At 64.9% G+C, this 114915-nt stretch carries 99 protein-coding genes, 1 tRNA gene, 1 other RNA gene and 2 pseudogenes (2 of these 103 running past the window's edge); 26 read left to right on the top strand and 77 right to left on the bottom strand.

Annotated elements, in window-relative coordinates:
* Positions 1-534, bottom strand: the 5' portion of a protein-coding gene (locus tag AC3FNH_RS02895) for a methyl-accepting chemotaxis protein (protein WP_488719016.1). 1032 nt of this gene lie to the left of the window's left edge; only the first 534 of its 1566 coding nucleotides appear in the window; it begins with the start codon at positions 532-534; its stop codon lies off the left edge, out of view.
* 205 nt (positions 535-739) lie between these two features.
* On the opposite strand from AC3FNH_RS02895, the pseudogene AC3FNH_RS02900 reads away from it, so the two are divergent.
* Positions 740-850 (top strand): annotated as a pseudogene (locus AC3FNH_RS02900) (sterol desaturase family protein); the annotation flags it as partial.
* A 92-nt stretch (positions 851-942) separates the two neighbouring features.
* Here the strand turns inward: AC3FNH_RS02900 and typA are convergent.
* A complete protein-coding gene (gene typA / locus AC3FNH_RS02905) occupies positions 943-2763 on the bottom strand; it encodes a translational GTPase TypA (protein ID WP_276100162.1) in 1821 nt (606 codons plus the stop codon).
* A gap of 190 nt (positions 2764-2953) precedes the next feature.
* Here typA and AC3FNH_RS02910 point away from each other — a divergent pair, with 190 nt between their 5' ends.
* The 4 genes from AC3FNH_RS02910 to AC3FNH_RS02925 all read left to right on the top strand — a co-directional run bounded on the left by AC3FNH_RS02910 (position 2954) and on the right by AC3FNH_RS02925 (position 8006).
* Positions 2954-3430 (top strand): MarR family winged helix-turn-helix transcriptional regulator, encoded by a 477-nt coding sequence (locus AC3FNH_RS02910; protein WP_488719087.1) that lies wholly within the window; start codon positions 2954-2956, stop codon positions 3428-3430.
* Positions 3431-3521: 91 nt separating this feature from the next.
* Positions 3522-5069, top strand: coding sequence for an efflux transporter outer membrane subunit (locus AC3FNH_RS02915; protein WP_488719017.1), 1548 nt, complete (start codon positions 3522-3524; stop codon positions 5067-5069).
* A 43-nt stretch (positions 5070-5112) separates the two neighbouring features.
* Positions 5113-6402, top strand: coding sequence for an EmrA/EmrK family multidrug efflux transporter periplasmic adaptor subunit (locus AC3FNH_RS02920; protein ID WP_488719018.1), 1290 nt, complete (start codon positions 5113-5115; stop codon positions 6400-6402).
* Positions 6403-6404: 2 nt separating this feature from the next.
* Positions 6405-8006, top strand: coding sequence for a DHA2 family efflux MFS transporter permease subunit (locus AC3FNH_RS02925; RefSeq protein WP_488719019.1), 1602 nt, complete (start codon positions 6405-6407; stop codon positions 8004-8006).
* A gap of 125 nt (positions 8007-8131) precedes the next feature.
* Here AC3FNH_RS02925 and AC3FNH_RS02930 read toward each other — a convergent pair whose 3' ends face one another.
* Positions 8132-8326 (bottom strand): DUF3606 domain-containing protein, encoded by a 195-nt coding sequence (locus tag AC3FNH_RS02930; protein WP_276100158.1) that lies wholly within the window; start codon positions 8324-8326, stop codon positions 8132-8134.
* 173 nt (positions 8327-8499) lie between these two features.
* Here AC3FNH_RS02930 and AC3FNH_RS02935 point away from each other — a divergent pair, with 173 nt between their 5' ends.
* Genes AC3FNH_RS02935 through AC3FNH_RS02950 form a run of 4 tightly spaced genes read left to right on the top strand, consistent with a single transcriptional unit; the run spans position 8500 to position 11238 of the window.
* Complete coding sequence (locus AC3FNH_RS02935; protein ID WP_488719020.1) at positions 8500-9288, top strand: IclR family transcriptional regulator; 789 nt, start codon at positions 8500-8502, stop codon at positions 9286-9288.
* 18 nt (positions 9289-9306) lie between these two features.
* A complete protein-coding gene (gene pepE / locus AC3FNH_RS02940; protein WP_488719021.1) occupies positions 9307-10008 on the top strand; it encodes a dipeptidase PepE in 702 nt (233 codons plus the stop codon).
* Positions 10009-10034: 26 nt separating this feature from the next.
* Positions 10035-10958 carry a DUF1177 domain-containing protein gene (locus AC3FNH_RS02945; protein ID WP_488719022.1) on the top strand — a complete coding sequence of 308 codons (924 nt, stop codon included), beginning with the start codon at positions 10035-10037 and terminating at the stop codon, positions 10956-10958.
* Entirely contained in the window at positions 10915-11238 is a 324-nt protein-coding gene (locus AC3FNH_RS02950; protein ID WP_488719023.1) for a hypothetical protein, read from the top strand. The genes AC3FNH_RS02945 and AC3FNH_RS02950 overlap by 44 nt, the downstream gene beginning before the upstream one ends.
* Positions 11239-11254: 16 nt before the next feature.
* Here the strand turns inward: AC3FNH_RS02950 and truB are convergent, their stop codons facing one another.
* The 8 genes from truB to AC3FNH_RS02990 all read right to left on the bottom strand — a co-directional run bounded on the left by truB (position 11255) and on the right by AC3FNH_RS02990 (position 21910).
* Positions 11255-12202, bottom strand: coding sequence for a tRNA pseudouridine(55) synthase TruB (gene truB / locus AC3FNH_RS02955; RefSeq protein WP_488719024.1), 948 nt, complete (start codon positions 12200-12202; stop codon positions 11255-11257).
* Positions 12203-12269: 67 nt separating this feature from the next.
* Complete coding sequence (gene rbfA / locus AC3FNH_RS02960; RefSeq protein ID WP_488719025.1) at positions 12270-12638, bottom strand: 30S ribosome-binding factor RbfA; 369 nt, start codon at positions 12636-12638, stop codon at positions 12270-12272.
* Between the two features lie 59 nt (positions 12639-12697).
* A complete protein-coding gene (infB, locus tag AC3FNH_RS02965) occupies positions 12698-15583 on the bottom strand; it encodes a translation initiation factor IF-2 (protein WP_488719026.1) in 2886 nt (961 codons plus the stop codon).
* Positions 15584-15673: 90 nt separating this feature from the next.
* Positions 15674-17149: a transcription termination factor NusA gene (gene nusA, locus AC3FNH_RS02970; protein WP_488719027.1), complete on the bottom strand. Its 1476-nt coding sequence runs from the start codon at positions 17147-17149 to the stop codon at positions 15674-15676.
* Positions 17146-17634, bottom strand: a complete 489-nt coding sequence (gene rimP / locus AC3FNH_RS02975) for a ribosome maturation factor RimP (RefSeq protein WP_276100148.1) — start codon at positions 17632-17634, stop codon at positions 17146-17148. Before rimP ends, nusA begins: the two co-directional genes overlap by 4 nt.
* Positions 17635-17916: 282 nt before the next feature.
* On the bottom strand, positions 17917-19725 hold the full coding sequence (gene rluB / locus AC3FNH_RS02980) for a 23S rRNA pseudouridine(2605) synthase RluB (protein WP_488719028.1): 1809 nt from the start codon (positions 19723-19725) through the stop codon (positions 17917-17919).
* 5 nt (positions 19726-19730) lie between these two features.
* On the bottom strand, positions 19731-20606 hold the full coding sequence (gene scpB / locus AC3FNH_RS02985) for an SMC-Scp complex subunit ScpB (protein WP_488719088.1): 876 nt from the start codon (positions 20604-20606) through the stop codon (positions 19731-19733).
* A 548-nt stretch (positions 20607-21154) separates the two neighbouring features.
* Entirely contained in the window at positions 21155-21910 is a 756-nt protein-coding gene (locus AC3FNH_RS02990; protein WP_276100146.1) for a sulfite exporter TauE/SafE family protein, read from the bottom strand.
* A gap of 79 nt (positions 21911-21989) precedes the next feature.
* Between AC3FNH_RS02990 and fnr the strand changes: the two genes are divergently transcribed.
* Positions 21990-22715 carry a fumarate/nitrate reduction transcriptional regulator Fnr gene (fnr, locus tag AC3FNH_RS02995; RefSeq protein WP_276100145.1) on the top strand — a complete coding sequence of 242 codons (726 nt, stop codon included), beginning with the start codon at positions 21990-21992 and terminating at the stop codon, positions 22713-22715.
* Positions 22716-22763: 48 nt separating this feature from the next.
* Here the strand turns inward: fnr and AC3FNH_RS03000 are convergent, their stop codons facing one another.
* The 18 genes from AC3FNH_RS03000 to ugpB form a co-directional block, all read right to left on the bottom strand.
* Positions 22764-23009, bottom strand: a complete 246-nt coding sequence (locus AC3FNH_RS03000; protein ID WP_276100144.1) for a hypothetical protein — start codon at positions 23007-23009, stop codon at positions 22764-22766.
* On the bottom strand, positions 23006-23221 hold the full coding sequence (locus tag AC3FNH_RS03005) for a FixH family protein (RefSeq protein ID WP_276100143.1): 216 nt from the start codon (positions 23219-23221) through the stop codon (positions 23006-23008). Before AC3FNH_RS03005 ends, AC3FNH_RS03000 begins: the two co-directional genes overlap by 4 nt.
* 84 nt (positions 23222-23305) lie before the next feature.
* Positions 23306-24778: a cytochrome c oxidase accessory protein CcoG gene (ccoG, locus tag AC3FNH_RS03010; RefSeq protein ID WP_488719029.1), complete on the bottom strand. Its 1473-nt coding sequence runs from the start codon at positions 24776-24778 to the stop codon at positions 23306-23308.
* Between the two features lie 49 nt (positions 24779-24827).
* A complete protein-coding gene (ccoP, locus tag AC3FNH_RS03015) occupies positions 24828-25742 on the bottom strand; it encodes a cytochrome-c oxidase, cbb3-type subunit III (protein WP_276100141.1) in 915 nt (304 codons plus the stop codon).
* Between the two features lie 2 nt (positions 25743-25744).
* Positions 25745-25909: a cbb3-type cytochrome oxidase subunit 3 gene (locus tag AC3FNH_RS03020; protein WP_211945182.1), complete on the bottom strand. Its 165-nt coding sequence runs from the start codon at positions 25907-25909 to the stop codon at positions 25745-25747.
* Positions 25910-25912: 3 nt separating this feature from the next.
* Positions 25913-26575 carry a cytochrome-c oxidase, cbb3-type subunit II gene (gene ccoO / locus AC3FNH_RS03025; RefSeq protein ID WP_276100140.1) on the bottom strand — a complete coding sequence of 221 codons (663 nt, stop codon included), beginning with the start codon at positions 26573-26575 and terminating at the stop codon, positions 25913-25915.
* An 18-nt stretch (positions 26576-26593) separates the two neighbouring features.
* Entirely contained in the window at positions 26594-28042 is a 1449-nt protein-coding gene (gene ccoN / locus AC3FNH_RS03030) for a cytochrome-c oxidase, cbb3-type subunit I (RefSeq protein WP_276100139.1), read from the bottom strand.
* A gap of 138 nt (positions 28043-28180) precedes the next feature.
* A complete protein-coding gene (gene ccoS, locus AC3FNH_RS03035; protein ID WP_011298204.1) occupies positions 28181-28327 on the bottom strand; it encodes a cbb3-type cytochrome oxidase assembly protein CcoS in 147 nt (48 codons plus the stop codon).
* 2 nt (positions 28328-28329) lie between these two features.
* Positions 28330-30894 (bottom strand): heavy metal translocating P-type ATPase, encoded by a 2565-nt coding sequence (locus AC3FNH_RS03040; protein WP_488719030.1) that lies wholly within the window; start codon positions 30892-30894, stop codon positions 28330-28332.
* A gap of 104 nt (positions 30895-30998) precedes the next feature.
* Complete coding sequence (gene zapE, locus AC3FNH_RS03045; RefSeq protein WP_488719031.1) at positions 30999-32096, bottom strand: cell division protein ZapE; 1098 nt, start codon at positions 32094-32096, stop codon at positions 30999-31001.
* A gap of 150 nt (positions 32097-32246) precedes the next feature.
* Entirely contained in the window at positions 32247-33671 is a 1425-nt protein-coding gene (gene lpdA / locus AC3FNH_RS03050; protein WP_276100136.1) for a dihydrolipoyl dehydrogenase, read from the bottom strand.
* 98 nt (positions 33672-33769) lie between these two features.
* Positions 33770-35023 (bottom strand): 2-oxoglutarate dehydrogenase complex dihydrolipoyllysine-residue succinyltransferase, encoded by a 1254-nt coding sequence (odhB, locus tag AC3FNH_RS03055; protein WP_488719032.1) that lies wholly within the window; start codon positions 35021-35023, stop codon positions 33770-33772.
* A gap of 87 nt (positions 35024-35110) precedes the next feature.
* On the bottom strand, positions 35111-37963 hold the full coding sequence (locus tag AC3FNH_RS03060) for a 2-oxoglutarate dehydrogenase E1 component (RefSeq protein ID WP_276100134.1): 2853 nt from the start codon (positions 37961-37963) through the stop codon (positions 35111-35113).
* 310 nt (positions 37964-38273) lie between these two features.
* Positions 38274-39050 carry a glycerophosphodiester phosphodiesterase gene (gene ugpQ, locus AC3FNH_RS03065; RefSeq protein WP_488719033.1) on the bottom strand — a complete coding sequence of 259 codons (777 nt, stop codon included), beginning with the start codon at positions 39048-39050 and terminating at the stop codon, positions 38274-38276.
* 2 nt (positions 39051-39052) lie between these two features.
* Positions 39053-40150 (bottom strand): sn-glycerol-3-phosphate import ATP-binding protein UgpC, encoded by a 1098-nt coding sequence (locus tag AC3FNH_RS03070; protein WP_488719034.1) that lies wholly within the window; start codon positions 40148-40150, stop codon positions 39053-39055.
* A 41-nt stretch (positions 40151-40191) separates the two neighbouring features.
* Positions 40192-41040 carry a sn-glycerol-3-phosphate ABC transporter permease UgpE gene (ugpE, locus tag AC3FNH_RS03075; protein ID WP_276100131.1) on the bottom strand — a complete coding sequence of 283 codons (849 nt, stop codon included), beginning with the start codon at positions 41038-41040 and terminating at the stop codon, positions 40192-40194.
* Positions 41041-41056: 16 nt separating this feature from the next.
* The gene (ugpA, locus tag AC3FNH_RS03080; protein ID WP_488719035.1) at positions 41057-41938 is read right to left on the bottom strand and encodes a sn-glycerol-3-phosphate ABC transporter permease UgpA; all 882 of its coding nucleotides are present in this window, start codon (positions 41936-41938) and stop codon (positions 41057-41059) included.
* A gap of 116 nt (positions 41939-42054) precedes the next feature.
* Positions 42055-43371: a sn-glycerol-3-phosphate ABC transporter substrate-binding protein UgpB gene (ugpB, locus tag AC3FNH_RS03085; protein ID WP_488719036.1), complete on the bottom strand. Its 1317-nt coding sequence runs from the start codon at positions 43369-43371 to the stop codon at positions 42055-42057.
* A gap of 187 nt (positions 43372-43558) precedes the next feature.
* Between ugpB and AC3FNH_RS03090 the strand changes: the two genes are divergently transcribed.
* Positions 43559-44356: an HAD-IIB family hydrolase gene (locus AC3FNH_RS03090; RefSeq protein WP_488719037.1), complete on the top strand. Its 798-nt coding sequence runs from the start codon at positions 43559-43561 to the stop codon at positions 44354-44356.
* A gap of 52 nt (positions 44357-44408) precedes the next feature.
* Here the strand turns inward: AC3FNH_RS03090 and ntrC are convergent, their stop codons facing one another.
* The 4 genes from ntrC to AC3FNH_RS03110 all read right to left on the bottom strand — a co-directional run bounded on the left by ntrC (position 44409) and on the right by AC3FNH_RS03110 (position 49359).
* Positions 44409-45959 carry a nitrogen regulation protein NR(I) gene (gene ntrC, locus AC3FNH_RS03095; RefSeq protein ID WP_276100127.1) on the bottom strand — a complete coding sequence of 517 codons (1551 nt, stop codon included), beginning with the start codon at positions 45957-45959 and terminating at the stop codon, positions 44409-44411.
* Positions 45960-46051: 92 nt separating this feature from the next.
* Positions 46052-47233: a nitrogen regulation protein NR(II) gene (gene glnL, locus AC3FNH_RS03100; protein WP_488719038.1), complete on the bottom strand. Its 1182-nt coding sequence runs from the start codon at positions 47231-47233 to the stop codon at positions 46052-46054.
* A gap of 4 nt (positions 47234-47237) precedes the next feature.
* On the bottom strand, positions 47238-47810 hold the full coding sequence (locus tag AC3FNH_RS03105) for a DUF4124 domain-containing protein (protein ID WP_488719039.1): 573 nt from the start codon (positions 47808-47810) through the stop codon (positions 47238-47240).
* A gap of 133 nt (positions 47811-47943) precedes the next feature.
* Complete coding sequence (locus AC3FNH_RS03110; protein ID WP_276100125.1) at positions 47944-49359, bottom strand: 3-hydroxylaminophenol mutase; 1416 nt, start codon at positions 49357-49359, stop codon at positions 47944-47946.
* Positions 49360-49845: 486 nt separating this feature from the next.
* Between AC3FNH_RS03110 and AC3FNH_RS03115 the strand changes: the two genes are divergently transcribed.
* Positions 49846-50310, top strand: coding sequence for a rhodanese-like domain-containing protein (locus AC3FNH_RS03115; RefSeq protein WP_488719040.1), 465 nt, complete (start codon positions 49846-49848; stop codon positions 50308-50310).
* A gap of 159 nt (positions 50311-50469) precedes the next feature.
* Here AC3FNH_RS03115 and AC3FNH_RS03120 read toward each other — a convergent pair whose 3' ends face one another.
* The 6 genes from AC3FNH_RS03120 to hrpA form a co-directional block, all read right to left on the bottom strand.
* Positions 50470-51291 carry a competence/damage-inducible protein A gene (locus AC3FNH_RS03120; protein WP_488719041.1) on the bottom strand — a complete coding sequence of 274 codons (822 nt, stop codon included), beginning with the start codon at positions 51289-51291 and terminating at the stop codon, positions 50470-50472.
* 12 nt (positions 51292-51303) lie between these two features.
* On the bottom strand, positions 51304-52185 hold the full coding sequence (locus AC3FNH_RS03125) for an EI24 domain-containing protein (RefSeq protein WP_488719042.1): 882 nt from the start codon (positions 52183-52185) through the stop codon (positions 51304-51306).
* A 91-nt stretch (positions 52186-52276) separates the two neighbouring features.
* On the bottom strand, positions 52277-53251 hold the full coding sequence (locus AC3FNH_RS03130; protein ID WP_276100121.1) for a sterol desaturase family protein: 975 nt from the start codon (positions 53249-53251) through the stop codon (positions 52277-52279).
* Positions 53251-54090, bottom strand: a complete 840-nt coding sequence (locus AC3FNH_RS03135) for a polysaccharide deacetylase family protein (RefSeq protein ID WP_488719043.1) — start codon at positions 54088-54090, stop codon at positions 53251-53253. The genes AC3FNH_RS03130 and AC3FNH_RS03135 overlap by 1 nt, the downstream gene beginning before the upstream one ends.
* Before the next feature lie 29 nt (positions 54091-54119).
* Complete coding sequence (locus AC3FNH_RS03140; protein WP_276100119.1) at positions 54120-55076, bottom strand: YVTN family beta-propeller repeat protein; 957 nt, start codon at positions 55074-55076, stop codon at positions 54120-54122.
* Between the two features lie 181 nt (positions 55077-55257).
* The gene (hrpA, locus tag AC3FNH_RS03145; RefSeq protein WP_488719044.1) at positions 55258-59220 is read right to left on the bottom strand and encodes an ATP-dependent RNA helicase HrpA; all 3963 of its coding nucleotides are present in this window, start codon (positions 59218-59220) and stop codon (positions 55258-55260) included.
* Between the two features lie 23 nt (positions 59221-59243).
* Here hrpA and argA point away from each other — a divergent pair, with 23 nt between their 5' ends.
* Together argA and AC3FNH_RS03155 are read left to right on the top strand one after the other, a co-directional pair.
* A complete protein-coding gene (gene argA / locus AC3FNH_RS03150; RefSeq protein ID WP_276100117.1) occupies positions 59244-60677 on the top strand; it encodes an amino-acid N-acetyltransferase in 1434 nt (477 codons plus the stop codon).
* A gap of 159 nt (positions 60678-60836) precedes the next feature.
* Complete coding sequence (locus AC3FNH_RS03155) at positions 60837-61109, top strand: oxidative damage protection protein (protein WP_276100116.1); 273 nt, start codon at positions 60837-60839, stop codon at positions 61107-61109.
* A 172-nt stretch (positions 61110-61281) separates the two neighbouring features.
* Here AC3FNH_RS03155 and rpiA read toward each other — a convergent pair whose 3' ends face one another.
* On the bottom strand, positions 61282-61968 hold the full coding sequence (gene rpiA / locus AC3FNH_RS03160; RefSeq protein WP_276100115.1) for a ribose-5-phosphate isomerase RpiA: 687 nt from the start codon (positions 61966-61968) through the stop codon (positions 61282-61284).
* Positions 61969-62126: 158 nt separating this feature from the next.
* Between rpiA and tal the strand changes: the two genes are divergently transcribed.
* The gene (gene tal / locus AC3FNH_RS03165; protein ID WP_488719045.1) at positions 62127-63083 is read left to right on the top strand and encodes a transaldolase; all 957 of its coding nucleotides are present in this window, start codon (positions 62127-62129) and stop codon (positions 63081-63083) included.
* A 10-nt stretch (positions 63084-63093) separates the two neighbouring features.
* Here tal and AC3FNH_RS03170 read toward each other — a convergent pair whose 3' ends face one another.
* Positions 63094-63876 carry an SIR2 family NAD-dependent protein deacylase gene (locus tag AC3FNH_RS03170; RefSeq protein WP_488719046.1) on the bottom strand — a complete coding sequence of 261 codons (783 nt, stop codon included), beginning with the start codon at positions 63874-63876 and terminating at the stop codon, positions 63094-63096.
* 279 nt (positions 63877-64155) lie between these two features.
* Here AC3FNH_RS03170 and AC3FNH_RS03175 point away from each other — a divergent pair.
* Positions 64156-64305, top strand: a pseudogene (locus AC3FNH_RS03175) (nitric oxide dioxygenase); the annotation flags it as partial.
* Positions 64306-64382: 77 nt separating this feature from the next.
* Here the strand turns inward: AC3FNH_RS03175 and rlmB are convergent.
* Positions 64383-65123, bottom strand: a complete 741-nt coding sequence (gene rlmB, locus AC3FNH_RS03180) for a 23S rRNA (guanosine(2251)-2'-O)-methyltransferase RlmB (protein WP_276100112.1) — start codon at positions 65121-65123, stop codon at positions 64383-64385.
* A gap of 92 nt (positions 65124-65215) precedes the next feature.
* The gene (gene rnr, locus AC3FNH_RS03185) at positions 65216-67804 is read right to left on the bottom strand and encodes a ribonuclease R (RefSeq protein WP_276100111.1); all 2589 of its coding nucleotides are present in this window, start codon (positions 67802-67804) and stop codon (positions 65216-65218) included.
* 70 nt (positions 67805-67874) lie between these two features.
* Here rnr and AC3FNH_RS03190 point away from each other — a divergent pair.
* The 3 genes from AC3FNH_RS03190 (at position 67875) to AC3FNH_RS03200 (ending at position 69428) form a co-directional block, all read left to right on the top strand.
* Positions 67875-67961, top strand: a tRNA-Leu gene (locus tag AC3FNH_RS03190).
* Between the two features lie 324 nt (positions 67962-68285).
* Complete coding sequence (locus AC3FNH_RS03195; RefSeq protein ID WP_276100110.1) at positions 68286-68720, top strand: Rrf2 family transcriptional regulator; 435 nt, start codon at positions 68286-68288, stop codon at positions 68718-68720.
* 96 nt (positions 68721-68816) lie between these two features.
* Positions 68817-69428 (top strand): NAD(P)-dependent oxidoreductase, encoded by a 612-nt coding sequence (locus AC3FNH_RS03200; protein WP_488719047.1) that lies wholly within the window; start codon positions 68817-68819, stop codon positions 69426-69428.
* Positions 69429-69478: 50 nt separating this feature from the next.
* Here the strand turns inward: AC3FNH_RS03200 and AC3FNH_RS03205 are convergent, their stop codons facing one another.
* From AC3FNH_RS03205 to ndk, 16 genes are all read right to left on the bottom strand, one after another.
* A complete protein-coding gene (locus tag AC3FNH_RS03205) occupies positions 69479-70042 on the bottom strand; it encodes a phosphoribosyltransferase (protein WP_276100108.1) in 564 nt (187 codons plus the stop codon).
* 124 nt (positions 70043-70166) lie between these two features.
* Positions 70167-71507 carry an adenylosuccinate synthase gene (locus tag AC3FNH_RS03210; RefSeq protein ID WP_488719048.1) on the bottom strand — a complete coding sequence of 447 codons (1341 nt, stop codon included), beginning with the start codon at positions 71505-71507 and terminating at the stop codon, positions 70167-70169.
* Positions 71508-71593: 86 nt separating this feature from the next.
* A complete protein-coding gene (locus AC3FNH_RS03215) occupies positions 71594-72745 on the bottom strand; it encodes an ATP phosphoribosyltransferase regulatory subunit (RefSeq protein ID WP_488719049.1) in 1152 nt (383 codons plus the stop codon).
* Positions 72746-72916: 171 nt separating this feature from the next.
* Positions 72917-73828: a protease modulator HflC gene (gene hflC / locus AC3FNH_RS03220; protein ID WP_488719050.1), complete on the bottom strand. Its 912-nt coding sequence runs from the start codon at positions 73826-73828 to the stop codon at positions 72917-72919.
* Between the two features lie 10 nt (positions 73829-73838).
* The gene (hflK, locus tag AC3FNH_RS03225; protein WP_488719051.1) at positions 73839-75218 is read right to left on the bottom strand and encodes an FtsH protease activity modulator HflK; all 1380 of its coding nucleotides are present in this window, start codon (positions 75216-75218) and stop codon (positions 73839-73841) included.
* Positions 75219-75322: 104 nt separating this feature from the next.
* On the bottom strand, positions 75323-76558 hold the full coding sequence (hflX, locus tag AC3FNH_RS03230) for a GTPase HflX (protein WP_488719052.1): 1236 nt from the start codon (positions 76556-76558) through the stop codon (positions 75323-75325).
* Positions 76559-76808: 250 nt separating this feature from the next.
* Positions 76809-77048 (bottom strand): RNA chaperone Hfq, encoded by a 240-nt coding sequence (hfq, locus tag AC3FNH_RS03235; protein WP_061959142.1) that lies wholly within the window; start codon positions 77046-77048, stop codon positions 76809-76811.
* 210 nt (positions 77049-77258) lie between these two features.
* Positions 77259-78602 (bottom strand): ribosome biogenesis GTPase Der, encoded by a 1344-nt coding sequence (der, locus tag AC3FNH_RS03240; RefSeq protein ID WP_276100101.1) that lies wholly within the window; start codon positions 78600-78602, stop codon positions 77259-77261.
* A 224-nt stretch (positions 78603-78826) separates the two neighbouring features.
* Positions 78827-80005: an outer membrane protein assembly factor BamB gene (gene bamB, locus AC3FNH_RS03245; protein WP_488719053.1), complete on the bottom strand. Its 1179-nt coding sequence runs from the start codon at positions 80003-80005 to the stop codon at positions 78827-78829.
* Between the two features lie 58 nt (positions 80006-80063).
* On the bottom strand, positions 80064-80696 hold the full coding sequence (locus AC3FNH_RS03250; protein ID WP_276100100.1) for a tetratricopeptide repeat protein: 633 nt from the start codon (positions 80694-80696) through the stop codon (positions 80064-80066).
* A 102-nt stretch (positions 80697-80798) separates the two neighbouring features.
* Complete coding sequence (gene hisS, locus AC3FNH_RS03255) at positions 80799-82169, bottom strand: histidine--tRNA ligase (RefSeq protein WP_276100099.1); 1371 nt, start codon at positions 82167-82169, stop codon at positions 80799-80801.
* Between the two features lie 40 nt (positions 82170-82209).
* The gene (gene ispG / locus AC3FNH_RS03260) at positions 82210-83502 is read right to left on the bottom strand and encodes a flavodoxin-dependent (E)-4-hydroxy-3-methylbut-2-enyl-diphosphate synthase (RefSeq protein WP_276100098.1); all 1293 of its coding nucleotides are present in this window, start codon (positions 83500-83502) and stop codon (positions 82210-82212) included.
* Positions 83503-83543: 41 nt separating this feature from the next.
* Positions 83544-84551, bottom strand: a complete 1008-nt coding sequence (locus AC3FNH_RS03265; protein ID WP_276100097.1) for a RodZ domain-containing protein — start codon at positions 84549-84551, stop codon at positions 83544-83546.
* Positions 84544-85323 carry a type IV pilus biogenesis/stability protein PilW gene (pilW, locus tag AC3FNH_RS03270; protein ID WP_276100096.1) on the bottom strand — a complete coding sequence of 260 codons (780 nt, stop codon included), beginning with the start codon at positions 85321-85323 and terminating at the stop codon, positions 84544-84546. Before pilW ends, AC3FNH_RS03265 begins: the two co-directional genes overlap by 8 nt.
* On the bottom strand, positions 85320-86474 hold the full coding sequence (gene rlmN / locus AC3FNH_RS03275; RefSeq protein WP_276100095.1) for a dual-specificity RNA methyltransferase RlmN: 1155 nt from the start codon (positions 86472-86474) through the stop codon (positions 85320-85322). Before rlmN ends, pilW begins: the two co-directional genes overlap by 4 nt.
* 53 nt (positions 86475-86527) lie before the next feature.
* Entirely contained in the window at positions 86528-86953 is a 426-nt protein-coding gene (ndk, locus tag AC3FNH_RS03280; protein ID WP_276100094.1) for a nucleoside-diphosphate kinase, read from the bottom strand.
* Positions 86954-87298: 345 nt separating this feature from the next.
* Here ndk and AC3FNH_RS03285 point away from each other — a divergent pair, with 345 nt between their 5' ends.
* The gene (locus tag AC3FNH_RS03285; RefSeq protein ID WP_488719054.1) at positions 87299-88000 is read left to right on the top strand and encodes a Bax inhibitor-1/YccA family protein; all 702 of its coding nucleotides are present in this window, start codon (positions 87299-87301) and stop codon (positions 87998-88000) included.
* An 81-nt stretch (positions 88001-88081) separates the two neighbouring features.
* Here AC3FNH_RS03285 and rlmD read toward each other — a convergent pair whose 3' ends face one another.
* Positions 88082-89386, bottom strand: a complete 1305-nt coding sequence (gene rlmD, locus AC3FNH_RS03290; protein WP_488719055.1) for a 23S rRNA (uracil(1939)-C(5))-methyltransferase RlmD — start codon at positions 89384-89386, stop codon at positions 88082-88084.
* Between the two features lie 227 nt (positions 89387-89613).
* On the opposite strand from rlmD, the gene AC3FNH_RS03295 reads away from it, so the two are divergent.
* On the top strand, positions 89614-90468 hold the full coding sequence (locus AC3FNH_RS03295; RefSeq protein WP_488719056.1) for an endonuclease/exonuclease/phosphatase family protein: 855 nt from the start codon (positions 89614-89616) through the stop codon (positions 90466-90468).
* A 35-nt stretch (positions 90469-90503) separates the two neighbouring features.
* Here the strand turns inward: AC3FNH_RS03295 and AC3FNH_RS03300 are convergent, their stop codons facing one another.
* Genes AC3FNH_RS03300 through surE form a run of 5 tightly spaced genes read right to left on the bottom strand, consistent with a single transcriptional unit; the run spans position 90504 to position 95065 of the window.
* On the bottom strand, positions 90504-91340 hold the full coding sequence (locus AC3FNH_RS03300) for a 3'-5' exonuclease (RefSeq protein WP_276100090.1): 837 nt from the start codon (positions 91338-91340) through the stop codon (positions 90504-90506).
* Positions 91337-92515: an RNA polymerase sigma factor RpoS gene (gene rpoS, locus AC3FNH_RS03305; RefSeq protein WP_488719057.1), complete on the bottom strand. Its 1179-nt coding sequence runs from the start codon at positions 92513-92515 to the stop codon at positions 91337-91339. The genes AC3FNH_RS03300 and rpoS overlap by 4 nt, the downstream gene beginning before the upstream one ends.
* A gap of 6 nt (positions 92516-92521) precedes the next feature.
* Positions 92522-93382: a peptidoglycan DD-metalloendopeptidase family protein gene (locus AC3FNH_RS03310; RefSeq protein ID WP_488719058.1), complete on the bottom strand. Its 861-nt coding sequence runs from the start codon at positions 93380-93382 to the stop codon at positions 92522-92524.
* A gap of 8 nt (positions 93383-93390) precedes the next feature.
* Positions 93391-94284 carry a protein-L-isoaspartate(D-aspartate) O-methyltransferase gene (locus AC3FNH_RS03315; protein ID WP_276100087.1) on the bottom strand — a complete coding sequence of 298 codons (894 nt, stop codon included), beginning with the start codon at positions 94282-94284 and terminating at the stop codon, positions 93391-93393.
* A gap of 28 nt (positions 94285-94312) precedes the next feature.
* Positions 94313-95065, bottom strand: coding sequence for a 5'/3'-nucleotidase SurE (gene surE, locus AC3FNH_RS03320; protein WP_276100086.1), 753 nt, complete (start codon positions 95063-95065; stop codon positions 94313-94315).
* A 208-nt stretch (positions 95066-95273) separates the two neighbouring features.
* On the opposite strand from surE, the gene AC3FNH_RS03325 reads away from it, so the two are divergent.
* The gene (locus tag AC3FNH_RS03325; protein WP_488719059.1) at positions 95274-96248 is read left to right on the top strand and encodes an NADPH:quinone oxidoreductase family protein; all 975 of its coding nucleotides are present in this window, start codon (positions 95274-95276) and stop codon (positions 96246-96248) included.
* 174 nt (positions 96249-96422) lie between these two features.
* Here the strand turns inward: AC3FNH_RS03325 and AC3FNH_RS03330 are convergent, their stop codons facing one another.
* Positions 96423-97481 (bottom strand): porin, encoded by a 1059-nt coding sequence (locus AC3FNH_RS03330; RefSeq protein ID WP_276100084.1) that lies wholly within the window; start codon positions 97479-97481, stop codon positions 96423-96425.
* A 465-nt stretch (positions 97482-97946) separates the two neighbouring features.
* Here AC3FNH_RS03330 and AC3FNH_RS03335 point away from each other — a divergent pair, with 465 nt between their 5' ends.
* Positions 97947-98627, top strand: a complete 681-nt coding sequence (locus AC3FNH_RS03335) for a response regulator (RefSeq protein ID WP_488719060.1) — start codon at positions 97947-97949, stop codon at positions 98625-98627.
* Entirely contained in the window at positions 98624-100042 is a 1419-nt protein-coding gene (locus AC3FNH_RS03340; RefSeq protein WP_488719061.1) for a sensor histidine kinase, read from the top strand. The genes AC3FNH_RS03335 and AC3FNH_RS03340 overlap by 4 nt, the downstream gene beginning before the upstream one ends.
* Before the next feature lie 2 nt (positions 100043-100044).
* Here AC3FNH_RS03340 and AC3FNH_RS03345 read toward each other — a convergent pair whose 3' ends face one another.
* The 11 genes from AC3FNH_RS03345 to AC3FNH_RS03395 all read right to left on the bottom strand — a co-directional run bounded on the left by AC3FNH_RS03345 (position 100045) and on the right by AC3FNH_RS03395 (position 113224).
* Complete coding sequence (locus AC3FNH_RS03345) at positions 100045-100836, bottom strand: ABC transporter permease (RefSeq protein WP_211945123.1); 792 nt, start codon at positions 100834-100836, stop codon at positions 100045-100047.
* Positions 100837-100872: 36 nt separating this feature from the next.
* The gene (locus AC3FNH_RS03350; RefSeq protein ID WP_276100082.1) at positions 100873-101685 is read right to left on the bottom strand and encodes an ABC transporter ATP-binding protein; all 813 of its coding nucleotides are present in this window, start codon (positions 101683-101685) and stop codon (positions 100873-100875) included.
* A 122-nt stretch (positions 101686-101807) separates the two neighbouring features.
* Positions 101808-102851, bottom strand: coding sequence for an ABC transporter substrate-binding protein (locus tag AC3FNH_RS03355; protein WP_276100081.1), 1044 nt, complete (start codon positions 102849-102851; stop codon positions 101808-101810).
* Between the two features lie 168 nt (positions 102852-103019).
* Positions 103020-103991 carry a Bug family tripartite tricarboxylate transporter substrate binding protein gene (locus AC3FNH_RS03360; protein WP_488719089.1) on the bottom strand — a complete coding sequence of 324 codons (972 nt, stop codon included), beginning with the start codon at positions 103989-103991 and terminating at the stop codon, positions 103020-103022.
* 120 nt (positions 103992-104111) lie between these two features.
* Positions 104112-105077: a hydroxymethylglutaryl-CoA lyase gene (locus tag AC3FNH_RS03365; RefSeq protein WP_488719090.1), complete on the bottom strand. Its 966-nt coding sequence runs from the start codon at positions 105075-105077 to the stop codon at positions 104112-104114.
* 11 nt (positions 105078-105088) lie between these two features.
* Positions 105089-106285 carry a CaiB/BaiF CoA transferase family protein gene (locus AC3FNH_RS03370; RefSeq protein ID WP_488719062.1) on the bottom strand — a complete coding sequence of 399 codons (1197 nt, stop codon included), beginning with the start codon at positions 106283-106285 and terminating at the stop codon, positions 105089-105091.
* A 150-nt stretch (positions 106286-106435) separates the two neighbouring features.
* A complete protein-coding gene (locus AC3FNH_RS03375) occupies positions 106436-107341 on the bottom strand; it encodes a LysR family transcriptional regulator (RefSeq protein WP_276100078.1) in 906 nt (301 codons plus the stop codon).
* Positions 107342-107411: 70 nt separating this feature from the next.
* Positions 107412-108026, bottom strand: coding sequence for a recombination mediator RecR (gene recR / locus AC3FNH_RS03380; protein WP_276100077.1), 615 nt, complete (start codon positions 108024-108026; stop codon positions 107412-107414).
* Between the two features lie 61 nt (positions 108027-108087).
* On the bottom strand, positions 108088-108414 hold the full coding sequence (locus AC3FNH_RS03385; protein ID WP_008647477.1) for a YbaB/EbfC family nucleoid-associated protein: 327 nt from the start codon (positions 108412-108414) through the stop codon (positions 108088-108090).
* Between the two features lie 64 nt (positions 108415-108478).
* Positions 108479-110647 carry a DNA polymerase III subunit gamma/tau gene (locus AC3FNH_RS03390; protein ID WP_488719063.1) on the bottom strand — a complete coding sequence of 723 codons (2169 nt, stop codon included), beginning with the start codon at positions 110645-110647 and terminating at the stop codon, positions 108479-108481.
* Positions 110648-110746: 99 nt separating this feature from the next.
* The gene (locus AC3FNH_RS03395) at positions 110747-113224 is read right to left on the bottom strand and encodes an adenosylcobalamin-dependent ribonucleoside-diphosphate reductase (protein WP_488719064.1); all 2478 of its coding nucleotides are present in this window, start codon (positions 113222-113224) and stop codon (positions 110747-110749) included.
* A 132-nt stretch (positions 113225-113356) separates the two neighbouring features.
* Between AC3FNH_RS03395 and ffs the strand changes: the two genes are divergently transcribed.
* Positions 113357-113455: signal recognition particle sRNA small type (gene ffs, locus AC3FNH_RS03400), an RNA gene on the top strand.
* 100 nt (positions 113456-113555) lie between these two features.
* Positions 113556-114915, top strand: partial view of a DUF6538 domain-containing protein gene (locus AC3FNH_RS03405; protein WP_488719065.1) — the 5' portion only. Its footprint extends 131 nt past the window's final position; 1360 of the gene's 1491 nt are visible here — the first part of the coding sequence; it begins with the start codon at positions 113556-113558; its stop codon lies off the right edge, out of view.

The following is a 114915-nucleotide window of genomic DNA, read 5'->3' on the forward strand; positions in this document are numbered from 1 at the left end:
ATAGACCTGACGCGCACTGGCTAACTGCGCACGATTGAGTTCGCCACTGGCAGCGGTAAAGGCAATGTCGAGCTTCGGGATCGTTTCGAGCACCGCCGTCATCATCGCCTCGCGATCGCCCGCGTTCAGTGCCGCGACCATCGGTGCGATGCCCTGCGAAAACAGCGCATCGCGCTTGGCCGACACGTCCTGCGCCAGCATCGCTTCCGCCGGTGCACGCTGCAAAGCCAGGTACGCCTTCCACGCGCTCTGCGAATTCCTGGCAAAGCCCTGTGCGGTCTCGGCGCGCGCTCGCGCATCGGCAGGATCCTTGGCAAGGGTCGCCTGGTCCAGCAGCACACGCACCAGCAGTTGGTTGGAGCGTGCTTCGGCCAGATGCATCGCGGCGGTCAGCTGATGCTCGTAGATCTCGCGCGTGGCGTCATTGCTGCGCGCCATGCCGATCATGCCGACCGCACCGACAATCAGCAGAAGGATATTGGTGACGACAATCAGGAACCACAACCTGGCTCCGATAGTAGTGTTGCGAAACATGGGCTCTCCCGGGGTAAAGGGACGGCCCAGCGGGCCGCCCTGCTGGTCTACGGCGCGGCAACCCGTTCCTTGACCCTCACGCGGCGACACACAGAACTGACTATTTTGTCGTCGTCCGGCAACGTGGTCCCGAGACCTGGAGGAATCCCTCCTGGCAATTTAGCGCGGCCCGTGCACACTGGCCGCATGCACACCGAATCGCTCGCATCAGGCATCGGATACCTTCTTTCTCTGGCTGCTGGTGCGCACCGTGTACACCTGGAGCTACCAGCACGGGCTGCGGGCGGTGCCCGAGACGGCGTGGTCATTCGCACTCTGCTGTTGCTGCAGGACACGCCCGCAACCGATAAAGGCCGACAAAAAAAAAACCGCGCCCCCAAGGCGCGGTTTCTTTGGTACGACAAGCGCTTATGCGCCTTCGCGTGAAGCACGCTTGCGCTCGTGCTCCTTCAGGTGGCGCTTGCGCAGGCGGATGCTCTTGGGCGTGAGTTCGACCAGTTCGTCGTCGGCAATGAATTCCACCGCATACTCGAGCGACATCTGGATCGGCGGCACCAGGCGCACGGCTTCATCGGTACCCGAAGCACGCACGTTGGTCAGCTGCTTGCCCTTGATCGGGTTGACCACCAGGTCGTTGTCGCGGCTGTGGATGCCGATGATCATGCCTTCATACAGCGCATCGCCCGGCTTCACGAACATGCGGCCGCGGTCCTGCAGCTTCCACAGCGCATAAGCCACGGCATCGCCGTCGTCCTGCGAGATCAGCACGCCGTTGTGGCGCTCGCCCAGGCCGCCTTCGCGCACCGGCGCGTAGTCGTCGAAGATATGGCTGATCAGGCCAGTGCCGCGCGTCAGCGTCAGGAACTCGCCCTGGAAGCCGATCAGGCCGCGGGCCGGGATGCGGTACTCGAGGCGGGTACGGCCCTTGCCGTCCGACGCCATGTCGAGCAGCTCACCCTTGCGGCGGCCCAGCTCTTCCATCACGCCGCCCTGGTGGCTGTCTTCGACGTCCACGGTCAGCAGTTCGTACGGCTCGTTCTTGACGCCGTCGATTTCCTTGAACACCACGCGCGGACGCGACACGGCCAGCTCGTAGCCTTCGCGGCGCATGTTTTCCAGCAGGATGGTCAGGTGCAGTTCGCCGCGGCCGGACACTTCGAAGACGGTGTCGTCACCGGTATCGGCCACGCGCAGCGCAACGTTGGACTTCAGCTCGCGGTCCAGGCGCTCGCGCAGCTGGCGGCTGGTCACGAACTTGCCTTCACGGCCGGCCAGCGGCGACGTGTTGACGCAGAAGTTCATGGTCAGCGTCGGCTCGTCGACCTTCAGCATCGGCAGCGCGTCCTGGGCGTCCGGCGCGCACACGGTGCAGCCAATGCCCAGTTCCTCGATACCGTTGATCAGCACGATGTCGCCGGCTTCGGCCTCGGGCACGATCTCGCGCTCCAGGCCCTGGAACTTCAGCACCTGGTTGATGCGGCCCTTGATCGGATTGCCTTCGGGACCGAACTTGACCACGACGTCCTGCAGCGGCTTGGCGCGGCCGCGCGAAATGCGGCCCACGCCGATCTTGCCGACGTAGCTGGAGTAGTCCAGGGAGATGATCTGCAACTGCAGGGGACCGTCGCGATCGTCGTCACGCACCGGCACCTTGTCCAGCACGGTCTCGAACAGCGGCTTCATGTCGCCGTCGCGCACGTCTTCGGTCAGGCCGGCATAGCCATTCAGGCCAGATGCGTAGATGACCGGGAAGTCCAGCTGTTCATCGGTGGCGCCCAGCTTGTCGAACAGGTCGAAGGTCTGGTTGATCACCCAGTCAGGGCGCGCGCCCGGACGGTCGATCTTGTTGATCACCACGATCGGCTTCAGGCCCAGCGCCAGTGCCTTGCGGGTCACGAAGCGGGTCTGCGGCATCGGGCCTTCGACGGCGTCCACCAGCAGCAGCACGCCGTCAACCATCGACAGCACGCGCTCGACTTCGCCACCGAAGTCGGCGTGCCCCGGGGTATCAACGATGTTGATGTGGGTACCGTTGTACTCAACGGCACAGTTCTTCGCGAGAATCGTGATCCCGCGTTCCTTTTCCAGGTCGTTCGAGTCCATCACCCGCTCGGCAACCTGCTGGTTGTCGCGGAAGGTGCCTGCCTGGCGCAGGAGCTGATCGACCAGGGTGGTCTTGCCATGATCAACGTGGGCGATGATGGCGATATTACGGATGGCGCGGGTCATTGCAGCGTCTCGCTGTGCGGAAATCTGAGGTAACCCAAAATTATAGCATGTTGCAACGCGACATGCCTTGCTCCAATCCAGCCCGCACCATGCCTTTATTATTTCCAAAAAGGAAATGACGAATTTCCATCCTTGCCGATAGTTAAACGCACACATATATTTGCCATAGCAAAGATTGCAGAGGCAAATGATGTCACCGGCTCCGTCCACCACTTCTTCCACCGACCTGTTCGACCCCGAGCGATACGTCATGGGCGAGAGCGTGGGCTATCTGATCTCTCGTGCCAAAAACACGCTCGCCCACGGCATCGAGCAGGAAGTGAGCACGCTGGACATCACGCATGCGCAGGCGAGCTGCCTGGTCATGCTTTCCTCCGGGCGTGCCAGCACGGTCACGGACCTGGGCCGCGAACTGAATACCGACATGGGTTCCATCACGCGGCTGCTCAGCCGCATGGAAAAGCGCGGGCTGATCGAGCGCACCCGCCGCGACGATGATCGCCGCGTGCTCGACCTTTCGCTCACGCCAGCAGGCCACGCACTCGCCGCGCAATTGCCCGCCGTTTTCTGCAGGGTCATGGCCAGGCATTTCCGCGGTTTCTCCGCGGAAGAGATCGAAACGCTGCGCGGCATGCTGCGTCGTGTCATCTGCAACAACTCCGGCTAGCGAACCTGCGCGCTTTCCGCCTACACCGCCCGTATCGATCCCGATACCGACCAAGATTTCCAGCACGGCCCCTGTCGCCAGTGCATCAACAATGAACCAAGCGCTCTCAAACCCTTCCTACAGCCCGTCACGCATGCGCGCCCTGGGCCAACGCGCCGGCACACTGGCCTTGACGGTCGTGGCCGCAGCCGTGCTCGCCGGCTGCGCCGCCTTCGGCGACTCGCACAGCACCCAGACCATGACGGAAGCCAGCGCCATGGCCACCGGCCAGACGCTGCCGGCCGAACATGGCCAATGGCCCGGCATGGACTGGATCGACCAGTTCCAGGACCCGCAGCTGCGCGCGCTCGTCGATGAAGCGGTCAAGGACAGCCCGAACCTGCAGGTCGCCTTCGCGCGCGTGGAAGCGTCGCGCGCCATGGCTGACGTGACCCGCAGCGCGCTCTACCCGACTATCGGTTTTGGCGCCGACATCACGCGCGAGATCTTTTCCGAGACCGACCTCTTCGCCGGCACGCCGCTGGCCGGCCGCTGGTGGAACCAGTCGCACCTGCAGGCCAACCTGTCGTATGAATTCGACTTCTGGGGCAAGAACCGCTCGGCGCTCGAAGCCGCCCTGTCCGACGACCGCGCCATTGAGGCCGAAAGCCAGGCCTCGCGACTGATCTTGACCACCTCCGTCGCGCGCGCCTATGCCCGCCTGGCCGCGCTTTACGCGCAGCGGGACGTGGCCGAGCGCGCCATCGCCCAGCGCCAGGACCTGACCACGCTGTCGCAGCAGCGACTGGCCGCCGGCCTCGACACCCAGGTCGAAACCACCCAGGCGCGCGGCACGGTGGCCGCAGCGCGCACCGACCTGCAGCGCATCGACGAAGATATCGCGCTGTCGCGCAACCAGATCGCCGCACTGCTGGGCAAGGGCCCGGACCGCGGCCTGGCGATCCAGAAGCCGGTCCTGCTCGCACATGACACACCCAGGCTGCCCGACGACCTCGCCATCGGCCTGCTCGGCCGCCGCCCTGACCTGGCCGCCGCGCGCTGGCGCGTGGAAGCCAGCAGCAAGGAAATCAAGGTCGCCAAGGCGGAGTTCCTGCCGAATATCACGCTGACCGGCTTTGCCGGCCTGGCCTCGCTCAGGCCGGAAGACCTGTTCATGGGCATCAGCCGCACCATGGGAATCGGCCCGGCGCTGCATCTTCCTATCTTCGAGGGGGGCAAGCTGCGCGCCAATCTGAAGGGCAAGTACGCTCGCTATGACATTGCCGTGGCAAGTTACAACCAGGCCCTGGTCGATGCGCTCAAGGAAACCGCCGACACCATGACGAGCATCCGCAGCGTGGACAACCAGATCAAGACGCAGCGCGAAGCGCTGGACCTGGCTGAACACGCCTACTCGCTCGCCACGATGCGCTACAAGGCCGGCCTCGGCACGCAGCTGACGGTGCTGAACGCCGAGAGCAACGTGCTGCAGCAACGCCGCCTGGCGACCGATCTGCAGGCCCGCCGGCTGGACCTGCAGATGGCGCTGATGAAGGCCCTCGGCGGCGGCTACGAAGAGCCGCAGGAAGGCGGCGCAGGCCACGCCCCCGCCGCGGCAGCAGCGAACCAGACCACCAGCCAGGCCGGCGCGCGCGGCTGATCCGCGCGCCTGTCATTGCAGACCAGATTCAAGAGAGAACAAAATGAGCGACAACCAGCAAGCCGGCACGTCCCACACCCCGGCGGCATCCATCAACAACAATGGCAAGCGCAAGCGCCTGCTGCTTTCGCTGACCGCGGCCATCGTCGTGGCGGGCGTCGGCTATGGCGCTTATTGGGGCCTCTATGCGCGCCACTTCGAGAGCACCGACGACGCCTACGTTGCGGGCAACGTCGTACAAGTGACGCCGCTCGTGGGCGGCACGGTGGTCTCGATCGCCGCGGATGACACACAGCTCGTCACGGCGGGCCAGCCGCTGATCCAGCTTGACCGCGCGGATACGCAGGTGGCGCTCGAACAGGCCGAGGCCCAGCTGGCCCAGGCGGTGCGCGAAGTGCGCACGCTCTACGTCAACAACGGCTCGCTCGCGGCCAATGTGGCGCTGCGCGAGGCCGACGTCGCCAAGGCGCGCGATGACCTGCGCCGCCGCCAGGCCATCGCGGGTTCAGGCGCGGTGTCGAGCGAAGAAATCGCGCACGCCCAGACCGCCCTCCAGGGCGCGCAGTCTGCCCTGCTCGCCGCACGCGAGCAACTCGCGTCGAACAAGGTGCTGACCGACCAGACCACCGTTGATAAGCACCCGAGCGTGCAACGCGCGGCAGCCAACCTGCGATCGGCCTACCTGTCGTTCGCGCGCTCGACCATGCCGGCGCCAGTGACCGGCTACGTGGCCAAGCGTTCGGTGCAGGTCGGCCAGCGCGTGGCCGCCGGTGCGCCGCTGATGGCCGTCGTGCCGCTGGACCAGGTCTGGGTCGACGCCAACTTCAAGGAAGTGCAGATCACGCATATGCGCATCGGCCAGCCGGTCACGCTGGAAGCGGACGTCTATGGTTCGAAGGTCAAGTACACCGGCAAGGTCGAGGGCTTCTCGGCCGGTACCGGTTCCGCGTTCTCGCTGCTGCCGGCGCAGAACGCCACCGGCAACTGGATCAAGGTGGTGCAGCGCCTGCCGGTACGCATCGCGCTCGACCCCCAGCAGCTCAAGGACCACCCGCTGCGCGTCGGCCTGTCGATGAACGTGACGGTCGATGTGCGCAAGGAAGAAGGCGCCGCCATGGTCAGCACCACTGCGGCCAAGCCGATGCAGACCGACGTCTATGACAAGGTCGCGCAGGACGCCGACCAGTTGATCGCGCGCATCATCGCCGTGAACAACGGCGGCCGCGCGGCCCCGGCCGATGCAGTACCGGCCAAGGGCGCACCGGTCATCAATGTTCCAGCCGATGACGCGGCGGCCAGCGCCGCCGTGGCGCGGCCTTCGAACCGCGGCTGACCATGGCGGACGCAATCACCGTGGGTGAACGCGCCGGCGCCGCGCCAAAGCCACCGGCGCGCCCGACGCATCTGCAGCCACTGAGTGGCGGCAAGCTGGTGATCGGGACCATCGCGCTGTCGCTGGCCACGTTCATGAACGTGCTGGACTCGTCGATCGCCAACGTGTCGATTCCAGCCATTTCCGGCGACCTCGGCGTGGCACCGAACCAGGGCACGTGGGTCATCACCTCGTTCGCGGTGGCCAACGCCATTTCGGTACCGCTGACCGGCTGGCTCACCATGCGCTTCGGCGCGGTGCGCCTGTTCATCACGTCGATCCTGCTGTTCGTGCTGTCGTCCTGGCTGTGCGGCGTGGCGCCCAACCTCGAAACGCTGCTGGCTGCGCGTATCCTCCAGGGCGCAGTGGCCGGGCCGATGATTCCGCTGTCGCAGTCCCTGCTGCTGTCGAGCTACCCGCCGCAGAAGAGCACCATGGCGCTGGCGCTGTGGGGCATGACCACGCTGGTGGCGCCCATCATGGGCCCGCTGCTCGGCGGCTGGATCTCGGACAACATGACATGGCCGTGGATCTTCTATATCAACGTGCCGGTAGGCCTGCTCACCGCATACGCCACGTGGACGATCTACAAGGACCGCGAAACCCCGACCAAGGTGTTGCCGATCGACCGCATCGGACTGGCGTTGCTGGTGATCTGGGTGGGCTCGATGCAGCTCATGCTCGACAAGGGCAAGGAGCTCGACTGGTTCCACTCGACCGAGATCGTCGTGCTCACGCTGGTGGCCGTGCTCGGCTTCCTGTTCTTCCTGGTGTGGGAGAGCTACGAGAAGCATCCGATCGTCGATATCACTCTGTTCAAGGGCCGGAACTTCAGCTCCGGCGTGGTAGCGATCTCCGTGGCATACGGACTGTTCTTCGGCAACCTGGTGATCCTGCCGCTGTGGCTGCAGACCATCGTCGGCTACACAGCCACGGATGCCGGCATCGTGATGGCGCCCGTGGGCATCTTCGCGATCCTGCTGTCACCGGTGATCGGGCGGAACCTGCCCAGGATGGATGCCCGCTGGGTCGCCACGGCCGCCTTCGTCACGTTCGGTATCGTGAGCCTGATGCGCTCGGGCTTCACCACGCAGGTCGACACCCGCACGCTGATGATCCCCACGCTGATCCAGGGCGCGGCAATGGCGATGTTCTTCATCCCGCTTACGTCGATCATCCTGTCCGGCCAGCCGCCGGAGAAGATCCCGGCCGCATCGGGCCTGTCGAACTTCGTGCGGATCACGTTTGGTGGTATCGGCGCATCCATCTCCACCACCGTGTGGGAAAACCGCACCGCCCTGCACCACGCCCAACTGGTGGAGAAGATCAGCCCCTACAACCCGGTCTACTCGGACCAGCTCAATCACCTGATGCAGATGGGCATGAGCCAGGCTCAGGCGGTAGGCCTGATGGAACGGAACATCAGCCAGCAGGCGGCGATGCTCGGCGCCAATGACATCTTCTGGATTTCGGGCGTCCTGTTCTTCGTGCTGATCGGCTTTGTGTGGCTCACCCGGCCGGCCCGGGGAGGCGCGGGCGCCGACGCGGCAGCCGGGGCACATTGACGCGAACTGCCGCCAGCGAGCAAACATCCCGCCAGGAAAAAGCCACGCGCCCCGGGTCGATCCGGAGCGCGTGGCTTTTTTCCTTTGGGCCCGACCCATTCCTGGGCCGATCCCCCTCATCGCTATTAGCTTGCCCCCGCCTGCCCGGCCTCGAGCCGGGCCCGTACTGCGGCAATATGCTCGCCCGCCGCATCTACGGCCTCCTCCAGGGCGCTCTCGGTACACCCCAACTCACGGCACCAGTACTGCACCTCGATCGGGTCCATCAGGTTGACTCGGCCCGGATCCAGGGGCCGGAACTGGCTGATCTGCTCGCTCATGCTACCTCCTGTTACCGCTGGCCTTCACACGGCTCTTGCATTGTAGGCGAGGGACGGCCGTCGCCGGCAACTTGTCCGCTTGAATTCGCACGCCAATCGGTCTACCATTTTTCGAACCGTTTTGCGGAACCTTGGTTCCATAAAACGGAACCATCGGAGTCAGGAGTCCCGCGGTGAGCATTCTGGAAGGCGTGGAAAGCGTGCTTGGCATGTTTGGCGAAGGCCGTCACGAAGTCAGCTTCAACGACGTGATGGACGAACTCGGCCTGGCCAAGAGTTCGGCCTCGCGCCTGCTTGCGCAGATGGTCCGCTACCGTTTGCTCGAGCTGCAGCCCGCCACGCGGCGCTATCGACCCGGCGTGCTGCTGATCCGCGCGGCCCAGGCGGCCACGCAGGCGCATCCGTTCGACGAACAGTGCCGCGAGATCCTGGCCGCGCTATCCGACTCCACGGGATTCACGGCCTACCTGTCGATGCTCGACGGCGCGGACACCGTCGTCCTGCAGCGGCTGAACGGGAACAACCCGGTGCAGGTGCTGTCACCGCCCGGCGCGCGCCGCCCGGCTTTCACCACCGCAATGGGCCGCGTGCTGCTGTCCCGGCTGACGGAAGCCGAGTTCCGCATGCGCTATGGCACGGCGGGCGACACCAGCCTGCCGCAGGCGCCTGCCGGTTGCCCCGCCACGATCGCCGAACTGCAGGAGCGGGTGGCGAACGCCCGCCGCGAGCGCAGTGCCGTTGCCATCAACGAAGGCATGCCGGGCATCGGCGCCGTCGCGACCACGCTGGCCGATCCGGCTTCCGGCGATGTGCGCGGCCTGTGCCTGTCTTTCACCGCCATGCAGGTCAGCCAGGCGCAGGCCGCGGCGCTGCGCGACGCGCTCGTGCGCGCGGTCGCGCCGGTCGGGCAGCGCATCGGCGATCCGCTCTGGCAGGCCGCCAGCGACACCATCACGAGATAACCGATTCCGGCGATATTCATGGACCTCCTCCTACTCAGCAATTCCAGCAGCGACGCCGGCTACCTCGCGCACGCGCGCGATGCCATCAGCGAACTGGCGTCGGGCAGCAAGACCGCATGCTTCGTGCCATTCGCCGGCGTGCGCGACTGGGACACTTACGAGACCTTGGTCGCCGACGCCTTGTCGCCGCTGGGCATCGACTCGCGTTCGCTGCATCACGCCGCAGATGCCGACGCGGCACGCCAGGCCATCGACACGGCGCAGCTGATCGTGGTCGGCGGCGGCAATACTTTCCGGCTGCTGCAATGCCTGCGCGAGCGCGGCCTGCTCGCGCCCATCGCGGCAAAGGTCCGTTCAGGCGGCGCACGCTATGTCGGCTGGAGCGCCGGCGCCAACCTTGCCTGCCCCACGATCTGCACGACCAACGACATGCCGATCGCCAACCCCGGCAGCCTCGATGCGCTCGGACTGGTGCCATTCCAGATCAACCCGCACTACTTCAACGTGGTGCTGCCAGGCTTTCGCGGCGAAACGCGCGACCAGCGGCTGGCCGAATTCACCGCGCTGCATCCTGAAGTGCCCGTGCTGGGCCTGCCGGAAGGAAACTGGATTCGTGTGCGCGGCGCGCACATGGATCTGGGCGGACCGCATACATCCCGCTGGTTCCTCGGCACCCGGCTCCAGGACGTGCACCCCGGCCCGTTGTCGCTGCCGCTCTGAAACCCCTCACGGAAACGGAATCCCGAATGTCCATCAAGCAGGTGATTGAATCGATCGAACTGCTGTCGGCAGCCAACATCGACGGCGAGCGCGTGGCCGCGCTGCTGCGTGCGCGCGGCGTCGCCGACGTCACGGTGACACGGGTGGAGGAAAATGGCCTGTACACCGACTTCCTGGCGTGCACCTTGCCAGGTCTCGACCCCAACCTGCCCGCGCTTGGCGTGGTCGGCCGGCTAGGCGGCGTGGGCGCGCGCCCGGCCGTGACCGGACTGGTATCGGATGCCGATGGCGCCATCGTCGCCGTGGCCTGCGCGCTGAAGCTGGCCGACATGGCGGCCGGCGGCGATGTCCTGCCCGGACCGGTGCGCATCCACACCCACATCTGCCCGCATGCGGCCACGCGGCCGCACCAGCCGGTGCCGATGATGAAGTCGCCATTCGCGATGCGCACGATGATGTCGCACGAGGTGCATCCGCAGATGGCGGCGATCCTTTCCGTCGACACCACGCGCGGCAACCGCCTCGTCAACCGGCGTGGTGTTGCGCTGACGCCGGTCGCGAAGCAAGGCTGGCTGCTGCGGCTGCCCGAGCGGATGCTGGACCTGATGAGCTGGGTCAGCGGCGAACTGCCGCTGGTGCTGCCGCTCACCACGCAGGACATCACGCCGTACGAGAACGGCCTGTGGCACGTCAACTCCATCATGCAGCCGGCCGTTGCCACCACCGCGCCGGTGATCGGCCTGGCGCTGACAGCGCAGACTACGGTGCCGGGCTGCGCCACTGGCGTGACCAATGCCTTCGACATCGACGTTGCCACCCGCTTTTGCATCGAAGTGGCCAAGCAGTTTGGCACCGGACAATGCGCCTTCTTCGACGCGGCCGAGTGGGCCGAACTGCAGCGGCGCTATGGCTCGCTGGACCATCTGCAGACCGTGGGGCACGCATCATGAACCCTTCGGCCGCCAGACTGCCGCGCGTGACGATGAAAAGCGTGGCAAAGTGGATGAGGCCCAAGGGATCTTCGGTCCAATGGATCTGCCCAAGCCGATTGTGGCCCGCTATAACCAGGCCCTGGTAAAGGCGCTGGCCAATCCGGAGGTCAGGAAGAAGATGGCCGAGTTCGGTTCGGAGCCTGTCGGCGATTCACCCGAACACCTCTCGAGCTTCCTCGTGCAGGACCGCAAGATGTGGGCCGACGTCATCAAGTCGGCCGGGATCACTCTGGAATAAGGTTGCGGCAAGGCGCTCAGAGGCGCACCAGCCGCTCCGGCCGCAAGGCGCCTTCGCGCATGCGCGCGACACCCAGCAGGCGCGACGGCTCGCCGCCGTAGACGCGGGCCAGCGTGCCCTCCTGCGGCACACTGCCTGCCGGCAGGTCCCGCTGGGCAATGCGCTGGCCTTGGAGAAACCGTGAACTCGCCTCGGCATCAAGCGTGACCGGCGGGCACCGCTGCAGCAGCGCATCCACCGGCGCGAGCATGGCCGGACGCGCCTCGTCCGGCTGGGCATCGATCTGCTCCAGCGTCACGGCCCCCTCCAGCGTCAGGTCTCCGACGGCGATGCGACGCAGACCGGCCAGGTGCGCGCCGCAGCCCAGCGCCTCGCCGATGTCTTCGGCGAGCGTGCGAATGTACGTGCCCTTGCTGCACTTCACGCGCATCGTGAAAGACGGCACCTGCGGCAACGCACAGTCGAGTAAGTCGATCGCATGAATCGTGATGCGCCGGGCCGGGCGCTCCACGGTCTGTCCGGCACGCGCGTATTCGTACAGCGGACGTCCGTCCTTCTTCAGCGCCGAATGCATTGGGGGGATCTGGTCGATCTCGCCAATGAAGCGCGCGATCGCCGCATCGAGCCCGGCACGATCGCAGGCAACCGGCCGCTCCTCCAGCACCTCGCCTTCCGCGTCGCCCGTCGTCGTCTTCTGCCCAAGCCGGACGACCGCCTCATAGGTCTTGTCAGCCTCCAGCAGGTCCTGCGAGAACTTGGTTGCCTCGCCGAAGCAAAGCGGCAGCAGGCCGGTGGCGAGCGGGTCTAGCGTGCCGGTGTGGCCGGCCTTCAGCGCCCGCAGCAGGCGCTTGGCGCGCACCAGGGCATCGTTGGAAGACAGCCCGAGCGGCTTGTCGAGCAGCAGCACGCCGTGCACCTCGCGGCGCGGCAGCCGGGGCGGACGGTGGTTCGCGGAATCGGTCATGGGAACAATGCGGGGCGGCGGGCGTGTTGCCCGCCCCGGCGACTGAGCTTTTCCGGCGCAGCCGGAATCAGTCGTCCTTGGAACGCGTGGCGTTCGCTTCGTTGATCAGCTTGGACATCTCGATCGCATGCTCGACCGATGTGTCGTGATAGAAGCGCAGCGTCGGGACGGTATGGATGTGCAGGCGCTTATACAGCAACGAGTGCAGGTAGCCCGCCTTCTCGTTCAGGATCGCTGCCGCTACAGCGGCATCGGCGCCGAGCACCGTGAAGTGGACCTTGGCATGCGCATAGTCCGGCGTGAGCGTCACGGACTGCAGCGTGATCAGTCCGAGGCGCGGATCGCGCAGCTCGCGCTGGATCATCTCGGCCAGGTCCTTCTGGATCTGGTCGGAGAGGCGCAGGTTACGGGAGGAAATACTGCCTTTCTTGGCCATTCAATACTGTCTTGTCGAGACGACAGCGGCGGGCCGAAGCCCGCCGCCGCTGCGCCGCCTTACAGCGTACGCGCCACCTCGGTGATTTCGTACACTTCGAGCTGGTCGCCTTCCTGAACATCGTTGAAGTTCTTGATCGACAAACCGCACTCGAAGCCTTGCTTGACTTCCTTGACGTCGTCCTTGAAACGCTTGAGCGAGTCGAGTTCGCCGCTGTGGATGACCACGTTGTTGCGCAGCACGCGCACCAGCGAGGTCCGCTTGACCAGACCGTCGGTGACCATACAGCCTGCCACCGCGCCGACCTTCGGCACGCGGAACACCTGGCGCACCTCGACCTGACCGATCGTGGTCTCGCGCTTTTCCGGTGCCAGCATGCCCGACATGGCCGCCTTGATCTCGTCTACCGCATCGTAAATGATGTTGTAGTAACGGATGTCGATGCCATGGTTCTCGGCCAGCTTGCGCGCGCCGGCGTCGGCACGCACGTTGAAGCCGATGATGACAGCCTTCGAAGCGGTCGCCAGGTTGACGTCCGATTCCGAGATGCCACCCACGCCGGCATGCACCATCTGCACGCGCACTTCGTCGGTCGACAGCTTGAGCAGCGACTGCACCAGCGCTTCCTGCGAACCCTGCACGTCGGCCTTCACGATCAACGGCAGCGTCTGGACGTCGCCTTCGCTCATCTGCTCCAGCATCGTTTCCAGCTTGGCCGCCTGCTGCTTGGCCAGCTTCACGTCGCGGAACTTGCCTTGGCGGAACAGCGCGATTTCGCGCGCCTTGCGCTCGTCCGGCAGCACCAGCACTTCTTCACCGGCAGCCGGGACTTCCGACAACCCCTGGATTTCCACCGGGATCGACGGGCCGGCTTCCTTGGTCGGCTTGCCATTCTCGTCCAGCATGGCACGCACGCGGCCATAAGCACTACCGGCCAGCACCACATCGCCACGCTTGAGCGTGCCGCTGCTGACCAGGATCGTCGCGATCGGGCCCTTGCCCTTGTCGAGCTGGGCTTCCACCACCAGACCCTTGGCCGGCGCGTCGATCGGTGCCTTCAGCTCCAGGACTTCGGCCTGCAGCGACACCTGCTCCAGCAGGTCGTCGATGCCAGCACCGGTCTTGGCCGACACCGGCACGAACGGCGAATCACCGCCATACTCTTCCGGCAACACCTGCTCGGCCACCAACTCCTGCTTGACACGGTCGGGATTGGCATCCGGCTTGTCCATCTTGTTGATCGCCACGACGATCGGCACCCCGGCAGCCTTGGCATGCGCGATGGCTTCCTTGGTCTGCGGCATCACGCCGTCGTCGGCCGCGACCACCAGGATCACGATATCGGTGGCCTTGGCACCGCGGGCACGCATGGCTGTGAAGGCCTCGTGACCCGGGGTATCCAGGAACGTAATCACGCCGCGGTCGGTTTCCACATGGTAGGCACCGATGTGCTGCGTAATGCCGCCAGCTTCGCCCGCGGCAACCTTGGTGCGGCGGATGTAGTCCAGCAGCGAGGTCTTGCCGTGGTCGACGTGACCCATGACGGTCACCACCGGAGGACGCGGCAGTTGCTCGGCGTCCGTGTGTTCTTCGCCGTCCACCACCAGCAGCGCTTCCGGATCGTCCAGCTTGGCGGCGAACGCCTTGTGGCCCATTTCTTCCACCACGATCATGGCGGTTTCCTGGTCCAGCACCTGGTTGATCGTCACCATCTGGCCGAGCTTCATCATCTGCTTGATGACCTCGGATGCCTTCACGGCCATCTTGTGGGCGAGATCCGCCACCGAGACGGTTTCCGGCACGTGAACTTCGCGCACCACGGGTTCGGTCGGCGCCTGGAAGTTGCTGCGACCTTCGTCGTCACGCTGATGACGACCACCGCGGCCACGCGGACCACCGCGCCAGCCGCCCACGCCACCCGACGAATCGCCGCGCGTCTTCAGGCCGCCCTTCTTGCCGCGCACGCCTTCGTCCTTCCACCCTGGAGCACCAGGCTTGCCGGTCTTTTTGTCGGCCGTCGTGCTGGGTGCGGCAGTGGTGGCTGGCTTCTTGTCGTCCTTCTTGGCTTCGGCCGTGGCACCTGCCGGCTTGACCGGCTTGTGCAGCGTACCGGTTTGCTCGGCCTTCTTTTCCTCGGCCTTGCGCTCCGACGGCGCCTTGAGCACGCGCGCCGGCGCATTCAGCATCTGCTGGATGGCGCGGGCCTCGGCTTCGGCGGCTTCGCGGCGCTTGCGTGCGGCGTCCTGCTCGGCACGGGCCTTGTCGGCAGCTGCCTTGGCATCGTCGGCAGCCTTTTGCGCTACCGCGCGCTCGCCGGCAACACGTGCCTGCTCGTCCTCGGCCTTCTTGCGCGAAGCCTCTTCAGCGGCCTCGTTCACGGCGCGCGCAGCAGCAGCTTCCTCTTCGGCCTTCTTGGCAAGCAACTCGGCCTGGCGGCGCTGTTCGGCCTCCAGAGCCTCCTGCTTGGCACGGCGCTCGGCTTCTTCGCGCTCGGCGGCCTCGCGGCGCGCCTTCGCTTCGGCTTCCTGGCGTGCCAGCAGTTCGGCCTGCTGGCGTTCTTCTTCCTCACGGCGCGCCTGCTCGGCAGCGTCGACCACCGCGGATTGCGGCTCCGTATCGGCCTGATGGTCGGAAGTCGCTTCGTCGCGCTTGATCAGCACGCGCTTCTTGCGCACCTCGACCTGGACGGTGCGCGTCTTGCCGGTGGAGTCGGCCTGACGGATTTCGGAAGTCTCGCGCTTGGTCAGCGTGATCTTCTTGCGCGCACTGTCATCAGCCTGGCCGTGCGAACGCTTCAGATAATCCAGCAACCTGGTCTTATCCGATTCCGTGACCATATCTTCTGGCGTCGCTTTGCCCACCCCAGCCGCCTGCAATTGTTCCAGCAGGGCAGCTGCGCTGCGACTAAGTTCTGCGGCCAGTTGGGCAACTGTTGTGCTTGCCATTCAAACCCTTTCAATGCTTGGTTTCTACGTCGGGACAAATCGTGTGCGGAAAGCGCGTCCGGGAATGTCATCAAAACCCGGACGTGTCCCTCAGTTGAACCAATGTTCCCGTGCCTTCATGATCAGCGCCTTGGCTTCTTCCTCGCTGACGCCCGTCATCTCGACCAGCTCGTCGACGGCCAGTTCTGCCAGGTCGTCACGCGTATGGATATCGCCTTCGGCCAGTTTGCCGATCAGTTCCGGGTTGAGGCCGTCGAGCGAGCGCAGGTCTTGCGACACCTCTTCCACCTTTTCTTCCCGGGCCAGTTCCATCGTCAGGAGCGCATCACGTGCGCGGTTGCGCAGCTCGTTGACGGTGTCTTCATCAAATGCCTCGATTTCCATCATTTCACTGATGGGCACGTAGGCCACTTCTTCCAGCGTGGAGAATCCCTCGTCGATCAGGATATCCGCCACTTCTTCGTCGACGTCCAGCTTGGCCATGAACAGCTTGCGCACGGCATCGCTTTCCTCGGCTTGCTTCGCCGCCGACTCTTCCTGGGTCATGATGTTGATCTGCCAGCTGGTCAGCTCCGACGCCAGGCGCACATTCTGACCGCTTCGACCGATGGCCACGGCGAGGTTCTCCTCGTCCACGACCACGTCCATGCTGTGCTTTTCCTCGTCCACGACGATCGACTGCACCTGCGCCGGCGCCAGCGCGCCGATCACGAACTGCGCCGGATCTTCCGACCACAGCACGATGTCCACGGCTTCGCCGCCGATCTCGTTGCGAACGGCGGTCACGCGCGTGCCGCGCACGCCCACGCAGGTACCGATCGGGTCGATACGCTTGTCGTGCGCCACCACGGCGATCTTGGCACGCACACCCGGATCGCGGGCTGCGGCCTTGATCTCGAGCAGGCCCTGTTCCATCTCGGGCACTTCGTTCTCGAACAGCTTGATCAGGAACTCGGGCGCGGTGCGCGACAGTTCGATCTGCGGACCACGTGCCGCACGATCCACGTTCAGGATATACGCACGAACACGGTCGCCAGTGCGCAGGTTTTCCTTCGGGATGATCTGGTCGCGCGCCAGCAGGGCTTCTACGCGGCCGGATTCGACGATCAGGCCCTTCTTGTCGGCGCGCTTAACCGTGCCGGTCATGATCTTCTCGCCACGCTCGAGGTAGTCGTTCAGGATCTGCTCGCGCTCGGCATCGCGGATGCGCTGCAGGATCACCTGCTTCGCCGCCTGCGCGCCGATACGGCCGAATTCGACCGACTCGATCTGCTGCTCGACATAGTCGTCCAGCTCGATGTTCGGGTTCTCATCGCGTGCTTCGAACAGCAGGATCTGCTTGTCCGGCTCCTGCAGGCCCTGTTCGTCAGGAACGACAAGCCAGCGGCGGAATGTCTCATGCTCGCCCGATTCGCGATCGATCGCGACACGGATATCCACGTCTTCCTCGAAACGCTTCTTGGTCGCCGAGGCCAGTGCAGCCTCCAGCGCGCCGAATACCACATCCTTGTCGACGTTCTTTTCACGCGCAAGCGCATCGACGAGCAACAGAACTTCGCGGCTCATTGCTTGTTCCCTTTTCTTTGATTTCCTTTGAAGTCGATCACCGGCACCAGGCGCGCCTTGTCGACATCAGATACAGTGAATTCCAGCAGCGCCGGACCGTCCTTGCCCTCGAACTCCAGCCCGACCTTCTCGGCGCCAGCATCGCCAGTCGGCTCGCGCAGAATGCCCGTGAAGTTCTTCTGTCCATTGACGGGCAGGCGCAGCGTCACGCGCGCTTCTGCCCCGGCAAAGCGGACATAGTCAGCCAGTTTCTTCAGCGGCCGGTCCAACCCCGGCGAGGAGACTTCGAGCCGTTCGTAATCAACGTTCTCGACAGTCAACACGTGTGTCAACTGCCGGCTCACCTTCTCGCAATCTTCGATGACGATGCCGGTTTCAGGCTGATCGATATAGACACGCAACAGTCCGGCCGGAGCACGTTCGAGCTCAACCAGCTCATATCCCATGCCGTTAAGGGTGGTTTCGATCAAATCTGCCAGATGCACTGTATTCCCAAGTAATGGCCATCAACACCAGGGCAGGCTGGCTTGCCTGCCCCGCCTGGGACGACATGGGCACAGCAGCCACCTGCCAGTCAGCCTCCGGCGCGTATGCGTCAAACGAGCGAACCAAAAAAAAATGGGCACAATGCCCATCATTCGCCCATCCTCCAGGAGGATGACTTTTTGAATAGACTTGGATTATACGCAGATTATGTCCAAAAGGCAAAAGGGCATGTATCGGCGCGCAATCCAGCCCCGGCAGCCTCTGGCGGCCGGGGATGACTCTTAGCGGTTTCCGCCCCTATTGCCACCGCGGTTGCCACCGCCACCGGTGCCACCGCCCTTGCCGCGCCCCGAGCGATTGCCACCACCGCCGCCCTTGGCCGCCTTTGGCATCACATTGCCATTGACATCGCCGCCCCGGCGCTGCGGCCGGCCTTGGCCGCCCAACCCGGCGCCGCCGCGCCCGGCGCCGGCGCGTCCACCACCCTGCCCGCGCGCGCCACCCAGATTGGCTGCATGCGATGTCAGCACAGTGGGACCATGGCTGATGTAGCCCATCGAAGTCCGCATCGGATCGGGCTGGCCGCGGCCCGCGCCACCCTTGTCGACACGCGGCAGACCGTCCATGCCCGTATGCATCGGCATGCCCGCGATCGCCGCCTCGGTGCGCTGCTTGCGCCCCCCGACCTTTGTCGCGCCCTTGCCACCCTGCTCGCCCTTAGTGGGTAGCTTCAGGCCGATGGCAGTCATCATCGCCTTGACTTCCGTTGCCTCCAGCTCCTGCCAACGGCCGCGCTTCAACCCGCGCGGCAGCAGAAACTGCCCGTAGCGCGTGCGGATCAGGCGCGACACAGTCAGGCCGACCGCCTCGAACATGCGGCGCACCTCGCGGTTACGACCCTCGGTCAGCGCTACGTGATACCACTGGTTGACACCTTCGCCACCGCCATCCGCAATGCGCAGGAAGTTGGCTTCGCCGTCATCGAGTTTGATGCCATGCAGCAGGCGCTGGCGGTCAGCCTCAGCCAGTTCGCCCAGCGTACGCACCGCATACTCGCGCTCCACGCCATAGCGCGGATGCATGAAGCGGTTGGCAATATCCCCCGAAGTCGTAAAAATCAGCAGACCTTCCGTATTGAAATCCAGACGACCCACCGCGACCCATTTGCCGGTCTTCATGCGCGGCAGGCTGTCGAACACGGTCGGACGGCCTTCGGGGTCTGACTGGCTGACGATCTCGCCGGCTGGCTTGTGATACAGCAGCACGCGCGGCGGCTTGGAAGAAACCTTGCGATGGATCAGCTTGCCATTCACACGGACCTGGTCGGCTGGCAGGATCCGCTGGCCGATGTGCGCGGGCAATCCATTGACGGAAACACGCCCCTGCAGGATCAGCTCTTCCATTTCCCGGCGCGAGCCCAGGCCGCCTTCGGCCAGGACCTTGTGCAACTTCGGCGCATCGTCGTCCGCGGACAACTCACGCACCGGCTTTGCCTTGGTGCGCGGGATGACAGTGTCTTCCTGGTCGTACTGGTCCGAGATCACAAACCGGAACAGGTCTTCGCTGGTCGCACTGGTTTTGTCGGCGCCGGCATGTCCCTTCCGTTGAGGCTGGCCGCCCTTGCGCTGGCCATGCTGTCGACCTGCGGACTGGACGTCGCCTTCCGGCACAGCCCTGGCGGTACGCTGCCCCTGCGGCTTGCGCCTGCGGCCCGCCGGCTCCGCCTTCTCGCCGCGATCCGGTCCCGCTTGGCCGCTTTCTCGCTCAGCCGCGCCCTCTGCCTTGACCGGCTTGCGCTTGCCGCGACCGCGCGGGGCGGCACGCCCACCTGGCTCGCCAGCCGCCTTGCTCTCGCCCGCCCCGCCCGGAGCGCCAGACTCGGCACCCTCGGTACGATTGGCGTCTCGATCCTGGCCCGCCTGCCGGCGCGAAGCCACCAGGTTGCGCAAGCCGCGCCTCAGGCCCTTCCTGCGCGGCGCCGTATCGGTGCCTGACCCGGAGTCTGCTGCGCCATCGGCAGCCGGCGTCCCGGTTGCCCGGGTGTCATGTTCAACGGAATCAGACAAAGTATTCACTATCGGATATTGCATATTGTTCAGTTGGGCACGCGCTCGTCGTGCTCGCTCGCGTGCGGCGGCGCAGCGTCGTCGCCGGAAGAATTACCGCCGTCCTGCTTGTCCGGCGCGCTCTCGACATGGAAGCCATTTGCCTCGGTCACGGCCGACGCGAGATCCGCCACTTGCATGGCATCGGCGCAGGCCTGCTCGACAACCCCAGCTTCGTCTGCCGGCTCGTCGCCAGCCACCAAAGCGGATTCAGCTACATCAACGGCTGCGCCGGCCGGCGAAGCCACCTCTGGCTCAGGGAAGGCCTCTTCGTCGCCGGCCGCCGGCCGCGCCGTTGCCATCTCTTCAAAATCAATCGCCTGCTGGTCCAGCAGCGCCGCCTGCGCCTGCGCCTGGGCGTCCTCGAGCGGCGGCAGCTCATCCAGCGTACGCAGCCCAAGGTCATCGAGGAATGCCTTGGTGGTCGCATAGAGCGCTGGCCGGCCTGGCACATCGCGGTGACCGATGACCTCGATCCAGCCGCGGTCTTCCAGCTTCTTGACCACCTCCGTGCTGACCGTCACGCCGCGAATCTCCTCGATGTCGCCGCGCGTCACCGGCTGCCGGTACGCAATGATCGCCAGCGTCTCCATGACCGCTCGGGAATACTTGGGCGGCTTCTCGGGATTAAGGCGATCCAGGTATTCCCGCATCTCCGGTCGGCTCTGGAAACGCCAGCCGCTGGCCAACGCCACCAACTCGACCCCACGCTGGCGCCAGTCCTGGCGCAATTCATCAAGCAGGGCCCGAATCGTGTCAGCGCCGACATCATCGGCAAACAGCCGACGCAGGTCGCTCACGCGCAGGGGCTCCTGCGCACAGATCAGCGCAGTCTCGAGGACGATTTTCGCCTCTTGGGTATTCATGTTGGGTGTGCAGCCTGTCTTTGCACCTGCTCCCGGACGAACCCGGAGCCCTGGACATTGTGGATTCAGCGGTGCGATTGCCACCGCCATCTCGTCGCGCAGCAAACCCGAAAGCTCTTCGCCTCGAGGCCGTGCATCTTCTGTTGCATCGATTTGCCGGGTGTGTTCCGGCAGGAGATTGCCCGGTCACCGGCAAGTACCAGTGCACGAACCTCTTGCACGCGCCCATATGGGCAGACATGGCCTCCGGCTAAAGTCCGCCTCGGCCGCAAGAAAAACGGATATCGGAAGCAAGGCCAGCAATGACTGCACCACGGCCGCAAAGCCAGCCGGACTTTTGAACAGATATTGTGAACCGGATGGACTGCGGAAAGGTTCGGTGCCGAATTGTCGGCGCTTTGCCCGAAACCCTGGGCGCGCCCCCTTTTTGGAAGGGCTGCCGGGCGCCGCTCGGAACCACGCCGCGCGATACCGCAATGGAGATGATTGTATGGCATTCCAGCCCACACCTGCAACCACCGCGCGGCGCCAGAGCGTATGGAGTGGTTTCAGAACACCAGGCAGAACCCATGCTCTGCCAGGGAATGTGGCAACAACACCGCTCGGCCGATTCCCAATGCACCGAATGCCATGACGGCCAAGCCGGCCCCGACCCTTACCCAGCTCCGGCGCGACCAGGCGCGCAAAAGCCCCGAAAAGCTCGACAGCGCCAGCAGATTAGGCAACGTACCGAGGCCAAAGGCGCCCATCACCAGCGCCCCCGAGGGCGCATTTCCGGCCAGCAATGCAAGGGCCAGGGCCCCATAAACCATGCCGCAGGGCACCAAACCCCAAGCCAATCCCATCCCATAGCGGCGTGCCAGGCCGCCCCGCCGAGCCTTGGCTTCCGTCGTCTTTCTGCCCAATCGAGCCATGCCGGCGGCACTGGCGCTAACCGCACGCGCCGCGAGGCGCTCCAGCCACACGATGGTAAAGGCCTCGCCGCGTATCAAGCGCCAGCCAGACAGTAGCAGCAAGGCGCTGCCGACTCCGAACAGCCAGCGCTGAACGGGCAGATAGTCCTGACGCCAGGCCGTCGCCCCCAAGGCGCCCAGCAGCGCACCAAGCAGCATGTAGGTGGAAATACGCCCGACATGCATGACAAGGAGCTCCACGAGCCAGTCCTGTGGGCGCCGCACAACGGCAACGGGTACGCCGGCGGCGCGTTGCTCGACAGCCAGCGCTACGCCACCACACATGGCAGCGCAGTGGAAGCCCCCTAGCAAGGCGAGCATGAAAACACTGAGTAGCACACCAAAAGTCAACTGCAACTCCCTACCGCATCACATCGCGCGTTAAAATGCACGTATTGCGCCCTCGCCGCTCCAATACTGCAGGTTCCAATTGCTAACATCCATCCCCGTCACCGAGATGTCGCCCCGTTGCTCCACTTGCGGCATGGGGCAATTGTGCCTGCCGGTGGGCATGAGCCAGCAGGACCTGCAGAAGATGGACACCCTGGTGCAGGAACGTGTCCGTGTCCACAAGGGCGAAACCCTTTACCGCATGGGCGATCCGCTGACTGCGGTCTATGCCATTCGCTTCGGCACCCTGAAGACGCATGTCACCACGGAAGACGGCCGCTCGCAAATCACCGGTTTCCACTTGCCAGGCGAAGTGGTCGGCCTCGACGGCCTGGGAGAGATGCAGCACGCCTCGGATGCCACCGCGCTCGAAGACACGGAGGTATGCGTCGTTCGCCTGGCCGATCTCCAGTCGCTGTCCATCGACCTGCCATCGTTGCAGCAGCAGTTCCTGCGCCTGATGGGCAAGGAAATCTCGCATGACCAGCTCATGCTCGTCACGCTTGGCTCCATGCGCGCCGAGGAGCGGCTTGCCGCGTTCCTCATCAACCTGTCCGAGCGCTTGTCCGCCCGCGGGTATTCGTCGACCGAGTTCGTCATGCGCATGAGCCGGGAAGAAATCGGCAGCTACCTGGGTCTGAAGCTCGAAACGGTCAGCCGTCTGTTCTCACGATTTGCCGAGGCCGGCTTGATCCAGATCCGTCAACGTCACGTCAAGCTAGTCGACATGGCGGGCATCAAGCAAGTCTACAGCCGCTCCTGCTGAGGCCATCTGACCGCCTCGCGTGGCAAGGCGGTCAATTCCTGCCGCTTCTTACTCCAGCTCGTCCGTTTCGCTGAGCTTTGTCGGCATGGTGTACAGCGTCAGTCCGCTGGACAATGCGCAGAATATCCAGGCCAGCAGGAAACCGATCGTATAGACCGCCTCGCGCGAGGCCTCGATCGGCTGACCGAAGAAATTCAGGTCACCAGGGTCCACCACGGAAAACACAGTTGCCGTGGCAACCCCGGCCATCAGGAACGCCGGCCACAGTACCCACATCAGCCAGCGCAGCCTCATGGCTGCCTCGCTTGCGGTGCCTTGGCACTGCCCGAGGCACCTGCCACCTTCTCGACAACCAGGCCATGCCGGGCCACACCATCGACCACTGGCCGGTCAGGATGAGTGGAAGCCAGCCAGATAGTCACGCCGCAAGCCACCATGGCCAGCAACGGGCCACTCATCAGCAGCCACGGCCACGGCTCTTTCCACCACGGATTGCTTTCTTGCATCGTCTTGCCCCCTTCGTCAACGCCTCATCGAGGCGCTCGCGGTTTGGTACGGCACAGCGCCGACGCGCCGTGCCGCCCTTAGCATCACAAATTGCGTGGCACGATGAAACTGGTAGATTGCCTGATTTGCGCACTACCTTGCCCCGCACCTTCGCTGGTCACTGTCACGCTGATCTTGTGCGTACCTTGCGCGGCATCGTCGATCGGCACGCGAATCCGGATCGGCACCAGCCTGTTCGATGTCGGCGCCAGAGCCTGCGCGTCCGGATCGTACTCGACGGTCATGTTCTTCAGTTCGTCGCTCTCGGCCTTCACGCTGATGCGCATGGGCGCCTCGGTGGTATTGATGAGTTGCAGTCGATAGACGTTTTCGATCCAGCGCCCGTCCACCTCACGCCCAAGCGCCCCGCGGTCGCGGATGATGTCCACTTTCAATGGCGTGCGCAGCGCAAGCGAAGCCACGAAACCTGCAACCATCACCAGCCAGATAATCGAGTAGATGATGGTCCGCGGCCGCACCAGCCGCTTGCGCGCCGCAGCGGCCGACAGCGCCTTGCGCATGGCATTCTCGGACGTATAGCGGATCAGCCCGCGCGGGTAGTCCATCTTGTCCATGACCTGGTTGCATGCATCGATGCAGGCACCGCAACCGATGCACTCGTATTGCAACCCGTCACGGATATCGATGCCGGTCGGGCACACCTGCACGCAGATGCTGCAGTTGACGCAGTCACCTAGCCCGGCCTGGTGATGATCCACCTTGCGCGACCGGCTGCCGCGCGGCTCGCCGCGCCCGACGTCGTAGGTGACCACATAGGTGTCGCGGTCGACCATCACGCTCTGGAACCGCGCATACGGACACATGTACTTGCAGACCTGCTCGCGCATGAAGCCTGCATTCCCCCACGTGGCGAAGGCGTAAAAAAGCATCCAGAACGCCTGCCACGGACCCAGCGAGAAGCTCAGCACCTGGCCGCCAAGCTCACGGATCGGCGCAAAGTAGCCAATGAACGTGAAGCCCGTCCACAGCGCGACCAGTATCCACAGGGAGTGCTTGGTAGCCTTCAGGCGGAACTTGCGCGCGCTCCAGGGATCACCGTCCAGGCGGATCCGCGCGAAGCGGTCGCCTTCGACATGTCGCTCGATCCACATGAATATTTCGGTGTAGACCGTCTGTGGACACGCGTAGCCGCAGAAAAGCCGGCCGGCAATCGCCGTGAACAGGAACAGCGCCAGCGCGGAAATCACCAGCAGGACGGCAAGATAGATGACATCCTGTGGCCAGAGCACCAGTCCGAAGATATAGAACTTGCGCGCGCCAAGGTCGAACAGCACGGCCTGTCTGCCATTCCATTGCAGCCAGGGCGTGCCGTAGTAGATAAGCTGGGTCAGGAGTACCATCCAGACCCGCCAGTTGGAGAACGCGCCCGTCACCGAGCGCGGGTATATCTTGCGTCGAACCTCGTAGAGCGTTTCGTCGGAGGTTTCGACAGGCGACGACGCCGGCCCTTGCGGGCCGGCCGCGCGGGCCAGTGGTTCTGTCCCGGGTGCATTCATGGATGCGCTCCTTCAGCCGCGATCGCGCATCCCGGACCTGAGTCGGTGGTCATTGTCCTGAGCCTCCGGTATTGGAAAGGCCCCAGACGTAGGCCGTCAGCATGCGGATGCGCTCGGGAGTCAGGATCTCCTCGTGCGCCGGCATGCGGTTGTTGTGGCCCTTCAGGATGGCTTCGACAATGCTGCCTTCCGAACTGCCGTACAGCCAAACATTGTCGGACAGGTTCGGCGCGCCGAGTGCCTGGTTGCCCTTGCCGGTTGCGCCATGGCATGCCGCGCACGTGGACTTGAACGTGCTCTCGCCGCGCGATGCACGGATCGGGTCAAACGACAGGCCAGACAACGACCTCACATACTGCGCCACATCCGCTGCAAGCTTGCCATCAACAGTCGAGGCAAACGGCGGCATCACACCATTGCGGCCCTTGGTGATGGTCTGCTGGATCGTCTCGGGTTCTCCGCCATAGAGCCAGTCATGGTCCGTCAGGTTGGGAAAGCCGCGGCTGCCGCGCGCGTCCGAGCCGTGGCATTGCGCGCAGTAGTTCAGGAACAGGCGCTGGCCGATCTCGCGCGCCTGCGGGTCTGCCGCGACCTGTTTGATGTCCATGTTCAGGTACTTGGCGTAGACATCGTGCTGCAGCTTCTCCTGCGCCTGCTGATGCGCGGCCAGTTCCCCTTGCGTGGAGAACTTCAGCACACCGGCATAGGAGCCCAGTCCCGGATAGAGGACCAGGTAGGCCAGGCCAAAGATGCAAGCCAGCAGGAACATCCACATCCACCAGCGTGGCAGCGGATTGTTCAGCTCGCGCAGATCGCCGTCCCAGACATGGCCGGTGTCATCGCTGGGGTTGACAACCTTCGTGACCTTGCGTTGGGAAAAAAGCAGCCACACGCACCAGACGATGCCGACGAGCGCGATGGCGGCGATGTAGTAGCTCCAGAAATCGGAAAAGAAATCGCTCATGACTAGGTATTCCGGCTCGATGTTGTGTGGGTCTCGTCAGGCAGTGCGAACGGCAGCATGGCGGACTCCTGGTTGGCGGCTTGCCGGCCATTCGACCAGGCCCACCAGCAGATGCCCAGGAATACGACCATCGACACGACCGTGGCAAAAGCAGTCAGCATTGCCATGACTTACTCCTTCGCGGGCGCGGCTGCGGCCGCGTCCACACGCACATTGCGACGGTTGGTGCCGAGTCCCTGCAAATAGGCGACCAGCGCATCCTCTTCGCTCTTGTTCTTCAGTTCTTCGGGCGCCTTGGCGATTTCCGCCTCGGTGTACGGCACCCCCAGTCGCACCAGCGCGCGCATGCGGGCCTGGATGTCGTTGGTCGGCAGTTGCGCCTTTTCAAGCCATGGATAGGACGGCATCACCGACTCCGGCACGACATCGCGCGGATTGCGCAGGTGAATGCGTTGCCAGTCATCGGAGTAGCGTCCGCCGACGCGCGCGAGGTCGGGCCCGGTACGCTTGGACCCCCACAGGAACGGATGGTCGTAGACCGACTCGCCCGCCGTAGAGAAATGGCCATAGCGCTCCGTCTCGGCCTGCAGCGTGCGAACCTGCTGCGAATGGCAGCCGACACAGCCTTCACGGATGTAGATATCGCGGCCCATCAGCCGAAGCGGCGAATACGGCGTGATGCCCACATCGGGCTTGGTCGTGGAATGCTGGAAGAACAGCGGCACAATCTGCACGAGGCCGGCAATGCTGACCACCAGGATCGTGCAGATGATCAGCCAGCCGATGTTCTTCTCCAGCGTTTCGTGGGAAAAGAAGCTTTGTTTTTCGGACATCGTTTCTATCCTGATGGATCAGTGGGCAGAGGCAGGAATGCTGGCCGGAATCGGCGCATCCACCGCGCGCTTGCCGATGATGGTTTTCGCGACGTTGTAGGCCATCAGCAGCATGCCGGACAGGAAGCAGATTCCGCCAAGCAGACGGATCAGGTAGAACGGATACTTCGCCTTGACCGCCTCAACGAATGCGTAGGTCAGCGTGCCGTCCGGCTGCGTGGCGCGCCACATCAGGCCTTCCATCACACCGGCGATCCACATCGAGGCGATATAGAGCACCACGCCGATGGTGGCGATCCAGAAGTGCCACTCGATCAGTCGCACGCTGTACATCTGTTTCTCGCCGAACAGGCGCGGAATCAGGTAATAGAGCGAGCCGATGGAAATCATCGCCACCCAGCCCAGCGCGCCCGAGTGCACGTGTCCGATGGTCCAGTCCGTGTAGTGCGAGAGCGCGTTGACGGTCTTGATCGACATCATCGAGCCTTCAAACGTCGCCATGCCGTAGAACGACAGCGCCACGACCAGGAACTTCAGGATTGGATCGGTGCGCAGCTTGTGCCAGGCACCCGACAGCGTCATGATGCCGTTGATCATGCCACCCCAGGACGGCGCCAGCAGGATCAGCGAGAACACCATGCCCAGCGATTGCGCCCAGTCAGGCAGTGCGGTGTACTGCAGGTGGTGCGGGCCGGCCCACATGTAGGTGAAGTTCAGCGCCCAGAAGTGGACGATGGACAGGCGATACGAGTAGATGGGCCGTTCCGCCTGCTTCGGGATGAAGTAGTACATCATGCCCAGGAAGCTGGTGGTCAGGAAGAAGCCGACGGCGTTATGGCCGTACCACCACTGAATCATGGCATCCTGCACGCCAGCGTAGGCGGAATAGGACTTCCACATCGACACCGGCATCTCGATGTTGTTGACGATATGCAGGATGGCGATGGTCAGGATGTACGCGCCGAAGAACCAGTTGGCGACGTAGATATGCCGGGTCTTGCGCTTGACGATGGTGCCGAAGAAGACGATGGCATAGGCCACCCATACGGCGGTGATCAGCAAGTCGATCGGCCATTCCAGTTCGGCGTATTCCTTCGAGCTGGTGATGCCAAGCGGCAGCGTGATGGCAGCCGCGACGATCACCAACTGCCAGCCCCAGAACGTGAAGGCCGCAAGCGGACCGCAGAACAGGCGGGCCTGGCAGGTACGCTGCACCACATAGTACGAGGTCGCAAACAGCGCGCTGCCGCCGAAGGCAAAGATCACCGCATTGGTATGCAGCGGCCGCAGCCGGCCGAATGACAGCCATGGCGTATTGAAGTTGAGATCCGGCCAGATCAGCTGTGCTGCCAGTAGCACACCGACGGCCATGCCGACGATCCCCCAGACTACCGTCATGACAGCGAACTGCCTTACGACGCCGTAATTGAAGGTGTCGACGCGTGAAGACGCGGCTGAGACATCCATTCAGACCCCCACATAAGAAAGATAAACCGATTGACGTTGTGACTGTATGTAACCAGCGCTCTTGCCGCGTTGATCTTTATCAAGTTGCACAGGTGCCCCCTTGAACCTATCTCGGCACGGCAAGTCGGCGGCGCCCTTTCAGGGCTTGTCGTTGTCCAGCAGAATGGCTTCCCCGGGCCTGTCGAGATCGTCGTACTGGCCGGCGTGCAGGGCCCACCAGAGGGCACCGGCGATGACAACGACAAGAACCAGGCTCATGGGCACCAGCAGGTACAGTGTTTCCATTCCTAGACTCCTTTTCTGTCCGCGCGCAGCAGGCGCCAGGCATTGGCCACCACCAGCAGCGACGATACCGACATGCCAATTCCGGCCATCCATGCCGTGACAAAACCCGAGGCCGCCAGCGGGATGGCAAGCACGTTGTAGAAGAAGGCCCAGCCAAGGTTCTGCCGCACCACGCGGCGGGTCTGCCGTGCCAGCTCGATCGCCCGGGCGATTTCGGCCACATTTCCGTGCGTCAGGACGGCGTCAGCCCCTGCCTGCGCGAGCGGCGCGCCACTGCCGATGGCGATGGACACTTGCGCTTGTGCCAGCACGGGCGCGTCGTTAATGCCGTCGCCCACAGCCAGCACCACGGCGCCCTCGCGCTGGAGCCGCGCGACATACTCGCGCTTGCCTTCGGGGGATACCGCGCCGCGGGCGCACTCCATGCCGAAGTGGGAAGCCCACCACTGCACCGTCGCGACGCTGTCGCCGCTGACCAGATGGCAACGCGCGCCATATCGGCGCAGCGCTTCAAGCAGTTGCGGAGTCGATTCTCGTGCCCGGTCGGACAGATCGAACACGGCCAGCATGCCGTCTTCCGCGCCAAGCCATACTTGCGTCGCGCCAGGAATCCGTGCGGCGTCCGCTTCCCGCATCGCCGCCGTGACGTTAGACCTGCCGATCTCAGCCACAAAGGCGGCACGCCCCAGGCGGTAACGCTTGCCGTCAATTTCCGCCTGAACGCCCTGTCCCGGCACATTGGCCACGGCGGCCACGGACAGCAGACCGCCATCGATGCCTGCCTCTGCAGCCGCGCCGACAAAGGCCCGTCCAATCGGATGCTCGCTGTCCGCTTCCAGGGCCGCCGCCAGTGCCAGGCAATAGTCGGCAGGCGCCACCCCGAGCATTTGCTGCCCTGTCAGGACAAAACACCCCTCGGTGAGGGTGCCGGTCTTGTCCAGTACGACATCTGTCACGCGCGCGAGCGTCTCCAACGCGTGCGACCGGGTTAGCAGCAGGCCGCGCCGGGACAACGCCGCGCCAGCCGCTGCCAACGCCGCCGGCGTGGCCAGCGAAAGCGCGCACGGACAGCTGACGACAAGCACCGCGACAGTGACCAGCAAGGCTCGCGAAGGATCGATCCAGAGCGCCCATACGATGCCGGTCAATGCCGCCAGCGCCAGCAGCGTCGCGACGAACCAGCCGGCAACACGATCGGCCAGGGCCGCAAGCCGCGGCTTTTCCGCCAGTGCGCGGTCCAGCACGGCCACGATTTCGGCCAGGCGAGTGCCCGCGCCGACGCGGTCAACCGAGATTTCCAGCGGGCTGGCCGTGTTGTAGCAGCCGGCCAGCGCAGCGTCGCCCACGGTGCGGTGCACGGGCCGGCTCTCGCCGGTCAGCATGGATTCGTCAAGTTCACTGGCACCCGAAACGATGGTGCCATCGGCCGGGATAATCTCGCCTGCCCTGACACGGATACGGTCGCCCTGCCGCAAGCGCGCAACCGGTACGCGCTCCGCGGCCGAGCCGTCCGCGCCAAGCCGCTCACACGTGGCCGGCAACTGTCGCGCCAGCATTTCTGCGCCGCTGCGCGACGCCTGCCGCACACGCAACTCGAGATAGCGGGCTGCCAGCAGGAAGGCGACAAACATCGTCACCGAATCGAAGTAAACCTCCCCCACTCCCCGTACCGTCGCCACCGCACTGGCGGCAAACCCGGCAGCAACACCAAGCGCGACGGGCACATCCATGCCCATGTGCCGCTGGCGCAGGCTACGCCAGGCACCGGAGAAAATTGGCGAAGCGGAATAGAAAACGACTGGCAGCGTCAGCGCCAGGCTGGCCCAGCGCATCAACTGAAGCTGGCCGGGGTCGATGGTGGCCTCATGGGAGTAGATGGGCCATGCGTACATCATCACCTGCATCATGCCGAGCATGGCCACGGCCATGCGCATCAGCAAGCTTCGCCGGGCGCGGCGGTCGGCCTGGTCGCTGCGGGAAACTTCGAATGGCCAGGCTACGTAACCGATATCGGCAAGCGCGGCGAGCAAGCCGGAAACTGCCTGATCCGCCTCGCGCCAGCGCACGACAACGCGGCGTGTCGCCACATTCGCAATCGTGGATTCGACACCGGGCAGGCGTCCCAGATGCTGCTCGATCAGCCACGCACACGCCGCACAGCGGATATTCTCAGGGGCCAGCGTGATCTCGGCGCGACCGCCATCGAGCGGCCGCACGAACTGGCTGCGCAACTCCGGCGTGTCGTAGGCGGCCCATACGGGCTCCGATTCCCGCCTTGCGGCATCGTCGATGGGCCGGGCAAAGCGCGCTTCGTCGCCATAGAGATGGGCAAAGCCGGCGGAGTGCAGCGTGCGTGCCAACGACTGACAACCGCCACAGCAGAACACGCGCCGCTGGCCGTCCAAGTCCTCGGACATTTCCTGGCCTGCAATCACGGGTTGGCCGCAATGGAAACATGCCGGCTGCGCGGCATGCTGCGCCATCACAGGCGCAGAGCGGCTGGCGGGGGCTTGCTGGAATGCGGACGACGGGGCGTCGGCAAGAAGACTGGCGTTCGGGGCGGACATGGAGATCTTTTTTTACCCGTTGGAGGGTATATGCCGATCTCCATATCGGCCTTGATTTAAGTCAAGAGCGGCCGGGCTGGCTGACCAGACCCGGCGCGCAACGCTCAGGTCAGCGAGGTGTCCATGGTCCGGCGCTCGGCTTCCAGATACTCCCGTGACTGCATCTCGATAATGCGCGACACCGTTCGATGGAATTCATTGGCCATCTGGCCCTCGACGTAAAGCTCATCCGCCGGGACTTCGGCCGACATCAGCAGCTTGACCTTGTGGTCGTAGAACACATCGACCAGCCACGTGAAACGACGTGCTTCCGAAGACATCCTCGGCGTCATACGTGGAACATCCGACAAAATCACCGTATGGAACTGGGAGGCCAGCTCCAGGTAGTCATTCTGCGAGCGCGGGCCGCCGCACAGCGTGGCAAAGTCGAACCAGACCACGCCATTGGCCTTGCGCAGCGCGCGCAACTCGCGATGCTCGATATGCAGCAGCGGCGACTCGTCCGCCACGCCAGCGATGGCGGTAAAGGCATCGCGGAGCGCCGAATTCGCCTTGGCATCGAGCGGCGTGTGATAGGCCTCCACCTGTTCCAAAGCGCGCTTGCGATAGTCGATCCCGGCATCGACATTGAGCACGTCGAGCTTCTGCTGGAGCAACGCGATGGCCGGCAGCACACGGTCGCGGTGCAACCCGTCCGGGTAAAGCAGGTCGGGCCGGTAATTGGACGTCATGACGAACTGCACGCCGTTCTCGAACAACTGTTGCAGCAGCCGGTGCAGCATCATCGCATCGGCGACGTCATTGACATGGAATTCATCGAAGCAGATCAGGCGGTAGCGCCTCGCAATCCGCTTGGCCAGTTCGTCCAGCGGGTCGGGCCGGCCGCGCAGCTCTTCCAGTTGGCGATGCACTTCGCGCATGAATTCGTGGAAATGCAGGCGCGTCTTTCGCACCACCGGGACGCAGGTATAGAAGCTGTCCATCAGGAAGGACTTCCCGCGCCCCACCCCGCCCCACATATACACGCCCTTGGGCACTTCCGGGCGCACCAGCAGCTTGCGGATGGCACTGCTGCGGCGGCTCTTGTAGGCCACCCATTCGTCATAGCACTGCTGCAGGCGGGCCACGGCGCGCAGTTGCGCCTCGTCGGAATGGTAGCCGCGTTCCTTCAGTTCCTTTTCGTAGTACTCGCTGACGTTCATGCTGGCTGTTTCGTTCTGGACTGCGCGCGGAAAGTGCGGCCGCACCCTCCTCGGCCATGCCCGGTCGTCTCGATCCGGCATGGTTCGCAAGTGAAAACGGCGCGCCGCTGTTGCGGCGCGCCGGTGCTCAGGCAAATGCGGGCAGTTGCCTTACATATTGAGCTGTCGCTTGTCGACGGCCAGCGCGGCTTCGCGCATGACTTCCGACATCGACGGGTGCGGATGGCAGACGCGGCCGATGTCTTCGCTCGCGGCCTTGAATTCCATCGCCACAACGGCTTCGGCAATCAGGTCCGACGCGTTGGCTGCAACGATGTGCACGCCCAGGATCTCGTCGGTCTTGGCGTCGGCCAGCATCTTGACGAAGCCGTCCGAGTGGCCCATGCCCAGTGCACGGCCGTTGGCAATGAACGGGAACTGGCCCGCCTTGTACTCGCGGCCTTCGGCCTTGAGCTGGGCTTCGGTCTTGCCGACCCATGCGATTTCCGGGAAGGTGTAGATTACCCACGGCACGCAGTTGTAGTCGATGTGCGGCTTCTGGCCGACGATGCGCTCGGCCACGGCCACGCCTTCGTCCTCGGCCTTGTGCGCCAGCATCGGGCCGCGCACCACGTCGCCGATGGCCCACAGCCCCGGCACCTTGGTGGCACAGTGCTCGTCCACTTCGATGAAACCGCGCTGATCGACCGCCAGGCCGACAGCGTCCAGGCCCAGGTTGTCGGTGTTGGGCACGCGGCCGACCGACACGATCAGGCGATCGACTTCCAGCGTCTGCGCGGCGCCATCCTTGTCGGTGTACTTGACGGTGACGCCATTCTTGCCGGTCGTCACTTCGTTCACGTTCACGCCGAGGCTGAACTTCAGGCCCTGCTTGGTCAGTTGCTTCTGGGCTTCCTTGGCCACGCCTTCGTCGGCGGCGCCCAGGAAGGCGGGCAGCGCTTCCAGCACGGTCACGTCCGAACCCAGGCGGCGCCACACCGAACCCAGCTCCAGGCCGATCACGCCGGCGCCGATCACGCCCAGCTTCTTCGGCACTGCGGGGAACTTGAGCGCGCCCTCGTTATCGCTGACCAGGTCGTTGTCGACCTTGATGCCCGGCAGGTGGCGAGCCTTGGAACCGGTGGCGATGATGACCTGCTTGGCAGTCACGACTTCACCGGCGATCTCGACCTGGAAGCCCTCGGCGGTCTTGCCGACGAACTTGCCGTAGCCCTTGAGCAGCGTCACCTTGTTCTTGCGGAACAGGAACTCGATGCCCTTGGTCATCTTGCCGACGATGTCGTCCTTGCGCTTGAGCATCTTGGACACGTCGACCTTGACGTCGCCCACGGTGATGCCGTGGTCGGCCAGGTGATGCTGGGCGTTCTCGAATTCTTCCGAGGAAGCCAGCAGCGCCTTCGAGGGAATGCAACCCACGTTCAGGCAGGTGCCGCCCAGGCGCGGTTCGTTCTTGGGATCGTCGTAGGCGTTGCCTTCGCAGCAGGCCACGTTCAGGCCAAGCTGACCGGCTCGGATCGCGGCGATATAGCCGCCGGGGCCGGCACCGATCACCAGCACGTCGAATTGTTTGCTCATGGAAATTCCTTTGTGGGCGCCACCGGCAGCATGTGCCGTGCGCACCGTCAACACTGGGGAGCGCACCCCGCGCGGCAGGCGCGCGGGGGGACCGTTTCTTACAGGTCCAGCAGCAGGCGCGACGGGTCTTCCAGCGCGTCCTTCATCGCGACCAGGCCCAGCACGGCTTCGCGGCCGTCGATGATGCGGTGGTCGTAGGACATGGCCAGGTAGTTCATCGGGCGGATCACGATCTGGCCGTCTTCCACCACCGGGCGGTCCTTGGTCGCGTGCACGCCCAGGATGGCCGATTGCGGCGGGTTGATGATCGGGGTCGACAGCATCGAGCCGAACACGCCGCCGTTGGAGATCGAGAAGGTACCGCCGGTCAGCTCTTCCAGCGACAGCTTGCCGTCACGTGCCTTGACGCCGAACTCGGCGATCTTCTTCTCGATGTCGGCCAGGCTCATTTGGTCGGCATTGCGCAGGATCGGCACGACCAGGCCACGCGGCGAACCGACGGCGATACCGATGTCGAAGTAGCCGTGGTAGACGATGTCGTTACCGTCGATCGAGGCGTTGATCAGCGGGAACTTCTTCAGCGCATGGACTGCTGCCTTGACGAAGAACGACATGAAGCCCAGCTTCACGCCGTGTTCCTTCTCGAAGCGGTCCTTGTACTTGTTGCGCAGGTCCATCACCGGCTTCATGTTCACTTCATTGAAGGTGGTGAGGATGGCGTTGGTGGCTTGCGACTGCAGCAGGCGCTCGGCGATACGGGCGCGCAGGCGGCTCATCGGCACGCGCTCTTCCGGGCGGTCGCCAAGGGCGGCAAAGTCCACGTTGGCAGCGACTTGCTGCAGGGCCGGCTTGGCAGCGGCAGGAGCCGGAGCAGCCTTGGCGGCGGGAGCCGGGGCAGCCGAGGCGCCGAGCACGTCGCCCTTGGTGATACGGCCATCCTTGCCGGTGCCGGCAACCTGGCCTGCCGACAGGCCGGCTTCAGCCATCAGCTTGGCAGCCGAAGGCATGGCAACGGCGCCGGCGGCAGGAGCAGCGGCCGCGGCGGCAGGTGCCGGGGCAGCAGCGGCCGGTGCCGGTGCGGCGGCTGCGGGGGCAGCGGCGCCAGCGGTGGCTTCGGTATCGATCTTGGCGATGATCTCATCGGCCACGACGGTGTCGCCATCGTTCTTGACGATCTGCGACAGCACGCCGGCGGACGGGGCCGGCACTTCCAGCACGACCTTGTCGGTCTCGATCTCGATCAGGATCTCGTCCTGGGCGACAGCTTCGCCAGGCTTCTTCTTCCAGTTCAGCATGGTCGCTTCGGCGACCGATTCGGACAGTTGCGGAACCTTGACGTCAACAATAGCCATGGTTGTGAATTCCTCGATGTATGCGTTTTGTTCTTCAGGCAGAAAAGAACACGGCGGTCACCTGCGAGCGCCGCCGTGCTGCCACAATTACTTGGTCAGGACAAAGCCCTTGAGCTTGGCGAAAGCTGCGTCCAGCAGCGCCTTCTGTTGCTCGTTGTGCTTTGCGTAGTAGCCCACCGCCGGCGAAGCGGATGCGGGGCGACCGGCATAACCGAGCTTCTGGCCTTCCGTCATGTTTTCCATGATGTAGTGCTGCACGAAGAACCAGGCACCCTGGTTCTGCGGCTCGTCCTGGCACCACACGATTTCGGTGGCGTTCGGGTACTTCTTGAGCTCTGCAGCCACTGCCTTGTGCGGGAACGGATACAGCTGTTCCAGACGGATGATGGCAGCGTCATTCGCCTCACGTTCCTTGCGCGTGTTGACCAGGTCGTAGTAGACCTTGCCCGAGCACATGATCACGCGCTTGACCTTGCTGGCGTTCAGTTCTTCCTGGTCCGCGATCACGGTCTCGAAGTGGCCCTTGGCCAGATCCGACAGCGGCGAGACGGCGTCCTTGTTACGCAGCAGCGACTTCGGCGTCATGATCACCAGCGGCTTGCGGAACAGACGGATCATCTGGCGGCGCAGCAGGTGGAAGATCTGGGCCGGCGTGGTCGGCTGGCAGACCTGCATGTTGTGGTCCGCGCAAAGCTGCAGGAAACGCTCGATACGCGCCGAGCTGTGCTCCGGACCCTGGCCTTCGTAGCCGTGCGGCAGCATCAGGGTCAGACCCGAGGCGCGGCCCCACTTCACTTCACCCGACGAGATGAACTGGTCGATCACCACCTGGGCGCCGTTGACGAAGTCGCCGAACTGGGCTTCCCAGATCACCATCGCGTTCGGCTCGGCGGCCGAGTAGCCATATTCGAAGCCGAGCACGGCTTCTTCCGACAGCACCGAGTCGATCACCGTGAACGGTGCCTGGTTTTCCGACACGTTCTGCAGCGGCACATACGAGCCGGCATCCCAGCGCTCACGGGCCTGGTCATGCAGCACGGCGTGACGATGGGTGAAGGTGCCGCGGCCGGCATCCTGGCCGGTGATACGCACAGGATAGCCCGACGACACCAGCGAAGCGAAGGCCAGGTGCTCACCCATGCCCCAGTCCAGCGGCTGCTCGCCGCGACCCATGTTGGCGCGGTCCTTGACGACCTTCTCCACCAGCGGGTGCAGCTTCAGCGTCTCGGGCGTGGTGGTGATGCGTTCGGCCAGGCGCTTCAGTTCGGTCACCGGCACGGCGGTGTCGGCGGCGTCGGTCCACTTGCGGTTCAGGAACGGCATCCAGTCCACGGCGAACTTGTTCTTGAAGTTCGACAGGACCGGGTCGGCAGTGTGCTTGCCGGCGTCCATCGCGGCCCGGTATTCCTTGACCTTCTCGTCACCGAACTCGGCCGGGACCAGGTTCTGCGCAACCAGCTTGTCGGCGTACAGCTTGCGCGTGCCCGGGTGCTGGCTGATCTTCTTGTACATCAGCGGCTGCGTGACGGCCGGGGTGTCCTGCTCGTTGTGACCCAGCTTGCGGAAGCAGATGATGTCGACCACGACATCCTTGTTGAACTCCATGCGGAAGTCCACGGCCAGCTGCATGGCGTACACCACGGCCTCGGGATCGTCGCCGTTCACGTGCAGCACCGGAGCCTCGATCATCTTGACCACGTCCGTGCAGTACAGCGTCGAACGGGCGTCGCGCGGATCGGAAGTGGTGAAGCCGATCTGGTTGTTGATGACGATGTGCATCGTGCCGCCCGTGCCGTAGCCGCGCGTCTGCGCGAGGTTCAGCGTCTCCATCACCACGCCCTGGCCGGCAAAGGCGGCGTCGCCGTGCACCTGCACCGGCAGCACTTCCTTGTGGCCGACGTCGCCACGGCGTTCCTGGCGGGCCTTGGCCGAGCCTTCGACCACCGGGTTGACGATTTCCAGGTGCGACGGGTTGAACGCGAGCGACAGGTGAACCGGGCCGCCCGGGGTCGAGACATCGCTCGAGAAGCCCTTGTGGTACTTGACGTCGCCGGCCGGCAGGTCATCGACGTGCTTGCCTTCGAATTCGGCGAACAGGTCGGCCGGCATCTTGCCCAGCGTATTGACCAGCACGTTCAGGCGGCCGCGGTGGGCCATGCCGATCACGATTTCCTGCACACCCTTGCTGCCCGATTCCTGGATCAGCTCGTCCATCGCGGCGATGAAGCTCTCGCCACCTTCCAGCGAGAAGCGCTTCTGGCCAACGTACTTGGTGTGGAGGAAGCGCTCCAGGCCTTCGGCCGCCGTCAGGCGGTCCAGGATGTGCTTCTTCTTTTCGAGCGTGAAGACCGGCTTGGAACGCGTGGATTCCAGGCGCTCCTGCCACCAGCGCTTCTGCGCCTGGTCGCTCACGTACATGAATTCGGCGCCGATGGTGCCGCAGTAGGTTTCGCGCAGGTTGTTCAGCAACTCGCGCAGGCTCATCGACTCCTTGCCAAAGTAGGTGTTGCTGGCATTGAAGACGATATCGAGGTCAGCTTCGGAGAAGCCATAGAAAGCCGGGTCCAGATCCGGCAGGGGCGGACGCTCCTGGCGCTTGAGCGGGTCCAGGTCGGCCCAGTGCGAACCGATGTTGCGGTAGGCGGCGATCAGCTGGGTGGCAGCGACGCGCTTGCGGCCCATATCGGAATCGGCCGAGGCAACGATGGTCCTGATGGGGCCAGCTTTGGCGCGCTCGGCGAACGAGGCGACGATGGGAGCGTGCGGGACGTCACGCGAATTGGAACCGTCGACAGCGGGGACGTTCTGCATCGCGTCGAAATACGCGCGCCAGTTGTCGGGAACCGAAGTCGGGTTCTGGAGATAGGCTTCGTACAGCTCTTCAACGTACGGGGCGTTGCCGCCGAAGAGATACGAATTGCTCTGATACTGCTGCATCATGGGACGCTCACTTTTCTCCGGGAATGCCGGAGTTCAGCGGGTTATTCAACCTTCCGCGACACGGCTTGACCGGTTAGCGGATTGCAAACAACTCTTGGGAGCCCAACGGACGGCCCTTGGACAAACGGCACCACGAGGGCGCCGAAGTGAAAGTGCCGTCACAAGGCCCGAAAGGGCAAGTTGTGCGGGGAAGGACCTAAGTCTTCACGGCGGTAAGAATAGCACGTTTGCTTAGGCGCAATGTGGACTTTTCGCGATGCGAAATTGATTTCCACATCAATTCGCTTTACCCATGACATTTCCACAACAGTCAGACAGCTGGCGGGATGAGATCGACCGCGTCGGTGATCAGGCCATCCAGGCCCCAGGCAAGCAGCTGGGCTGCCCGGTCGGGATCGTTGACGGTGTAGCTCAGCACCCGGAAGCCGGCAGCATGGGCATCGGCGATGATGCTTTCGCTGAGCACGCGATGGTTGGCGTCCAGCGCGGCACAGCCGAGTTCGTGCAAGCGGCCGAGCCAGTCCGCGGGCAGCTTGTCGAACAGCAGCGCCCTCGGCAGTTCCGGGGCAACGCGTCGCGCGGCAGCCAGGGCCTCCTCGGAGAATGAGGACAGCAACGGCGGCACCGCCGCGCCACGCCACAATGTCAGCGCATCGAGGGCAATCGCTGCACCCGTCAGCACTTCCCGGCCAGGCATGGGCTTGATCTCAATATTGATGTGATAGCCATTGGCCCGGGTATAGCGCGCAATGGCGGCCAGCGTGGGCACCGGCTCCCCAGCGTAAGCCGGGCTGTGCCAGCCGCCGGCATCAAGCTGCGCAACCTCGCCCAGGGTAAGGCTGTCGAGGCGGCCACTGCTGGAGGTGGTGCGGTCCAGGGTAGCGTCATGCATCAGCACCGGCTTGCCATCGGCGGTCAGCTTGACGTCGAACTCGAACATTCGATAGCCGAAAGAGGCGCCGAGCCGAAATGCCGCCAGGGTGTTTTCCGGTGCCAGCTTGCCCGCGCCCCGATGCGCAATATGACGCGGATACGGCCAATTATCGGCACTGACTGGACTGACCGGCCCGTTCGTTTGCTTTTCCATACTCAGGCCTCGATGCGCTTGCCCGTCTGGGCATCGAAAAAGTGCAGATGGTCCCCCGACGACGTCACCGGCAGCTTGTCGCCGGCGCGCACCCGGGCATGGCTGTCCAGCCGCACGACGATAGGCTGCCCGCCCAGCGATCCATAGGCAAAGGAGTCCGCGCCCAGGGCCTCGACCACGCGCACGTCCACCTCGGCAATTGCGTCATGCGCGGCACAAGGCTCGATGTGCTCCGGCCGCAGGCCCAGCAGCGCCTCCGCTGGCAGATGCAGCCCCATGGGCAGGTGACCCAGCGTTGCGCCATTGGCATCCCCCTCCTTGCCGACGACTCGCATCTGCGCCCCGCCCGCCTCGCCGTTGCGCACAACCGGCACAAGGTTCATCGGCGGCGACCCGATGAAGCCGGCCACGAAGGTGCTCGCCGGGCGGGTATAGACCTCCAGCGGCGTGCCGATCTGCTCGACGCGCCCGCCATTGAGCACCATCATGCGGTCGGCCAGCGTCATGGCCTCCACCTGGTCATGCGTCACGTACAAGCTGGTGGTTCCCAGGCGCCGGTGCAGCTCCTTGAGTTCCAGTCGCATCTGCACGCGCAGCTTGGCATCGAGGTTCGACAACGGTTCATCGAACAGGAACACCGATGGTTCGCGCACGATGGCACGCCCCATCGCCACGCGCTGGCGCTGCCCGCCGGACAACTGCCGGGGCTTGCGGTCCAGCAGCGGCGCCAGTTCCAGGATACCCGCCGCGTGCCTGACGCGCTGCCCGATCTCGGCCTTGGCCATGCCGCGTATCTTGAGCCCGTACGCCATGTTGTCGTACACGGTCATATGCGGGTAGAGCGCGTAGTTCTGGAACACCATGGCGATATCCCGCTCCGCCGGTTCCAGCTGGTTGACGATCCTGTCGCCAATATGGACGTCGCCGGCGGTGATGGTCTCCAGCCCTGCCACCATGCGCAGCAGCGTCGACTTGCCACACCCGGACGGCCCCACGATCACGATGAACTCGCCATCGGCGATCTCCATGTCGATACCGTGCACGACCTTGACGTTGCCGGCATAGGTCTTCTGAACATTGCGAAGCGACAGTTTTGCCATTGTCCTGTTCCTGTACAGCCTGCGTGAATCGGATCACGCGCTCACTTCTCGGTTTCGACCAACCCTTTGACGAACCACTTCTGCATCAGCAGGACGACGACCGCCGGCGGGACCATCGCGAGCATGACGGTGGCCATCACGAGGTTCCAGTCCGTGGCCGCATCGCCCGAGCGAGAGATCATCTGCGTGACGCCCACTACCACCGGCGTCATCGATTTCTGCGTGGTGATCAGCAGCGGCCACAGGTACTGGTTCCATCCATAAATGAACTGGATCACGAACAGTGCCGCGATGCTCGTGCGAGACAGCGGCAGCACCACGTCCCAGAAGAAGCGCAAGGGCCCCGCTCCGTCGATGCGTGCCGCTTCGGCCAGCTCATCGGGTATGGTCAGGAAGAACTGCCGGAACAGGAACGTGGCGGTCGCTGACGCGATGATGGGAATCGTCAGCCCAAAGTAGCTGTCCAGCATGCCAAGGTCCGATACCACCTTGTAGGTCGGCAGGATGCGAACCTCCACCGGCAGCATCAGCGTGATGAAGATCAGCCAGAAAAAAGTCTTGCGCAGCGGAAAGCGGAAATAGACGATGGCAAAGGCCGAGATGATGGAGATCGCGATCTTGCCCAGCGCGATGCCGAGCGCCATGATGAGGCTGTTCTTCATCATGGTGGCCACGGGCGATGCGGCATTGCCAACACCGGCCACCAGGACCGTCCTGTAGTTCTCCAGCAAGTGGCCACCCGGCAGCAAGGTCATGGGCGCCTGCAACACCTCATCCGCCGTCAGCGTCGAGGCGACAAAGGTCACATAAACCGGAAAGGCCACGATGCCCACGCCAAGCAGCAGCACCAAGTGGGAAAGCACATCGAGCAAAGGTCTTCGTTCCACCATCTTGCAGCCCGCCCTCTCAGTATTGCACCTTGCGTTCCACGTACTGGAACTGCACGACCGTCAACGCGATCACGATCCCCATCAGCACCACCGACTGCGCTGCCGAGCCGCCGATATCGAGTCCGCGGAAGCCGTCGTGGTAGACCTTGTACACCAGCGTATTGGTCGCGTTGACCGGCCCCCCATGCGTCACCGCATCGATAATCGCAAAGGTGTCGAAGAACGCGTACACCACATTCACCACCATCAGGAAGAACGTGGTCGGCGACAGCAGCGGAAACACGATCGACCAGAAGCGCCTCCAGGGTCCGGCGCCATCGATCGCCGCCGCCTCGATCAGCGATCTGGGAATGCTCTGCAAGCCGGCCAGGAAGAACAGGAAGTTGTAGCTGATCTGCTTCCACGCGGCGATGATCACCACCAGCACCATGGCCTGGTCGGCATTGAGCAGGAAATTCCAGTTCATGCCGACGGCGTGCAAAGCGTAGGACACAACGCCCAACGTGGGATTGAAGAGAAACATCCACAGCACGCCTGCCACAGCCGGTGCCACCGCATAGGGCCAGATCAGCAGCGTCTTGTACCCCGTTGCGCCGCGCACCACGCGGTCGGCAAAGTACGCCAGCAGCAAGGAAACGGAGAGCCCCAGCAGCGTCACGCCCACCGCGAACACGGCCGTGACCTGCATGGAGTGCAGGTATTCACCGTCATTCACCAGCGCGCGGAAATTATCCAGCCCGACAAACTGGAGATCGATGCCGAATGCATCCTGCTGCAGCACTGACTGGTACAGCGCCTGCCCGGCAGGAAGAAAGAAGAAGATCAGCGTGACCGCCATCTGCGGCAACACCAGCAGATAAGGCAGCCACGGTGAGCGGAAGACAACCCGTTTTTCCATAAGACATCTCGTGCCGCGGCGGCCACTATGCCGCCTCGCATGAACAACGGGCAAAGGCCGGTCAGTCGCAATGTCGGCTGCCGCAGCCCTCGCCCCGCTACACGAACTGGCGAAGGTTATTCGCGTACGGTCCTCTGGAAGCGCTCCAGCAGTTCGTTGCCACGCGCCACGGCGGCGTCGAGCGCCTCCTTGGGTTGCTTCTTGCCCGACCAGACCGCCTCGAGTTCTTCGTCGATCACGCTGCGGATCTGCGGGAAGTTGCCCAGGCGGATGCCGCGCGACTTGTCCGTGGTCTTGACGATCATCTGCTTGACCGCGACGTCCGCGCCCGGGTTCTTTTCGTAATAGCCGGACTTCTTGGTGAGCTCATAGGCCGCCACCGTCACCGGCAGGTAGCCCGTCGACTGGTGCCAGTCGGCCTGGACATCGGGGCGCGACAGGTATGAGAAGAACTTGGCCACGCCCTTGTACTCCTCGGGCTTGCGGCCGCCCATCACCCACAACGATGCACCGCCGATGATCGTATTCTGCGGTGCGCCCGGCACGCCCTGCTCGTATGGCAACGGCGCTACCGTGAAGTCGAACTTGGCGTTCTTGCGGATATTGGCAAGCGCCGCCGACGAACCCGTCAGCATCGCGCATTGCCCGGCGATGAACTTGGCCTTCGGCTCGTCCTTGCGGCCACCGTAGACAAAGTAGCCCTTCTGCGCCATGTCGAGCAGATTGGCGATGTGCTTCACATGCAACGGCGAGTTGAACACCAGGCGCGCACCCGGCCCCCCGAAGCCATTGTTTTCCGTGGCGAACAGTACGTTGTGCCAGGCCGAGAAACTCTCAAGCTGTACCCACGACTGCCAGTCAGTGGTGTAGCCGCACGAAACGCCCGCAGCCTTCAGCTTGGCCGAGTCGGTCGCCACTTCCTGCCACGTCGCAGGTGGCTTGTTGGGATCAAGGCCGGCCTTCTTGAAGGCGTCCTTGTTGTAGTACATGACCGTGGTCGAACTGTTGAACGGGAACGACATCATCTCGCCCTTGTTCGACGTGTAGTACCCAGCCACAGCCGGAATATAGGCCTTGGGATCGAACTTCTCGCCCGCCTCCTTCATGACCGTAGCCACCGGCTTGATCGCGCCTTTGGCATTCATCATGGTGGCAGTGCCCACTTCAAACACCTGCAGGATGGCTGGCGCGTTGCCCGAGCGGAACGCCGCAATGCCGGCCGCCAGCGATTCGTCGTACTGGCCCTTGTAGACGGGCACGATCTTGTAGTCGGACTGACTGGCGTTGAACTGGCTGGCAATGGCATTCACCTTGTCGTTCAAGGCGCCTTCCATGGAATGCCACCACTGGATCTCGACCGCTGCCTGGGCGCTGCCAGCTCCGGCCAGGGCGGCCAGTACGGCGATCTTCAGCACACTACGGGAAAAGGACATGGGTGGTCTCTCCTGAGTCGGTTTTGTCCGCTGCGTCGGGAATCGAGCGAATCTATGTGCTTTTTGTGACAGAGGCATGTTACGCCTGTCGCACCTAGAGGATCAATTCAGCAAAACCACGAGTTCGCAACATGCTGCACCGCAACCTCAGCGGACCGGCGCCGCGCCGCCAGTACAATGCGAAGCCATGCAACCGTTGCGAAACCTCCCCGCCTCTGCCCTGCGCCGCGTACGCGGCATCCTGACCGACATCGACGGCACCCTTACCACGGGCGGCAGGCTGCCGGCGTGCGCCGGACTGGCGCTGGAACAGCTGTCGCAGGCCGGCGTGCATGTCATCCCGGTCACCGGGCGCTGTATCGCGTGGGCCGAGATCCTGGTCCGGCTCTGGCCGGTGGATGCCATCATCGGCGAGAACGGCGCGTTCTATTCCCACCTGCGCAATGGCCGGCTGCTGACGCGCTTCCTCGACGACGCCCCGATCCGCGCCCGCAACCTGGAGCGCATCCGCGCACTGGGCGAGCACATTTTGCGCGAGGTGCCCGGCAGCGCGCTCGCATCCGACCAGGCCTGGCACGCGGCGGACCTGGCCATCGACCATGCGGAAGACGTCGCGCCGCTGCCCGCGGACGCCGTGACCCATATCGTCCGGCTCATGCACGATGCCGGCATGACCGCCACGGTCAGCTCCATCCACGTCAACGGCTGGTTCGGCCGACATGACAAGCTGAGCATGAGCCGGCTGTGCGCCGCCGAACTGCTTGGCGAAGACCTTGACACCGGGCGCGACGAATGGCTGTTCATCGGTGATTCGGCCAACGATGCAAGCATGTTCGCCCATTTCCCGCTTTCGGTCGGCGTGGCCAATGTGCGCGAGATCCTGGCGCAGTTGCCAGTCGCGCCGGGCTACGTGACGGAGGCCAGCGGCGGCGAGGGATTCGCCGAGATGGCCGCGCTACTGCTTGCCACGCGAAACCAGCAATGAAGAAGGCCGGGCGAGCCCGGCCTTCTTCACGACTCACTCGACGCCTTCCGCCTTAATCGAAGCCCAGCTCCTGCAGCTTGCGCGTAATGGTGTTGCGCCCGATGCCCAGGCGCGTGGCGGCTTCCACGCGGCGGCCACGCGTGACCCCCAGCGCGGCTTCGAGCACGGCCTTTTCAAACCGGCGGGTCAGCGCATCCATCACCTCGGGCTGCCCGGATTCCAGCATCGCGCGCGCCTCGCCGGCCAGCAGGTTTTCCCATCCGGCAGTCAACGAAGCCGGCGCGGAGACTGCGGGTGCCGTGACGGGCCGCACCGCCGTCAGGGTTTCCGATTCGGCAACCGGCGTGGCCAGGCCGCCGTAGTCCGACAGGTCATGGCCAGCAGCGAACTCGGCTGACGGCGAGCGCGCCTCGGCGGCACGATGCACGGCCGGCGCGCCTTCGGCACTGCCCGTCCCGATCATTTCGCGCGGCAGGTCCTTGACCTCGATGGTCTGGGCCGGAGCCATCACGGTCAGCCAGTTGCAGAGGTTCTCGAGCTGGCGCACATTGCCCGGGAACGGCAACGTGCTGACATAGGCCAGCGCCTCGTCGGACATGCGCTTGGGCTCCACGCCCAGCTCCTTCGCGCTCTTCTGCAGGAAATGCCGGGCCAGCAGCGTGATGTCTTCCGGCCGCTCGCGCAGCGGCGGCAGCCGCAGCCGGATCACGTTCAGGCGATGGAACAAGTCCTCGCGGAACAGGCCTTCCTTGACGCGCAACTCCAGGTTCTGGTGCGTAGCGGCAATGACCCGCACATTGGCACGCAATGGATTGTGTCCGCCCACGCGATAAAAGTTTCCATCCGACAGCACGCGCAGCAACCGGGTCTGCAGATCGAACGGCATGTCGCCGATTTCGTCGAGGAACAGCGTGCCGCCCTCGGCCTGCTCGAAGCGACCACGGCGCATGGTTTGCGCGCCCGTGAACGCGCCGCGTTCGTGCCCGAACAGCTCCGATTCAAGCAGGTCCTTCGGAATAGCGGCCGTGTTCAGCGCAATGAACGGTCCATTGGCGCGCGGGCTGTGCTTGTGCAGGGCGCGCGCGACCAGTTCCTTGCCGGTACCGGATTCGCCGGTGATCATCACCGTCACGTTCGACTGCGACAAGCGCCCGATGGCGCGGAACACATCCTGCATCGCGGGCGCCTGGCCGAGGATTTCAGGCGCATCGACGAGCCGGTCATCCAGTTCCCCCTCGCGCAGGCTCTCCTCCAGCGCGCGGCGGATCAGCTCGACGGCCTTGTCGACATCGAAAGGCTTGGCCAGGTATTCGAAGGCCCCGCCCTGGAACGCCGCGACGGCACTATCTAGGTCCGAATAGGCCGTCATGATGATGACGGGCAGGCCCGGGTGCTTGGCCTTGATGGCCTGCAGCAGGTCCAGGCCGGATCCGCCCGGCATGCGGATATCCGATATCAGGACCTGCGGGACATCGTCTTCCAGCGCCGCAAGCACGTCACGGACATTGGTAAAGCTGCGGGAGAGCAGGCTTTCACGGGCCAGGGCCTTTTCAAGTACCCAGCGGATTGATTGATCGTCGTCGACTATCCAGATCGGCTTCATGTGCGTCGCTTGTCTGCTCGGTGTCATTTGGTCTTCCGCATGCCCGGCCTGGCGGCAAGTGCATCAATCGATCGCGGATGCCGGCGGGACAGCTAGTGCAGCGGCAGCAGGATGCGGAAGTCGGTACAACCCGGCCTGCTCTCGCATTCGATCAAGCCCTCGTGCTGCTGCACGAAGGTTTGAGCGAGTGTGAGACCGAGACCGCTACCGCCATCCCTGCCCGATACCAGCGGATAGAAGATGCGTTCGCGGATGTCATCGGGAATTCCCGGGCCGTTGTCGATCACATGCAAGTCCAATGCCAGCTTGAACAGACGCTTGGCGATCGTGACCTGGCGCGCGACGCGGGTCCGCAGGACGATCTGCGCATCGCCGCGAGCAATGCGCTCGGCCAACGCCTGCGCGGCGTTGTGAACGATGTTCAGCACGGCCTGGATCAGTTGCTCCATGTCGCCGCGCAACTCGGGCAGGCTGGCGTCGTAGTCGCGCACGATGTCCAGGCCGTTGGGAAATTCGGCCAGCACGACCGAGCGCACGCGCTCCAGCACTTCATGGATATTCAGTCTCGACACGATATGCGGGTGGCGATGCGGCTCCAAGAGCCGGTCCACCAGCGTCTGCAGACGGTCCGACTCCTTGATGATGACCTGCGTGTACTCGCGTAGCGCCCGCTCGGGCAGCTCGAATTCCAGCAACTGCGCCGCGCCGCGGATGCCGCCCAGCGGATTCTTGATCTCGTGCGCCAGATTCCGGATCAGTTCCTTGTTGGCGGAAGTCAGGTCGAGGATGCGCTCTTCCCGATCGCTGCGGACCTTCTGCTCGTTGAGCAGGATCTCCACCAGCACGGTATCGCCGAACGCCTCGAGCGCGCCGATCACCACATGCGCATGGATCGGCTCTTGCAGGGGCGGACGCAGCACCAGGTCCTGGCGCCGCACGTCGAACTGGCGCGTGATCACCGTATCGATCATGCCCTGCAATTCTTCGGACTGTCCGAACAGGTCCGGCAGCGCCAGCTCCGCCATGGCCTTGCGCGACACCGCGAAGGTCGACTCGGCGGCCGGATTGGCATAGGCCACGCGCAGGCCCGGCTGCCTGACCAGCAAAACGGGATTGGCCACGACATCGAGGCCTGAATGCAGGGCTACGGTCCCAAGCGGCGACACCTGACCGCCGTCCGGGCCATTGACCGGTTGAGCCTGGCCGGCGATGTCGCTATGGGCGGCGTCAGCGCCGCCGCCCCTGCGCGACACACTGCGAATCAGGCGACGCATAAGACTAGTCCTTCAGGTTGGAAAGCTCACGGCGCAGGGACGCGGCGTTGGCCTCGCTGCGGGCGATGTCATCGCGCAGTCCCGCCGTACGATCCAGGTAGCGCTGATAGTTCCGTTCATTGCCTTGGCGCTCGGGCTGGCCGTTGTTGTACTCGGCGCGCAGCGCCGCCAGCTTGGCGTCCTCAGCCTGCAGTTCTTGCTCCAGCACAGTGCGCCGTTCGCTGTCGCGGCTCTTCTGCGTGGCACTGTCCACGCGCGGAAAGCCGTTGGTCGCCGCTGCGCCGCCGGCGGCTCCACCCGATGTCGCGGCGGCCTTCGCCGGCGCCGAGGTACGTCCGCCCGGCACTGTGACCACATCCGGCAGGTTCAGTCGCTTGCACCCTTTGCCCGCGCTGCCGTTGCGATATTCCGGCACACCATTGGGGCCGACGCAGACGTAGACATCGGAGGACTGCGCCTGCACCAACTGGCTCCACGCAGCGGCTGCCAGCAGCGCGGCAGACACCAGGATGGGGAGTCGTACACTGGATCGGTGCAACGGCTTGATCAGCCTGGCCATGTGTGGGGACACGTTCATGAACATCAGCGATAGGGTTGAACGGAAAGTCCCATTCTAGCCATCAAAAGAAAAAGGGACAGCCAAAGCCGCCCCTTGCTGGTGCAACTGTTGCCCGACCACAACCTGTCGTCATCGCCGGGCAACAACTCGCTTACAGCGAGTAATACATTTCGAATTCGACCGGGTGGGTGGTCATGCGGAAGCGGGTGACTTCCTCCATCTTCAGCTCGATGTAGGCATCGAGCATGGAGTTGGAGAACACGCCGCCGCGGGTCAGGAACTCACGGTCGTTGTCGAGGTATTCCAGCGACTGGTCGAGGCTGTTGCAGACGGTCGGGATCTTTGCATCCTCTTCCGGCGGCAGGTCGTACAGGTTCTTGTCGGCAGCTTCGCCCGGGTGGATCTTGTTCATCACGCCGTCCAGACCAGCCATCAGCAGTGCCGAGAAGCCCAGGTACGGGTTCATCAGCGGATCCGGGAAGCGGGTCTCGATGCGGCGGCCCTTCGGGTTCGCCACGTACGGAATGCGGATCGAAGCCGAACGGTTGCGGGCCGAGTAGGCCAGCTTGACCGGCGCTTCGAAGCCCGGCACCAGGCGCTTGTACGAGTTCGTGCCCGGGTTGGTGATGGCGTTCAGCGCGCGAGCGTGCTTGATGATGCCGCCGATGTAGTACAGCGCGAATTCCGACAGGCCGGCGTAGCCGTTGCCCGCAAACAGGTTCTGGCCGTCCTTCCAGACCGACTGGTGCACGTGCATGCCCGAGCCGTTGTCGCCGACGATGGGCTTCGGCATGAACGTGGCGGTCTTGCCGTAGGTGTGGGCGACGTTCTGGATCACGTACTTCTGCAACTGGGTCCAGTCGGCGCGCTGCACCAGCGTGCTGAACTTGGTGCCGATTTCGTTCTGGCCCTGGCCAGCCACTTCGTGGTGGTGAACTTCAACGGGGATGCCCAGCGACTCCAGGATCAGGCACATTTCCGAGCGCATGTCCTGGAACGTGTCGATCGGGGCAACCGGGAAGTAGCCGCCCTTCTTGCCAGGACGGTGGCCCGAGTTGCCGTGCTCGAATTCCTTGCCCGACGACCACGGGGCTTCTTCGGAATGGACCTTCACGAAGCAGCCTTGCATGTCGACGTTCCAGGTCACGCCGTCGAAGATGAAGAACTCGGGTTCCGGACCGAAGAAGGCGGTGTCGCCCAGGCCGGTGCTCTTCAGGTAGGCTTCAGCGCGCTTGGCGATCGAACGCGGGTCGCGGTCATAGCCCTTGCCGTCCGACGGCTCGACCACGTCGCAGGTCAGGACCAGCGTCGGCTCTTCGTAGAACGGGTCGATGAAGGCGGTGTTCGAGTCCGGCATCAGCAGCATGTCCGAAGCCTCGATACCCTTCCAGCCAGCGATGGACGAGCCGTCGAAGGCGTGGCCGCTTTCGAACTTGTCCTCGTCGAAGTGCGACGTCGGAACCGAAACGTGTTGCTCCTTGCCTTTGGTATCCGTGAAGCGGAAATCGACGAACTTGACGTCGTTTTCCTTCACAAGCTTCATCACATCTGCAACGCTTTGGGCCATGCCAATCTCCTGGATATTCGGCTGAAGTCTAGAAAGCCATTCGTGGGCCGGTCATCGCGCCGGTGCGAAGTGCGGTGGTTCCCAGCCACTGCGCCCGCGCGATTCCTTGCCCTGAAAAGGACGAAGAATGTTAGCAGAAAGCATGCCAAGTAAACCCCGCCCCCATTCCCACTGCTCCGAAAAAAGTACCCGGCCAAAGCCGGCGCACCATCCCGGGGTCCGTCTGCCCCGCGGCTTGGCGAGACGCCACCAACACGTGATGCCAACATAACAAGGCGGCCGCCAAACGCCCAACCCATAAAACATCATAATGGTGCATGCATCAAGTCTAAGCACCGTATTGGTGCTCATGCACCAAATATGATCTCACCGCACTGCAATCGGCCAAATCTTTTCGTGATTGACCGGAATAATGGTCCTTGCCAGGGCGCACTATAGAATAGCGGTCTGGCATCCGCCATACCATCTATCAATCTTGTCACCCAGATGACTACCCGAGACGAACTCCTCAAGGCTGCGCAATATCGCCAGCAACAGAACCAGCTTCCCTATTTCGGCGCCCTGTCGCCCGTGGAAGCCTTCGCGCTGCTGCAGGGCGATCCGTCCGCCGTGCTGGTGGACGTGCGCACGCAGGCCGAGCTCGACTGGGTGGGCGGCGTCGATCTGCCCGATGCCCAGTTCGCCCATGTCGAATGGATGTCCTATCCCGGCGGCGCGCAGAACGCACGCTTTATCGAGGAACTGAAGGCCCGCGTGCCGGCCGACGTGCCGGTGCTGTTCCTGTGCCGCAGCGCGGCGCGCTCCAAGCATGCCGCCCGCGTTGCCACGGAAGCCGGCTACCAGTTCGCCATGGACGTGCTGGAAGGGTTCGAAGGCAACCGCGACGATAACCACCACCGCAAGACCGTGGAAGGCTGGTGTGTGCGCGGCCTGCCTTGGCACGGCGCCTGATCACGGGAAATAGGAGCCTGATCAGTCCCCGTTTTGTTGGTTCTACGGCGGATTGTGGGAATGGGGAAGGGGTGGTGATTGTCGGGCTTGGCAGGCGCCGATCACAGCCCCCCTTCCCCATCCCCACAATCCCGCGAAAAACCACTTTTTTACCCCACCTCAGCCGTCTGTGCCCACGTCCCCCTGCTCCACCGTTTCGAAACCCATGCCGCGCACGCCTTCGAGCAGCATGGCATAGGCTGGCCCGACCTGCTCCGCCGAGCCCTTCACGCCCAGGTCGATATGGCGCCGCGCGAGCTGGTCGCCGCGCTGCGCGTCCCCCACGGATGGCAGGCTGAAGACCCGAATGCCCGGGTAGGCCGCCTCGACACGCTCCATCAACGGCGTCAGCGTCGATTCCGGCGCCTCGAACACGTAGAACGCACGCTCCTGCTGAACGCCCCGGTGGAACAGGTGGGCATAGCCGTGATCCAGCACCCATTCCATCATCGGCCACGCCATGACCGGAAACCCGGGCATGAAATGGTGGTCAGCCACCGAGAACCCGGGAATCCGGTTGTAGCTGTTTGGGATGATGCGCGCGCCTTGCGGAAATTCCCCCATCTTGAAGCGATGCTGGTTCTCCGGCAGGTTGAGGTCGCCCTTGACCGGATCCCCTTGCGCAGTTTCGGCAATCCGCAGCGCGATCAGCTCGCGCGCCTCGGGATGCAGCACCAGCGGCACACCAAGCGCGGCGGCCGCGCACTGGCGCGTATGGTCGTCCGGCGTCGCACCGATGCCGCCCGTGCAGAACACGATGTCCGGCCCCGCCAGCGTGCGGCGCAGCGTTGTCGTGATGCTGTCGCGGTCATCGCCGACGTACTGGGCCCAGTCCAGCTTCAGCCCGCGTGCGCCCAGCAGCTCGATGGCGCGGCGCAGGTGCTTGTCTTCTCGCCGCCCGGATAGTATTTCATCGCCAATGACGATCAGGCCGAAACCCATGATGCCCCCGCTTCAGGAATGTTCAATGCGGCGCACGTCCGACGGCGCCAGATCAATTACGTCGCCAGCTAGCGCCGATGGTGGCGGCGCGGCCGCCGCGGCCCGCTCGGCGCGCAGTTGCGCCAGCGCGCGCAGGCAGAAGTGACCGAACCATAGTGCCGAGAAAATGAAGATCAGCACATAGAGCCACAGCGTGCCCGCCAGCACGAACGGGAACAGGAAAATGACCGCAGCCGACGACACCCACAAGAGCGTCGGCGCTGAACCGAGCAGCCCCACGACGACACCCATCGTCAGCAGCGGGACACGATGACGCCGCATCAGGGTCTTGCGCTCCTCCGCGGATGCATGGTCCGCCAGCGCGTCATAGGTCATCACGCGATAGGTCAGCCAGCCCCACAGGACCGGCGGAATCAGCGCAAAGAACAGCGGCATCAGCCACAGCGGCAGCGTCACCAGCACCAGCACCAGGAACACCACCGTACTGCCAAGCGACTGGAATACGCTGCCCACGATGCTGCCACCGCGCTCCTTGGCGAGGTCCGGGTAGCTGCGCTCGAGGTGGCGCATGACTGCGGGCACCGAAAACAGGCTGATGAACAGCAGCATCGACGCAATGACCAGCGGCACCGCCAGCGCCGCCACGAACAGGGGCGCAACCACGGCGCGCAACGACTGCAGGCCGAACCAGTCCAGCGCGCTGTAGATCCAGCTGGTCAGGACCGAAGCCTCGAGGAAAGACCGCATCGCGCTCATGATCGGGTCCCAGCCCCACCAGAACAGGCCGCCCCACAGTGCCGTGGCAAGGACGAAGGGCAGGACCGTCAGCATCAGCATGCGCGGATGCAACTGGCTCACGAGCGCGCGGCCAAACGAGCGAAAAATGTCGTTCATGCGGGATGTCAGATTGGAACAGTGCAATGCGCCGGCAAATGCACGCGCACCGGAACACTAGCATACGCCGCCGGTATCGCGGCGTTTCGCTTCAGCCGAGGCGCAGCAGGCGCTTGATGCCGTACCACTGCTGGGCCAGCAGCCCGGCGCCATAGTCGCGACCCTTGCCCGCGGGCGGCGGCATCTGGTCGCGGATGCCGGTCGGATGGTAGGCCGGGGTGAAGACCGCCGTGCCGAACAACATGTCCCACCAGGGGAAGATCACGCCATAGTTGCAGCCACCGAGGCGAGCCGGCACGCCGGCGGCCTCATGCCCAAGCCCCACGGCGTGGTGGGTGCGATGGAATCGCGGCGAGATCAGCAGGCGCTCGCCGATCACGCCAAAGTTCAGCCGCAAGTTGGCGTGCTGCAGGCTTTGCAGCAACTGCGACAGCGCCACCAGCAGCACGTACTGGGACGGCTCCACGCCGACGGCAATGGCGACCACGGCAAATACGAGGTCGCGCAGCATGTCGTCGAGCAGGTGATTGCGGTTGTCGCTCCACAGCGTCATCTGGCGCTGGCTGTGGTGCACCGCATGCAGGCTCCACCACCAGCGGTAGGTGTGCGACAGGCGGTGGTACCAGTAGTCAAGCAGGTCGAACAGCAGCAGGTAAAGGAAGAAACTGACCAGCGGGATCGACGTCACGCCCGGCCACCAGTCCTCGACATTCAGGCGTTGCCAGCCGAACAGCCGCAGGTGTCCTTCCAGCAAGTCGGTCAGCGGCGCCAGCACGAAGAACATCGCCAGCCGGAACAGTCCCAGCCGGTGGATCAGGGTATAGAAGATGTCCGTGCGGATGCCAGCGCGATCCGTGACCGGCTCGACCGGGCGCAGCTTTTCCAGCGGCCCCAGGATCAGCACCATGACGGCGATCTGCACCAGGCCCACCAGCAGCCACTCGGTGCCGGTGAACGCGTCTTCCGCATAGCCGCCGAAGCCAAGGTTGTAGACGGCCGGCAGGACGACGTCCTGGAACAGCGTGCCTTCCAGCTGCGCAATCCATCCATTGAGGGTGTCCAGCATCAGCGCTTGCCCTCCTTGCGCTGTCCGGCCGCGGCGATCCAGTCCCGGTACGCGGGATGCTCGCGCAGCGTGGCAAAGCAGAAGCCCTTGCGCTCCAGCCCGGAAATCAGCGGCTCCAGCACGGCGGGTGCCCACGGGTCCTTGCGCGACCAGATGCCGAGATGGGCCATGGTGATGTCGCCATCGCGCAGGTCGCGCAGCGCACGCGCCAGCAGCGCCTGGTTCGGGTAGCGCTCGGACGACAGCTCGTCGCCAAGGAACCCGGCCGGCGCCCAGCCGACATGCCGGAAGCCGCACTGTTCTGCCCACTGCAGCGTCTGCGGCGCGGTGCGACCGCCCGGCGCACGCCACAGCGGCACCATGTCCACGCCGGCCATGCCGCGCAGCGCCTGCGCACTGCGCTGCAGCTCACGGCAAAATCCATCGGCGTCCATGCTCACATCCTTGCCGGCCTGCGCCCCGAACTGCGGGCGCATGGTCACCTTGCCATCACGTACGCTGCGCAGGTAGACATGGTCATAGGTATGCGTGCCAAAGGCATGGCCGTCCGCTGCCAGCGCTTTCCAGTATGGTGCCCAGCCGGGCTCCAGTGAAGCGTCCTGGTTGACGGTCGGCTCGTTGGCCAGGAAGAACGTGGCCTTGATGTGGTGGCGGCGCAGCGTGTCGGCGATCAGATGGGCCTGGCTCATGCTGCCGGTATCGAATGTGAGATACAGCGTTCCCGCCGGGCAGGCCTTTCCGGCCGGCGCGCCTGCATCGGCCGCATGCAGGCCGGTCAGCGGCACGACTGTGGCCGCCAGGGCAGCCAGCAGCCATTTCAAGCGAGGCGCGACGGACATGCGCATGATCCTTCCCCGCCCTGCCGGCGTCAGTAGAGCGGTGCCCGGGTACGGAAATAGATCCCGTGAGGCGAACGGCCCACGCGGATGGTCTTGACCAGCTTGCGATTGGCCACATCGATCAGGCCGACCGCTCGCGCCCAGCGGAACGTCACCCACAGCGTCTTGCCATCGGCGGTCAGCTCCATATCGTCCGGACCCGGCGGCAGGCCGGTAATGTCGCCCACCTTGGTCAGGGTCTGCTGGTCGATGATGCTGATGCTGCCGGTCACGCGGTTGCTCAGGAACAGGTGGCGCTTGTCGCCCACCGCCCGGAAGTTATGCGCGCCCTTGCCGGTCTGGATCTGCTTCACGATGGTACGGGTGCGCCAGTCGATCACGGCCACATAATCCGCGCCCGTCATGCCGACCAGCAGGTAGCGCTGGTCAGGCGTCACCCAGATGCCCGCGGGCGCCGAGCCCGCATCCATGCGCCACATCACGTTCTGCGTGGCCAGGTCGATCGCGACCACCTCATTGGAATCCTGCAGCGTGATGAATGCGATGCGGCTGTCGGCGGTGAAGGCGATATGGCTGGGCGTCTTGGCCAGCGGAAACTGCTTGGCCATCTTCAGCGCCTTGCCGTCCCAGCGGTAGAGGTCGACGCGGTCCAGCCGGTTGCCCGTGGCGATGAACCACTTCTGGTCCGGGGAAAAACCGATCTGGTAGGGATCGTCGATACCGGGCACACGCTGCTGGACCTTGCCGGACACCGGGTCCAGGAAGACCAGGTCATTGCCCACGGCATTTGCGACGATCAGGGACTTTTCGTCCGGCGTGGCGATCAGGTGATGGGGCTCCTTGCCGACCGGGTAGGTCTCGAGCACCTTCTGCGTGTCCTTGTCGATCAGCGTGACGGTTGCGTCACCCGAGTTGAGCACCACCACGACTTCCGCCAAGGCCGGCGACGCCATCAACCCCAAGGCCAGGGAACCGGTCGCCAACATACCAGCAACAACACGACGCAACACGAGCATAAGTCCAGTCAATTCAAGGGCGGAATCGCACATTCTAACGTTTCGGAGGGGCGCCAAGATGACCGCCTGACTGATCACGGACAAGACTTTCACATTTCGTTACACATCTTTGTGCTGCCCCTGTCTCAAGACCCGCCCTGCGCGCGGTGGCTTATCGCTGCATGGCCTCCCAGACCTTCTGCAGGCGCTTGACCGACATCGGCACCGGCGTGCGCAGTTCCTGGGCAAACAGTGCAATGCGCAGCTCCTCGAGCATCCATCGGAACTCATCGAGCCTGGCGTCCGCGGCCCCCTTGCCCTGCGTGCGCAGCTGCTTTTCCGCCCGCTGCCACTGCTGCAGCAACGGCGTCATCTCCTGCACGCGCTGTGCGTCGCGGGCGGGATCGCCTTTCAACTTGTCCACGCGCATGGCGATGCCCTTCAGGTAGCGCGGGAAATGCACGAGCTGCGTGTAGGGCGTATCGATGATGAACTGCTTGCCCATCAGGCGCCCAAGCTGCGCCTCCATGTCGGCATAGGCCGTGCCGAACGGCTTGGCCTGCAGCAGCTTGCGCGGCAGCCCCGCATATTCGGCCAGGATGGTGCCCGCCAGCCGCGCGATCTCCTGGGCCAGCAGCGACAGCCTGGCCCGCCCCTCGTCCTTGCGGGCGCTGAACTCCGCTTCATTGCGCGGCAGCGGGGCCTGCAGGCAGGCACGCTCGAGCGCCAGCAACACGATCTGCTCGCGCAGCATCTCCTGCGTGCCGAGGGCCATGTACTGCATGGCCATCTGTTGCAGGCCGGGGATGTTCTTTTCGATGAACTTCACCGGTTCCCGCAACTGCAGCGCGAACAGGCGGCGCAGGCCCGCATGGTGGATGCGCTCGGCCTCTTGCGGATCGTCGAAGACCTCGACGTCGCAATGCGTGCCCTTGTCGACCAGTGCCGGGTAGCCGAACAGCGTCTGGCTGCCCTTGCGGATTTCCAGCAGTTCGGGCAGCTCGCCGAAGGACCAGGACGTCAAACCCTCATACTGGCCCGCCTCGGCTGCCGGCACGTCGCGCGCGGCAATGCTCTGGAACGACTGCTGCGCCTGGCCGCCCAGTTCCGCGCGCAACTGCGCCAGGTTGCGCCCCATGTCGAGCTGCCGGCCGTGCTCGTCCACCACCTTGAAGTTCATGAAGTGGTGCGCGGACAGGGTTTCCGGCTTGAAGTCGGCGCGCCGCACGACCGTGCCGGTCTGCTCGCGGATGTCCGCGATCACCACGTCGGTCAGTTCGCCTTCACCGAACGGATGCCGTGCGACAAAGGCGGCGGCATAGTCCGGCAGCGGCACGCAATGGCGGCGCAGCTTCTGGGGCAGCGACTTCAGCAGCAGGTGGACCTTTTCCTTGATCATGCCCGGCACGAGCCATTCCGTGCGCTCCGGCCGTACCTGGTTGAGCGCATAGAGCGGCACGGCCAGCGTGACGCCGTCACGATGGCTACCGGGTTCGAAGTGATAGGTCAGGCTCATGTCGACGCCGGCCACGGACAAGGTCTTGGGGAACAGGTCCGTGGTGATGCCGGCCGCCTCGTGCCGCATCAGTTCCTCGCGGTTGAGGTAGAGCAGCTTGCGGTCCTTGGCGCTTTCGGCCTGGTACCATCGCTCGAACGTCACCTGCTGGCAGATGTCGGCCGGAATCGCGCGGTCATAGAACGCATAGATCAGCTCGTCATCGACCAGTACATCCTGGCGGCGTGACTTGTGTTCGAGGTTCTCGATCTCGCGCACGAGCCGCTGGTTGTGCGCGTAGAACGGCAGCCGCGTGTCGAACTCGCCCTCGACCAGGCCGCGGCGAATGAAAATCTCGCGCGCTTCGGCCGGGTTCATCGGACCGTAGTGCACGCGGCGGTGCTGGTACACCACCAGCCCGTACAGCGTGGCGCGTTCCAGCGCCAGCACCTGCCCGGCTTTCTTTTCCCAGTGCGGGTCGCTCCAGCTCACCTTGAGCAAGTGGCGCCCGACCTGTTCCAGCCACTCCGGCTCGATGCGGGCGAGCGTGCGCGCGAACAGCCGGCTGGTCTCGACCAGTTCCGCCGCCATGACCCAGCGGCCCACCTTGCGCGCGATCAGCGAGCCTGGCCACAGGTGGAACTTGATGCCGCGCGCGCCAAGGTACTCGCGCCCCTTGCCATCGCTTTCCTCGATCCGGCAGCCGACATTGCCAAGCAGGCCGGTCAGCAACGCCTTGTGCAGTTGCTCGTAGGTTGGCTCGCTGTCGTTCAGGCGCCAGCCCTGCTCGGTCACGGTGGTCAGCAACTGCGAATGCACGTCGCGCCACTCGCGCAGCCGCACATGCGACAGGAAGCTCGCACGGCACTGGTCCTGCAACTGCCGGTTGGATTTCTTGTGTGCGACGGCCTCCTCGAACCACTTCCAGAGCTTGACCCACCCCAGGAACTCGGACTTCTCGTCCATGAACTTGCGGTGCGCCTGGTCGGCGGCCTCCTGCGCTTCCTGGGGACGCTCGCGCGGATCCTGCACCGACAGTGCGCTGGCAATGACCAGCACCTCGCGCAGGCAGTGCTGCTCGCGCGCGGCCAGGATCATGCGCGCCACGCGCGGATCCAGCGGCAACCTGGCAAGCTGCCGCCCGGTTGCGGTCAGCTGGTTGGCATCGTCCACCGCGCCAAGTTCCTGCAGCAGCTGGTAGCCGTCGGCAACGGCCCGGCCCAGCGGCGGCTCGATGAACGGGAAAGCTTCGATATCCGTCAGCCGCAGTGCCTTCATGCGCAGGATCACCGCGGCCAGCGAGGAACGCAGGATCTCCGGATCCGTGAAGCGCACGCGACCGAGGAAATCCGACTCTTCATAGAGCCGGATGCAAACCCCGTCGGCCACGCGGCCGCAGCGGCCGGCGCGCTGGTTGGCGGCAGCCTGCGAAATCGACTCGATCTGAAGCTGCTCGACCTTGTTGCGATAGGAATAGCGCTTGACGCGCGCCAGGCCCGTATCCACCACGTAGCGGATGCCCGGCACCGTCAGCGACGTCTCGGCGACGTTGGTCGCCAGCACGATGCGGCGCGCATTGGACGGCTTGAACACGCGCTCCTGCTCCTGCACCGACAGGCGCGCGAACAACGGCAGGATTTCCGTGTGCGGCGGATGATGCTTGCGCAGCGCCTCGGCGGCCTCGCGGATCTCGCGCTCGCCCGGCAGGAACACCAGCACGTCGCCAGGGCCCAGGCGAGACAGCTCATCCACTGCATCGACGATGCCGTCGTACAGGTCACGCTCGCGGGCCTGCGCGCTTTTCGGCGGGCTGTCGGCGGGCGCGCCCTGCTGAATCGGATGGTAGCGGATTTCCACCGGGTACAGCCGCCCGCTCACCTCGATGACCGGCGCCGGCTTGCCATCGACCAAGAAATGCGTGGCAAAGCGCTGCGCATCGATGGTGGCCGACGTGATGATGACCTTGAGGTCGGGTCGCTTCGGCAGGATCTGCCTCAGGTAGCCGATCAGGAAATCGATGTTCAGGCTACGTTCGTGCGCCTCATCGATGATGATGGTGTCGTACGCGCGCAGCAGCGGATCATTCTGCGTCTCGGCCAGCAAGATGCCGTCGGTCATGAGCTTGACCGAGGCGCCAGGCGACAGGGCGTCATTGAAGCGCACCTGGTATCCCACGTGCTCGCCTACCGGCGAACCCAGTTCCTGCGCAATGCGCTTGGCGGTCGAGGTCGCGGCAATGCGCCGCGGCTGGGTATGGCCGATCAGCCCGCCGCCTTCGCGCCCGGGCCCGCGCCCGATCGACAGGCAGATCTTGGGCAGCTGCGTGGTCTTGCCCGAACCGGTCTCGCCGGACACGATGACCACCTGGTTGGCCTGCAGCGCGGCGGCGATCTCGTCGCGGCGGGCCGAGACCGGCAGCGCCTCGGGAAACGTGATCGGGGGCAGCGGATTGGCCTGGCGCGGCGGACGCGGTGCGCGCCGGCGCCCGGCCTGCGCCTCGGCAGCGGGCGCGGTCTCGGGCCGCGGACCGGGCCGGGATGGCGGGCGCTGCGCGGGGCGGCCGTCGGGTCGGGGGGCTGGCCGTGCGCCAGCGGCTGGCTGGCGTGGCGAAGAAGGCTTGGCGGGACGTTGTTCTGACATTGGCGGGGATTATAATCCGCGGCATGAATGCCAGAACCGACACGCCACCGCAGGCACCGGCTCCCTCCCAGCCGGCCGAGCCCCAGCCTGCCACCGAATCGCAGCCCGCCACGGGCGCGCCCCAGACCGAGGCCGTCGAGCGCGGCGCGCCGGACCACCAGCAGTTCGTCGACTGGCTGCGCACCGTCGCGCCCTACATCCACGCCTTCCGCGGCAAGACCTTCGTGATCGCCTTCGGCGGTGAACTGGTCAAGGCTGGCGTGCTCAACGCCCTGGTCAACGATGTGGCGCTGCTGCATGCCATGGGCATGCAGATCGTGCTGGTGCACGGCTCGCGCCCGCAGGTGGAAGAGCAACTGGCGCTGCGCCATGTCGAGTCGCAGTTCGCCGACGGCGTGCGCATCACCGACAACGCCGCGCTCGAATGCGCCAAGGAGGCCTCCGGGGAGCTGCGCCTCGACATCGAGGCGGCCTTCAGCCAGGGGCTGCCGAACACGCCGATGGCCGGCGCCCAGCTGTCGGTGATTTCGGGCAACTTCGTCACGGCGCGGCCGGTAGGCATCGTCAACGGCGTGGACTACCAGCACACCGGGCTGGTGCGCAAGATTGACGGCGAATCGGTACGCATGTCGCTGTCGCACGGCAAGATCGTACTGTTCTCGCCGCTGGGTTTCTCGCCGACGGGGCAGGCTTTCAACCTGTCCATGGAAGACGTGGCCAGCGCCACGGCCACCGCGCTGAAGGCCGACAAGCTCATCTTTATCACCGAGGTGCCAGGCGTGCTGGACCCGGTCGGCAAGCTGATGAAGGAAATGTCGCTGCGCACCGCGGTGGAGCGCCTGCAGAACAACCACCTGACGCCCGATATCGGCTACTACCTGCAGCACCTGGTCAAGGCGCTCAAGGGCGGCGTGCCGCGCGCGCACCTGATTCCCTATTCGCTGGACGGCTCGGTGCTGCTGGAGCTGTTCCTGCACGACGGCGTCGGCACCATGATCTCCGACACCGACCTGGAGAGCCTGCGCGAAGCCACGCTCGACGACGTCGGCGGCATCCTGCAACTGATCGCACCGCTCGAGCAGGACGGCACGCTGGTCCCGCGCGGCCGGCACCTGATCGAACGCGACATCGCCAACTTCTCGGTGATCGAGCACGACGGCGTGCTGTTCGGTTGCGCCGCGCTGTACGACTACCCGCGCGAGAACATGGGCGAGATGGCGTGCCTGACGGTATCGTCCGAAGCGCAGGGCACCGGCGACGGCGAGCGCCTGCTCAAGCGCATCGAACGACGCGCGCGCTCGCTGGGCCTGGACCGGCTGTTCGTGCTCACCACGCGTACCGAGCACTGGTTCCTCAAGCGCGGCTTCGTCCACGCCACCGTGGACGACCTGCCGGAAGACAAGCGCAAGCTCTACAACTGGCAGCGCAAGTCGATGGTGCTCATGAAAAAGCTGTAGGAGCCGTAGGGGCAATGCCGCCAGGCGGCGGCGCCCCGCCTGGCTTGGCTACAATAGCGCACCAGTCGTCCACTGAAACACAGAAACGGGAGCGCATGAAGCGCGGCATGAAGCATGATTTTGCCGCCCCGCTCCCGCCAATACACACAAGGAGTCCTCATGGCCCGCATGGTCCACTGCATCAAGTTGAACAAGGAAGCCGAAGGGCTCGATTTCCCGCCGCTGCCCGGCGAACTCGGCAAGAAGATCTGGCAAAGCGTGTCGAAGGAAGCCTGGGCCGGCTGGCTCAAGCACCAGACCATGCTGATCAACGAGAACCGCCTGAACATGGCTGACGCGCGGGCGCGTCAGTACCTGATCAAGCAGACTGAAAAGTACTTCTTTGGCGAAGGGGCGGACCAGGCTCAGGGCTACGTCCCACCGCAGGCCTGAAATTCCTGCGCGGAGAACATAAAAAGGGTGCCTCCGGCACCCTTTTTTTGGCTCTTCGCCAGGTTGCGGGGTTGCGGGGGATGGGGATGATGGAGCCAATCCGGACCAGAGAACCCCCGCCGGCCACGCCGGCGAAGAAGCTTTTTTATCGGCACATCACGCGCCGGGCGACTTAGAAATCAGTGCGCCGAACGCCCTCACCAGTGCCAAGCAGCAGCACATTCGCACCGCGCAGCGCAAACAGGCCTACCGTCACGACACCAGGGATCTGGTTGATGACCTGCTCCAGCCCACGTGGATCGGTGATCTTCAGCCCGGCCACGTCCAGGATCACATTGCCGTTGTCGGTCTGATAGATGCCGCCGTCCTTGTTCATGCGCAGACGCGGCTGTCCACCGAGCGCGGCCAGCTGTCGCGCCACTGCGGCGCGTGCCATCGGAATCACTTCGATCGGCAGCGGAAAGGCGCCCATGGTCTCCACCAGCTTGCTGCCATCTGCAATGCACACGAACCGGCCCGCGACCGATGCCACGATCTTCTCGCGCGTCAGCGCGCCGCCGCCTCCCTTGATCATGGCGCCGCTGGCGTCAACCTCATCGGCGCCGTCGACATAAACGGGGATGTCGTCGACTTCGTTCAGGTCCAGCACTTTGAAACCATGCTGCTGCAGTCGGCGAGTGGAGGCCTCTGAGCTGGATACCGCACCCGCGAAGCGTTCCTTGAACGCTGCCACGGCGTCAATGAAAAGATTGGCAGTGGAACCGGTACCGACGCCGAGCACCGCGCCCTCCGGGACTTCCTGCTTCACGTAGTCGGCCGCGGCTTGCGCCACCAGTGCCTTGAGTTCATCCTGAGTCATGACAACAGCCAGATGGCTTGGGGAAGAAAACGCGTAGTGTAGCGGATTGCGGCGGCGCGACTTGTGCACGACGGTACAATGAGCCAAAAGGCGCGCACGGTCCCGCAACACGGCCGCCCTTCCCGTCCCAACATGACGACTGCAACGACATACCGATCATGAACCAGCTCGAACAACTCAAGCAGTTCACCACGGTCGTGGCCGATACCGGCGACTTCCAGCTGATGAAGCAGTACACCCCCCAGGACGCCACCACCAATCCGTCGCTGATCCTCAAGGCAGTGCAGAAGCCCGAATACCGCGGGCTGCTGGAACAGGCGGTGCGCGACTACCACGACGAAGGCGGGGTCGATGCCGTGATGGACGGCGTGCTGATCGCGTTCGGCTGCGAGATCCTCGCCATCGTGCCGGGACGCGTATCGACGGAAGTCGATGCCCGCTTGTCGTTCGACACCGAGGCAACGGTCGAGAAGGCCCGCCACCTGATCCGCCTGTACGAGCAGCGCGGCGTGGCGCGTGAGCGCGTACTGATCAAGATTGCATCGACGTGGGAAGGCATTCGCGCAGCGGAGATCCTGCAGCGCGAAGGTATCCGCTGCAACATGACGCTGCTGTTCTCGCTGGTGCAGGCCGTCGCCTGCGCCGAGGCCGGCGCGCAGCTGATCTCGCCGTTTGTCGGCCGCATTCTCGACTGGTACAAGAAGCAGGCCGGCGACCAGTGGGACGCGGCGGCCAATACCGGCGACAACGATCCAGGCGTGCGTTCGGTGCGCCAGATCTACGATTACTACAAGAAGTTCGGCTATGCCACCGAAGTGATGGGCGCGAGCTTCCGCAGCCCCGCGCAGATCATTGCCCTGGCCGGCAGCGACCTGCTCACCATCAGCCCCGACCTGCTCGAGCAGCTGGCCCGCACCGAAGGCACGGTGGAACGCAAGTTGTCGGTCGACCTGGCCCAGGCCGGCAACATCGCGCGCATCCCGGCCGACGAACGCGCGTTCCGCTGGCAGCTGAACGAAGATGCCATGGCCACCGAAAAGCTGGCCGAAGGCATCCGCCTGTTCGCCGCGGACGCGATCAAGCTGGAAAAGCTGGTCGCGCAAATCGCCGGCTGAAAGGCGTCGCTTAGTCCGGCTCCGCCTCGGAGCCGGATGACGACCACAGCAGCGGCAGGCACGCGCCTGCCGCTGCCGGCAGTACCACGTCCGCGGTCTGGTCCAGCGCAGAAGGCTGGGGATTCACCACCACGACCCGCGCACCGTGATCCCTCGCCAGGCCAGGGAGCCCGGCGGCCGGATACACCAGGCCCGACGTTCCCACGACCAGGCAGAGGTCGGCTGTCTCGGCGGCATGCTCGGCGCGGAAGCGCGCCACGCGCGGCAGGTCTTCCCCGAACCACACCACGCCGGGCCGCATCAGCGCGCCGCACAGGCTGCAACGCGGCGGATCGCCGGGAATGGCGGTGGCCTCGTCGCAGCGCCCGCACCCGTTAAGCCATTTGTTGGCAAACAGGTTTCCGTGCAGTTCGATCACATGCACGCTGCCGGCGCGCTGGTGCAGTCCGTCCACGTTTTGCGTGACCAGTGTCACCGGCTTCTGCGCCGCCAGAGCAACCAGCGCATAGTGCGCCGGATTGGGCCGCGCAGCCGCGACCAGTTCGCGCCGGTGCTGATACCACTCCCATACGAGCGCCGGCTGGCGGCGGTAGGCATCCTCGCTCGCCAGCTCCTCGGGGTCGAATCGCGCCCAGAGCCCGGTCAATGCATCGCGGAACGTGGGCACCCCGGATTCGGCGGAAATGCCGGCGCCAGTCAGCACAAAAACGCTGCGCGCCTGCGCAATGAGGTCCCTGGCTTTTTCAAGGCCGGGCCAGGGAGACGACGTGGGGGTCAGAGGATCCCTGCTCATGCCGTCAATGCTGCGCGCCGCTTGACCAACGGTTCCGCCCACCACACGGCTGGGCTTGCGGGGCAACTGCAGGGCACTGGCATGGCAATCTCGATCAAGAATTCAAACATGGGGGGGCAACACGGCGGCGGCCCCGCGCATGGGAGCGCCTGGCGCGGCGAGAAGCCACGCTGCCGCAATTTTAGCCCGCTACCGCGCGCGCGGATCATCTCTCCTAGACTGGACTGCAAGCCAAGCGACGAGTCCGGCGGCCACAAACGCGTGCCCACCAAAGGAGACCAGGACACAGTCCTGCTGCCGGATGCCGATTACTACATCTGCGGGCCGATTCCGTTCATGCGCATCCAACATGACGCACTGAAGGATCTCGGCGTCCGCGAGGCGCGTATCCACTATGAGGTGTTTGGCCCGGACTTGTTTGCAGAATAGCGGCAGGCGGCCGAATCGACGCCGCCTGACGAATGGCGCGCGCCGCGTTATCGCGGCGCGCTGGTTCTTGCAGAAGCTTACTTCACGCGCCGCTGTCGGACGGCCTCGTACAGACAGACACCGCTGGCCACCGACACATTGAGGCTCTCAACGCCGCCAAGCATCGGGATGCCGACCAGTTCGTCGCAGGTCTCGCGCGTGAGGCGGCGCATGCCCTCGCCTTCGGCACCCATCACGATGGCCATCGGCCCTTTCAGGTCGACGTCGTAGAGCGTCTTGTCGGTGCCGTCGGCGGTGCCGACCACCCAGATGCCGCGCTCCTGCAGCTCGCGCAGGGTGCGGGCAAGGTTGGTCACGGTGATATAGGGCACGGTCTCGGCCGCGCCGCTGGCCACCTTGGCCACCGTGGTGTTCAATCCGACGCTGCGGTCCTTGGGCGCAATGACGGCATGCGCACCGGCGCCGTCCGCCACGCGCAGGCAGGCGCCCAGGTTATGAGGATCGGTGACGCCGTCGAGCACCAGCAGCAACGGTGTGCCTTCAATGCCATCGAGCAGTTCGTCGAGGTTCAGTGCCAGCGCCACGTCTTCGGCGCGCGCCACCACGCCCTGGTGACGATCGGTGCCGGCCATGCCGCGCAGACGCTCGGCGTCCACGGGGTGCAGGCGCACGCCCAGGCCTTCCGCCAGGCGGATGAAGTCTTGCATGCGGCGGTCGCGGCGCGAAGCCTCGACATAGACATCGGTGACGCCCTTGGCGTCCTGGCGCAAGCGCGCGGTCACGGCGTGAAAGCCGATCAGAAGTTTTTGTTTAGCCATGGCGCGATTGTACTCGCCCTGCCCGGCCCGCCATCACGCTTCACGCGCGCCGTCCGGGGACGCCGATGTCACGGCGCCCCGGAAGACCCGGCCTAGCGCTTGCGCGGAGGGCGCGATGTCTTGCCCGCGGTCTTGGCCGCGCGCGTCTTCGACGCCGTCTTGCGTGGCTTGTCCAGATGGCTCGGCTTGGGCTTGGCAGCGCGCTTGGCCGGCTTGCCGCCAGTCTTGACGTGCGGCCGCAGCGGCGTGATCACCGCCTCGAACACCGGTTGCTCTTCGATCACGCGATCCAGCGTCTCGTCGAACGACTCCTCGGGCTTCGAGGTACCGCCCAGCAGCGCCGCCAGTTGCCGCCCCTTCTTGCGCGCCGGCACCGCATGCGCGGCCGGCACGCGCGGCGGCTCGGCTATACCTGCGCGGGCGCGCAGGGTCTTGGCCGACGGCTCCTGCACCAGGCGGAAGTCGATCTTGCGTGCATCGAGATCCACGCGCGACACCTGCACGCGCACGCGGTCGGTCAGGCGGTAGCGGATGCCGGTACGTTCGCCACGCAGTTCGTTGCGGGCTTCGTCGTACTGGAAGTAATCGCTGCCGAGTTCGGTGACGTGCACCAGGCCTTCCACGTACAGCTCGTCGAGCTGCACGAAGATGCCGAACGACGTCACGGCGCTGACGGTGCCGGCGAAGTCGCTGCCCAGCTTGTCGCGCATGAAGTAGCACTTGAGCCAGGCCTCGACGTCTCGCGAGGCCTCGTCGGCACGGCGCTCGTTGGCTGAGCAGTGCAGGCCCAGCTCGTCCCAGATGGCTTCATTGCGCCGTGCGCGTGCCGCGGTCAGTTCCGCCTTCTGCTCGGCATCCTTGGCCTGCAGGCGCCGCGCCTTGGGCGAAATCGCGGTGTTAAGCTCAGTGCCGTGCGCGAAGGCCGGCTGGTACTTCGTATGCGCCAGCACGGCCTTGATCGCGCGGTGCACGAGCAAGTCCGGATAGCGGCGGATCGGGCTGGTGAAGTGCGCGTAGGCCTCATAGGCCAGGCCGAAGTGACCGATGTTGTCCGGGCTGTAGACCGCCTGCTGCATCGAGCGCAGCAACATGGTCTGCAGCATCGGCGCGTCGGGCCGCGACTTGATCTTGTCCATCACCTCGGCGTAGTCCGACGCCTGCGGCTTGTCGCCACCGCCCAGCGACAGCCCCGAGGTCTTCAGGAATTCGCGCAGGCTCTTCAGCTTTTCTTCGCTCGGACCCGCATGGATGCGGTACAGCGCCGGGTGCTTGAAGCGTTCGAGGAAATCGGCCGCGCAGACGTTGGCCGTCAGCATGCATTCCTCGATCAGGCGGTGCGCGTCGTTGCGCGTGCGCGGCAGGATCTGCTCGATCTTGCCCTGCGCGTTGCAGACGATATACGTCTCGGTGGTATCGAAGTCGATCGCACCGCGCGCGCGCCGTGCCTTGAGCAGGACCTGGAACAGCTCATACAGGTTCTGCAGGTACGGTACGAGTTCAGCGCGCTTGTGTGCCTCCGGACCCTTGGTGTTCGACAGGACCGACCAGACCTCGTTGTAGGTCAGCCGCGCCGCCGAGTGCATGACGGCCGGATAGAACTGGTAGCCCTTCAGCTCGCCCTTGGCGGTAATCACCGCATCGCACACCATGCACAGGCGGTCCACCTGCGGGTTGAGCGAGCACAGGCCATTGGAGAGCTTCTCCGGCAGCATCGGGATCACCCGGCGCGGGAAATACACGGAGGTGGCACGGTCGAGCGCATCGGCATCCAGCGGCATGCCGGGCCGCACGTAGTGCGATACATCGGCAATGGCCACGACCAGGCGCCAGCCCTTGGTGCGGCCGATCTTCACGGGCTCGCAGTAGACGGCATCGTCAAAGTCGCGCGCGTCTTCGCCATCGATCGTGACGAGCGGCACATCGCGCAGGTCGATGCGGTGGTCCAGATCGGCCTGCCGCACTTCATCGGGCAGCGCCGAGGCTTCCTTGGCAGCCGCCTCCGAAAACGCATGGGGCACGCCGTACTTGCGTACGGCGATCTCGATTTCCATGCCGGGATCGTCGATATCGCCCAGCACTTCCACCACGCGCCCGACCGGCTGCACATAGCGGTCCGGATATTCGATCAGCTCGACGCTGACCACCTGCCCCACGCGCGCCTTGCCCTGCGCCTTCGGCGGGATCAGGATGTCCTGGCTGATGCGCTTGTCCTCGGGCGCCACGACCAGCACGCCGCCCTCGCTGAGCAGGCGGCCGATCACGTAGCGGTTGGCCCGCTCGATGATCTCGACGATCTGCCCTTCCGGGCGGCCGCGCCGGTCGTAGCCGACCACGCGCACCTGCGCGCGGTCATTGTGCATGGCCTTCTGCAGCTCGCGTTCCGGCAGGAAGATATCATCCTCGCCGTCGTCGCGAATCAGGAAGCCAAAGCCGTCGCGATGCCCCTGCACCCGGCCGGTAACGAAATTCGGTTGATGGGCCAGTTCATAGCGGCCCTTGCGGTTCAGTTCGATCTGCCCGTCGCGTTCCATCGCGGCCAGGCGTTTCTGGAATCCGTCATGCTCCTTGCGCGTGACGGACAGGGCCTTGGCAATATCGCCGGCCGACTGGGGCGACCCCGATGTTCTCAGTACGCCGAGGATTTCTTCCCGGCTGGGGATCGGATAGTTGTTTTGATTCAATTTTTTCTGAAAACTATTTGACAAAATTTCCGCGCTCTCTATAATGAGCGCTTCGGTTGTTTCGACACCTGCCCAGGTGGCGGAATTGGTAGACGCACTAGGTTCAGGTCCTAGCGGTGGCAACACTGTGGAGGTTCGAGTCCTCTCCTGGGCACCAGATCAGCGAGAAACCCGCAGCGCTTTCAAAGCCTGCGGGTTTTTTGTTTTCCGCCCTCGCCTCGCACATCTGATCCGGCAACTTGCACTCCTCGATTCGCAGTCAGATTCGACTGCATCCCATTTATTGATCTGTGGCAGCCAAACGGGCCGCACTGCCGACGAGTGTATCAGTTTCAGTGGCGATTCCGGCATTCTCCCGCCACCTTTACGACACAAATCGCGACTAGTCACCATGTCGTCGAGTCCTGGCACTGCGATACCCCAGGCGGATTGACAAGCCGCACGATCTGTAACTATCATGGTTTCACATTAGAGTTTCGCCATGAGCACAAGCAGCCGGTTCGCCGTCGCCGTTCATATTCTCACCTTGCTGGCCAGCGCCAGCGAACCGCTGCCGTCCTCGCTGATCGCTGGCAGCGTCGGAACCAACCCGGCGCTGATCCGGCGGCTGATCGGGCAACTGGCCGAAGCCGGCCTGGTCACCAGCACCATGGGCAGCACCGGCGGCTCCGCGCTGGCGCGTCCCGCTGAACGCATCACCTTGCTGGACGTATTCCGCGCCGTCGAAACCACGGCATTGATCGCCCTGCATCAGAGTGCGCCCAACCCGGCCTGCATGGTGGGCAGGGAGATCACCGGCGCCCTGCGGCAGGTGGCCGACCGGGCCCAGTCGGCAATGGACAATGCCCTGGCGGAGATCACCATTGCCGGCATGCTCGCCGATGTCGAACATGCCGCCCAGCGCCGCAAGCGCTGATTTTTTTACCCCGATGTGTAACCAGACTGGTTTCACATCAAGATCCGCCACGCTGGACGTGGCATTCACCCTCCACCCTGACAAACAGGAGCAAGCATGAACATTGCCATCATCGGCGCCACCGGCCGCGTGGGAACCCGCCTGATCGACGAAGCACTGCACCGCGGCCATCGCGTCACCGCACTGGCCCGCACGGCCAGCAAACTGCCTGCTCGTGAAAGCCTGACCAGGCGCGACGTTGACGCGACCGACGGCCAGGCGCTGGCGACCGCACTGGCAGGCCACGATGTAGTCATCAGCACGGCGCGGTTCGAGCAATTGAACGCATCGCAGGTCGTGGGGCCAGTCAAGACAGCCGGCGTGCCGCGACTGCTAGTGGTCGGCGGCGCAGGCAGCCTGTTCGTGGCACCCGGCACGCAACTCGTGGATACGCCTGAATTTCCGGCGGCCTACAAGGGCGAAGCGCTGGCTGGCCGCGACTTTCTCAATGCCTTGCGCGGGGAGCCCGATTTGGACTGGACATTCCTGTCGCCGTCGGCACTGTTCGAGCCCGGCGAGCGCACCGGCAAGTACCGTGTGGGCCAGGATGCCTTGCTGGCGGATGCTGCCGGCAAAAGCCGGATCTCGATGGAAGACTACGCGATCGCCATGCTCGACGAGATCGAGAAGCCGGCGCATCCACGCCAGCGCTTCACGGTCGGCTACTGAAGCCTGACTTGCGCGGCCCCCGGCGGGGCCACCTGTTCGACAACAGCGCTTCAGCCTTGCGCGCCGTCTTCCTGCGCGCGTTTGCCGCGCTTGAGCCAGGCCGACAGGTTGTGCGGGCGCAGCGTGTCGTACTCCTCGAACGGCTGGTGGATCCAGGGGTTCGACGGCAGGAAGGTCACATGATAGTCCGGCTTGACCTTGGAGCATGCCTTGTACCAAAGCACCGCGGAGCGGACTTCCGTCACGGCGGGATAGCGCTCTTTCAGATGCCGTCCCACGCGCTCCAGGGTCACGCCCGAGTCGACCAGATCGTCCACCAGCAGGATCTTGCCGGTGAGCTCGCCGCGCGTCATGGTGATGTACTGCGCGATATCGAGGTCGCCCTGCTGCGTGCCCGCGGCTTCGCGATAGCTGCTGGTAGCCAGGATAGCCAGCGGCACGTCGAAGATGCGCGACATCTGGTCGCCCACGCGCAGGCCACCGCGCGCCAGGCACAGGATCTTGTCGAACTTCCAGCCCGACTCATGCACGTTCAGCGACAGACGCGCGATCAGGCGATGGTACTCATCCCAGGACACCCACAGGTTCTCATCGTCGTTCGTTGGCTGATTCATGATTTACTCGTTTCTTCTTCGGGTCTGTTGACCGATATGGCTCGGCCCGCTTGCGCGGGCCGATTTGTTCTTGCGGGGCCGCCGCGCTTGTGGCGCGCGGCCTTTGCAGTCTGGGTACGCTGGGTCAGGCCAGGTACGGGTGACGGAGCAGGATCGTTTCGTCGCGATCCGGGCCGGTCGAGATCATGTCGATCGGAATGCCGACCACTTCCTCCACGCGCGTGAGGTAGGTGCGCGCGGCTTCCGGCAGCGCGTTCCACGACTTCACGCCGAAAGTCGACTCATTCCAGCCGGGGAATTCTTCGTACACCGGTTCGCAGCGCGCTACGGCATCCGAGCCTCGCGGCAGGATATCCACGGTCTTGCCGTCCAGCGTGTAGCCGACACACAGCTTGATGCTTTCCAGGCCGTCGAGCACGTCGAGCTTGGTCAGGCACAGGCCCGACACACCGTTGATCTGCACCGAGCGCTTGAGCGCGGCGGCATCGAGCCAGCCCGTGCGGCGCGGACGGCCGGTCACCGAGCCGAATTCCTTGCCAACATTGGCCAGGCGCACGCCGACGGGATCCTGGCGAGCGGGATTGTCGTTGTCGTACAGTTCGCTCGGGAACGGACCGGCACCAACGCGCGTGCAGTAGGCCTTGGTGATGCCCAGGATGTAGTTCAGGCGGCCCGGACCCACGCCGGCACCCGCAGCAGCCGCACCGGCCACGCAGTTGCTCGAGGTTACGAACGGATACGTGCCGTGGTCCACGTCGAGCAGCGTGCCTTGCGCGCCTTCGAACATCAGGTTGCCACCGGCAGCGTTGACCGCGTAGAGCTCGGCCGACACGTCCGCGACCATCGGTGCCAGGCGCGGCGCAAAGGCCAGCGCCTCATCCAGGGTCTGCTGGTAGTCCACGGCTTCGGCGCCGAGGTACTGCGTCAGCATGAAGTTGTGGAAGTCCAGGTTCTCGCGCAGGCGCTCGGCGAACTGCTTCGGATCGAACAGGTCCTGCACGCGCAGCGCGCGGCGGGCGACCTTGTCTTCGTACGCGGGCCCGATGCCGCGACCGGTCGTGCCAATCTTGGCCGCGCCGCGGCGCGCTTCGCGCGCCTTGTCGATAGCCACGTGGTACGGCAGGATCAGGGTTGCGGCCTCGGAAATGCGCAGGCGCTTCTGCACTTCGAGGCCAGCCGATTCGAGTTCTTCGATTTCACGGAACAGGGCTTCAGGCGACAGCACCACACCGTTGCCGATGTAGCAGACCGTGCCTTCGCGCATGATTCCCGATGGGATCAGCCGCAGGATGGTCTTCTTGCCGCCGATGATCAGGGTGTGGCCAGCGTTGTGGCCGCCCTGGAACCGCACCACGCCCTTTGCATGGTCGGTAAGCCAATCGACGATTTTTCCCTTGCCTTCGTCACCCCACTGGGTTCCGATCACGACGACATTGCGTCCCTGGCCTACTGCGGATGCGGACATATTGCTTTGGTCAATAGGTTAAAAACGTATTCTACTCTCGTTGCCGGTCGATTCCTGCTTTTTGGGCAAATGACCGGCATCATGATTCAGCGCGGCACAACAACCCAGCCGGCTTCCTGGCGCACGAGCTGGCGGTCGCAACTGAATTCATCGAGTTCATTGGTATGCCCGGGCAGCGACTGGATCACGATTTCGCCCGCTGCCCGCAGCGCCACGATGGCGGTACGAAGGGCAGGATCCGCGTCCCAGGGCGCGAAAACGGCCTGGGCGCGCACTTCTATCGGTGACAGTGCGGCCACTTCGCGCAGATCCAGCGAGAATCCGGTAGCCGGGCGTGCGCGACCAAAGGCCTCGCCAACCTTGTCATACCGGCCCCCGCGCGCCACATAGTTCGGCAGCCCCGCCACATACGCCGCAAACATCACACCGCTGTGATAGTGGTAGCCGCGCAAGTCGGACAGGTCGATGTTGACACTCGCGCCGCGTACCTGCGTCGCCAATGCCGCCAGTTCGTCCAGGGCGCGCCCGATTGCCGGGCTGTCGGGCAGCGTGGCGCGGGCACGATCCAGGACCTCCACCCCGCCATACAGCGTCGGCAGTGCCAGCAGTGCGTCCCGCTCGGTCTGAGGCAGGCCTTGCGTGATCTCGCGCAGTCCCGAGACGTCCTTGGTTTCCAGCGCTGCGAACAGCGCATCTTCGATCCGGCGGATCGATGGCAGGCCATCCAGCAGCGCCTCGAGGATACCGGCATGGCACAGGTCGATGCGGATATCCGACAGGCCCGCAGCCTGCAACGCGGCAAGCATCAGTTCCTGGATCTCGACATCAGCCTCCAGGCCGGCATGGCCGTAAATCTCGGCACCCACCTGGATCGGCTCGCGCGTGGCATGGAACCCGGCCGGACGCGCGTGCAGGACGTTCCCCGCATAGCACAGGCGGGTCACGCCAGGGCGGTTCAGCAGGTGCGCATCGATGCGCGCCACCTGCGGCGTGATATCGGCGCGCAGGCCCATCGTGCGGCCAGACAGCTGATCCACCAGCTTGAGCGTGCGCAGATCCAGGTCGTGCCCGGTTCCCGTCAGCAGCGACTCAAGGTATTCCAGCATCGGCGGCATGACCAGCTCATAGCCGTAGGTACGGAACAGGTCCAGCATGCGGCGGCGCAATTCCTCGATCTTGCGGGCCTCCGACGGCAAGACGTCGGCGATGTTTTCTGGCAGCAGCCAATGGTTGGACATGATGAATCTCTTCTCTGTATGACACGTTTGCACGCAGGTCCCAACCTGCACACCTGGCGAATCCAATGCGGCCCTGCGCGTCCGCGCCGTCACTTCGGGCGCCGAGCCCCAGCCGGACAAAACCCCGGCAAGCCGGGGTTTTGTCACCTCGCCACAAACTCAGCACTTTCGCTAGCGTCGTCCTCCGGACGCACTACTCGCCGCAGGGGTCGCAGCACCACCGCTGGAGCGCATGAAGCGGAAGAAGTCCGAATTCGGCTCCAGCACCATGATGTCGCGCTTGTCGCGGAAGGTATTGCGATAAGCCTCCATGCTGCGCCAGAACTGCGCGAACTGCGGATCCTTGCCAAAGGCGTCAGCATAGGTCTGCGACGACTTGGCATCGCCTTCACCCTTGATCACCTGCGCATCGCGATAGGCCTCGGCCAGTACTACCTCGCGCTGGCGATCGGCATCCGCGCGGATCTTCTCGCCTTCAGCGGCGCCGGTCGAGCGCAGCTCGTTGGCCACGCGCTTGCGCTCGGCTTCCATGCGGCGGTACACCGACTCACTGATGGCCGGCAGCAGGTCCACGCGCTTGAGGCGCACATCGAGGATCTCGACGCCGACCGACTGCGCGTACTCCGACATGCCGGCGCGGATATTCTGCATGACCTTCTCACGCTCGCCGGCAACCACGTCAGCCACGGTGCGCTTGCCGAACTCCTCGCGCGCCACCGCGTCGATACGCTGGGTCATGCGATCCTGGGCACTGCGCACATTGCCGCCGAAGGCAACGTAGAACTTGCGGGGATCCGTGATCCGCCATTTGACGAACCAGTCCACCACCATGCTCTTCTTTTCCGCAGTCAGGAAACGTTCGCTGGCAGCGACGTCAATGGTCTGCAGGCGGCGGTCCATGAACACCACGTTCTGCAGCGGCGGCGGCAGCTTGAAGTGCAGGCCGGGCTCGCGCACGATCTGCTTGATCTCGCCAAAGGCGAACACCACGGCGTACTGGCGCTGGTCTACGACGAACATCATCGAAGACGCCACGGCCAGCAGGATGAAAGCGCCAATCGCAAAGGAAATCAGTCGGTTCATGACGGTCTCCTCAGCGCGAATCGCGGTCACGGTTGCGCAGGGATTCGCGCGACCGGATATCGGCCGATGAATCCGGCGCCGGCGCCGGCGCTTGCGCGCCGGCGCCGCTGGCCGGCTGCGAAGGCGTCTGCGCACCACTACGGCCATCACCCTGGGCCTGTGCCATCAGCTTGTCGAGCGGGAGATACAGAAGGTTGCTGCCCTGGCGCGCATCCACGAGCACCTTGGTCGAATTGGCGTAGATCTGCTGCATGGTCTCGATATAGATGCGGTCGCGCGTCACCTGGGGTGCCTTGGCGTATTCGCCCTGCACCGAACGGAACCGCGAAGCATCGCCTTCAGCCTGGGCCACAACGCGCGCGCGGTAGGCCTCCGCCTCTTCCTTCAGCCGCGCCGCCGTACCCTTGGCGCGCGGAATCACGTCATTGGCATAGGCCTGGCCTTCACTGATCGCGCGCTCGCGATCCTGGCTGGCCTTGTTCACGTCGTCGAACGCGGCCTGCACCTGCTCGGGCGGCTGCACGCTCTGCACGTTGACCGAGATCACGCGGATACCGGTCTTGTATGCGGTCAGGATCGACTGGATCGACTTGGCCAGCCCCTGCGCGATCTGCTCGCGGTTCTCGTACAGCACCGCGTCCATCTTGTTGCGGCCGACGATTTCACGCACCGATGTTTCGGCAGCCTGCGTCACGAGTTCTTCATCGCCACCGCGATCGGTCTTGTTGAAGAACAGGAATTCGCTGGCATCCTGGATGTCGTACTGGACCGTGAAGCGGACGTCGATGATGTTCTCGTCCTGCGTCAGCATCGACGAGTCCTTCAGGTTGCTGTCCTTGATGGAGGTGGAGCGCCCCACTTCCACCGATCGCACGGCCGACAGGTTGACCACCTCGGCCGACTGGATCGGCCAGGGCAGGCGCCAGTTGATGCCGGGGCCCGTCGAGTACTTGAACTTGCCAAATTGCAGGATCACCGCGGTCTGGCCTTCCTGCACCATGAAGAAACCGCTGGCCAGCCAGATGCCGACCACGGCGGCCACCACCACGCCGACCCCTACGCCTGAGCCCTTGCCGGGCATGCGCGGGCCGCCGAAGCCCTGACCGCCATTACCGTTCTCCTTGCGCCCGAGCAATCCGTTCAGACGCCGGTTGAAGTCGCGCCAGAGTTCGTCGAGATCCGGCGGTCCGTCCTGCGGGCGCTGGTTCTGCTGACGGTTCCCGTCCCGGTCGTTCGCACGGCCGTCCTTGTCATCCTCATCCTGGCCGTCGTGCCCCCAGCGGGGATCGTTCAGCGAGAAGATTGCGCGCAGGCGCTGCCATCCCGCACGCAGCGGAAATCGGCCGCCCGGGGTCAGGCTCGATTCAGGATTCCGGGAGAACTGGGGCATGAAGTGCACGGGTCCGGGAAGTTTGTAACAGGGGGATTCTAGCAGTCATCTGCGCCACTTTTGGCCAAATCGCGCAATCCGGCCGCGAAGCTCGCCGAAAAGGATCAGGACGAGACGCGATCCTCCGGATCGTGCCCCTCATCCCAGTCGAATCCGTCGCCGTCCGCGCGCGGGCCCTGCTCCGACAAGCGCGGATCGAACGGCGCAGCTTCAGGTGGCAGGCTTGCCAACCACTGCGCGACTTCAACGATCGACTGCCGCAGCGCGTCCAGGCCTACGCCCTCGCGGGCGCTGAGGAACACCCGCGTCGGCACGCCGTTTTCGTCGCGCTCGACACGAGCGCCCTGCTCCTGCAACTCCGGCGCGGCATCGATCTTGTTCATCACGACGATCTGCGGAATGCCGGAGGCTTCGATTTCGGCCAGCACCCGGTTGACCTGCTCGATCTGCTCGTGACGCACCGGACTCGATGCGTCGACGACATGCAGCAGCAGGTCGGCATGCACGGTTTCGTCGAGCGTCGCACGGAACGCCTCGACCAGCTGGGTAGGCAGGTCGCGGATGAAACCGACCGTATCCGACAACACGACATTGCCGAGCCCGTCCAGGAACATCCGCCGGGACGTGGTATCCAGCGTCGCGAAAAGCTGGTCGGCCGCATAGGCCCCGGCCTTGGTCAACGCGTTGAACAGCGTCGACTTGCCCGCGTTGGTGTAGCCGACCAGCGAAATGCTTAAGGTTTCATTGCGCGCGCGGGCACGCCGCTGCGTGCTGTGCTGCCGCTGCAGCCGGGCAAGATCGGACTTCAGCCGCTTGGCCCGGGTATCGAGCATACGACGGTCCAGTTCCAGCTGGCGCTCGCCCGGGCCGCCCCGCATGCCGATCCCGCCCTTCTGCCGCTCCAGGTGGCTCCACGCACGGACCAGCCGCGACGCTTGGTACTGGACCTGCGCCAGCTCCACCTGCACCTTGCCGACATGGCTCTGCGCGCGCTGGGCGAAGATATCCAGGATCAGGCCGGTACGGTCGATCACATGGCGCAGCAGAAAGCGCTCCAGGTTACGTTGCTGTGCCGGGCTCAAGGCATGGTTGAACACCACGATATCGGCATCCAGCGCATCGGCTGCCTCCTTCAACTCCTCGGCCTTGCCCGAACCGATGAACAGCGCCGGATCCGGCCGCGAGCGCTTGCCGGTCAGCGTATGCACCGGCAAGGAGCCTGCCGTGGTAGTCAACAGGGCAAGCTCGCTCAGGCTTTCCTGAAAGTCATGCTTGCCGAAATCCACGCCGACGAGAATGGCACGCGACGGTTCGGTGTTGGAGGTAGCTCTGGGATCCAAGCGGGGGGCGCTACGCGCGAAGTAAAACGGTTTCGGGAAGACGACCGGAACTGGCCGGATTCAGGGACGGGAGCGGGCCAGAGGCACGCGCTCCCTTGCGCGATTGAGGCAGCGGCGTGGCTGGCAGCCAGTCCGGTTCACCGCAATCCGGCCGCAGGCGCGAACCGGAAGCTGGCACCGCGGCAATGCCGGGAGGCGTGTGCCCGAGGCCAGCAAGCAAGGGCCGCAAGCAGTTGCGGCCTCGGGAAGATCAGGCCTCGGTGGAATCATCCACGCGGAAATTGACCGCGCGAGCCGGGACGACGGTGGAAATTGCATGCTTGTAGACCATCTGCGTCACGGTGTTACGCAGCAGCACGACATACTGGTCAAACGATTCGATGTTGCCTTGCAGCTTGATGCCATTGACGAGATAGATGGAAACCGGCACGTGCTCTTTGCGCAGCGCGTTCAGGAACGGGTCTTGTAGCAGTTGCCCTTTGTTACTCATGGCACACTCCAAATTTATAGGTTTAGTGGTGAATAATGGGGACGAAAGTCCCCGGTTCAAGTCAATCGGCGCAAGCTCGCGCCAGAAAAAAGATCAAAAACGGTACCAAAGCGGCGTCAGCGCGCAGAGAACCCCCTGCTAACGCAAATTTAGCCGCAGTTCCAAACGAACGCAAACGAAAACTTGCCTCGCCATGCACCCGCCGGGAACTCAGTCTTTCGAGTCCGCATACGGGTTTTTGTTCGTGCGAAATTCAATGCGAAGAGGGGTGCCCTTCAACTTGAATGCCGCCCGGTAGCGGTTCTCCAGGTAGCGCCGATAGGTCTCGGAAACACTCGACAAGGCGTTGCCGTGGATCACGATGATCGGCGGGTTGGAACCACCCTGGTGCGCGTAGCGCAGCTTCGGCCGCGATACGCCGGCGCGCTTCGGCTGCTGGAACTCCACCGCTTCCTGCAGCACCCGCGTGAGCTGCGGCGTGGGCAGTTTCACCATGGCCGCGGCAAACGCGTCGTCGACCGAACGCATCAGCGCGCCAATGCCTGTGCGTTCCCGCGCAGACACGAAGTGGAAATTGGCGAAGCTCAGGAATTGCAGCTTGCGCTCGAGGTCGTGCTTGATCCGGTCGCGGGTATGGCCGTCCAGGCCATCCCACTTGTTGACGCCGACCACGAGAGCCCGGCCCGACTCGACGATAAAGCCCGCAATATGGGCATCCTGGTCGGAGATATCCTGCTGCGCGTCGAGCAGCAGAATCACGACATTGGCGTCGGCGATCGATTGCAGCGTCTTGACCACCGAGAACTTCTCGATCGCTTCGAACACCTTGCCCCGACGCCGCAGACCCGCCGTGTCGATCAGCGTGTAGGGCTTGCCGCCGCGCTCGAACTCCACGTAGATGGCGTCGCGCGTGGTGCCGGGCATGTCGAACGCGATCACGCGCTCCTCGCCGATCAGCGTATTGACCAGCGTCGACTTGCCCACGTTCGGACGGCCGACAATGGCGATCTTCACGCCCTTGCCGCTGTCGCCTTCTTCCTCGGCCAGCTCCGGACGCTCCTGCACGGCCAGTTCCAGCGCTTCGTCCACGAGCTCGCGAACGCCATCGCCGTGCGCAGCCGAAATCGCGTACGGATCGCCCATGCCGAGCTCGTAGAAATCGGCAGCGACCGAGGTGTACTTCATGCCCTCGGCCTTGTTGACGGCCAGCATCACGCGCCGGCCGGTCTTGCGCAGATAGTCCGCAATGGCGCGGTCCTGCGGCGCCAGGCCCAGCCTGCCGTCGACGATGAAGATGACCACGTCCGCCTCGACGACGGCCTGCTTGGTCTGCTTGGCCATCTCGGCGACGATGCCCTCCTTGACCACCGGCTCGAAGCCGCCGGTATCGATGGCAATGAACGGACGATCACCGATACGCCCTTCGCCGTAGTGGCGGTCGCGCGTGAGGCCTGGCAGGTCGGCGACAAGCGCGTCGCGCGACCGGGTCATGCGGTTGAATAGTGTCGACTTCCCGACGTTCGGGCGGCCGACCAGTGCAATAACTGGTTTCATGCAATAAACGGAAACGGGGGCCGGCACTTGCCGTCCCCTGGAACTCCGGAGTCAGTTGATCCGACGGCGCTTCATGCAAAAAATGCATGGCCAGCCGCTTCTCCTGTCGGGCGGAGCGTGGCATCAGGCCCTGCTCCGCATTTCGCCGCACGACCAAGGATCATGCTACCGGAATTGGCGCCGCCCGTGCCGACAGGTGCACGGACCGCGCTGTCACCACCGGCTCAGCCCGGCACGTAGCCGTAGACGTCGCCGTCGCGGGTCTGGATGACCAGGGTCTGCCCGGCCACCACCGGCGCGGCGCTGATGGCACTGCCATCGGTCTTCATGCGCGCCAGCACGGTGCCATCGTCACGCGAGAGGAAATGTACATAGCCTTCAAAGTCGCCCATCACCACCGAGCGGCCCAGGACCAGCGGGGCGCCAAGGCGGCGATAGCGCAGTTCGTTGTTCTTCCAGCGCTCGTTGCCATTCTGGCGGTCGAACGCGAAGACCACGGACTGTTCGTCGCTGGCATAGATGGCATTGTCATCCTGGGTCAGGCCGGAAGGCGACGAGAAATCCTTGCCCCACTGCGGCTGGCCACTGGCCAGCTCCAGGCAGGCGATCCGGCCCTGGAAGGTCGTGGCGCAAACCTGGCGGCCACTGACCATGGGCTGGCCGGTGACGTCGTTCAGGCGCTCGATCTCCGAAACACCCTTTGGATACGAAACCGCGCTCTCCCAGCGAAGCACGCCGTTGCCTGGCGTCAGGACCCCCAGCTTGCCACCGGGAAAGCCCATCACGATGCCATCACCGGCGAACACCATGCCCATGGCGGCGCGCAGGTTCAGCGGCGTCTGCGAACGCTGGTAGATCCAGCGCCGCTCACCGGTCTGGGCGTCCAGCGCGAGTACCCGGGTATCGGTGGTGCGCACGACCACCAGGCCGTTGCCGACCAGCGGGGCCGACAGGACTTCGCCGTTGACCTGCTTCTTCCAGATCTGCTTGCCGCTGGCATCGAATGCGTAGACCGCGCCCTTCTCCCCCGCCACGGCCGTCACCGAGCCGTCACTGCCCGGGCCAGTCGTGATATCGACGTCGGTCTTGGCCTTCCACAGCGTACGACCGGTGGCTCCATCCAGTGCCATGATCGTGCCATTGTTGGCCGATACGTACACGTTGTTGCCCGCTGCGGCCGGCTGCAGCGCGTATGGCCCGCTCTTGCCGACATCCGCCTTCCAGGCCTGACGCACGGACAGCGTCGCCGACACCGGCTTCAGCTCGGCCGGCGGATGCTTGTTCTCCTTGCTGAACAGCGAGCAACCGCCCAACGCCACAAGGCAGGCGCCGGCGACGAGCGCACGGGCAATCTTGCGGCGGGACTTGCCTTGTTGTTCGGCACCGGAAAGCATTGACGTCATAAGGTTCGGATCCTGAATTGGGTTGTGGCAGATGCCCTTCTCGTACAGCGGCGCAAGCTCAGGCGGTGCCCAGCGCGTCAAGCTTGAACTGGATGATCTGGCGCATCGACTGATCGTCGGCGCTCAGCTTGTCCAGCGCCTTGCGGTAGGCAGCGCGTGCGTCGGCGCGCTTGTCCTGCGCGGCCAGCAGATCGCCCTTGCGGTCGGCATACAGCGCGACGAACGGCGCCGGCGGCTCGTCCTTGAGCAGCGCCAGGCCCTGGTCGTAGGCCTTCTCGTCGAGCAGCACGCCGGCAAGACGCACACGGGCAATCAGCGAGTACTCGCCGTCGCCATGATCGATTGCCCACTGCAACTGTGCCTTGGCGGCCGCCAGATCGCCCGCATCGTACAGCACCTTGGCTGCGACCAGCGCGCTCATCGGACCATAGGCCGTCTTGCCGAACTTGTCTTCAAGGTCGCCAGCGGCGCGCTTGACGCGCTCGGCATCGCGGCCTTCCGCAGCCTTGATCACCTGGTCGTAGAGCACGGCGGCCTCGGAAGCCTGCTTGCGTTCCCAGTACTTCCAGCCATTCCAGGCGGCGAACGCCAGCAAAGCGGCAATCAGGATCCACGTCAGGGCATTGCCGTACTGACGCCACCAGGCCTTCAGGTTTTCAAGCTGTTCCTGCTCTTCCAGATCGTATGCCATGTCGAGGCACTCTCTTGCGTTTGGGTTGGGGTCAAAGGCCGCCTGGGCGGCCTCCGTTTCCTGCTTGGCAGACCTCGCGGGTCGCGGCAGGCAGCGCTACTGTTATTCGCTGGCGCCGACCATCGCGTCGATCAGGTAGTCGACCAGGCCCTCGGCAGGCACTTGCGCCTGCTGGCCGCCGCCTTCGGCCTGCGCGCCCTGGCGAAGTTCCTTCACCTGCATTACGCCGGCAGCGACTTCGTCCTCGCCGATGATCACGGCGTACGCCGCGCCGCTCGCGTCGGCGCGCTTCATCTGCGACTTGAAGCTGCCGCTCTTGCCGTCGGTCGTGGCATGCAGCACTACGTCCAGTCCGGCATCGCGCAGGCGCTCGGCAGCGACCATGGCTTGCTGGGCCGCGGCTTCACCCTGGTGCACGAGGTAGATATCACAGCCCACCGCGTCCGGTACCACGCCTTCCTCGCGGATCAGCTCGATGATGCGCTCGATACCCATGGCCCAGCCGCAGGCCGGCGCCGGCTTGCCGCCCATCTGCGCGATCAGCGGATCATAGCGACCGCCGCCGGCAATGGTGCCCTGCGCGCCAAGCTTGTCCGTGATCCACTCGAACACCGTCAGGTTGTAATAGTCCAGCCCGCGCACCAGGCGCGGATTGATCTTGTACGGAATGTTGTTGGCCTTCAACAGGCGCTGCACGCCCTCGAAGTGGGCCAGCGATTCCTCGCCCAGGAAATCGATCAGCTTGGGCGCGTTGGCCGCCATTTCCTGCAGTGCGGGATTTTTCGTGTCGAGCACGCGCAGTGGATTGGTGTAAAGGCGGCGCTTGCCATCCTCGTCCAGGATCTCCTGGAACCGTTCCAGGTACTTGATCAACTCTTCGCGGTGCGCGGCGCGCTCATGCGCCTGGCCCAGCGAATTGATCTCCAGCCGCACGCCGGTCAGGCCCAGATCATCCCACAGGCGCTGGCACATCAGGATGATCTCGGCATCCACGTCCGGGCCGGCAAAGCCGAGCGCCTCGGCGCCGAGCTGATGGAACTGGCGATAGCGGCCGCGCTGCGGACGCTCGTGGCGGAACATCGGGCCGGTGTACCACAGACGCTTCGGGCCGTCGTACAGCAGGTTGTGCTCGATGGTGGCGCGCACGGCCGCCGCGGTGCCTTCCGGGCGCAGCGTGAGTTGCTCGCCATTGAGCGAATCGGTGAAGGAATACATTTCCTTCTCGACAATATCCGTCACCTCGCCGATGCCACGCACGAACAGCTGGGTATGCTCGACGATCGGCGTGCGGATCTGCTGGTAGCCATAGGCCCGCAGCATGGCGCGCGCGGCGTTCTCGAAATGCTCCCACAGCGGGGCATCCGCGGGCAGCATGTCGTTCATGCCCTTCACGCCCTGCAATGCCTTGGCGGGGCGTGCCTTGTCTTCTGCCTTGGCGCCGCTTTGCGCGGACGGATTCTCGTTTTGCGTCATTCTGTCGTTATCTTGCTGGGGTGGACCGGCCAATGCCGGCTCAGGCCACCGCTTCCTTCTCTGCTCGTGCTGCGCCCGGACCGTAATGCGTGCGAACGTACTCGTCGACGATCGCCTGGAATTCTTCGGCGATGCGCTCGCCGCGCAGCGTCTTCACCTTGACGCCATCCACGAACACCGGCGCCGCCGGCGATTCGCCCGAGCCCGGCAGCGAGATGCCGATATTGGCGTGCTTGCTCTCGCCCGGACCGTTGACGATGCAGCCCATCACGGCCACATCCATCTCCTCGACGCCGGGGTAGGCGGTCTTCCACTGCGGCATCTGTTCGCGCAGATACGCCTGGATGCTGGCCGCCAGCTCCTGGAACACGGTGCTGGTGGTGCGGCCGCAACCCGGGCACGCGATCACCATCGGCGTGAAGTTGCGCATGCCCATGGTCTGCAGGATTTCCTGGCCGACATAGACTTCCTTCTCGCGCGGCGCGCCCGGCTCGGGCGTCAGCGAAATGCGGATGGTATCGCCGATGCCTTCCTGCAGCAGCACCGACAGCGCCGCCGTCGAGGCCACGATGCCCTTGCTGCCCATGCCCGCCTCGGTCAGCCCGAGATGCAGTGCATAGTCGCAGCGGCGCGCCAGTTCGCGGTACACCGCGATCAGTTCCTGCACCTGCGAAACCTTGCACGACAGGATGATCTGGCTGCCCGGCAGGCCGATTTCCTCGGCCTTCTTCGCCGAATCGATCGCCGAGGTGATCAGCGCCTCGATCATCACGCTCTGCGCGGGCCAGGGTTCGGCACGGCCGGCGTTCTCGTCCATGATGCGCGCGAGCAGATCCTGGTCCAGGCTGCCCCAGTTGACGCCGATGCGCACCGGCTTGCTGTACCGGCAGGCCATCTCGATCATCTGCGCGAACTGCGTGTCGCGCTTGGCGCCCTGCCCGACATTGCCGGGGTTGATGCGGTACTTCGACAACGCCTCGGCGCAGGCTGGATGGTCCTGCAGCAGCTTGTGGCCGTTGTAGTGGAAGTCTCCCACCAGCGGCACGTTGACGCCCATGCGGTCGAGCTGCTCGCGGATATGCGGCACGGCCGCAGCCGCCTCGGGCGTGTTGACGGTGATGCGGACAATCTCGGACCCTGCGCGCGCCAGTTCCTTGACCTGGATCGCCGTGCCAATGGCATCGACGGTATCCGTATTGGTCATCGACTGCACCCGCACCGGCGCCCCGCCACCGATGGTGACGATGTTATCGCCCCAGGCGATGCGCGCCTGGCGCGTCGAGCGGCGCGGCAGCGGGCCCGGCAGGACGGGAAGACAAAGCTGTTCGTTCATAGCGTTACCACCTCGCAATGATGCACCGTGCCGGGCCCGCGTCAGGGCAGCGTCAGGCGCGCGACGTTGTTGCGGTTTGCCGCCTTCAAGTCGACCGGCGTGCCGTTGCGGCTCATCGACTCCACACCCTTCACGTTGCCGATGGTCACCTTGTAGGGCGCCGTGCCGCCACCCGCGACTTCCTGGCCGGCCTTGGCGGTGCCGCCCAGGACGACCTTGCCGCTGCGGTCGCGGATCTCGTACCAGGTGTCGGCCGAGAACTTGATCTGCAGTTCACCCTGCGCAGCGGCCGTGGCCGGCGCGGGTGCCGATGCCGGTTCCGCTTTGGCAGTGAGCGCCGCCGGGGCTGCCGCCGCAGCCGGCACGGGCACGGCCACGTCGCTAGCAGCAACCGCCGGCGCGCTGGCAGGCAATGCCTCGGACGGCGCCGGGGAGTCAGCACCGGCCATGACCGGCGGAAGCGCCGCCGTCACGGTGCCAGAGTCGGATGTCTGAGCCGGCTGCTCCCGCACTTCGGCGTGCGTGGCCTCAGCGGCGCTATTGCGCGCTTCCAGCCACTGCTTCATATGGTCGAGCCCGAACCAGCCGCCCGCGGCCACGCCGGCCACCACCAGTGCCAGCCAGACCCAGCGCCCGCCGGCACCCGTGCCCCGGCGGGACCCAAAGCGCCTGCGGTCGTCGAACGTCTCGTTGAGGCCGCTTTCGCGCTGGCGCGCCATCTCCGTGACCTGGACCGGCCGCGGGTGGAACCGCGCGAGCAAGACGTCCACGTCGACGTGCAGCATGCGCGCGTAAGCACGCATCACGCCCTTGGCAAAGGTGATATCGGGAAGCGCATCGACTTGGCCGCCTTCAATTGCAGTCAGCTTCGACGTGGCAACTTTCAGGCGAGCACTCACGTCTTCGATGGACATCCGTTGCGATTCTCGCGCCTGTGCCAGCAGCACGCCGATCTCGCGCGCCACGGCTTCACGCTCAGATTCTGTCGCGCCCCCGCCGACGTGTCCCGTCGATGCGGCCTGGCCTGCGGCGCGCTCTTGCTCACTCATCCCATGCTCCTTGTTCGTAGGCGCTCAGTTCGCGCGAATCGGGGAAACGCTGGCGCAGCTGTGCCACAAGGGCGCCCTGCGTCGCCGCGTCGCCCTGACGGCGCGCAATGCGCGCACCCAGCCAGAGGGATTGCGCGCTTGCAAATTTGCTGTTGTTGACTCGCTCCGCAAATTGCCGAGCCTGCGCGAGGTCGCCACGCCGGTAGTAAACCAGCGCCAGGTTGGTATTGGCGACCGGGTTGTTCCGATCGTAGCCAAGCGCCGCCTTCAGGTTCTTCTCGGCTTCGGCACCAGCACCATTGCGGATCTGGCATGCGCCAAGGCTGATCAGCGGCTTGGCGGGCCCGCCGGCCGAGGGAGCGGACACCGCGCGCTCGAGCATCGGAACCGCCTCGCCATACCGGCCTTCCTGGCACAAGAACCAGCCATAGTTGTTGAGCAGGTCGCCATCATTGCCGCGCATGGAAACCGCGGTGCGGAAGCTGTCGTCGGCCAGCGCCTTCTCGTTCATGGCCATGTAGATCAGCGCGCGCACATGGTACGCGTCGCCCATGCTGGGGTCGGCGGCAATTGCCTGCTTGACCTCGTCGAGCGCAACACTGTTCTGGCCGGCCTCAAGGTAATTGGTGGCCAACTGCAGCCGGATGCCGGCGCGGCGCCGGGCATCGGTCTGGTCGGAAGTGGTCTGGAGGTCCTGCGAGGGCGCTTGCGGCAACTGGCAAGCTGACAACATCAGCAGCCCCAGCAGGGCTGCAGCGATCAGACGGATCATGCAGGGCGAGCCTCCCCAGCTTGGCCAGTCGCGGCAACCGGCACCAAAGGCGTGATCTTGCCGAACTTGCCGCGCTCGGCAAGCCGGGTGCGATCCTTGACTTCCCCGGCCAGCTGGCCGCACGCCGCGTCAATATCATCGCCGCGCGTCTTGCGGATCGTGGTCACGATGCCAGCGTCCATCAACACCTGCGCAAAGCGCCGGATCTGCTCGTTGTTGGAACGCTTGAGACCCGATTCGGGGAAGGGGTTGAACGGGATCAGATTGAACTTGCAAGGCACGTCGGCCACCAGCTTCAACAGCTCCCGCGCATGCTGGACGCCGTCATTGACGCCATCCAGCATGCAGTATTCGAAGGTAATGAAGTCGCGCGGCGCGAATTCCAGGTAACGGCGGCATGCCGCCATCAGATCGGCCAGCGGGTACTTCTTGTTCAGCGGCACGAGCACGTCGCGCAGGGCGTCATTGGACGCGTGCAGCGACACCGCAAGCGCCACCGGCAGGTCTTTCGACAGCCGGTCCATCATCGGCACCACGCCGGAAGTGGACAGCGTCACGCGCCGGCGCGACAGGCCATACGCATTGTCGTCCAGCATCAGCCGCATGGCCGGGACGACCTGGTCGTAATTGAGCAGCGGCTCGCCCATGCCCATCATCACCACATTGGAGATGACGCGGTCATCCTTGGGGCCACGGCCCAGTTGCTCGCGCATGGCGAACTCCGCCATCCACAGCTGGCCGATGATCTCGCCCGTGGTCAGGTTGCGCGAGAAACCCTGCTTGCCGGTCGAACAGAACCGGCAGTTGACGGCGCACCCGGCCTGCGAGGAGACGCACAGCGTGCCGCGCGTTTCCTCGGGGATGTACACCGTCTCCACCGCGTTGCCATTGCCGACATCAAGCAGCCACTTGCGCGTGCCGTCGGCCGACAGGTGGTCGGTGATGACGGCCGGCGAGCGGATCTCGGCCCGCGTGGCGAGCTTTTCGCGCAGCGACTTGGCGAGATCCGACATCGCGTCGAAACGGCTGGCACCGAAATGGTGGATCCAGCGTTGCAGCTGCCGCGCACGAAACGGCTTCTCGCCGAGCTCCCCGCAATAGGCGGTGAGCGCGTCCGCATCCAGGTCGAGCAGGTTGACGAGATTGTTCATGACGGCAAACTCAACTTCCGTTTCAGTCTAGTCTTGTGAAAAAGACCAGACAATCAGCGGCTGTAAACGTTCATGCCCGGGAAGAAGAAGGCAACTTCCACAGCGGCGGTTTCAGCAGCGTCCGAGCCGTGCACGGCGTTGGCGTCGATGCTGTCGGCGAAGTCGGCGCGGATGGTGCCCTTGTCGGCCTTCTTCGGGTCGGTGGCGCCCATCAGCTCACGGTTCTTGGCGATGGCGTTCTCGCCTTCCAGAGCCTGGATCATGACCGGGCCCGAGACCATGAAGTCGACCAGGTCCTTGAAGAACGGGCGCTCTTTGTGGACAGCGTAGAACTGCTCGGCTTCGCCGCGCGACAGGTGCACCATCTTGGCAGCAATGATCTTCAGGCCGGCGGCCTCGAAACGGGCGTAGATCTGGCCGATAACGTTCTTGGCCACGGCATCCGGCTTGATAATCGACAGGGTGCGTTCGATCGCCATGAAAAACTCCGAAAAATGAAGGGGTTACAAATGGATTAAACGTGCGATTCTAGCACGAGACGATGATGGTTTCGAGCGCAGCCCCCCTTGGCCACCAACGCAGCTGCCGAATGCGGCGCCGCGGCATGCTGCATGGCACAGCCTGCACATTTCGACACCACCCATTGCACGGAACGCAATACATGTAAAGACGTCAAACACGAGCAACAAATTCGACCGTGATCGCATTGAAGTGATTCATGCAACACTTTAATCCACTTGCAATTCCGCAAAGGCGATGCCACATTGGCGATGCGTCGGCACCGGGTCGACCCGGCGCCTCACCGTTAAAGAACAGGAGTCACCATGGATAACAAGCTGAACACCTACGGTTTCGGCAATGCGTCGACGGTCAGCGATGTCGTCGTGCGCAACAGGGTCTTGCGCAACACTTACTGGCTGCTGGCCATCTCGATGATTCCCACCGTGATCGGTGCATGGATCGGCGTGGCGACCGGCTTCAGCTTCATGGCAGGCAGCCCCGGCCTGTCGCTGATCCTCTTCCTCGGCATTGCGTTCGCCTTCTTCTACGGCATCGAGAAGACCAAGAACAGCAGCATGGGCGTGGTCCTGCTGCTGGCCTTCACGTTCTTCATGGGACTGATGCTGTCGCGCCTGATCGGCGCGGTGCTGCAGTTCTCGAACGGACCGGCACTGATCATGTATGCCTTTGGCGGCACTGCGGCGGTATTCGGCGCGATGGCCACCATCGCCACGGTCAGCAAGCGTGATTTTTCGGGCCTGAGCAAGTTCCTGTTCGTTGGCGTGATCCTGCTGATCCTGGCAAGCGTCGCCAATATCTGGCTGCAACTGCCGTCGCTGATGATCACGGTGTCGGTCATCGCCATCGGCATTTTCTCGGCCTACATCCTGTTCGATGTGCAGCGCGTGGTGAATGGCGGCGAGACCAATTACATCACCGCAACGCTGGCGATCTACCTCGACGTCTACAACGTGTTCACGAACCTGCTGGCCCTGCTGGGCATTTTTGGCGGCAGCCGGGACTGACGCAGCCACAGGCAAGATGAAAAACGCCGGCCATCTGGCCGGCGTTTTTTTCATTGGGCAGCAATTTCAGCCCACCCCAACCTACCCGCGCTCGAACACGGCAATCGACTCGACGTGCGAGGTATGCGGGAACATGTTCACAACGCCTGCGCCCACCAGCCGGTAGCCGGCCTCGTGCACCAGCAAGCCAGCATCGCGGGCCAGGGTCGAGGGGCTGCACGATACGTAGACGATCCGGCTCGGGAGCACGTCGCTGCCTTGCTGCGCCAGCTCGCCCAGCGCCTTGCACACGGCCAGCGCGCCCTCGCGCGGGGGGTCGACCAGCCAGCGGTCGAAGCGGCCCAGCGCGGCGATGTCCTCGGCCGTGACTTCAAACAGATTGCGGCAAGCGAATTCCGTCTTGTGCGCCAGCCCGTTGTAACCGGCATTGGCCAGCGCCCGGGTCGTCAGGGCTTCGCTGCCTTCGATACCCATGACCGAGCGCCCCTGCGTGGCCAGTGGCAGCGTGAAGTTGCCGATGCCGCAGAACAGGTCGAGCAGCCGGTCTTGCGGCTGGGCGTCCAGCAGACGCAACGCACGGCCGATCAGCACACGGTTGATCTGGTGATTGACCTGCGTGAAGTCCGTCGGCTTGAACGGCATGCGAATGCCGAACTCGGGCAGCGTGTAGGCCAGTTCCCGGTCAAGCGGATAGAACGGCGCAACGGTATCCGGGCCCTTGGGCTGGAGCCAGAACTGGACCTTGTACTGATCCGCAAAGGCGCGCAGCAGGTCCTTGTCCGCATCGGTCAGCGGTTCCAGGATACGCAGCACCAGTGCCGTGACCTCGTGGCCGACCGCAAGTTCGATCTGCGGCATGCGGTCGCGGATCGAAAGACCGCCCACAAGCTCGCGCAAGGGCACCAGCATTGCGGAAATTTGTGGCGGAAGAATCTCACAGCTCGTCATGTCGGCGACATAGCTGCTCTTGCGCTCGTGGAAGCCGACCAGCACCCCGCCTTTCTTGGCCACGTACCGCACCGTCAGGCGCGCACGATAGCGGTAACCCCAATCCGGTCCGGCAATGGGCCTGAACATCACTTCGGGACGAACCTTCGACAAATGCCAGAGGTTGTCTTCGAGCACCCGCTGCTTGATGGCGAGTTGCGCGCGCGAATCCAGGTGTTGCATGGAGCAGCCGCCGCAGACACCGAAGTGCTTGCAGCCTGGCTTGACACGCATCACCGATTCTTGCCTGATTTCCAGCAGGTGGGCCTGCTCATAACTCGGCTTGCGGCGAAAGCTCTTGTAGCTCACGGTTTCGCCGGGCAGCGCGCCCTCGACGAAGATCACCTTGCCGGGCGTGCCGTCTTCATTGACCAGGCGGCCGACACCACGGGCCTCCATGTCAAGGCTGTCGATGACAACGACGGGATCTGCGCCCGACGCGACGGCGGCCGGGGCGACCGGAGCGGCAGATGCCGCACTCGGCGTTGCGGGCGTTTCTAGTGGGGAGGACACGACTTGGGACACCAGACGAAACCTGACATATTGTTTTGCGAAAGCGCGATTGTAGTCCAGAGACGCCGTGCGACGCCTGTGCAACGTCGACGCGACACACAAGGAGCGATGCCATGGAACTGATTTCGTGGAATATCCAGTGGGGGCGCGGCGCCGATGGCCGCGTCGACCTGTCGCGCAGCGTGACCACCATGCGCGCGATGGCGGACCCCGACGTCATCTGCCTGCAGGAAGTCACACGCGGTTTCGGTGACCTGCGCGGGGCACCCGGCGCCGACCAGGTGGCGGAGTTGACGGCATTGCTGCCCGGCTATCACGTGATGTTTGCCCCAGGCGTCGACCGTTTCGGCAGCGACGGCGGTCCGCGCCAGTTCGGCAACCTGATCGCCACGCGACTACCGGTGCATGAGGTATTTCGCCATGCCCTGCCCTGGCCAGCGGATCCCGACGTCGCGTCGATGCCTCGCGTGGCGCTGGAAGCCACGGTGCAAGCGGGCAGCAGGCGGCTGCGCGTCATCTGCACGCACCTGGAATACTATTCGGCGAACCAGCGTGCCGCGCAGGCCAACGCCTTGCGCGACTGGCACGCCGAAGCTTGCGGCCATGCCCGCCGGCCCGGCCGCAGCGAATCGACCCCGGGACCGTTCACGCCGGAGCCCCGGCCAGCCGAAGCCGTCCTGTGCGGCGACTTCAACAGCAAACCGTCGGACATTGCCTATCGACGCATGCTGGAGCCCTTCGACGACGGCACCACGCCATGGCGCGACGCATGGCTGCTCAGGCATCCGGGCCAGCCGCACGCGCCCACTTGTGCCATGTTCGACAAGGAACAATGGCCCGAGCCGCCCTTCGCGTGCGATTTCGTCTTTGTCACGGAGAATGTCGCCGGCCAGGTCTGCCGTTGCGAAGTGAATGCGGCGACGAAGGACTCGGATCACCAGCCCATCGTGCTGTCACTGGATATCTGAGGAAGGCCCGCGCCGGCGGCGGGCCAGCCGCCGGCTCAGTCGAGCTCTTCGTCTTCCGGCGTCAGCCGCTTCACGCGGAAGGCCTGGAGGTATTCCATCCACTGGGCACCCGGCAGCTCGGCCAGCGATTCCTGCACGAGCTCCACTTCCTGGTCGAACTCGCGCGGCGTCACGCCGCCCCGCATCAGCTGGAAGCGGCAGTACATCAGGTAGGTGTTGACGACGTCCGTCTCGCAATACGCGCGGATCGCCTCAAGCTCGCCGTCCTGGAACGCGCGCCATACCTTGCTGCCGTCCATGCCCATCTTGCCCGGGAAGCCGCACAGCTTGGCCAGATCATCCAGCGGCGCGCTCGCGCGCGGCTGGTACATGGCAAGCAGGTCCATCAGATCCAGGTGCCGCATATGGTAGCGGCTGATGTAGTTGTTCCACTTGAAGTCGCGGCTGTCGTCGTCGCGGCCCTCGCCCATTTCCCAGTAGCGCGGCGCGGTCACGCCGTGGACCAGGCCACGGTAGTGCAGCACGGGCAGGTCGAAACCACCACCGTTCCACGACACGAGCTGCGGGCTGTAGCGCGCGATCAGTTCGTAGAACTTCTGGATCAGCGTCGCCTCGCCATCCTCCAGGGTTCCCAGCGAGCCGACATGGAAAACGGCCGACCCGTCGCGCTGTGTACGGCGCAACACGCAGGAAATCGCTGCCACGCGCTGCAGATAGTGCGGCAGGAAATCGCTTCCGGTCTTTTCACGGCGGGCTGAGAACGCATGCTCGGCGACTTCTTCGTCGCTCATCGATGCGGGATGGTCATGCAAACGGCGCAGGCCGTCGACATCGGGAATGGTCTCGATGTCGAATACCAGCACAGGAGTCATAGAACAGCGTCCTTCCTGACACCTTGCGAAGCGAAATGCCGCTTGAGCTTGACCAGGGCTTCCTGCTGGATCTGGCGCACGCGCTCGCGCGTCAGGCCCATTTCCTCGGCCAGCTCTTCAAGCGTGGCCGGTTCGATGTGGTTGAGCCCGAAGCGGCGCTCCACCACATAGCGGTGCTTTTCCGACAGGCGGGCCAGCCACAGCTTCATCAGGCCTTCGAGCTCGCGGTGCGCAACCTCCTGGTCCGGCGCGGCATTGTGCTCGTCGGAAAGAAAGTCCAGCAGGCTGGACCCCGGGTCCAGGTCAAACGGCGTATCGAGCGAGGTGGTATGTTCGTTAAGCGCCAGCACGTCCTGCACCTCGTCAGGCGTCTTGCCCAGCAGGTGGGCAATGTCTTCGAGGCTGGCGTCGCGGCCGTCGGTGCCGCCTTTTTCGAGGTGCCGCTTGGCGCGCAGCACCTGGTTGAGTTCCCGGATCACGTGGACCGGCAAGCGCACCGTGCGCGCCTGGTTCATGATGGCACGCTCGATGCTCTGGCGGATCCACCAGGTCGCGTAGGTGGAAAAACGGAAACCGCGCGACGGATCGAATTTCTCGATCGCGTGCATCAGCCCAAGATTGCCTTCCTCGATCAGGTCCAGCAGCGGTACGCCACGGTTGAGATAACCCTTGGCGATACTCACGACCAGGCGCAGGTTACGCTCGATCATGACCTGCCGCGCGGAGAAATCGCCATCCTTGGCGAGCGTCGAGAAATGCAGTTCCTCGGGTGCGGAAAGCAGCGGCTTGATGCTGATGCGGTTCAGGTAGTGCTGCACCGTATCGGCGGCCAGCTCCGTATGCAGGACGGTCCGGAAGTCATCATGCTCCGCCGCGCCTGACTCGGTGCCGTTCTCGCCATCGTTGTCCTCGTCCTCTTCCGCCTCATCCTCGTCGTCATCGCTCAGTTGCCGATCGTTGTCGTCGCTGAGCAAGTCGGCTTCGCGCAGGCCAACCGTGGCGGTGGTCGCGATCGGCTCGTCGGTGACGGGGAGCAGGTCAGCACCGACGTCCTTGTCGAATGCATCCACATCGACGCGATCATCGGACTGGGCCACACCAGCCTTCACTTCCGGCTGCTTGGCACGGCGAGCCCTGCTGACGGTTCCGGTGGAGACAGTTTTCTGGCGTGGCATGAACCCTCACTGTGGCGGCAGATACCGCATCGGATCAACCGGTTTTCCGTTCTTGCGAACCTCGAAGTGAAGCTTTACCTTGTCGGTATCACTGTTGCCCATCTCCGCAATCTTCTGCCCCTTTCGGACCGTTGATTGCTCTGCCACGAGCACCTTTTCGTTGTGGCCGTAGGCAGTAAGAAATGTCTCATTGTGTTTGATGATGACAAGATTCCCGTAGCCGCGCAAGGGGCCAACGTGAATCACCCGACCGTCGTCGGCAGCAAGCACGGCATCGCCCTTCTTGCCCGCAATATCGATCCCTTTATTGCCCTTGTCATCAAATTTGGCGACCAATTGGCCAGTAGCCGGCCACGCCAGTTTCATGGCGCCGTCCGCCACCGGAGCGGAGCTGCCGGCGGACGCTGCGGCACCTGCCGCGGGCGCAGCGGCAGTTGCCGGCGGCGGCGCCGGCGTACCTGCCGGACGTGCCTGGTCGAGCGGCTGCCCCTGGATCGAACCTGGCGCCACCGGCGTGGTGGTCACGCCCTGGCCGGCATTGACATCGGCACCCGGCGGGACAATACGCAACAACTGGCCCACCTCGATCTGGTTCACATTGCTGATATTGTTCCAGCCCGCGACATCACGATACGACTGGCCGTTCTCGAGCGCGATACGGTAAAGGGTATCGCCTCGCTTGACCCGATAGTATCCGGGAGGTGCCGGCTCCAGCGGCGCGGCGGAAGTGCTCGCGGTGGAGGTGCGGTCCACCACGGGTGCCGGCATCGGCGAGTTGGCGCAGGCGGCCAGCAGCGCCGCCAGCGCGGAAGCCGCCACAAGCTGGCCAGCGCGTGCGAATTGATGCGAGTTCACGATCTTGTGCATAGTTCGACTCAGATGGTGCCCGATTTTAAGGGCACAAAGAAAACGGCTTCAAGCGCGGTCCGGTGAAAGCGATGCCGATTGAGCCGCTCGATCAGCAGCAGCTGCTGCGTGACCGTCTGGCCCGTGGCGCCCGGCGGCGGCATCAGCGCCACGGGCGCAATCAAGCGGCCGCCGATGGCAAGCTGCTCGAGCAGGGCCTGTGGGACGTCCATGCCGGCCGCGGCAAGGATGATGGCCGAAAACGGCGCCGCCTGCGGCAGGCCGAGCATGCCATCGCCATAGTGCAGGCGCAGGTTTGGCACGCGCAGCGGCCGCAGGTTCGCCTTCGCCTGCTCATGCAGCGGACGGATGCGCTCGATGGAAAAGACTTCACGTGCCACCAGGCTCAGCACCGCGGCCTGGTAGCCGCAGCCGGTGCCGATCTCGAGCACGCGTTCCAGGGGGGTGTCCGTCGCCAGGCCTTCACGCAAGAGTTCGATCATGCGCGCGACCACGGACGGTTTTGAGATCGTCTGCTGATGCCCGATGGGCAGCGCAGCGTCCTCATAGGCTTGCGATGCCAGCCCCGGTTCGACGAACAGGTGGCGCGGCACGGTGCCAATGGCGGCCAGTACGCGTTCGTCGCGGATGCCCGCGGCGCGCAGCCGCGCCGCCAGCGCCCCGCGCGCCCGGTCCGACGCCATCCCGCCCCCACCCGCCGTCGCAGCCGAGGCGCGTGCCTCCACGGCACTCGCGGCCGGGGTGGGCGCGGACGGCTGCTTGTCGCGGACCTTGGCCGGCGCCTTCGCCGGGCGCGGCGCGCCGACCGCCGGCATGCCGGCAGTACGCGCCGGCTCCGGCTTGCGCTGCACGACCGCGTCCAGCGGCAGGGGAAACTTGCTGCGAGGGGGCGTTGGGCTCATCGGGGGTGAGGCACTGCAGCGGGAATGGCTAGTTCAGCCACTGGGCAAGCGCATCGAGCTGGCCGCGATGTGTCAGGTCGAGCTGCAACGGCGTCAGCGAAACATAGCCCTCGGCGGTCGCGTGGAAATCCGTGCCCTCGCTCGCGTCGCGCGCGTCGCCGGCCGGGCCGATCCAGTAGTTGAGATCGCCGCGCGGATTGACCTGAGCAATCACGGGCTGCGACGGATGCCGCTTGCCGAGCCGCGTGGCACGGTAGCCCTTGATATGCTCGAACGGCAGGTTCGGAATATTGACGTTGAGCAGGAACGGCTCGGCGGGCGGCGTGGCAATGGCGCGCTCGACTACGGCGCGCGCCACGCGCGCGGCAGCGTCGAGATGCTCCCAGCCCTTGTGCACCTGCGAGAACGCAATGGAAGGAATCCCCAGCAGGTAGCCTTCGATGGCGGCCGCGACCGTGCCGGAATACAGCACGTCCTCGCCCATGTTCTGCCCCTGGTTGATGCCGGAGACCACCAGGTCGGGTTTCTCGTCAAGCAGGCCGGTCAGCGCGATATGCACGCAATCGGTCGGCGTGCCATTGACGAAGCGAAATCCCTTCTGCACGCCCTCCCGCGCCTCGTAGATCGAAAGGGGCCGCTGCAGGGTCAGCGAGTTCGAAGCCCCGCTGTGGTTTTGCTCGGGCGCAATCACCGTAATGCGAGCCAGCGGAGCGAGCGCGGCATGCAAGACGGCCAGTCCCGGCGCGAGATAACCGTCGTCGTTGGCTAGAAGGATGTGCATCCCGCGATTGTACCTGACGAAGCCTGCACAAGCGGCCTCTCCAGGCACCGCGAAAGCTCGGTCCCGCGTCGCCCGGCGCCACGCAAACGGGTGAAAGCCGGGGGAACAGAACGATCGTGCTATTTGCGATACACTTGGCCTTGCCGTCTGGCCGCGCGCGGCGGGCAGGCGCCAGGATTTATCGCCCATATATATCACCGGAGACAAGATGAAAGCCGTTCTGTGCAAGGCCTGGGGGCCGCCTGATTCCCTGAGCGTCGAAACCCTGCCGGATCCGGTGCCGGATCAGGGCGAAGTGGTCATCGAGGTCAAGGCCGCCGGCGTGAACTTTCCGGATGTGCTCATCATCCAGAACAAATACCAGGCCAAGCCGGAACTGCCGTTCACGCCGGGCTCGGAACTGGCAGGCATCGTCACCGCGGTCGGCGCGGGTGTCACCCACGTCAAGCCTGGCGACCACGTGATTGCCTATCTCGGCAACGGTGCCTTCGCCTCGCACGTGAAAGCGCCCGCCAACAAGGTAATGCCGATGCCGCCGGGCATCGATTTCGACACCGCGGCAGCGTTCACCCTCACCTACGGCACCTCGCACCATGCCGTGGTGGACCGCGGCGAACTCAAGGCCGGCCAGACCATGCTGGTATTGGGTGCGGCCGGCGGCGTCGGCCTCGCCGCGATCGAAATCGGCAAGGCTATCGGCGCACGCGTCATCGCAGCGGCGTCCACCGACGAAAAGCTCGCGGTCTGCAAGGAACACGGCGCCGACGCGCTGATCAACTACAGCACCGAAGACCTGCGCGAGCGCGTCAAGGCGCTGACCGACGGCAACGGCCCGGACGTCATCTACGATCCCGTTGGCGGCATTTATGCCGAGCCGGCCTTCCGCTCGATCGGGTGGCGCGGCCGCTATCTGGTGGTCGGCTTCGCCAACGGAGAGATCCCGAAGATCCCGCTCAACCTGGCGCTGCTCAAGGGCGCCTCGCTGGTGGGTGTGTTCTGGGGAGATTTCGTGCGGCGCGAACCGCGTGCCAACCAGGCCAATATGGCGCAAATGCTGGGCTGGATGAAGGAAGGCAAGCTGCGCCCGCATATTTCGGCGCGCTACTCGCTGGATCAGGCTCCTCAGGCGCTCAAGGACATGGAAGCGCGCAAGGTGACCGGCAAGGTGGTGATCGTTCCCTGACGCGGGAAAGAAGCAAAAAAATCAGGGCGCAGAGCGTGCGGCAACGCGCTGCGCCCCCTGTCGGGGCAAATCGCCCCAAGCTGTCTTCCACCTGAATGCACACCCCTACTGGCAGCGGAAGACAGTTCTCAAATCAGCAATCCGGCGATTGCTGCATCGACATGACCCGATGCGTCAGAAGCGGTGCTGCAGGCCGGCCATCACGCCGGTCTGGCTATTGGCAAAACCGACGAAGTCGCGCGACAGGCTGACATTCTGGCCATTGCGGGCCTTGGCATAGCCGGCCGACAGATAGGCGAGCGTGCGCTTCGAGAACGAGTACTGGGCACGCAGCGAGAACAGGATCGGGTCGGCGTCATTGCCGCCCTTGATGTTCTGCTTGTAGACCGCGCCATAGAGCGTGAATGCCGGCGTGAAGTCGTAGCTGGCGCCGCCCCAGTACATGTCGCTGCGCTCCGACGCCGCGCCCGTGGTCAGCGTGCGCTTGTAATTGCGGTAGCCGGCGAACAGCGACAGGCTGCCGAAGTCATAGCTGGCACCGGCGTGAATGCCCTGGATGTAGTCGGTGGCATCGGCCGGCGTGGTGCTGCTGCCGGCGCCGTTCTGGCGGTCCCAGGTCGCGGCGGCGGCGAACTTCCCGGCGTTGTAGCCGACGCCAAGGGCATACTTGGACGAAGTCTTGAAGTCACCCGCCACTTCCCCCATCGCGGCAGTCGCGCCCAGCTTGAGGCCACCGAACACGCCGTCATAGCGGATGGCATTCGACGCACGCGAGAACAGCCCGTCCTTGCGGCCGCCGGTAGCGGTCGAAGACGTCGCCCACGAGTAATTCGGCGCGTAGCCCATCGGATCGAAAGGCAGCATGAAGTCATAGGTCGTGGTGAAAGTACGGCCCAGCACCACCTGGCCATAGCTGCTGCTCAGACCGACCGTCGCGCGGCGATCGAACAGCGTGCCGCTGGTATCGAGATTGCCGGTGTCGATGGCGATGCCGCTTTCCAGGTTGAAGAGCGCCTTCAGACCACCGCCCAGATCCTCGGTACCGCGCAGGCCCCAGCGCGAAGTATTGCGGCCGCCCGAGGTCAGCTTGACCACGGAGCCATTCGGCCCGGCATGGTTGACGTACTCGACGCCCGCATCCATCAGACCGTAAATGGTCACGCTCGACTGTGCGAAGGCCGAACCGGTACCCGTCAGACCGATGCAGGCCAGTGCCAGTGCCGTACGTTTCATTCTTTCTCTCCTTGCGTTGCTTGTTGTAGTAATGCCAGTCGCATGCGCCGGAGGATCCTGTCCGCCGGGCAAGCCGGCGGCTAATCGAGATGGAGTCGTGGCCGCCCCGTGCCCGCCCCGGTGCCGGCAACCGCCTGCCGGCACATCCATCACAACTGTCCCCTGGTCGTTATGGCGTTCCATCCGGCAAGCGGTGGAACGCTGGAATGGCGGCATCGTATGGGAGCGGCACTTTCAGTTCGCTTTCGGGCAAAAGCGCTTTGGCGCGTGTTGCGCCAACTCGGGGCTGGGAGTTTCCCTAGCTTCAAAGATTGCCCACTTCGCTGTATCAGTCTGGGCCATTCGATTGACTGAATTGCCCCAAGGCTGTGCGCCGTGACGGGTTACGGACGCGCACACCCTGGCCGTGCTGCGAGCGCCGCCCGTGCCACCGCGCTGCCTGCCTTGCCGCCTTGAATTGCCCTGATGCGTATCCTGCTTGCCGAAGACAACGTGATGCTGGCCAACTCCCTGACAAAGGCCATGACCCAGGCCGGCTTCACGGTCGACTGCATGCACGATGGCCGCAGCGCCGACCACCTGCTGGCCACCCAGGACTATGCGCTGCTCATCCTTGACCTTGGCCTGCCGCGGCTGGATGGCCTTGAAGTGCTGCGCCGGCTGCGCCAGCGCCGCAACCGGATGCCCGTGCTGATCCTGACCGCCCATGGCACGGTCGAAGACCGCGTGCGCGGCCTGGACCTGGGCGCGGACGACTACCTGGCCAAGCCCTTCGACCTCTCCGAACTGGAAGCACGCGCGCGCGCCCTGATCCGCCGCAGCCACGGACACGAATCCACGCAGCTTGATTGCGGCCCGCTGCACTATGACACGGTCAGCCACGCGTTCACGATCGGCGGCGAACTGCTGCAGCTCACGCGGCGCGAGCGCTCGGTGCTGGAGGTGCTGATGCTGCGCGACGGCAAGGCCGTGAACAAGTCGGCCCTGTCCGAGATGATTTTCGGCATCGACGAGTCGGTCAACCCGGATGCCATCGAGATCTACATCCACCGCCTGCGCAAGAAGCTGGACGGCAGCGGCGTGGCCATCGTCACCCTGCGGGGCCTCGGCTACCTGCTCGAAGCGCGGCCAGGTCCCGCGCCATGAGCATCCTGGGCAGGACGCCGAGCCTGCGCCTGCAACTGTCGCTGTGGCTACTGCTGCCGCTGCTGGGACTGCTGGCGCTGGATGCCTTCCTTACGTATGAACGCGCCATGTCGGCGGCGCACACGGCCTTCGACCGCACGCTCGAAGCATCGCTGCGCGCCATGCGCGAGGGCATCGACCTGCGCGACGGCCGCCTGGAGATCGACGTGCCGAACCTGGCGCTGGAACTGTTCGACGACAAGGCCGGCCCGCACGTCTTTTACCAGGTGCGCGACGAGCACGGGCAAACGGTAACCGGCTACGAAGATCTTCCAGGGCCGCCAGGCGCCCGCCCGGCGCTCTACCGGACCGTGTTCTACGACACGGTGTTCCACGAGCAGCCGCTGCGCATGGCGGCGCAGGCCCTGCCGATCCACGACGTGGGCTCGGCCCGCAGCCAGCTGGTATGGGTCGTGATCGGTGAAACCATCGAGCCGCGCCAGGCGCTGGCGCGGGAAATCCTGACCGGCTCGCTGCTGCAGGAACTGGTGCTCGTGGCGCTGGCGCTGGGCATTGTCTGGCTCGGCGTGCGCCGCGGGCTGCGGCCCTTGCACCGCTTGTCCGACACGGTGGCCGCGCGCAGCGCCAGCCAGCTCGACCCGATCAAAGACCGCGACCTGCCGTCCGAAATGAAGCCGCTGGTGCGCGCGATCAATCTGTACGTCGATCGCCTGCACCGCATGCTGCAGGCCCGCAAACGCTTCTTTGCCGATGCCGCGCACCAGCTCAAGACACCGCTGGCCGTGATCCAGGCCGAATCCGAACTGGCACTGCGCGAGCCCGATGGCGAGCGGGTGCGCGAACACATGCGCCTGCTGCACGGCACCGTGCGCCATGCCTCCAAGGGCGTGCAGCAGCTGCTGTCGCTGTCACGGCTCGACCCCGAGAGCGGTTACTCGCCCACCCTGCGAGATATCGCACTGGATGCCGCGGCGCGCTCAGTCGCGCTGGAATGGGCACCGGTCGCGCGCCGTCAAGGGGTCGATCTTGGCTTCGAGGGAGATGGCCCGCTGACCGTGCGCGGTCAAATGGAACTGCTGCAGGAACTGACCGCCAACCTCATCGACAATGCCATCCGCTATGCGGGAGATGGCGCCACTGTCACGGTCAAGGTCGCGCAGGAAGCGGACGGCGCCGCCCTGCTGCAGGTGATCGACAATGGCCCGGGTATTGCCCCGGCCGAGCGCGAAGACGTATTCAGGCGCTTCTATCGCGGCGAAAGCGGCCAGGGCGTGGAAGGCACCGGGCTTGGCCTGCCGATCGTCAGGGAGATCGCCAGGCTGCACCAGGCTGTCGCCGGCCTGGACGAGACCCCCGGCGGCGGGCTGACCGTCACGGTTCGCTTTCCGGCACCGGGCGGCCAGCCGCTGATCTAGCCTCAGAGCTTCTCGGTCTCGCCCGTCTTCGGCTGCCACTTCATCAGCCGCTTTTCGCCGGTTCCGACCATCCAGTCCAGCACCAGCGCGAACGCCGTCAGGACCACAATGCCCGCGAACACGGTGTTGATGTCGAATGTGCCCTCGGCCTGCAGGATCAGGTAGCCCACCCCACGCGCGGAGCCGAGGTATTCACCCACCACCGCGCCGACGAAGGCCAGGCCCACCGACGTGTGCAACGACGAAAACACCCAGCTCGTGGCGCTCGGCAGGTACACATGGCGCAGCAGCTGCTGGCGGTTGGCACCCAGCATGCGCGCATTGGCCAGCACCACCGGGCTGACTTCCTTCACGCCCTGGTAGACGTTGAAGAACACGATGAAGAACACCAGCGTCACGGCCAGCGCCACCTTGGACCAGATGCCCAGGCCGAACCAGACCGCGAAGATCGGCGCCAGGATCACGCGCGGCATCGAGTTCATCGCCTTCACATACGGGTCGAGGATCGCCGAGGTCAGCGGGCTCAGCGCGAGCCACAGGCCCACGCCCAGGCCGGCCACGGTGCCGATGCCGAAGGCCAGCACCGTTTCGAGCAGCGTCACGCCTAGGTGCAGGTAGATATCGCGCTCGACGATAAACCAGTTCCAGATGCGCTGCGCCACCATCAGCGGCTCGCCAAAGAAGAAGGCGATCTCTTGGGAGCGCGTGGCGAAGTGCCACACGCCGAGGATCACCACCAGGACCAGCAGCTGCCAGACGCGCAGCATGCCCTTGGAGTCAGGACGGAATGCCATGGGAATTCGGATTCGGTGTCAGGTTGGCCGTGAGGTTCAAGCGGCGTTGCGCTGCTGCGCATAGCCCTTGAGGACCTCCTCGCGCAGCACGTCCCAGATCGCGGCGTGCAATTCGACGAAGCGCGGATGGTCGCGAATCTCGGCCACGTCGCGCGGGCGCGGCAGGTCGATCGCGAACTCGCCGATCGGATGCGTGCCCGGCCCCGCCGACAGCACCACCACGCGGTCGCTCATGGCGATCGCCTCGTCGAGGTCGTGCGTGATGAACAGCACCGCCTTGCGCTTGGCCGCCCACAGGTCCAGCACCTCGTTCTCCATCAGCTGGCGCGTCTGGATATCGAGCGCGGAGAACGGCTCGTCCATCAGGATGATGTCCGGGTCCAGCACCAGCGTCTGCGCCAGGCTGACGCGCTTGCGCATGCCGCCCGAGAGCTGGTGCGGATAGCGGTCGCCAAAGCCGCCCAGGCCCACGCGGCGCAGCCACTCCTCGCCCTGCTTCACCGCCTCGGCACGCGGCACGCCGCGGAACTCGAGGCCCGCGACCACGTTGTCGAGCGCGCTGCGCCACGGCATCAGCGCCTCGGCCTGGAACATGTAGCCGGCGCGCTGGTTGATGCCGCGCAGCGGCTCGCCGAAGACGCGGACCTCGCCGCTGGACGGCTCCAGCAGGCCGGCGCCGACATTGAGCAGCGTGGATTTGCCGCAGCCGGTCGGGCCGACCACCGAAACGAACTCGCCCGGCCGGATCGCCAGGGTAACGTCCTTGACCGCCGTATAGCGCTGGCTGCGGTCTTCTCGCGAGACGAAGGTGCAGGTGACCTTGTCCAAGGAAAGTGCGGGAGTGCTCATGGGAAACCGTCTCGTTCGCCTCGCCGGCACCTGCCGGCCCGGATCGAGTGAGTGAATGGCCACCGCCGCCCAAAGCAAAGGCCCGCTGCGCGCAGCGGGCCGGCTGCGAAGGTGGCGCGGGATTACTTGTACTTGGCGTTGGCCTTCTGCACGAACGCGTTGGTGTACGTCTCTTCCAGCTTGATGGCCTTGCCCTTCAGTTCGGGATCGAACTGCTGCAGCATGTTCTGCGCGGTGCGCGGACCATCAGCCGGCATCACGCCGTCCGGGGAGATCGCTTCCTTGACCTTGTCCCAGGCCGCCAGGTACAGCGCGCGGTCGCCGAGCAGGTAGCTCTCCGGCACGGTCTTGACGATGTCCGACGGACCGGCCTTCTGCAACCACTTCAGCGCGCGCACCATGGCATTGGTCAGTGCCTGCGTGGTGTTCGGGTTCTGCTGGATGAACGCCGCCGACGCGTACAGGCAGCCCGACGGCATATTGCCGCCGAACACCGATTGCGTGTCCTTGAGCGTGCGGGTATCCGAAGCGATGCGGACTTCGTTCTTCTGCGTCAGCATCGAGATCACCGGGTCCAGGTTGGCCATGGCGTCGATCTGTCCCGAACGCATCGCGGCCACCGCGCCGGCGCTGGCGCCCACGCCGATGAACGACACGTCCGACGGCTTGAGCCCGGCCTTGGCCAGCACGAAGTTCGCCATCATATTGGTCGACGAGCCCGGCGCGGTCACGCCGATCTTCTTGCCCTTCAGGTCGGCGATCGACTTGAAGCCCGGCATGGTCTTGTTCGACACCACCAGCACGATCTGCGGCGCGCGGCCTTGCAGCACGAACTCCTGGTAGCGCTGCCCCTTGGCCTGCAGGCCGATGGTGTGCTCGAACGCACCGGATACCACGTCAGCGCTGCCGCCGACCACGGCCTGCAGCGCCTTGGCGCCGCCGGCAAAGTCGACGATCTCGACGTCCAGCCCTTCTTCCTTGAAGTAGCCGAGCCGCTCCGCGATGGTCAGCGGCAGGTAATAGAACAGGTTCTTGCCGCCGACGGCGATCGTCACCTTGGTCTTTTCCGGCTTGCCCTGTGCCTGCGCCGGGCCGAAGGTGAACCACCCTGCCAGGAACAACGCCAGCGCGATCAGCAACTGTTTCCAGAATTTCTTGTTATACATTTGATTCTCCTGCCCGTTGGGGTCTGCAAACGGCGTGCCGCGCGGCGGCTCAGTGCGATGCTATCGGACAAGTTTCCGAACCGCATCGGGGCGAACACCTAAGGCCGGCCAAACGGCAGCCGGCCCCAGCTTACGCTGCCTTGCTTTCGATCGGCTTGCCAGCCGCGCTTATTCGGCGTGGATATCGGCGGACTTGATCACCTTGGCCCAGCGCGCCAGTTCCGCGCGCTGGTACTGCGCCAGTTGCTGCGGCCCCATGAAGGCAGCTTCCGCGCCGAGTTCCTCGGCCTTCTTGCGGAAGGCTTCAGTACGCATGATCTTTTCGATCTCGCCGGCGAGCTTGTCGATCACGGGCTTGGGCGTGCCAGCCGGCGCGTACATGGCAAACCACGACGACACGTCCAGGTCGGGGTAGCCCGCCTCAGGCGCCGACGGCACGTCCTTCAGGCTGGGCAGGCGGGTCTTGCTGGTCACCACGAGCGGGCGCAGCTTGCCCGCGGCGATATGGCCCATCAGCGGCGGCGGCGTGGTCATGGTCATGTCCACGTTGCCGCCGAGCAGGTCGGTCATCGCCGGGCCGGTGCCTTTGTATGGCACATGGGTGATGTGGATCCCCGCCATCTGGTTCAGCAGTTCGGTCGAGACGTGCTGCAGCGAGCCGTTGCCCGACGACGCATAGTTGAGCTTGTCCGGATGGCTCTTGGCATAGGCCACCAGTTCCTTGAGCGACTTGACCGGCAATCCCTGGCGCACCACCAGCACCTGCGGCGCCGACAGCAGGTTGGCCACCGGCGCGAAATCCTTGACCGGGTCCCACGGCAGGTTCTTCACCAGCAGCGGCGTGATGACGTGGAAGCCCGAGTACTGCACCAGCAGCGTATAGCCGTCAGGCTTGGCGCGCGCCACAACCTGCGCGGCGATGCTGCCGTTGCCGCCAGGGCGGTTGTCCACCACCACGGCCTGGCCCAGGGCCTTCGCCAGCGGCTCGGAAATCATGCGGGCCGCGAGGTCGGTAGTGCCTCCGGCTGCGGCCGATACCACCAGCGTGACCGGGCGGCTCGGGTAGCTGCCGTCCTGGGCAAAGGCGCGCGGCGCGGTTGCGGCGATGGCACCGCCAAGGACGAGCATGGCTGCCGCCATCAGCTTGCGGCGCGCAGGCAAGAGGGAAAAGGCTTGCTTCATGGAATGTCTCCGATATCGGTATTGACTGATTTTTTTATCGTGGCGCCACGGCTTCCAGCCGGCGCTTGCCGCAGGCATCTAGTCCTGGCCGGCGAAGTGTTCCGCCAGCCAGGCCGGCGGCTGATGCGTGCGCAGGCGCGGGCCGGCGCGCAGCAGCTGGCTGCCGCTTTCGCGGTCCACCAGCGCAGGGATGCCGGCCACGACGTCAAGCAGCGCCGGCAGGTCCACGCCGGTCTGCACGCCCATGCAGGCGAACATGTGCACGAGTTCCTCGGTGCTGACGTTGCCGCTGGCACCCGGCGCATAGGGGCAACCGCCCAGGCCGCCGGCAGCGGCATCGAAACGCGTCACGCCGGTTTCCCATGCGGCCACGGCATTTGCCAGCCCCATGCCGCGCGTGTTGTGCAGGTGGATGGTCAGCCCGGTGTCCGGCAGACGCTGCTGGAACTGCTCGCACGTCTGCGCCACCTGGTTCGGATAAGCCATGCCGGTGGTGTCGCACAGCGTGATGCCTTGCGCGCCGGCTTGCGCAAAGGTCTCGGCCAGCGCCATCACCGCATCGCTGTCCACCTCGCCCTCGAACGGGCAGCCGAACACCGTCGACAACGAGACGTTGACCGGCACGCCGGCGGCGCGCGCCTCGGCGGTCATCGCCAGCAACTGGGCTTGCGACTGCGCGCGCGTCATGCGCAGGTTGGCCCGGTTATGGGTTTCGCTGACCGACATCACCAGGTTGACCTCGTCGGGCAGGCACGAGAGCGCTCGCTCCAGGCCACGCAGGTTGGGCACCAGCGCGGTGTAGCGCACGCCGGGCTGGCGGTGCATGCGGTGCATCAGTGCTTCGGCATCGGCCAGCGCCGGGATGGCTTTGGCGGACGTGAAAGACGTCGCTTCGATACGCGCGAAGCCGCAAGCGGACAGCGCGTCGAGGAAGGCCACCTTGGCCTCGGTCGGCACCACCACCGGCTCGATCTGCAGGCCGTCGCGCGGCGCCACCTCATTGATCTCGATGCGGGCCGGGCCGCGCAGGGCCGCTGCGGACATGACGGCGGCGCTCATGCGATCACCTTGCGGGCGCGCAGGTCGGCAATGGCCGCGGCGTCAAACCCGGCCTGGGCCAGCACGGCATCGGTATGCTCGCCAAGCGTCGGCGCGCGGTCATGGATTTCGCCGGGGCTGCCCGACAGCTTGGGCACGATGCCGGGCACTTCCACGGTCAGGCCGCCGGCCGACGTGACCGACTCGATCACGCCCCGCGCACGGTAGTGCGGGTCTTCGGCGATGTCCTTCACCGTGTAGATGCGCCCCGACGGCACCTCGGCCTCGCGCAGCACGGCCAGCGCGGCATCGACGCTCTGCGTCCGGGTCCAGGCGGCAATGGCGGCATCGATTTCATCGACGCGCTTCACGCGGCCGTCGTTATGTGCGAGCGCCGGGTCCTCCGCGAGGTCGGCGCGGCCGATCGCATGCATCAGGCGCTTGAAGATGGCATCGCCATTGGCCGCCACCAGCACGTATTCGCCGCTCTGGCACGGGTAGGCGTTCGATGGCGCAATCCCCGGCAGCGCGCCGCCCGCGGGCTGGCGCACCGCGCCGAATGCCGAGTACTCCGGCAGCAGGCTTTCGCTCAGGTTGAACAGCGACTCGTACAGCGCCACGTCGATGACCTGCCCTTCGCCGCCACGCGCGTCGCGCTGGTAGAGCGCCAGCAGCACGCCCATCGCGCCGTGCAGCCCGGCGATGGTATCGCCGAGCGACAGGCCCGCGCGCACCGGCGCACGGCCCGGCTCGCCGGTCAGGTGGCGCAGGCCGGCCATGGCCTCGGCCACGGCGGCAAACCCGGGTTCGTCCTTCTTCGGACCGGTCTGGCCATAGCCCGACACGCGCAGCATGATCAGGCGCGGATTATCGGCGTGCAGCACGTCCCAGCCCAGGCCCCACTTCTCCATGGTGCCGGGGCGGAAATTCTCGATCAGCACGTCGGCTTCGGCGGCCAGCTTGCGCACCAGCGCCTGCCCTTCCGGCTGGCGCAGGTCGATGCAGACCGACTCCTTGTTGCGCGATTGCGCTTCCCACCAGACCGAGGTGCCCTCATGCAGCATGCGCCATTTGCGCAGCGGGTCGCCCTGCCCGGGCGGTTCCACCTTGACCACGTGGGCGCCGAAGTCGGCCAGGGTCTTGGCGGCGAAAGGACCGGCAATCAGTTGCCCGAGTTCGAGGACGCGGATGCCCTCGAGAATCTGTTGCGCCATGCTTGTCTCCGTACCGTGCGGCCTGCCGGCGATTGCGTCGGCCGCGATTGCGTTTGGACGGAGTGTGCCTCAGCGGCCGGCTGGCCGGAATCGGCAATCGGTGAAGCGGGTTTTCTCGGAATGCGAAAGGCCGGGACGTTCCCGGGGTGATCAGAACGGCGCGCGCTCGCCGCAAAGGTGCGTGATCAGCAACCGGGCCGAGACCGTCAGGCCGGCCGGGTCGCGCATGCCGATCAGCAGCGAGCGCTTGGCCCAGGCGTCCTGCAGCGTCACCAGAGACAGCCCCATCGACTTCACATGCGGCTCGGCGGCGATGCGCGGCAGCACGCCCACGCCCAGCCCGGCCATCACCATGCGGCACATGGCGTCGAAGCTGCGGACCTGGATGCGCAGCCGGAACGGGCGGTCGAGCCGGCTGCTTTCCTCGAGCAGGCGCGCGGCCAGCGAAGTCACCTGCGGCAGGCTGACGAAGTCGTATTCAAGGGTATCGGCGTAGCGCACCGGCCCGCGCTCCGAAAGCGGGTGGCCTGGCGGCGTGACCATGACCAGCTCGTCCTGGCGGTATTCCACGGTCACCAGGCCCGCGCACGGCGTGCGGTCGGCGAAGATGCCGACGTCGGCGCGGTTCTCGACCAGCGCCGCGACGATGTCGCTGCTGTTCTGCTCTTCGAGTTCGATGCGGATGGTCGGGTGCAGCCGCATGAAAGCCGCCAGGTCATCGGGCAGGAACTGCGTGATGGCCGAGGTATTGGCGCAGACGCGCACCTGGCCGCGCACGCCGCTGGCGTAGTCCGACATCACGCCGGCCATGCGCTCGACGTCCTGCAGGATGGTCAGCGCATGGTGGAAACAAGCCTGCCCGGCCTCGGTCAGCTGCACGCCCGCGGCATGGCGGAAGAACAGCGGCGCGCCCACGGCCGCTTCCAGGTCGGAGATCCGCTTGCTGGCAGCGGCCACGGCCAGGTGCGACTGCCTGGCCCCCGCCGAAATGCTGCCCTGCCGGACCACGGCCACGAACAAGCCGAGCGTGACTAGATCGAAGCGGGCCAGGTTCATTGCGGGCGTTGCCGGGGTGGCTTGGCGGAGGAAAGTCCAGGTCGGGCCATGGTGCTGGGGAGCGCCAGGCTCAGAGATTGCGCCGGTCCATCACCGCGCGGGCAATGGTGCCGGCATCGACGTACTCGAGTTCGCCGCCCACCGGCACGCCGCGTGCGAGGCGCGACACCTTGAGCCCGCGCGCCTTGAGCATTTCGCCGATGTAGTGCGCGGTGGCCTCGCCCTCGCTGGTGAAGTTGGTGGCGACGATGACTTCGTCCACCGGGCCGCCCATCTCCGGATCGGTGGCACGCGCCAGCAGCCGATCCAGGTGGATTTCCTTCGGGCCGATGCCATCGAGCGGCGACAGCCGGCCCATCAGGACGAAATACTTGCCGCGATAGGTCAGGGTCTGCTCGATCATGCCCTGGTCGGCGGGTGTTTCCACCACACACAGGACCGAGCCGTCGCGCCGGTCGTCCAGGCAGGTCTCGCAGATCTCCTGCTCGGTGAAGGTATTGCAGCGCGCGCAATGGCGGATGTGGTCCGCCGCGCCGCGCAGGGCGTCGCCAAGCTTGCGCGCACCTTCGCGGTCGTGCTGCAGCAGGTGGTAAGCCATGCGCTGGGCGGACTTCGGCCCCACGCCGGGCAGCACCCGCAGCGCCTCGATCAGCGCCTGCAGCGAGGTCGGCGGCGAGGCCTTCACGGCCGCCCTCCTGTCGTTGGCGTTGGCATTGCGCGCATCATGATCGTGCCGGTGGCGTGGCTCAGAACGGCAGCTTGAAGCCCGGCGGCAGCGGCAGGCCCGAGGTCATCGAACCCATCTTCTCCTGCGTGGTCGCCTCGGCCTTGCGCACGGCATCGTTGAACGCTGCGGCGACCAGGTCTTCCAGCAGGTCCTTGTCGTCGGCCAGCAGGCTCGGATCGATGGTGACGCGCTTGACGTCGTTCTTGCAGGTCATGACCACCTTCACGAGGCCGGCGCCGGACTGGCCCTCGACCTCGATCTGGGCCAGCTGCTCCTGCATCTTCTTCATGTTTTCCTGCATTTGCTGGGCTTGCTTCATCAGCCCGGCCAGTTGACCTTTCATCATGATGGAATGCTCCTGGATTCGATAGTGAACGGATGGAAGGCCGCGCCCCGCGCGACCCGGAAATTCAGACTACGCGAGGCTGGATCGAGCCCGGCACGATCTGCCCGCCGAAATCGCGCAGCAGGCCTTGCACGAACGGATCGGCCTCGATATTGGCCTCGGCCTCGCGCTGGCGCTCGGCGCGGGCCTGGGCGTCGGCCGCGGCGGCCGTCTCGGAGACCGCGCCGATTTCGCACAGGACCCGCACTTCCGCGCCGAAATGATCGGACAGCACCTGCTGCAGGCGCTCCGAGACGCCGTTCTCGCCGATTGCCGCGACCGGGATTCGCAGGTGGAAGGTACGCCCCACCACCTGGGTCAGTTCGCTCTGGTACGCCAGCTGTTGCGCCAGGCCCTTGAGCGGCAGGCTGGCGGCCAGTGCAGGCCACTGGCCGGTGAACACCGGCGGCGTGCCGTCTTCCGCCGCAGCGGGCGGCCGCGGCGCGACTGCTGCGGCGACGGGCCGTGCACGGGGTGCCTCGGGCGCAGGGGCCTCGGGCTTCGACGCGCGCGCGGGCGCCGCCATCTTCGGCGGCAGGCTCGCGGGTTCGCTATCGTACGGACCGAAAGCCGGCAAGTCGGGGGGCAGGTCTTCCCATGGCGGGATGTCGCTGCCACCGGACGCTTCCCACGGCGGCACGCTCTCCGGTTCCGGCGCGGGCTTGCGGGCCGGCGCCGCGGCCGGCTGCACGGGCCTGGCGGCGGGCGCCGGAGCGGGACGTGACACCGCTGTGGGCGTCGGCGCGCGCAGCGGCTGTGCTGGCTGGCGTGCAGCGCCACCAGTTGGCGTCGGCATCGGCGCCGCGGCTGGCGCACGGCCGGCACCGCCACGCGCAGCGGACGCCTGGCGGGCTGCCGCCAGGGCGGCCCGGGCTGGCGACATCGGCGCGTCGCCGCCGGCTTCCGGCCTGGCCGGCGCCGCAATTGCCGGAGGCTGCGCCACTGGCGCGGCCGGCGCGGCGGTCACCACAGGCCGGGCCACCGGTTCGGCGGTGGCAACGGGAGCCGCAACCGGCGCGGCAGCCGCAGTACGCACGCGCGGCGTGGCACCGCCACCCTGCCCCAGCGCCGTGGCCGGCAAGGGCTCCGGGCTGGACGACGGGCGGAATGCCAGCATGCGCAGCAGCGTCATGGTGAAGCCCGCGTACTCGTCGGGCGCCAGCGCCAGTTCACTGCGGCCAAGGTTGGCAATCTGGTAGAACAGCTGGACTTCCTGGGCGTCAAACACGCCGGCCAGCCGGCGCACATCGCCGGCTTCCGGCCATTCTTCCTGCACCGATGCCGGCACGGCCTGCGCCAGTGCGATCTTGTGCAGCAGTGAACCGAGATCCTGCAGGGCGCCCGCGAACGACAGGCTGCGGTCGGCCATGGCATCGGCAATGCCGATCAGCGCGGCGCCGTCCTCGGCCGCCAGCGCATCGAGAAGCTGCACCAGGTAACCCTGGTCGATCGCGCCCAGCATGCCGCGCACGGCTTCCTCGGAAACCTGGCCGGCGCTGTAGGCAATGGCCTGGTCGGTCAGCGACAGCGCGTCGCGCATCGAGCCGTGGGCCGCCTGGGCCAGCAGCCGCAGCGCATTGCCGTCGTGGCCGATGCCTTCCTGCGCCAGGATATGGTCCAGGTGGGACACGATCTGTCCCGGCGGCATCTGCTTGAGATTGAACTGCAGGCAGCGCGACAGCACCGTGACCGGGATCTTCTGCGGGTCGGTGGTGGCCAGGATGAACTTGACGTGCCCGGGCGGCTCCTCCAGCGTCTTCAGCATGGCGTTGAAGGCGTGGTTGGTCAGCATGTGCACTTCGTCGATCATGTAGACCTTGAAGCGCCCCGCCGTCGGTGCGTACACCGCCTTGTCCAGCAGCTGCGCCATCTCGTCGACGCCGCGGTTGGAAGCCGCGTCCATCTCGATATAGTCGACGAAGCGGCCGCTGTCGATTTCCAAGCAGGCCTTGCACTGGCCGCACGGCTGCGCGGTGATGCCGCCGTTGCCGTCAGCGCCGGTACAGTTGAGGGCCTTGGCCAGGATCCGGGACAGCGTGGTCTTGCCGACGCCGCGCGTGCCGGTGAACAGGTAGGCGTGGTGCAGCCGTTGCTGTTCCAGCGCGTGCGTGAGCGCGCGGACCACGTGCTCCTGGCCGACCAGCGTGGTGAAATCCCTGGGGCGCCATTTGCGCGCTAGAACTTGATAACTCATGGCGGCGATTGTAGCAAAAGGCGGCGCCGCGACGGCGCCCGCTGCGGCAACCCGCTCGCCCGCCAGGCTCGGCGCCGCCTGGGCTCGCGCCGGACCCCGTCAGCCGCACTCGCCCATATATCCGCAGTTGGCGCACTTGGCGCAGCCGTCCACTTTATGCAAGGCGTGCGCGCCGCATTCCGGGCAAGGTTTTCCGGTGCCAAGGGCTGGGTTGACCGGGGCAGCGGCAGCGGTGCCCTGGCCGTCCTCCACCGCAGCGACTCCACCCTCGCGCCGGGCCAGGCGCGCCGCCAGCCCGGCCACCGGCACCTGGCCGCCTTCGGCGTCCAGGAAGCCGCGCTTGATCAGGATGCGCTGCAGCGCATAGCCAATGGCTGCCACCTCGGAATCATGGAAGCGCGGCACCTCGGTGCCGTCCTGCCGCACCAGCGTGCCGTAGCGGACCGTGCCCTTGTCCCACACGACATTGCGCATATCGGCGAGCGCCTTGGCCACCGAGCCGCCCGAGCGCGCCACCATCGACAGCAGGCGCATGGTCGATGTGATCCACTGCTGCCCCTCGCTGCGCTGGCCGGCCGGCATGAAGAACTCGATCGGCCGCTCGATCTCGACTGGCTTGCCATCCAGCACGCCGCTGACCCGCATGAAGTTCACGGTCAGGTAGACGGTCTTGTGGCCCTCATAGGTCATGTAGTCGAGCTTGGAGGTCACACCTTCCAGGTCGCCGACCGGGCGGCTGCCGAACGGGCGAACCAGCGGATCGTCCACCGCGGGCGCCGCGACGGGAACTGCCGGCGTGCTGACCGACAGCACGGCACCGAGCACGCTGTTCGGCCGGTACGTCGCGAGTCCCTTCAATCCCGCCTTCCAGGCCTCGAAATACAGGTTGCGGAACGCCTCGTATGGATAGTCCTCCGGCACGTTGACGGTCTTGCTGATACTGGTATCGATATAGGGCTGCACGGCCTCCAGCATGCGCATATGGTCCAGCGCCGACATCTGCAGCGCCGTCACGAAGGCGTCCGGCAGTTGGTCCATGTCCGCACCCGTGTGACGGTAGAGCCGCCAGGCGTGGTCGGCCACTTCATAGGCGCGGTAGGTGTTGTCCGGCATGCGCTTGCGGCGGTTGTAAGTCCACGAGAACGCCGGCTCGATGCCGTTCGAGGCGTTGTCGGCAAACGCCAGCGTAATGGTGCCGGTCGGCGCGATCGACAGCAGGTGCGAGTTGCGCAGCCCGCTGCGCCCGATCGCCTCGCGTACGGGCTCGGGCAGCCGGCTGGCGAAGCCGCTCTGCAGGTAAGCCTCGGCATCGAACAACGGGAACGCCCCCTTCTCCGCGGCCAGTCCGGTCGATGCCAGATAGGCCTCGTCGCGCATGCGCTCCGAGATGCGGGCGGCAAGTTCGCGTGCGGGCTCGCTGTCGTAGCGCAGGCCCAGCATCACCAGCGCGCTGCCCAGGCCGAGGAAGCCCAGACCCACGCGGCGTTTGGCCTGCGCCTCGGCCCGCTGCTCGGGCAACGGCCAGAACGTCGCGTCGAGCACGTTGTCCAGCATGCGCGTGGCTACGCGGACCACCTCGGCGAAGGCATCGAAATCGAACTCGCTGTCGGGCGTGAACGGCCTGCGCACGAAGCCCGTCAGGTTGATCGAACCGAGGCAGCAGCAGCCATACGACGGCAGCGGCTGTTCGGCGCAAGGGTTGGTCGCCTCGATGGTCTCGCAGTAATAGAGGTTGTTGTCGGCATTGATGCGCGACAGGAACAGGATGCCGGGCTCGGCGTGGTCGTAGGTCGCGTGCATGACCTGGTCCCACAGCAGGCGCGCGGGCATGCGGCGATAGACCCACTGGCCGTCATCGCGACGGTAGGCGCCGCTGGCGATCAGGTCGGCGCCGGGCTCGGCCTCGTGCACCAGTTCCACCTCCTCGTCGGCCTCGACCGCGCGCATGAAGGCGTCGGTGACCCCGATCGAGATATTGAAGTTGCTGAGTTCTCCCTTGTCCTTGGCGTGGATAAAGCTCTCGATATCCGGGTGGTCGCAGCGCAGCACGCCCATCTGCGCGCCGCGCCGCGCACCGGCCGACTCGACCGTCGCGCACGACGCGTCGAACACCTTCATGAAGGACACCGGCCCCGATGCGCGCGAATGCGTGGCGCGCACCAGCGCGCCGGCCGGGCGGATGGCCGAGAAGTCATAGCCGACGCCGCCGCCGCGCCGCATGGTTTCCGCTGCCTGCGCGACCGCGGTGTAGATGCTGGGCCGGCCATCGCGCGGCTCCGACACCGAATCCCCTACGGGCTGCACGAAGCAGTTGATCAGCGTGGCCTGGATGCCGGTGCCCGCGGCGGAATTGATCCGCCCGGCCGGCACGAAGCCGTTCTCCTGCGCCCACAGGAAACGCGCGGCCCAGGCTTCGCGCTGGTCTTCGGCTTCCACCTGCGCCAGTGCGCGCGCCACGCGCGCGCGCACGTCCGTGACGCTCTGCTCCTCGCCCTTGGCGTATTTCTCCAGCAGGACTTCGGTCGAGATTTCCTGCGGCGCCAGCGCGCCGCGGAGGATCTGGTCGTTTGCGTTCATGTCTTGGCTCACCATTCATGTCCGGATTGGGCAGCCGGTATGCTCCGGCCATGGCAGGCAAGATCGCCTGCGCAAGATCAATCCGATGCAATTTCGACGCAGTGCGCCCACTCTGGGTTACAATGTCGATCGGACGGGCCTCCTCGCATGGTGGCGCGGTCAACCTGGTCAGGTCGGGAACGAAGCAGCCATAGCCGTTTTCCACCAGTGCCGAGGGCCAGGCTCGTCCACCTTATTCCCTTTAACCCTTGTGTCGTCTACATCTTACGACAGATCAAGGGTTCCAGCGGCCTAGCGCGTCCTCTCAGTGTGTCACTTGAGCTAACTTCCAATGACAACTGAGACGATGAAAAGAGAGAAAGGCGTCTTCCAACGCGGCAACGTCTGGTGGTGGCGCGTCCGTGCTCCTGTTGACCTTCGGAAGCTGTACGACTCCGAGTGGGCGCACCGCTGCTCCCTCAAGACAGTAGACCTCCGACAAGCAAACCTGAAGGCCGCACAGCTACTTGCCGACTGGCTTCAGAAGTTTGAGGATCAGCGCGCCGCTTTGGATGCCGTGCGGGTAGATATCGTGACGCCCGAAATGGGCCAAGTGATTGCTCAACAAGTCTTGCATGACGTGCTAGAGGACTCTTCCGTGCGTGAAGACCATCTTCAGCGTCGGGGCATGTTTCGCACCCTATCTCGCTTGGGCATGGTGCAGATGCAACTGACAGGAGAGCATCTAGGCATTGCCTTCAACGAAGACACAGCGGGCGCTGGCGAAGCATTCCACCACTACCTACACGAGCTTTCGAAGCCGTTGGGCGCTGGGCTTGCATTGCGACCTCCCGCCCCAACGAAGGAAGCTATCGCGCTCACCAAGCCCCACCGCTTGCGCACTGTGTTCGAACGCTGGAAGGAGTCAGCAGAACGTAAGCCCGACACCATCCGCGCAACAGAACGCGCGTTAGAGGCATTCGAAAAGCAGTCAGGCAACCCCATTCTCGGCAGCATCAACCGTGAGATGGGAGACAGCTTCCGTGCTTGGCTGCGACAGCAAGACCTTTCATCCAAGACGCAACACGACAGGATGACGGCTGTAAAGTCGCTGCTCAACTATGCCCGCCGTGACCTTGCATGGATTGGCGAGAATCCGTGGGAAGGGCTGGACGTTAAACACAAGACCACGAACGGACGGGATTCTTGGACAGATGGGCAAGTGAAGGCGCTGCTTGCCCTGCCCCTCTTTACCCGCTACGAACTGCCGACGCAGCAGCGCGCGGGTAAGGATGCCGCCTACTGGATTCCGCTGCTTGGCCTCTACACTGGCGCACGAGTCGGAGAGCTTTCACAGCTTCGCGCATCAGATGTGTTCGAGCGTGATGACCTAACGTTCCTCAGCATCAACGAGGAAGGCGAAGGCTCCACCGTCAAGACTTCAGCCAGTGTGCGTGACATTCCCTTGCATAGCGAACTAGTACGCCTTGGCTTCCTTGCCTACGTGCAAGACGCCCGCAAGCGTGGCGACGACCGCCTGTGGCCTACCCTGAAGCTGGATGACGGCAGACCCGGACGCGCGTTCTCCAACTGGTTCGGCACCTTCCGCAAGAAATTCTGCGCAGACATACCCGACTTCCACAGCATCCGACACACGGTACGCTCAAAGATGTCTCGCGCGAAGTTTCCCGCCTCCACTCTGGACAGAATCA

Source organism: Cupriavidus sp. 22TCCZM01-5 (assembly GCF_057798915.1).

Coding starts and splice junctions, on each gene's coding strand:
- typA (WP_276100162.1), bottom strand. CDS start 2,763: ATGACCCGCGCCATCCGTAATATCGCCATCATCGCCCACGTTGATCAT.
- AC3FNH_RS02910 (WP_488719087.1), top strand. CDS start 2,954: ATGTCACCGGCTCCGTCCACCACTTCTTCCACCGACCTGTTCGACCCC.
- AC3FNH_RS02915 (WP_488719017.1), top strand. CDS start 3,522: ATGAACCAAGCGCTCTCAAACCCTTCCTACAGCCCGTCACGCATGCGC.
- AC3FNH_RS02920 (WP_488719018.1), top strand. CDS start 5,113: ATGAGCGACAACCAGCAAGCCGGCACGTCCCACACCCCGGCGGCATCC.
- AC3FNH_RS02925 (WP_488719019.1), top strand. CDS start 6,405: ATGGCGGACGCAATCACCGTGGGTGAACGCGCCGGCGCCGCGCCAAAG.
- AC3FNH_RS02930 (WP_276100158.1), bottom strand. CDS start 8,326: ATGAGCGAGCAGATCAGCCAGTTCCGGCCCCTGGATCCGGGCCGAGTC.
- pepE (WP_488719021.1), top strand. CDS start 9,307: ATGGACCTCCTCCTACTCAGCAATTCCAGCAGCGACGCCGGCTACCTC.
- AC3FNH_RS02945 (WP_488719022.1), top strand. CDS start 10,035: ATGTCCATCAAGCAGGTGATTGAATCGATCGAACTGCTGTCGGCAGCC.
- AC3FNH_RS02950 (WP_488719023.1), top strand. CDS start 10,915: ATGGCTCGCTGGACCATCTGCAGACCGTGGGGCACGCATCATGAACCC.
- truB (WP_488719024.1), bottom strand. CDS start 12,202: ATGACCGATTCCGCGAACCACCGTCCGCCCCGGCTGCCGCGCCGCGAG.
- rbfA (WP_488719025.1), bottom strand. CDS start 12,638: ATGGCCAAGAAAGGCAGTATTTCCTCCCGTAACCTGCGCCTCTCCGAC.
- infB (WP_488719026.1), bottom strand. CDS start 15,583: ATGGCAAGCACAACAGTTGCCCAACTGGCCGCAGAACTTAGTCGCAGC.
- nusA (WP_488719027.1), bottom strand. CDS start 17,149: ATGAGCCGCGAAGTTCTGTTGCTCGTCGATGCGCTTGCGCGTGAAAAG.
- rluB (WP_488719028.1), bottom strand. CDS start 19,725: ATGCAATATCCGATAGTGAATACTTTGTCTGATTCCGTTGAACATGAC.
- scpB (WP_488719088.1), bottom strand. CDS start 20,606: ATGAATACCCAAGAGGCGAAAATCGTCCTCGAGACTGCGCTGATCTGT.
- AC3FNH_RS03000 (WP_276100144.1), bottom strand. CDS start 23,009: ATGAGGCTGCGCTGGCTGATGTGGGTACTGTGGCCGGCGTTCCTGATG.
- AC3FNH_RS03005 (WP_276100143.1), bottom strand. CDS start 23,221: ATGCAAGAAAGCAATCCGTGGTGGAAAGAGCCGTGGCCGTGGCTGCTG.
- ccoG (WP_488719029.1), bottom strand. CDS start 24,778: ATGAATGCACCCGGGACAGAACCACTGGCCCGCGCGGCCGGCCCGCAA.
- ccoP (WP_276100141.1), bottom strand. CDS start 25,742: ATGAGCGATTTCTTTTCCGATTTCTGGAGCTACTACATCGCCGCCATC.
- AC3FNH_RS03020 (WP_211945182.1), bottom strand. CDS start 25,909: ATGGCAATGCTGACTGCTTTTGCCACGGTCGTGTCGATGGTCGTATTC.
- ccoO (WP_276100140.1), bottom strand. CDS start 26,575: ATGTCCGAAAAACAAAGCTTCTTTTCCCACGAAACGCTGGAGAAGAAC.
- ccoN (WP_276100139.1), bottom strand. CDS start 28,042: ATGGATGTCTCAGCCGCGTCTTCACGCGTCGACACCTTCAATTACGGC.
- ccoS (WP_011298204.1), bottom strand. CDS start 28,327: ATGGAAACACTGTACCTGCTGGTGCCCATGAGCCTGGTTCTTGTCGTT.
- AC3FNH_RS03040 (WP_488719030.1), bottom strand. CDS start 30,894: ATGTCCGCCCCGAACGCCAGTCTTCTTGCCGACGCCCCGTCGTCCGCA.
- zapE (WP_488719031.1), bottom strand. CDS start 32,096: ATGAACGTCAGCGAGTACTACGAAAAGGAACTGAAGGAACGCGGCTAC.
- lpdA (WP_276100136.1), bottom strand. CDS start 33,671: ATGAGCAAACAATTCGACGTGCTGGTGATCGGTGCCGGCCCCGGCGGC.
- odhB (WP_488719032.1), bottom strand. CDS start 35,023: ATGGCTATTGTTGACGTCAAGGTTCCGCAACTGTCCGAATCGGTCGCC.
- AC3FNH_RS03060 (WP_276100134.1), bottom strand. CDS start 37,963: ATGATGCAGCAGTATCAGAGCAATTCGTATCTCTTCGGCGGCAACGCC.
- ugpQ (WP_488719033.1), bottom strand. CDS start 39,050: ATGGAAAAGCAAACGAACGGGCCGGTCAGTCCAGTCAGTGCCGATAAT.
- AC3FNH_RS03070 (WP_488719034.1), bottom strand. CDS start 40,150: ATGGCAAAACTGTCGCTTCGCAATGTTCAGAAGACCTATGCCGGCAAC.
- ugpE (WP_276100131.1), bottom strand. CDS start 41,040: ATGGTGGAACGAAGACCTTTGCTCGATGTGCTTTCCCACTTGGTGCTG.
- ugpA (WP_488719035.1), bottom strand. CDS start 41,938: ATGGAAAAACGGGTTGTCTTCCGCTCACCGTGGCTGCCTTATCTGCTG.
- ugpB (WP_488719036.1), bottom strand. CDS start 43,371: ATGTCCTTTTCCCGTAGTGTGCTGAAGATCGCCGTACTGGCCGCCCTG.
- AC3FNH_RS03090 (WP_488719037.1), top strand. CDS start 43,559: ATGCAACCGTTGCGAAACCTCCCCGCCTCTGCCCTGCGCCGCGTACGC.
- ntrC (WP_276100127.1), bottom strand. CDS start 45,959: ATGAAGCCGATCTGGATAGTCGACGACGATCAATCAATCCGCTGGGTA.
- glnL (WP_488719038.1), bottom strand. CDS start 47,233: ATGCGTCGCCTGATTCGCAGTGTGTCGCGCAGGGGCGGCGGCGCTGAC.
- AC3FNH_RS03105 (WP_488719039.1), bottom strand. CDS start 47,810: ATGAACGTGTCCCCACACATGGCCAGGCTGATCAAGCCGTTGCACCGA.
- AC3FNH_RS03110 (WP_276100125.1), bottom strand. CDS start 49,359: ATGGCCCAAAGCGTTGCAGATGTGATGAAGCTTGTGAAGGAAAACGAC.
- AC3FNH_RS03115 (WP_488719040.1), top strand. CDS start 49,846: ATGACTACCCGAGACGAACTCCTCAAGGCTGCGCAATATCGCCAGCAA.
- AC3FNH_RS03120 (WP_488719041.1), bottom strand. CDS start 51,291: ATGGGTTTCGGCCTGATCGTCATTGGCGATGAAATACTATCCGGGCGG.
- AC3FNH_RS03125 (WP_488719042.1), bottom strand. CDS start 52,185: ATGAACGACATTTTTCGCTCGTTTGGCCGCGCGCTCGTGAGCCAGTTG.
- AC3FNH_RS03130 (WP_276100121.1), bottom strand. CDS start 53,251: ATGCTGGACACCCTCAATGGATGGATTGCGCAGCTGGAAGGCACGCTG.
- AC3FNH_RS03135 (WP_488719043.1), bottom strand. CDS start 54,090: ATGTCCGTCGCGCCTCGCTTGAAATGGCTGCTGGCTGCCCTGGCGGCC.
- AC3FNH_RS03140 (WP_276100119.1), bottom strand. CDS start 55,076: ATGTTGGCGACCGGTTCCCTGGCCTTGGGGTTGATGGCGTCGCCGGCC.
- hrpA (WP_488719044.1), bottom strand. CDS start 59,220: ATGTCAGAACAACGTCCCGCCAAGCCTTCTTCGCCACGCCAGCCAGCC.
- argA (WP_276100117.1), top strand. CDS start 59,244: ATGAATGCCAGAACCGACACGCCACCGCAGGCACCGGCTCCCTCCCAG.
- AC3FNH_RS03155 (WP_276100116.1), top strand. CDS start 60,837: ATGGCCCGCATGGTCCACTGCATCAAGTTGAACAAGGAAGCCGAAGGG.
- rpiA (WP_276100115.1), bottom strand. CDS start 61,968: ATGACTCAGGATGAACTCAAGGCACTGGTGGCGCAAGCCGCGGCCGAC.
- tal (WP_488719045.1), top strand. CDS start 62,127: ATGAACCAGCTCGAACAACTCAAGCAGTTCACCACGGTCGTGGCCGAT.
- AC3FNH_RS03170 (WP_488719046.1), bottom strand. CDS start 63,876: ATGAGCAGGGATCCTCTGACCCCCACGTCGTCTCCCTGGCCCGGCCTT.
- rlmB (WP_276100112.1), bottom strand. CDS start 65,123: ATGGCTAAACAAAAACTTCTGATCGGCTTTCACGCCGTGACCGCGCGC.
- AC3FNH_RS03195 (WP_276100110.1), top strand. CDS start 68,286: ATGAGCACAAGCAGCCGGTTCGCCGTCGCCGTTCATATTCTCACCTTG.
- AC3FNH_RS03200 (WP_488719047.1), top strand. CDS start 68,817: ATGAACATTGCCATCATCGGCGCCACCGGCCGCGTGGGAACCCGCCTG.
- AC3FNH_RS03205 (WP_276100108.1), bottom strand. CDS start 70,042: ATGAATCAGCCAACGAACGACGATGAGAACCTGTGGGTGTCCTGGGAT.
- AC3FNH_RS03210 (WP_488719048.1), bottom strand. CDS start 71,507: ATGTCCGCATCCGCAGTAGGCCAGGGACGCAATGTCGTCGTGATCGGA.
- AC3FNH_RS03215 (WP_488719049.1), bottom strand. CDS start 72,745: ATGTCCAACCATTGGCTGCTGCCAGAAAACATCGCCGACGTCTTGCCG.
- hflC (WP_488719050.1), bottom strand. CDS start 73,828: ATGAACCGACTGATTTCCTTTGCGATTGGCGCTTTCATCCTGCTGGCC.
- hflK (WP_488719051.1), bottom strand. CDS start 75,218: ATGCCCCAGTTCTCCCGGAATCCTGAATCGAGCCTGACCCCGGGCGGC.
- hfq (WP_061959142.1), bottom strand. CDS start 77,048: ATGAGTAACAAAGGGCAACTGCTACAAGACCCGTTCCTGAACGCGCTG.
- der (WP_276100101.1), bottom strand. CDS start 78,602: ATGAAACCAGTTATTGCACTGGTCGGCCGCCCGAACGTCGGGAAGTCG.
- bamB (WP_488719053.1), bottom strand. CDS start 80,005: ATGACGTCAATGCTTTCCGGTGCCGAACAACAAGGCAAGTCCCGCCGC.
- AC3FNH_RS03250 (WP_276100100.1), bottom strand. CDS start 80,696: ATGGCATACGATCTGGAAGAGCAGGAACAGCTTGAAAACCTGAAGGCC.
- hisS (WP_276100099.1), bottom strand. CDS start 82,169: ATGACGCAAAACGAGAATCCGTCCGCGCAAAGCGGCGCCAAGGCAGAA.
- ispG (WP_276100098.1), bottom strand. CDS start 83,502: ATGAACGAACAGCTTTGTCTTCCCGTCCTGCCGGGCCCGCTGCCGCGC.
- AC3FNH_RS03265 (WP_276100097.1), bottom strand. CDS start 84,551: ATGAGTGAGCAAGAGCGCGCCGCAGGCCAGGCCGCATCGACGGGACAC.
- pilW (WP_276100096.1), bottom strand. CDS start 85,323: ATGATCCGTCTGATCGCTGCAGCCCTGCTGGGGCTGCTGATGTTGTCA.
- rlmN (WP_276100095.1), bottom strand. CDS start 86,474: ATGAACAATCTCGTCAACCTGCTCGACCTGGATGCGGACGCGCTCACC.
- ndk (WP_276100094.1), bottom strand. CDS start 86,953: ATGGCGATCGAACGCACCCTGTCGATTATCAAGCCGGATGCCGTGGCC.
- AC3FNH_RS03285 (WP_488719054.1), top strand. CDS start 87,299: ATGGATAACAAGCTGAACACCTACGGTTTCGGCAATGCGTCGACGGTC.
- rlmD (WP_488719055.1), bottom strand. CDS start 89,386: ATGGAGGCCCGTGGTGTCGGCCGCCTGGTCAATGAAGACGGCACGCCC.
- AC3FNH_RS03295 (WP_488719056.1), top strand. CDS start 89,614: ATGGAACTGATTTCGTGGAATATCCAGTGGGGGCGCGGCGCCGATGGC.
- AC3FNH_RS03300 (WP_276100090.1), bottom strand. CDS start 91,340: ATGACTCCTGTGCTGGTATTCGACATCGAGACCATTCCCGATGTCGAC.
- rpoS (WP_488719057.1), bottom strand. CDS start 92,515: ATGCCACGCCAGAAAACTGTCTCCACCGGAACCGTCAGCAGGGCTCGC.
- AC3FNH_RS03310 (WP_488719058.1), bottom strand. CDS start 93,382: ATGCACAAGATCGTGAACTCGCATCAATTCGCACGCGCTGGCCAGCTT.
- AC3FNH_RS03315 (WP_276100087.1), bottom strand. CDS start 94,284: ATGAGCCCAACGCCCCCTCGCAGCAAGTTTCCCCTGCCGCTGGACGCG.
- surE (WP_276100086.1), bottom strand. CDS start 95,065: ATGCACATCCTTCTAGCCAACGACGACGGTTATCTCGCGCCGGGACTG.
- AC3FNH_RS03325 (WP_488719059.1), top strand. CDS start 95,274: ATGAAAGCCGTTCTGTGCAAGGCCTGGGGGCCGCCTGATTCCCTGAGC.
- AC3FNH_RS03330 (WP_276100084.1), bottom strand. CDS start 97,481: ATGAAACGTACGGCACTGGCACTGGCCTGCATCGGTCTGACGGGTACC.
- AC3FNH_RS03335 (WP_488719060.1), top strand. CDS start 97,947: ATGCGTATCCTGCTTGCCGAAGACAACGTGATGCTGGCCAACTCCCTG.
- AC3FNH_RS03340 (WP_488719061.1), top strand. CDS start 98,624: ATGAGCATCCTGGGCAGGACGCCGAGCCTGCGCCTGCAACTGTCGCTG.
- AC3FNH_RS03345 (WP_211945123.1), bottom strand. CDS start 100,836: ATGGCATTCCGTCCTGACTCCAAGGGCATGCTGCGCGTCTGGCAGCTG.
- AC3FNH_RS03350 (WP_276100082.1), bottom strand. CDS start 101,685: ATGAGCACTCCCGCACTTTCCTTGGACAAGGTCACCTGCACCTTCGTC.
- AC3FNH_RS03355 (WP_276100081.1), bottom strand. CDS start 102,851: ATGTATAACAAGAAATTCTGGAAACAGTTGCTGATCGCGCTGGCGTTG.
- AC3FNH_RS03360 (WP_488719089.1), bottom strand. CDS start 103,991: ATGGCGGCAGCCATGCTCGTCCTTGGCGGTGCCATCGCCGCAACCGCG.
- AC3FNH_RS03365 (WP_488719090.1), bottom strand. CDS start 105,077: ATGTCCGCAGCGGCCCTGCGCGGCCCGGCCCGCATCGAGATCAATGAG.
- AC3FNH_RS03370 (WP_488719062.1), bottom strand. CDS start 106,285: ATGGCGCAACAGATTCTCGAGGGCATCCGCGTCCTCGAACTCGGGCAA.
- AC3FNH_RS03375 (WP_276100078.1), bottom strand. CDS start 107,341: ATGAACCTGGCCCGCTTCGATCTAGTCACGCTCGGCTTGTTCGTGGCC.
- AC3FNH_RS03385 (WP_008647477.1), bottom strand. CDS start 108,414: ATGATGAAAGGTCAACTGGCCGGGCTGATGAAGCAAGCCCAGCAAATG.
- AC3FNH_RS03390 (WP_488719063.1), bottom strand. CDS start 110,647: ATGAGTTATCAAGTTCTAGCGCGCAAATGGCGCCCCAGGGATTTCACC.
- AC3FNH_RS03395 (WP_488719064.1), bottom strand. CDS start 113,224: ATGAACGCAAACGACCAGATCCTCCGCGGCGCGCTGGCGCCGCAGGAA.